89 protein-coding genes, 6 tRNA genes and 4 pseudogenes (1 of these 99 running past the window's edge) are annotated in these 115,343 nt (G+C 58.7%); 50 read left to right on the top strand and 49 right to left on the bottom strand.

The features are described 5' to 3' along the window. Positions 1-998, top strand: the 3' portion of a protein-coding gene (locus tag EQV93_RS16155; protein WP_240891916.1) for an aldehyde dehydrogenase (NADP(+)). Its footprint begins 574 nt before the window's first position; only the last 998 of its 1,572 coding nucleotides appear in the window; its start codon lies beyond the left edge, outside the window; the stop codon is at positions 996-998. Here the strand turns inward: EQV93_RS16155 and EQV93_RS16150 are convergent. The 3 genes from EQV93_RS16150 to EQV93_RS16140 all read right to left on the bottom strand — a co-directional run bounded on the left by EQV93_RS16150 (position 992) and on the right by EQV93_RS16140 (position 3,536). After that, entirely contained in the window at positions 992-1,429 is a 438-nt protein-coding gene (locus EQV93_RS16150) for a hypothetical protein (protein WP_122786111.1), read from the bottom strand. The two genes, EQV93_RS16155 and EQV93_RS16150, sit on opposite strands and share 7 nt — an antisense overlap. 158 nt (positions 1,430-1,587) lie before the next feature. Further along, positions 1,588-2,856: a HAMP domain-containing sensor histidine kinase gene (locus EQV93_RS16145; RefSeq protein WP_240891915.1), complete on the bottom strand. Its 1,269-nt coding sequence runs from the start codon at positions 2,854-2,856 to the stop codon at positions 1,588-1,590. Next, positions 2,853-3,536: a response regulator transcription factor gene (locus tag EQV93_RS16140; RefSeq protein ID WP_122786113.1), complete on the bottom strand. Its 684-nt coding sequence runs from the start codon at positions 3,534-3,536 to the stop codon at positions 2,853-2,855. Before EQV93_RS16140 ends, EQV93_RS16145 begins: the two co-directional genes overlap by 4 nt. A 226-nt stretch (positions 3,537-3,762) precedes the next feature. Between EQV93_RS16140 and bamA the strand changes: the two genes are divergently transcribed. The 12 genes and pseudogenes from bamA (at position 3,763) to EQV93_RS16080 (ending at position 22,426) form a co-directional block, all read left to right on the top strand. Continuing rightward, entirely contained in the window at positions 3,763-6,129 is a 2,367-nt protein-coding gene (bamA, locus tag EQV93_RS16135) for an outer membrane protein assembly factor BamA (protein ID WP_240891914.1), read from the top strand. A 464-nt stretch (positions 6,130-6,593) separates the two neighbouring features. After that, positions 6,594-7,733 (top strand): non-hydrolyzing UDP-N-acetylglucosamine 2-epimerase, encoded by a 1,140-nt coding sequence (gene wecB, locus EQV93_RS16130; RefSeq protein ID WP_122786115.1) that lies wholly within the window; start codon positions 6,594-6,596, stop codon positions 7,731-7,733. A 520-nt stretch (positions 7,734-8,253) separates the two neighbouring features. Continuing rightward, entirely contained in the window at positions 8,254-10,452 is a 2,199-nt protein-coding gene (locus EQV93_RS16125; RefSeq protein ID WP_122786116.1) for a hypothetical protein, read from the top strand. A gap of 31 nt (positions 10,453-10,483) precedes the next feature. Next, a pseudogene (locus EQV93_RS16120) lies at positions 10,484-12,130 on the top strand (glycosyl transferase family protein); the annotation flags it as partial. A 56-nt stretch (positions 12,131-12,186) separates the two neighbouring features. Next, positions 12,187-14,970: an NfrA family protein gene (locus EQV93_RS16115; protein WP_240891913.1), complete on the top strand. Its 2,784-nt coding sequence runs from the start codon at positions 12,187-12,189 to the stop codon at positions 14,968-14,970. A gap of 25 nt (positions 14,971-14,995) precedes the next feature. Next, the gene (locus EQV93_RS16110; RefSeq protein WP_122786119.1) at positions 14,996-15,991 is read left to right on the top strand and encodes an alginate O-acetyltransferase AlgX-related protein; all 996 of its coding nucleotides are present in this window, start codon (positions 14,996-14,998) and stop codon (positions 15,989-15,991) included. Positions 15,992-15,994: 3 nt separating this feature from the next. Continuing rightward, entirely contained in the window at positions 15,995-17,110 is a 1,116-nt protein-coding gene (locus tag EQV93_RS16105) for an alginate O-acetyltransferase AlgX-related protein (protein ID WP_240891912.1), read from the top strand. Continuing rightward, entirely contained in the window at positions 17,100-18,680 is a 1,581-nt protein-coding gene (locus EQV93_RS16100; protein ID WP_240891911.1) for an MBOAT family O-acyltransferase, read from the top strand. Before EQV93_RS16105 ends, EQV93_RS16100 begins: the two co-directional genes overlap by 11 nt. 25 nt (positions 18,681-18,705) lie before the next feature. Beyond that, the gene (locus tag EQV93_RS16095; protein WP_240891910.1) at positions 18,706-19,122 is read left to right on the top strand and encodes a phosphopantetheine-binding protein; all 417 of its coding nucleotides are present in this window, start codon (positions 18,706-18,708) and stop codon (positions 19,120-19,122) included. A 36-nt stretch (positions 19,123-19,158) separates the two neighbouring features. Next, the gene (locus EQV93_RS16090; protein ID WP_240891909.1) at positions 19,159-20,631 is read left to right on the top strand and encodes an AMP-binding protein; all 1,473 of its coding nucleotides are present in this window, start codon (positions 19,159-19,161) and stop codon (positions 20,629-20,631) included. Continuing rightward, positions 20,628-21,290 (top strand): alginate O-acetyltransferase AlgF, encoded by a 663-nt coding sequence (locus EQV93_RS16085; RefSeq protein ID WP_146387075.1) that lies wholly within the window; start codon positions 20,628-20,630, stop codon positions 21,288-21,290. The genes EQV93_RS16090 and EQV93_RS16085 overlap by 4 nt, the downstream gene beginning before the upstream one ends. An 8-nt stretch (positions 21,291-21,298) precedes the next feature. Further along, on the top strand, positions 21,299-22,426 hold the full coding sequence (locus EQV93_RS16080) for an acyl-CoA dehydrogenase family protein (RefSeq protein WP_146387073.1): 1,128 nt from the start codon (positions 21,299-21,301) through the stop codon (positions 22,424-22,426). A gap of 42 nt (positions 22,427-22,468) precedes the next feature. On the opposite strand, the gene EQV93_RS16075 is transcribed toward EQV93_RS16080, so the two are convergent. The 3 genes from EQV93_RS16075 to EQV93_RS16065 form a co-directional block, all read right to left on the bottom strand. Further along, positions 22,469-23,479 carry a DUF4434 domain-containing protein gene (locus EQV93_RS16075; RefSeq protein WP_122786124.1) on the bottom strand — a complete coding sequence of 337 codons (1,011 nt, stop codon included), beginning with the start codon at positions 23,477-23,479 and terminating at the stop codon, positions 22,469-22,471. A gap of 119 nt (positions 23,480-23,598) precedes the next feature. Next, positions 23,599-24,945 (bottom strand): glutamine synthetase family protein, encoded by a 1,347-nt coding sequence (locus tag EQV93_RS16070; RefSeq protein WP_240891963.1) that lies wholly within the window; start codon positions 24,943-24,945, stop codon positions 23,599-23,601. 18 nt (positions 24,946-24,963) lie between these two features. Then, positions 24,964-25,518: a helix-turn-helix domain-containing protein gene (locus tag EQV93_RS16065; RefSeq protein ID WP_146387071.1), complete on the bottom strand. Its 555-nt coding sequence runs from the start codon at positions 25,516-25,518 to the stop codon at positions 24,964-24,966. A gap of 305 nt (positions 25,519-25,823) precedes the next feature. On the opposite strand from EQV93_RS16065, the gene EQV93_RS16060 reads away from it, so the two are divergent. Continuing rightward, positions 25,824-25,898: transfer RNA gene (locus EQV93_RS16060), tRNA-Gln, on the top strand. A gap of 229 nt (positions 25,899-26,127) precedes the next feature. Continuing rightward, positions 26,128-27,768, top strand: a complete 1,641-nt coding sequence (locus EQV93_RS16055) for a GMC family oxidoreductase (protein ID WP_240891908.1) — start codon at positions 26,128-26,130, stop codon at positions 27,766-27,768. 101 nt (positions 27,769-27,869) lie between these two features. Here EQV93_RS16055 and EQV93_RS16050 read toward each other — a convergent pair whose 3' ends face one another. Both EQV93_RS16050 and EQV93_RS16045 read right to left on the bottom strand, forming a co-directional pair. Then, positions 27,870-27,980 (bottom strand): bacteriocin immunity protein, encoded by a 111-nt coding sequence (locus EQV93_RS16050; RefSeq protein WP_240891907.1) that lies wholly within the window; start codon positions 27,978-27,980, stop codon positions 27,870-27,872. A gap of 411 nt (positions 27,981-28,391) precedes the next feature. Next, a complete protein-coding gene (locus tag EQV93_RS16045; RefSeq protein WP_240891906.1) occupies positions 28,392-29,045 on the bottom strand; it encodes a DsbA family oxidoreductase in 654 nt (217 codons plus the stop codon). A 113-nt stretch (positions 29,046-29,158) separates the two neighbouring features. On the opposite strand from EQV93_RS16045, the gene EQV93_RS16040 reads away from it, so the two are divergent. Continuing rightward, complete coding sequence (locus EQV93_RS16040) at positions 29,159-29,848, top strand: SOS response-associated peptidase family protein (RefSeq protein WP_240891905.1); 690 nt, start codon at positions 29,159-29,161, stop codon at positions 29,846-29,848. 67 nt (positions 29,849-29,915) lie between these two features. Here the strand turns inward: EQV93_RS16040 and EQV93_RS16035 are convergent, their stop codons facing one another. The 10 genes and pseudogenes from EQV93_RS16035 to EQV93_RS16000 form a co-directional block, all read right to left on the bottom strand. Next, entirely contained in the window at positions 29,916-30,176 is a 261-nt protein-coding gene (locus EQV93_RS16035; RefSeq protein ID WP_167654291.1) for a hypothetical protein, read from the bottom strand. A 58-nt stretch (positions 30,177-30,234) separates the two neighbouring features. Next, positions 30,235-30,584 (bottom strand): annotated as a pseudogene (locus tag EQV93_RS16030) (lysis protein); the annotation flags it as partial. Continuing rightward, the gene (locus tag EQV93_RS16025) at positions 30,578-31,009 is read right to left on the bottom strand and encodes a tail assembly protein (protein WP_272492674.1); all 432 of its coding nucleotides are present in this window, start codon (positions 31,007-31,009) and stop codon (positions 30,578-30,580) included. The gene EQV93_RS16025 and the pseudogene EQV93_RS16030, both read right to left, overlap by 7 nt. Positions 31,010-31,213: 204 nt before the next feature. Then, on the bottom strand, positions 31,214-31,474 hold the full coding sequence (locus tag EQV93_RS16020) for a bacteriocin immunity protein (RefSeq protein WP_146387048.1): 261 nt from the start codon (positions 31,472-31,474) through the stop codon (positions 31,214-31,216). 2 nt (positions 31,475-31,476) lie between these two features. After that, a pseudogene (locus tag EQV93_RS22545) lies at positions 31,477-31,865 on the bottom strand (hypothetical protein). Further along, positions 31,810-32,343 (bottom strand): S-type pyocin domain-containing protein, encoded by a 534-nt coding sequence (locus EQV93_RS16015; RefSeq protein WP_240891903.1) that lies wholly within the window; start codon positions 32,341-32,343, stop codon positions 31,810-31,812. Before EQV93_RS16015 ends, EQV93_RS22545 begins: the two are co-directional and overlap by 56 nt. A gap of 151 nt (positions 32,344-32,494) precedes the next feature. Further along, positions 32,495-32,755, bottom strand: a complete 261-nt coding sequence (locus EQV93_RS16010; protein WP_240891902.1) for a bacteriocin immunity protein — start codon at positions 32,753-32,755, stop codon at positions 32,495-32,497. Between the two features lie 178 nt (positions 32,756-32,933). Continuing rightward, positions 32,934-33,194 carry a bacteriocin immunity protein gene (locus EQV93_RS16005; RefSeq protein ID WP_146387052.1) on the bottom strand — a complete coding sequence of 87 codons (261 nt, stop codon included), beginning with the start codon at positions 33,192-33,194 and terminating at the stop codon, positions 32,934-32,936. A 2-nt stretch (positions 33,195-33,196) separates the two neighbouring features. Beyond that, entirely contained in the window at positions 33,197-33,514 is a 318-nt protein-coding gene (locus EQV93_RS22540) for an HNH endonuclease signature motif containing protein (protein WP_442968901.1), read from the bottom strand. Positions 33,515-33,530: 16 nt separating this feature from the next. Then, positions 33,531-34,031 (bottom strand): S-type pyocin domain-containing protein, encoded by a 501-nt coding sequence (locus EQV93_RS16000; RefSeq protein WP_240891901.1) that lies wholly within the window; start codon positions 34,029-34,031, stop codon positions 33,531-33,533. Positions 34,032-34,644: 613 nt separating this feature from the next. On the opposite strand from EQV93_RS16000, the gene EQV93_RS22470 reads away from it, so the two are divergent. Next, a complete protein-coding gene (locus tag EQV93_RS22470; protein WP_336247128.1) occupies positions 34,645-35,184 on the top strand; it encodes a tyrosine-type recombinase/integrase in 540 nt (179 codons plus the stop codon). 183 nt (positions 35,185-35,367) lie between these two features. Here EQV93_RS22470 and EQV93_RS15990 read toward each other — a convergent pair. Continuing rightward, positions 35,368-35,444 (bottom strand) — tRNA-Val (locus EQV93_RS15990). 184 nt (positions 35,445-35,628) lie between these two features. On the opposite strand from EQV93_RS15990, the gene EQV93_RS15985 reads away from it, so the two are divergent. Beyond that, positions 35,629-36,912 carry an NAD(P)/FAD-dependent oxidoreductase gene (locus EQV93_RS15985; RefSeq protein ID WP_240891899.1) on the top strand — a complete coding sequence of 428 codons (1,284 nt, stop codon included), beginning with the start codon at positions 35,629-35,631 and terminating at the stop codon, positions 36,910-36,912. Between the two features lie 40 nt (positions 36,913-36,952). On the opposite strand, the gene EQV93_RS15980 is transcribed toward EQV93_RS15985, so the two are convergent. Continuing rightward, complete coding sequence (locus EQV93_RS15980) at positions 36,953-37,633, bottom strand: peptidase C39 family protein (RefSeq protein WP_240891898.1); 681 nt, start codon at positions 37,631-37,633, stop codon at positions 36,953-36,955. Between the two features lie 219 nt (positions 37,634-37,852). Between EQV93_RS15980 and EQV93_RS15975 the strand changes: the two genes are divergently transcribed. After that, positions 37,853-38,020: a hypothetical protein gene (locus EQV93_RS15975; protein WP_167654283.1), complete on the top strand. Its 168-nt coding sequence runs from the start codon at positions 37,853-37,855 to the stop codon at positions 38,018-38,020. A gap of 213 nt (positions 38,021-38,233) precedes the next feature. On the opposite strand, the gene EQV93_RS15970 is transcribed toward EQV93_RS15975, so the two are convergent. Next, positions 38,234-38,995: a TerC family protein gene (locus EQV93_RS15970; RefSeq protein ID WP_240891897.1), complete on the bottom strand. Its 762-nt coding sequence runs from the start codon at positions 38,993-38,995 to the stop codon at positions 38,234-38,236. Positions 38,996-39,025: 30 nt separating this feature from the next. Continuing rightward, entirely contained in the window at positions 39,026-39,265 is a 240-nt protein-coding gene (locus EQV93_RS15965) for a hypothetical protein (RefSeq protein ID WP_146424416.1), read from the bottom strand. 134 nt (positions 39,266-39,399) lie between these two features. Between EQV93_RS15965 and nhaR the strand changes: the two genes are divergently transcribed. After that, positions 39,400-40,296: a transcriptional activator NhaR gene (gene nhaR / locus EQV93_RS15960; protein WP_122785608.1), complete on the top strand. Its 897-nt coding sequence runs from the start codon at positions 39,400-39,402 to the stop codon at positions 40,294-40,296. Here nhaR and EQV93_RS15955 read toward each other — a convergent pair. Further along, positions 40,293-41,450 (bottom strand): MFS transporter, encoded by a 1,158-nt coding sequence (locus tag EQV93_RS15955; RefSeq protein WP_146386560.1) that lies wholly within the window; start codon positions 41,448-41,450, stop codon positions 40,293-40,295. The two genes, nhaR and EQV93_RS15955, sit on opposite strands and share 4 nt — an antisense overlap. 357 nt (positions 41,451-41,807) lie before the next feature. Here EQV93_RS15955 and sstT point away from each other — a divergent pair, with 357 nt between their 5' ends. Beyond that, positions 41,808-43,028: a serine/threonine transporter SstT gene (gene sstT, locus EQV93_RS15950; protein ID WP_122785610.1), complete on the top strand. Its 1,221-nt coding sequence runs from the start codon at positions 41,808-41,810 to the stop codon at positions 43,026-43,028. 53 nt (positions 43,029-43,081) lie between these two features. On the opposite strand, the gene EQV93_RS15945 is transcribed toward sstT, so the two are convergent. After that, positions 43,082-43,591: a DUF1993 domain-containing protein gene (locus EQV93_RS15945; protein WP_122785611.1), complete on the bottom strand. Its 510-nt coding sequence runs from the start codon at positions 43,589-43,591 to the stop codon at positions 43,082-43,084. A gap of 43 nt (positions 43,592-43,634) precedes the next feature. Further along, positions 43,635-43,928, bottom strand: coding sequence for an XdhC family protein (locus EQV93_RS15940; RefSeq protein WP_240891896.1), 294 nt, complete (start codon positions 43,926-43,928; stop codon positions 43,635-43,637). A 35-nt stretch (positions 43,929-43,963) separates the two neighbouring features. Between EQV93_RS15940 and EQV93_RS15935 the strand changes: the two genes are divergently transcribed. Further along, a complete protein-coding gene (locus EQV93_RS15935) occupies positions 43,964-44,623 on the top strand; it encodes a TetR/AcrR family transcriptional regulator (protein ID WP_146386557.1) in 660 nt (219 codons plus the stop codon). On the opposite strand, the gene EQV93_RS15930 is transcribed toward EQV93_RS15935, so the two are convergent. The 4 genes from EQV93_RS15930 to EQV93_RS15915 form a co-directional block, all read right to left on the bottom strand. Next, positions 44,617-48,180: a molybdopterin cofactor-binding domain-containing protein gene (locus EQV93_RS15930; protein ID WP_240891962.1), complete on the bottom strand. Its 3,564-nt coding sequence runs from the start codon at positions 48,178-48,180 to the stop codon at positions 44,617-44,619. The two genes, EQV93_RS15935 and EQV93_RS15930, sit on opposite strands and share 7 nt — an antisense overlap. Positions 48,181-48,193: 13 nt before the next feature. After that, positions 48,194-48,682, bottom strand: coding sequence for a (2Fe-2S)-binding protein (locus EQV93_RS15925; protein WP_122785615.1), 489 nt, complete (start codon positions 48,680-48,682; stop codon positions 48,194-48,196). A 178-nt stretch (positions 48,683-48,860) separates the two neighbouring features. Then, entirely contained in the window at positions 48,861-49,289 is a 429-nt protein-coding gene (locus tag EQV93_RS15920) for a MarR family winged helix-turn-helix transcriptional regulator (protein ID WP_233609056.1), read from the bottom strand. A gap of 247 nt (positions 49,290-49,536) precedes the next feature. Beyond that, positions 49,537-50,595: a 2,5-dihydroxypyridine 5,6-dioxygenase gene (locus EQV93_RS15915; protein WP_240891895.1), complete on the bottom strand. Its 1,059-nt coding sequence runs from the start codon at positions 50,593-50,595 to the stop codon at positions 49,537-49,539. A 333-nt stretch (positions 50,596-50,928) separates the two neighbouring features. On the opposite strand from EQV93_RS15915, the gene EQV93_RS15910 reads away from it, so the two are divergent. From EQV93_RS15910 to EQV93_RS15885, 6 genes are all read left to right on the top strand, one after another. After that, positions 50,929-52,077, top strand: coding sequence for an FAD-dependent monooxygenase (locus EQV93_RS15910; RefSeq protein WP_146424429.1), 1,149 nt, complete (start codon positions 50,929-50,931; stop codon positions 52,075-52,077). Beyond that, a complete protein-coding gene (locus EQV93_RS15905) occupies positions 52,074-52,901 on the top strand; it encodes an alpha/beta fold hydrolase (RefSeq protein WP_240891894.1) in 828 nt (275 codons plus the stop codon). The genes EQV93_RS15910 and EQV93_RS15905 overlap by 4 nt, the downstream gene beginning before the upstream one ends. Further along, the gene (locus tag EQV93_RS15900) at positions 52,898-53,653 is read left to right on the top strand and encodes a maleate cis-trans isomerase family protein (RefSeq protein WP_146386552.1); all 756 of its coding nucleotides are present in this window, start codon (positions 52,898-52,900) and stop codon (positions 53,651-53,653) included. Before EQV93_RS15905 ends, EQV93_RS15900 begins: the two co-directional genes overlap by 4 nt. A 9-nt stretch (positions 53,654-53,662) precedes the next feature. Beyond that, positions 53,663-54,301, top strand: a complete 639-nt coding sequence (locus tag EQV93_RS15895) for an N-carbamoylsarcosine amidohydrolase (RefSeq protein ID WP_240891893.1) — start codon at positions 53,663-53,665, stop codon at positions 54,299-54,301. A gap of 189 nt (positions 54,302-54,490) precedes the next feature. After that, positions 54,491-55,807 carry an MFS transporter gene (locus EQV93_RS15890; RefSeq protein ID WP_122785622.1) on the top strand — a complete coding sequence of 439 codons (1,317 nt, stop codon included), beginning with the start codon at positions 54,491-54,493 and terminating at the stop codon, positions 55,805-55,807. 289 nt (positions 55,808-56,096) lie between these two features. Beyond that, a complete protein-coding gene (locus EQV93_RS15885) occupies positions 56,097-56,768 on the top strand; it encodes a YceH family protein (protein WP_240891892.1) in 672 nt (223 codons plus the stop codon). 37 nt (positions 56,769-56,805) lie between these two features. Here EQV93_RS15885 and EQV93_RS15880 read toward each other — a convergent pair whose 3' ends face one another. Next, positions 56,806-57,624 (bottom strand): shikimate 5-dehydrogenase, encoded by an 819-nt coding sequence (locus EQV93_RS15880; protein WP_240891891.1) that lies wholly within the window; start codon positions 57,622-57,624, stop codon positions 56,806-56,808. A gap of 188 nt (positions 57,625-57,812) precedes the next feature. Between EQV93_RS15880 and EQV93_RS15875 the strand changes: the two genes are divergently transcribed. The 3 genes from EQV93_RS15875 to EQV93_RS15865 all read left to right on the top strand — a co-directional run bounded on the left by EQV93_RS15875 (position 57,813) and on the right by EQV93_RS15865 (position 58,802). Continuing rightward, positions 57,813-58,169, top strand: coding sequence for a hypothetical protein (locus EQV93_RS15875; RefSeq protein WP_122785625.1), 357 nt, complete (start codon positions 57,813-57,815; stop codon positions 58,167-58,169). A 149-nt stretch (positions 58,170-58,318) separates the two neighbouring features. Continuing rightward, positions 58,319-58,513: a hypothetical protein gene (locus EQV93_RS15870; protein WP_122785626.1), complete on the top strand. Its 195-nt coding sequence runs from the start codon at positions 58,319-58,321 to the stop codon at positions 58,511-58,513. Positions 58,514-58,607: 94 nt separating this feature from the next. Continuing rightward, positions 58,608-58,802, top strand: coding sequence for a hypothetical protein (locus EQV93_RS15865; protein ID WP_122785627.1), 195 nt, complete (start codon positions 58,608-58,610; stop codon positions 58,800-58,802). On the opposite strand, the gene EQV93_RS15860 is transcribed toward EQV93_RS15865, so the two are convergent. Beyond that, positions 58,750-59,061, bottom strand: coding sequence for an AzlD domain-containing protein (locus tag EQV93_RS15860; protein WP_122785628.1), 312 nt, complete (start codon positions 59,059-59,061; stop codon positions 58,750-58,752). The two genes, EQV93_RS15865 and EQV93_RS15860, sit on opposite strands and share 53 nt — an antisense overlap. Then, positions 59,058-59,753, bottom strand: a complete 696-nt coding sequence (locus tag EQV93_RS15855; protein WP_146424436.1) for an AzlC family ABC transporter permease — start codon at positions 59,751-59,753, stop codon at positions 59,058-59,060. The genes EQV93_RS15860 and EQV93_RS15855 overlap by 4 nt, the downstream gene beginning before the upstream one ends. Before the next feature lie 203 nt (positions 59,754-59,956). Between EQV93_RS15855 and EQV93_RS15850 the strand changes: the two genes are divergently transcribed. Next, complete coding sequence (locus EQV93_RS15850; RefSeq protein WP_122785630.1) at positions 59,957-60,475, top strand: Dps family protein; 519 nt, start codon at positions 59,957-59,959, stop codon at positions 60,473-60,475. 162 nt (positions 60,476-60,637) lie between these two features. On the opposite strand, the gene EQV93_RS15845 is transcribed toward EQV93_RS15850, so the two are convergent. After that, positions 60,638-61,579 (bottom strand): class I SAM-dependent methyltransferase, encoded by a 942-nt coding sequence (locus EQV93_RS15845; RefSeq protein ID WP_240891890.1) that lies wholly within the window; start codon positions 61,577-61,579, stop codon positions 60,638-60,640. Positions 61,580-61,891: 312 nt separating this feature from the next. Here EQV93_RS15845 and pbpG point away from each other — a divergent pair, with 312 nt between their 5' ends. After that, positions 61,892-62,818 (top strand): D-alanyl-D-alanine endopeptidase, encoded by a 927-nt coding sequence (gene pbpG / locus EQV93_RS15840; RefSeq protein WP_122785632.1) that lies wholly within the window; start codon positions 61,892-61,894, stop codon positions 62,816-62,818. Positions 62,819-62,957: 139 nt separating this feature from the next. Here pbpG and EQV93_RS15835 read toward each other — a convergent pair whose 3' ends face one another. The 8 genes from EQV93_RS15835 to gltX all read right to left on the bottom strand — a co-directional run bounded on the left by EQV93_RS15835 (position 62,958) and on the right by gltX (position 67,481). Continuing rightward, complete coding sequence (locus EQV93_RS15835; protein ID WP_122785633.1) at positions 62,958-63,410, bottom strand: Hsp20 family protein; 453 nt, start codon at positions 63,408-63,410, stop codon at positions 62,958-62,960. Between the two features lie 133 nt (positions 63,411-63,543). Continuing rightward, positions 63,544-64,503 (bottom strand): tRNA dihydrouridine synthase, encoded by a 960-nt coding sequence (locus EQV93_RS15830; protein ID WP_122785634.1) that lies wholly within the window; start codon positions 64,501-64,503, stop codon positions 63,544-63,546. Positions 64,504-64,575: 72 nt separating this feature from the next. Then, complete coding sequence (locus EQV93_RS15825) at positions 64,576-65,010, bottom strand: acyl-CoA thioesterase (RefSeq protein WP_122785635.1); 435 nt, start codon at positions 65,008-65,010, stop codon at positions 64,576-64,578. Between the two features lie 172 nt (positions 65,011-65,182). After that, a tRNA-Glu gene (locus tag EQV93_RS15820) sits at positions 65,183-65,258 on the bottom strand. Between the two features lie 77 nt (positions 65,259-65,335). Then, positions 65,336-65,411: transfer RNA gene (locus tag EQV93_RS15815), tRNA-Ala, on the bottom strand. A gap of 50 nt (positions 65,412-65,461) precedes the next feature. Then, a tRNA-Glu gene (locus EQV93_RS15810) sits at positions 65,462-65,537 on the bottom strand. A 75-nt stretch (positions 65,538-65,612) separates the two neighbouring features. Beyond that, positions 65,613-65,688, bottom strand: a tRNA-Ala gene (locus EQV93_RS15805). Positions 65,689-65,999: 311 nt separating this feature from the next. After that, complete coding sequence (gene gltX / locus EQV93_RS15800) at positions 66,000-67,481, bottom strand: glutamate--tRNA ligase (RefSeq protein WP_122785636.1); 1,482 nt, start codon at positions 67,479-67,481, stop codon at positions 66,000-66,002. Positions 67,482-67,683: 202 nt separating this feature from the next. On the opposite strand from gltX, the gene EQV93_RS15795 reads away from it, so the two are divergent. The 5 genes and pseudogenes from EQV93_RS15795 (at position 67,684) to EQV93_RS15775 (ending at position 73,565) form a co-directional block, all read left to right on the top strand. Beyond that, positions 67,684-68,634, top strand: a complete 951-nt coding sequence (locus EQV93_RS15795; protein ID WP_240891889.1) for a 2-hydroxyacid dehydrogenase — start codon at positions 67,684-67,686, stop codon at positions 68,632-68,634. Positions 68,635-68,646: 12 nt separating this feature from the next. Next, positions 68,647-69,969 carry an Nramp family divalent metal transporter gene (locus EQV93_RS15790; RefSeq protein ID WP_240891888.1) on the top strand — a complete coding sequence of 441 codons (1,323 nt, stop codon included), beginning with the start codon at positions 68,647-68,649 and terminating at the stop codon, positions 69,967-69,969. A 472-nt stretch (positions 69,970-70,441) separates the two neighbouring features. Continuing rightward, positions 70,442-71,329: pseudogene (locus EQV93_RS15785) on the top strand (nitrilase family protein). A gap of 88 nt (positions 71,330-71,417) precedes the next feature. Then, positions 71,418-72,533 (top strand): hypothetical protein, encoded by a 1,116-nt coding sequence (locus EQV93_RS15780; protein ID WP_240891961.1) that lies wholly within the window; start codon positions 71,418-71,420, stop codon positions 72,531-72,533. Positions 72,534-72,593: 60 nt separating this feature from the next. Further along, the gene (locus EQV93_RS15775) at positions 72,594-73,565 is read left to right on the top strand and encodes an asparaginase (protein WP_240891887.1); all 972 of its coding nucleotides are present in this window, start codon (positions 72,594-72,596) and stop codon (positions 73,563-73,565) included. Here the strand turns inward: EQV93_RS15775 and EQV93_RS15770 are convergent, their stop codons facing one another. The 3 genes from EQV93_RS15770 to EQV93_RS15760 form a co-directional block, all read right to left on the bottom strand. Next, complete coding sequence (locus EQV93_RS15770) at positions 73,566-74,531, bottom strand: alpha/beta hydrolase (RefSeq protein ID WP_240891886.1); 966 nt, start codon at positions 74,529-74,531, stop codon at positions 73,566-73,568. An 823-nt stretch (positions 74,532-75,354) separates the two neighbouring features. Continuing rightward, positions 75,355-87,069 carry a non-ribosomal peptide synthetase gene (locus EQV93_RS15765; protein ID WP_240891885.1) on the bottom strand — a complete coding sequence of 3,905 codons (11,715 nt, stop codon included), beginning with the start codon at positions 87,067-87,069 and terminating at the stop codon, positions 75,355-75,357. Next, positions 87,069-98,114, bottom strand: a complete 11,046-nt coding sequence (locus EQV93_RS15760) for a non-ribosomal peptide synthase/polyketide synthase (protein WP_240891884.1) — start codon at positions 98,112-98,114, stop codon at positions 87,069-87,071. Before EQV93_RS15760 ends, EQV93_RS15765 begins: the two co-directional genes overlap by 1 nt. Before the next feature lie 424 nt (positions 98,115-98,538). On the opposite strand from EQV93_RS15760, the gene EQV93_RS15755 reads away from it, so the two are divergent. The 9 genes from EQV93_RS15755 to EQV93_RS15715 all read left to right on the top strand — a co-directional run bounded on the left by EQV93_RS15755 (position 98,539) and on the right by EQV93_RS15715 (position 105,756). Then, positions 98,539-99,489: a siderophore-interacting protein gene (locus tag EQV93_RS15755; protein WP_240891883.1), complete on the top strand. Its 951-nt coding sequence runs from the start codon at positions 98,539-98,541 to the stop codon at positions 99,487-99,489. 128 nt (positions 99,490-99,617) lie between these two features. Beyond that, a complete protein-coding gene (locus EQV93_RS15750; RefSeq protein WP_146386530.1) occupies positions 99,618-100,823 on the top strand; it encodes a PepSY-associated TM helix domain-containing protein in 1,206 nt (401 codons plus the stop codon). Beyond that, positions 100,820-101,359 carry a thiamine pyrophosphate-binding protein gene (locus EQV93_RS15745; RefSeq protein WP_146386528.1) on the top strand — a complete coding sequence of 180 codons (540 nt, stop codon included), beginning with the start codon at positions 100,820-100,822 and terminating at the stop codon, positions 101,357-101,359. Before EQV93_RS15750 ends, EQV93_RS15745 begins: the two co-directional genes overlap by 4 nt. Before the next feature lie 41 nt (positions 101,360-101,400). Continuing rightward, positions 101,401-101,694, top strand: a complete 294-nt coding sequence (locus EQV93_RS15740; RefSeq protein ID WP_240891960.1) for a hypothetical protein — start codon at positions 101,401-101,403, stop codon at positions 101,692-101,694. Beyond that, positions 101,691-102,245: a DUF6162 family protein gene (locus EQV93_RS15735; RefSeq protein WP_122785649.1), complete on the top strand. Its 555-nt coding sequence runs from the start codon at positions 101,691-101,693 to the stop codon at positions 102,243-102,245. The genes EQV93_RS15740 and EQV93_RS15735 overlap by 4 nt, the downstream gene beginning before the upstream one ends. 33 nt (positions 102,246-102,278) lie before the next feature. Further along, positions 102,279-103,217, top strand: a complete 939-nt coding sequence (locus EQV93_RS15730) for a metal ABC transporter substrate-binding protein (protein ID WP_240891882.1) — start codon at positions 102,279-102,281, stop codon at positions 103,215-103,217. Next, on the top strand, positions 103,214-103,969 hold the full coding sequence (locus tag EQV93_RS15725) for a metal ABC transporter ATP-binding protein (RefSeq protein ID WP_240891881.1): 756 nt from the start codon (positions 103,214-103,216) through the stop codon (positions 103,967-103,969). The genes EQV93_RS15730 and EQV93_RS15725 overlap by 4 nt, the downstream gene beginning before the upstream one ends. Further along, positions 103,966-104,865 carry a metal ABC transporter permease gene (locus EQV93_RS15720; protein ID WP_122785652.1) on the top strand — a complete coding sequence of 300 codons (900 nt, stop codon included), beginning with the start codon at positions 103,966-103,968 and terminating at the stop codon, positions 104,863-104,865. The genes EQV93_RS15725 and EQV93_RS15720 overlap by 4 nt, the downstream gene beginning before the upstream one ends. Then, entirely contained in the window at positions 104,866-105,756 is an 891-nt protein-coding gene (locus tag EQV93_RS15715) for a metal ABC transporter solute-binding protein, Zn/Mn family (protein WP_240891880.1), read from the top strand. It abuts the gene before it with no gap. A 132-nt stretch (positions 105,757-105,888) separates the two neighbouring features. Here EQV93_RS15715 and EQV93_RS15710 read toward each other — a convergent pair whose 3' ends face one another. From EQV93_RS15710 to EQV93_RS15690, 5 genes are all read right to left on the bottom strand, one after another. Beyond that, positions 105,889-106,110: an MbtH family protein gene (locus tag EQV93_RS15710; protein WP_122785654.1), complete on the bottom strand. Its 222-nt coding sequence runs from the start codon at positions 106,108-106,110 to the stop codon at positions 105,889-105,891. Between the two features lie 57 nt (positions 106,111-106,167). Then, on the bottom strand, positions 106,168-107,574 hold the full coding sequence (locus tag EQV93_RS15705; RefSeq protein ID WP_240891879.1) for an aspartate aminotransferase family protein: 1,407 nt from the start codon (positions 107,572-107,574) through the stop codon (positions 106,168-106,170). A 91-nt stretch (positions 107,575-107,665) separates the two neighbouring features. Continuing rightward, positions 107,666-109,075 carry a D-serine/D-alanine/glycine transporter gene (cycA, locus tag EQV93_RS15700; protein ID WP_240891878.1) on the bottom strand — a complete coding sequence of 470 codons (1,410 nt, stop codon included), beginning with the start codon at positions 109,073-109,075 and terminating at the stop codon, positions 107,666-107,668. Positions 109,076-109,262: 187 nt separating this feature from the next. Continuing rightward, a complete protein-coding gene (locus EQV93_RS15695; protein WP_240891877.1) occupies positions 109,263-110,588 on the bottom strand; it encodes an ATP-binding protein in 1,326 nt (441 codons plus the stop codon). Next, positions 110,585-111,268: a response regulator gene (locus EQV93_RS15690; RefSeq protein WP_146386515.1), complete on the bottom strand. Its 684-nt coding sequence runs from the start codon at positions 111,266-111,268 to the stop codon at positions 110,585-110,587. The genes EQV93_RS15695 and EQV93_RS15690 overlap by 4 nt, the downstream gene beginning before the upstream one ends. A gap of 163 nt (positions 111,269-111,431) precedes the next feature. On the opposite strand from EQV93_RS15690, the gene dsbD reads away from it, so the two are divergent. From dsbD to dsbG, 3 genes are read left to right on the top strand one after another with little or no spacing between them, the layout of a single operon-like run. Beyond that, positions 111,432-113,171, top strand: coding sequence for a protein-disulfide reductase DsbD (dsbD, locus tag EQV93_RS15685; protein ID WP_240891876.1), 1,740 nt, complete (start codon positions 111,432-111,434; stop codon positions 113,169-113,171). After that, entirely contained in the window at positions 113,172-114,017 is an 846-nt protein-coding gene (locus EQV93_RS15680) for a TlpA disulfide reductase family protein (protein WP_122785660.1), read from the top strand. Then, positions 113,996-114,772: a thiol:disulfide interchange protein DsbG gene (gene dsbG, locus EQV93_RS15675; RefSeq protein ID WP_146386510.1), complete on the top strand. Its 777-nt coding sequence runs from the start codon at positions 113,996-113,998 to the stop codon at positions 114,770-114,772. Before EQV93_RS15680 ends, dsbG begins: the two co-directional genes overlap by 22 nt. Positions 114,773-115,343: the final 571 nt, after the last annotated feature.

Genomic DNA, 115,343 nt, shown 5'->3' with positions numbered 1-115,343 from the left:
CAACTGCCGAATGGGTCGCTCTGGCCATTGTGCGAGCGGCTGAGCGCACCGAAATGCCCGCCGGGGTGTTCAATATGATCCATGGCGCCACTGTCGGCGCCGCACTGGTCAAGCACCCCGCCATTCAGGCGGTAGGCTTCACAGGTTCGCTCAGGGGTGGCCGTGCGTTGTGCGATATGGCCGCCGCAAGGGCCCAACCCATCCCGGTGTTTGCCGAGATGTCGAGCATCAATCCGGTGCTCGTTTTGCCCCAGGCGCTGGGCCTGCGCGGTGACCTGATCGCTCAAGAGTTGGGCGGCTCGGTGATGCAGGGTGCGGGCCAGTTTTGTACCAGTCCGGGGCTGGTAATGGGGATACGCTCACCCGAGTTCAGTGGGTTTGTGAAAAGCCTTGGCGAGTTTTTCAACGCGCAACCTGCGCAAACGCTGCTCAATGCCGCCGGTTTGGTCAATTACTGCCAAGGCCTTCAGCGACTGGCCGATTTAGAAGGCATTGAACACCTCGCCGGTGCTCCGCAGCAGGGCAATCAGGCGTATCCACAGTTGTTTCGAGCCGATGTCGAGTTGTTGATCAATGGGGCCGAGGTGGTGCAGGAAGAAGTATTCGGGCCCACCACGCTGGTGATTGAAGTGGCCGACAAAGCGCAATTGCTACGTGCGCTGCACAGTCTGCAGGGCCAACTGACCGCGACCTTGATTGCCGAGCCGGGTGACTTGCACACCTTTGCCGAGGTGGTACCCGTGCTGGAACACAAGGCCGGGCGCCTGCTGCTCAACGGTTACCCGACCGGCGTTGAAGTGTGTGACGCGATGGTGCATGGCGGGCCATATCCGGCGACCTCCGATGCCCGTGGAACGTCGGTGGGCACGCTGGCCATCGACCGTTTCCTGCGCCCGGTGTGCTTCCAGAACTACCCCGACAGCCTGCTGCCGGATGCCTTGAAAGACGCCAACCCGCTGGGCATTCAGCGCTTGGTCAATGGCATCCATCGTTACTGATCAGCCGCGTAAATCACGGTCTGGGCACTCAGATCTGCCGCAGGCTTGAGGGTGAAGTAAGTGTCACCCTCATCGGTCAGAATCTCGTAAGCGGCCTTGTTTGGAGGGCTGACGTGCTTGATGATTTTCAAGACGCGCTGAAACTTCACCGACCGGGTGCCATTGTGCGCAGGCCCGGTCATCACACTCACGCTCTGAAACCAACCGTCATTCTTCCGGTTGGCGACCAGCGTGTGGCTCAGTGCCTCAAAGCGCTCAAGGCGGGTGAAGCCCCACAAAGTCTGCTCTTCAACGTGTTTGCCCGCGGCCCCTGCGCCGGTAAAAACAAACAGATTGATGGCGGGGTTGTCTTCACAAAAAAAGTCGTAAGGCACCAGTCCATCGACCATTTTCTTGCCGGCCACAAAGCCTTTTTTATGAACCAGAAACATGCCCACTTCCACTTAAAGATGAGCGCAAAGTCTACGGGGGCGTGGCGTACAGGGCCGTCAAGGCCGTGTAATTTTGTGTAAAGTTCACCACCTGTAGTCGCTTGATGCGGCCGCCCCCGCATGTGCAGACGGTTGTGTCATGAGAATCAAGACGGTATCTACACGGTGTGCCGGGGAAGGTTGATTTCTACGGTCAGACCGCCGCAAGGCTGATTACTCGCACTGATGCTGCCTCCATGCAGGGCTACCGCCCTGGAGGCAATGGCCAAACCCAGACCAAAACCATTCCCGGGCTCGTTTACCCCGCGCTCAAACGGCTCAAAAATGCTCAACAAACGCTCCGCCTCAACCCCTGGCCCCTGATCAGTAATGCGCACCCGCAGGTTGCGGTCATCCAGACTGATCTGAGCCACCACCCGCACATCGGTGTCCGTCCCGGTATAGCGCAGGGCATTGCGAATGACGTTCTCGAAGCAGCGATACAGCAACTCACCGCTGACCCGGCAGACAAAGGGCGCACCCGCTTGCAAACTGACCCTGCAGTTTTTGATCCCCGCTTCAAACTGCGCGTCTTCGACGATATGCGCCAGCAACTCGGTTATATCCACCGCTTCACGCTCAATGCTTTCAGGCCGTCCCTGAACGCGGGCCAACGTCAGCAGCGCTTCAATCAGGGTGTCCATGCGCACCGATTCACGCTCGATACGCCCGACCATGTCTGCCCGTGACGAGTCCTGATGCAACAAGCCGATGGCGGCCTGCATGCGCGTCAACGGTGAGCGCAGTTCGTGGGAAATGTCGTGCAACAGATGCTGCTGAGCTTCTACCAGCAATCTCAATTGATTGGCCATGCGGTCGCAGTCTTCGGCCAGGTCAACAATTTCATCGCGCCGTCGCCCCATGATCGGCTTGACCCGGGTTTCGAAACGCCCCTGTGCCACATCGCTCATCGCCCGGCGCAGGTAAGCCAATGGCCAGGCCAGATAAAACGCCATATAGCCGCTAAACAAGGCACTCATCACCGTGCCGATCAGCAGCGGCATCAAGCCGGGCCCGCCCTCTCCACCCCCGCCGTTACCGGGCGCACGGGTTGACCTCAGAGACAGGCTCAAGCCCTCGTTGCTGATGACTTTTTGCTCATAAGCCGGGTGCTCAATGGGCAATCCGGCCAGCAACTGGCCGCTGCTGTCATACACGGCAATGGCTTCGTCGTCAGGGTGATGCCACACGTCCAGCAGTTGTTTGCCCGCCTCGACACCGTAGTGGCGCAACAGCTGGGCTTCGCTTTCCAGAATGGTGTCCAGATGAGGGTTGCCAGGCCCCAATCGACTCAACGTCATAACGCCTATACCGACAAAAAATGTCAGGCTGGTGGCCAGCCAAAAAGCCAGGAACAGCTTCCAGAACAACCGACTGGGTTTCATCATTCTGCGATCAACAAATAACCGAGCCCGCGAACGCTCTGAATCCAGGCTTTGGCATCAGGGCGTGGGCCGAGTTTTTGCCGAATGCTGCTGATATGCACATCAATGCGCCGGTCGTAGCGCGTCAGTGGGCAGCCCAGGGCATTAAGCGACAAGTCCTGTTTGCTGACCACTTGCCCGGCGCTGCGGGCCAGCTCTTCGAGCAGGCTGAATTCAGTGCTGGTCACACCCAGTTCGTTGCCTTGCCACGTGGCTTCACGCTTGCCCGGCCATAACACCAGAGCGCCCGTGCGGATGACCTCTGTGATCGGCTGCGTGGCCGGTTGTACCCGGCGCATGATGGCCCGCAAGCGCGCCACCAACTCGCCAGGTGAGCTGGGTTTGGGCACATAGTCATCAGCGCCCAGTTCCAGCCCGGTGATGCGGTCGATGTTATCGCCTCGGGCCGTCAGCAGTACCACCGGCACCTGGCTGCGTGCGCGAATGCGCCTGAGCACTTCAATGCCTGACAGGCGGGGCAACATAACGTCCAGCACGACAATGCTGAAGCGTCCGGAAAGTGCCTGCACCTCTCCTTCTTCTCCGGTGTGAACCGCTGTTGCTTCAAAACCTTCACGCACCAGGTATTCACTGAGCAATCCAGTCAATTCCTGGTCATCGTCGACGAGCAATACACGAATCATGGCGAACTCTTGAAGGGGTGGGTGAGGCATTATCGGCCTTGCGTCGCCCAGCGTCATCGGCCCGCAGCAACCTTTACTTAACTTGACACAGGGTTAACCGCACCATACGCCCCGAACTTTTATGCTTGACCTTCACCAGCCTGCTTGCAGGGCCGCCTGCCGCCTTTTAAGGGTTGCCGACGCCCGCTTGCGCTGCTTGTCGATGTGTCCTGGATAAACGATCTAAATGAATTTTCCGCGCCTGCTCTGCTCGGTGGCACTGTTGCTCAATGCCACCCTTGCCCACGCTCAAGTCTTCAAGATTGCCGATATTCGCATCAACGGCCTGCAGCGGGTGTCCGCGGGCAGTGTGTTCGGTGCCTTGCCGTTGAACGTTGGCGAACAAGCCGATGATCAGCGTCTGGTGGAGTCCACGCGTGCCTTGTTCAAGACGGGCTTCTTTCAGGACATTCAATTGGGGCGCGACGGCGACGTACTGGTGATTACGGTGGTCGAACGCCCCTCTGTGGCCAGTATCGACATTGAGGGCAACAAAGCCATATCCACCGAAGACTTGATGAAGGGCCTCAAGCAGTCGGGCCTGGCCGAAGGCGAAGTGTTCCAGCAGGCCACGCTCGAAGGTGTACGCAATGAACTGCTGCGCCAATATGTGGCTCAGGGGCGTTACTGCGCTTCGGTGGACACGCAAGTGGTGGCTCAGCCGCGTAACCGTGTCGGGCTGAAGATAAAGATCGACGAAGGAGAAGTGGCGGCCATCAAGCACATCAACGTGGTTGGCAATACGGTCTTTGATCAGTCCGAACTGGATGATCAATTCACCCTTAAAACCACTAACTGGCTGTCTTTCTTCAAAAACGACGACAAGTACGCCCGCGAAAAACTCTCCGGCGATCTTGAACGGCTGCGCTCCTACTACCTGGATCGTGGCTATATCAATATGGAAATCGTCTCGACGCAGGTCTCGATCACGCCGGACAAGAAACAGGTGTATATCACCGTCAATATTAATGAAGGCGATAAATACACGGTGGGTAAGGTGTCACTGCGTGGCGATCTGAAAGTACCGGAAGAACAGATCAACGCTTTGTTGCTGGTGAAAGAAGGCCAGGTGTTTTCGCGCAAGTTGATGACCACTACGTCCGAATTGATCACCCGTCGGCTGGGTAACGAGGGCTATACCTTTGCCAACGTCAACGCGGTGCCGACAGCCAATGACAAGGATCATACCGTCGATATGGTGTTTGTCGTCGACCCGGCCAAACGGGCCTATACCAACCGCATCAACTTTCGCGGCAACACCAAGACCGAAGACCAGGTGCTGCGCCGTGAGATGCGTCAAATGGAAGGCGGCTGGGCGTCGACGTATTTAATCGACCAATCCAAGACACGTCTCGAACGCCTGGGCTACTTCAAGGAGGTCAATGTTGAAACGCCGGCCGTAGCCGGTGTGGACGACCAGGTGGATGTGAACTACAGCGTCGAAGAACAGGCCTCAGGATCGATCACCGCCAGTGTCGGCTTTGCCCAAAGCGCCGGTTTGATACTCGGCGGCTCTATTACCCAGAACAACTTTCTGGGGACGGGCGACACCGCCAGCCTTGGCCTGACGCGCTCGGAATATCAAAGTAAATACAACATCGGTTTTACCGACCCCTACTTCACCAAAGATGGCGTGAGCCTGGGGTACAACGCGTTCTATAACAAAACTGATTACAACGACTATTACGATGATGGCGTGTCGTACTACTCGATCAACAGCTATGGCGCCGGTGCCACAGTGGGTTACCCGATCAATGAAACTTCACGGCTGAGTTTCGGCCTGACTGTGCAGCACGATACGATCGAACCCGGCACTTACAGCGCCGATGAGATCTATGACTTTATCGAACGTCAGGGTGAGCAATTCACCAACTTCAAAGCCAACCTCGGCTGGTCTGAGTCGACCCTGAACAAAGGCATTTTGGCGACTCGCGGGCACTCACAAAACCTCAATCTGATGGTGACACTGCCGGGCAGCGATCTGAGTTTTTACAAGATCGACTACAGCGCACAGACCTTTTTGCCGGTCAGTGCCTCGACCTCGCTGCGCCTGCACACCAAGCTGGGTTACGGCAACAGCTACGGTTCGACGGACGGTTTGCCTTTTTATGAAAACTACACGGCCGGCGGTGAAGGCTCTGTGCGCGGCTTTGAAAGCGGCACCCTTGGCCCACGCAATACGCCGGCCACCGGCACTTACTCAAGCGCGGGTCAGGAATACTACTCCGACCGCGACACAGAAGCGCTGGGCGGTAACATCATGATTACCGGCGGCGTGGAATACCTGTTTCCGATGCCCTTTATCAAGGACAACAAAGCCCTGCGTACCTCGCTGTTCTGGGACGTGGGCAGTGTGTATTCGAGCAAGTGCTACCTGAGTACCACGACCGGATGTGATGGCATTGACCTCAGCCAGATGGCCAGTTCGGTGGGTGTGGGCGTGACCTGGTACAGCCCGATGGGACCACTGAGCGTGAACCTGGCGCTGCCGGTGAAAAAACCAGAGGATGCTGAAACCCAAGTGTTCCAGTTTTCGTTGGGACAAACGTTCTAAGTCGACCCTTCAGACGCTGCGTGCCCGCTTTGCCCTGCGGGACTGCGCCTGTGTGGCAGGCTTGCCGTGAATGATCGGGCGTTTAATACAGCACCGTTTATCAAAACTTTCCTGACCTTTTATAACAATTTCCATCGTATTGAATGGTGTCGAAACCTTAAAAACCGTAGCCGCCGAGTCCGGCCACGGGGGTAATGCGTGGCGAAAAAAAACTCACTCCCGCGACAACATCCGTAAAAACCCTTATGAATCTTATGCCTACGCACTAGTCTGAATAGAATGCAGTTAAGTCACAAGAGACAGGAACACTCTTTGCACACTATAAAAATTAACTTTGATCGCTCAATCAATTAACTCAACTGAATGGTTTTACCAAGATTCATATTCAGTCAAAGGGCTAGCGCCTCATCAGGAACGTATCATAATGTGTGTAAAAGCCATGAATCAGTCAGGAATACTGAGATATGAGAGTTTTGTCGTTGTTTGGTACTCGCCCTGAAGGCATTAAAATGGCTCCCCTCGTGCATGCACTTGCGCGGGTCGAGGGTATTGAAAGCATTGTCTGCACGACCGGCCAACATCGGCACATGCTCGACCAAGTGTTACAACTCTTTGATATCAATGCTGATCACGACCTGGACGTGATGCTGCCGGGGCAAACATTGAATGGCTTGTTTGCACGGCTTATGACCCGCGTCGATGCTTTGCTCGAAGAGGTAAAACCAGACTGCGTACTGGTTCACGGTGACACCTCGACAGCCACCGCCTGCAGCCTGGCTGCATTCCATCGCCGTATCGCAATCGGCCACGTAGAAGCGGGCTTGCGTACCGGTGACCTGACTCAGCCGTTTCCCGAAGAAATGAACCGACGCGTTGTCGATGTCATGGGTAAATGGCTCTTCGCCCCAACGCTCACTTCTCGGGCAAATTTGCTGCAAGAGAATCTTCACGGGCAAATCTACGTCACCGGCAACACCGTCATCGACTCGCTTGAAATGACCTTGAGCAAAATCGATCACACGCCCGAACTCAAAGCCACACTTGCCGCTCGTTATTCATGGATAGACCCGACGCGTCGCCTGATTTTGGTCACAGGCCATCGCCGCGAGAATTTTGGCGACGGCTTTTTGCAAATTTGCGAAGCGCTGGCCATGATCGGCCGGCGTGAAGATGTACAGATCGTCTACCCCGTGCACTTGAATCCTCAGGTGCGCGACGTGGTATTACCCCGCCTCTCGGATATGGCCAATATCCACCTCATTGAACCCGTGGATTATCTGGACTTTGTGTGGCTCATGCGCAGCAGTTACCTGATTCTCACCGACTCGGGCGGTGTTCAGGAAGAAGCCCCGCACTTGGGTAAACCTGTGCTGGTGATGCGCGAAACCACTGAACGGCCGGAAGCATTGATGGCTGGCACGGTCACATTGGTGGGCACACAACCATTGCGCATCGTCAGCGCCGTGAAGGCTTTTCTGGATGATCCCGATCATTATCAACGGGTGGCACGCAGTGTTAACCCGTATGGCGACGGGCATGCCAGCGAACGAATCATTGCCGCGCTGACCGGGCGTGAATTCCACGCATTCAACCCGCCCTGCTAAATGCCACTCCTGCACCTTAGATACGTATGAAGATTTGCGCGGTAGCGCAGTCAAACTGCGGTATTGAAGCACCTGTATGGATCAACGCGACGCCAATGCCTTACGGGATTGGCATTGCACAGTGCCTGCTGGCGCTAAAAAACTGAGTCAGCCATTGACTCGGCGTTTTAGCGTCAAAAAAATGACTAAATGTTCATGCCTGATACATAAATATAAATTCTATTCAGAATATTGACAGGTAGCATTGAGACACCACACTCTGTTCATGCCTTTACGGGATGGATCCAAAGCGTAAACAAGGAGATTCACCAGGTGATTACCAGACCGTAACGTCCTTTTTTGTTTGAGCTCATGTCGGGTCATGTCAATGACTTGTCGGTCAGCCTTTACCTGAAACTGGGTACCGTCAATGAGTTCTTGTACGACGACTGTGCTCCGTTATCGCCCTGACACACGCTGTTGTCGGGACTTCTCCGTGCAGTTGTAACCTTTAACTTTTAGATGTGGCCGAAAATTACGCATGAATAATTTCAAGAAATCCAGGCAGTACTTGACTGTAATCACACAGGTTGTGCTTGCCACACCTTTGGCCATTCCTCTTTACGCCATGGCCTCGCCTGGCAGCGAAGCCCTGCATGCCCTGACGCAAAATGACTGGGTCGAGCGCAGCATTTCTCTCGCGGATGTCGGCATCACCAACCCGGTCGTGCTGCAAAATGCCGATAACGTGCAGTCTTTCTATTTGCCTGTGCCCAAGGGTGTGATGCTGGATAAAGCATCGATCAACATACAGGGCGACTTTATCAAGGGTGAAGAGCCGCCTGCGGCCCTGACTATATCGGTGGATAGCCGCCCGGTGTATGCCCAGAAAAAGACTGAGCACGAAGGGACACTCAATGAGGTGTTGCCCGTTGAGGCGCGCCGTCGAGACGAGGGTTTCGTCGATTTCACCCTTAACTGGAGTTCACCTACCGGCCAGAAAATCTGCGATCCGACTCAACAGAGCGCAAACATTCTGACGGTGTTGCCCGAAACCGCTCTGACGTATCGCTATTCGCTCAAATCGCTGACCTCTCTGGCTGATGCCTGGCGCACCCTGCCGGCAAAACCGGTGATCATGATTGCATCGGGCAAGCTCGATCAGCAGAGCTTCGACAGTGCGTGGCGCTTGGGCGTCAACCTTGAGCGTGCAGCCAAACGTGCGCAGATTCACACCTTTCCGGCCGTGGGTGATGTGGTTTCACTGGACGCCGTGAACGTGCCTGGCGCACTGGCCAATGTGGCACCGTTCTCAGCCCTCACGGGCAAAGGTCAACATACCCTGGGCAATGCCGCTGAAATAGGCGCATTGCTGGTGCTGGGTGCACCGGCAACCCAGGCTGATCTGGCAATCGCTGACACGGCGTTGGTCGGACAAATAAACGCCGCACTGGATGCACTGCAAGCACAACTGCAAACCGACAGCGATGCCGCTAAAGAGCTGCAGCAATGGCGCGCCAGCCACGCCACGCTCAGCCAGAAAGTGCCGGGCAGCCAGCAAATCCAGCTCGCCAATCTGGGCTACAAGAATGTCATCAGCGTGGCACCGGATGCCGGTGCCAAGGCGGGCGGTCTGTTCGAGTCGCAATGGCGTGAAGTGCTGGTCTCCCCTCAAGCCACCATCACGCAACTGTCCGACCACAGCATGGGGCCTAACCAAACCGTGCGTATCGCCAGACTGGGTGGCTCGACCAGCGCGTTTGATGTGGTCAGTCGTGGCGACTGGACAGCCGTGTTCCCGCTGAGCGCCGTCGCCGTTGATGGCCGGATGCCTGGCGAAGTGGTCATTGACGTGTCGGCGGCTCCAGGTGCCTCAAGCACTCGTCCTGTCGCCACCGTGCTGTGGAACGATACGCTGTTGGGCGCCAAGCAATTGAACGCCGATGGTGAGCCTGAACAAATAGTCGCACGTGTACCTGGCTATGCTCTGGGTGTCACAAACGTCCTGAAAGTTCGCTTCCAGCGTCAGCCGGTATCACCGAACTGCTTCGAGATCCCTCAGGGTTACCCGGTCAACGTGCTGCCGACGAGCTTTTTACGCACCTCCAATGCCGAGCCTGATGGCACTTTCGTAGGGCTGTTGCCGCTGCTGGCCGGGCCGGCTCAGGTCATCGCACCTAAAGACGCGCTGGATCACCCTGCCGAGTCTTTGCGCCAGATCATTCGTTTGTCCAGCGCTGCCTCGATCTCGCCCCTGAACGCCGAGCTGGTATTGGCCGACAGCGGCCAGTCGTTCAAACCCACCAAACCGTTCCTGTCCGTGGGTGTTCCTTTAGACGGCGCCAAACCGCTGATCGAAGTCAAAGACGGCAAAAGCCTGCAAGCCAACAATGGCGACACGACTACGCTCGATCTGACAGGCCCGCAACCTCTGAGCGCAGCTTCGGTGGCGCAATCCAACAATCAGCAAGGTGTGATCTGGTACCCGCTGGGCGACGCTGCATTGACCACACCCGGCCCGTTTGTGCTCAATCGTGGCAACGCTGTGGTGCTGGGCAAAGAAGGTCCCCTCACCTGGGTTGACACTTCCGATCCTGAGTTGAGCCAGGCTCTGCGCCTCAATGAGTCGCCGATGCACCAGTGGCGTAAATATCTGTCATGGGGGCTGCCGCTCCTGGGTGGGTTTCTGGTCTTGATGGTCGTCCTGGCAATGCTGGCACGTCGTCACAAAAAGAACTAAATCCATTACCTTATAAAAGCGGGAGCAGTCCATGTCGTCGCTCTACTGGCCCTATCTGTTGGCTGACTACTATCACTACCTAGAGATTGCGACAGTGGTGGTCGGCATCCTGATCATGCTGTCCAGCATTGATGACCTGTTCATCGATGCCTGGTATTGGGTACGACGTGTCTACCGTGCGCTTACGATCAATAAGCGCTTCAAAGGCAAAAAACTCACGGCAGAGCAACTGCGGGCCAAACCTGAGCAACCCCTGGCGATCATGATTCCGGCGTGGCTGGAATACGACGTGATCGCCCCCATGCTCGAAAACATGGTCGGCACACTGGAGTACCAAAATTACTCCATCTTCGTCGGCACTTACTGCAACGACGCACGCACCATTGACGAAGTGGAGCGTATGCGTCGGCGCTATAAACAACTGATTCGCGTTGAAGTGCCCCACGATGGCCCCACCTGCAAGGCAGACTGCCTGAACTGGATTATCCAAGCCATTTTCAAACACGATGAACACCAGCCTGTTCCCTATGCCGGTGTCATCCTGCACGACAGTGAAGATGTGCTCCATCAACTGGAACTGCACTACTTCAACTACCTGCTGCCGCGCATCGACTTTATTCAACTGCCCGTCTCCTCCCTTGAGCGCGAGTGGTATGAGCTGGTCGCCGGGACCTACATGGATGAGTTTGCCGAATGGCATACCAAGGATCTGGTCGTGCGCGAAAGCTTGTCCAGCCAAGTACCGTCCGCAGGGGTAGGCACCTGTTTCTCCCGTCGCTCCTTGCTGGAGCTGTCAGCAGAAACCAATAACCAACCGTTCAACACCGACACCCTGACCGAGGACTACGACATCGGCGCGCGATTGGCCCGCCGGGGCATGAAGCAGATTTTCGGCACTTTCCCGGTGGACTTCATCGCAAAACGCAACTCCTGGTTCGGGTTGGGCCCGGTGAAAATGGTGCCGGTGCGCATGCCGTTGGGCGTACGCGAGTATTTCCCTGACACGTTTCGCACCGCCTACCGCCAGAAAGCCCGGTGGACGCTGGGCATCGGCCTGCAAGGCTGGAGCCAGGTGGGCTGGGCCGGTTCGCTGGCCGACAAATACTTGCTCTACCGAGACCGTAAAGGACTGGTGACGTCGTTTATCGCCATCATTGCTTATGTGCTGCTGGCTCAGTTTTTGCTGATCATTCTGATCACCTCCATGGGCTGGTGGACCACCTACTTCCCGTCGGCACTGAGCCCCAGCAGCGGTCTGCTTCAACTGATGTGGATCAACAGCATCCTGCTGGGTTTGCGGGTTGTGCAACGAATGTACTTTGTCGGCAACCTCTATGGCTGGGAACACGCAGTACTGTCAGTTCCCCGAATGATCATCGGTAATTTCATCAATGCCATGGCCGCTGCACGGGCCTGGCGCCAGTATCTGGGCTACCTGATCACCGGCAAGCGGCTGGTGTGGGACAAGACCATGCATGATTTCCCGTCTGGCGATCAGCTCATCCAGCAACGTCAGCGCCTGGGTGATCTGTTGGTGTCATGGCGTGCTATCGACTCCACCAAACTGGAGCATGCGCTGACGCTGCAAGAGAAAGAACATCGCCCCTTGGGTGAAATCCTGCTGGAGCTTGGCTATCTCGATCAGGACACCCTGGATGAAGCGATCTCGTTCCAGAACACTAACAATGATGACTCCCAGGCCTCGGGCCCCACTGCGCAAAAAGTTGAGCTGACATGATCCCTCATTCCCGTTTGCTATTACTCACCGCAGCTTTGTTCTGTGGTACTGGCCTACTGGCACCGACAGTAATGGCGGCGGCTAATGAAGCGCCGCTCGAAGGCGCCGCCTGGCAGCAGGCGGACATGGCCTACAAGAGCTATCAGTCAGGTCGCTACCGTGATGCGCTAAAGCAGGTCAACGTCGCCTTGCAACTACGGCCTGATGTGGTGCGTCTTAACTTGCTGAAAATCTATACCCTGCAAAAGTTGGGGCGTCTTGGCGAGGCGCGCCAATTCGGAGAAGCGGCGATCAAACGCGGAGTTAACGACCCGGCGTTGCGCAACACCGTGAAGAACTTGCAACAACCGGCCAATGCAGGCGGCGCGGGCAAAGGGACTTCAGCGGCCTACAACAAAGGTTTCCCGTTGGCCACCAAAGGCTATACCGCCTACAACGCCGGGGACATGCCTGCCGCCGAACAATACGGTGAGCAAGCCTTCCGGGCCGACACCAGCCAAGGGCCTTGGGCGTTGCTCTGGCTTGATGCGCTCCAGGCTCAGGAAAAATGGCCCGAAGCCGTTCAGGCGGCCGATCAGATCATTGCCTTGAACCCACCGAACAAGTCCGATGTTGAAGCGCGTCGCGCCACGCTCAAGCGCAGCTTGGCGGTACGTCCGACTCAGCAGGCCTATCAAGCCCTGATTACCAATAAACCCGCTGAAGCGGCCAAATTGGCTCGTGAAGCCGTGGATCTGGCTCCGGACGTCACCAGCCAGCGTCTGTTGCTGGTAACCGCCCTGCTCCAAAGCAATCAGTACGCCGAAGCCGAGCAGGCGGCCGACGAGGGCCTGCAACAGAACGACGAAAACACCGTGATGCTGGTGATGCGCGCCTACGTGCGGCAACTTCAAGGTAAAACCGATGCCGCCCGTGGTGACTTTGACACCGCCATCGCTCAGGACTGGCTCGACGATGATCAACGCCGCAACGTGCGCCTGATCGCGATTGATGGCGCGCTGGCAGCGGGCGACACCGCCCGTGCAGAACAACTGCTGGCGGCGCTGGATGCCACTGATGAAGCGACCATCAAGCGCCGCAACCAGCTTGAGGAAGGCAAAAAGCCGCCTGCTCGATTGACCACCGCGCTGTACCCGGCACCCGCGCAGTCCTGCACCGACACCCCCTATGGCACCCAGTGCGAACTCCTGCCTTCCGACTCAGTGACCGGCCCGCAAGGCCCTGCGACCGAAGCCTACGCGGCGTATGGTCGCCAGGATTACCAGGAAGCCATCAAGCAATCTCGACTGGCCATCGAGCAAGACCCCAACAATGCCGATTACCAGCGCTTGCTGACCACGTCGCTGGCCTCGGGCAATGCCGCGCAGACTGCCGAGGCTGAACAGCGGCTGTCGCGTCAGCTGGCGGTGACGCCAAACGATGCTGACCTGTTGATCCAGCGCGGTTATGTACGCCAAATGAGCCGTCAGCCCGCCCTAGCCCTGCAAGACTTTCGTGCAGCGCAAGCCACTGGCAATGCCCCGCCCACGGTCATCCTCAATCAGGCCTACGCTCAAGCGGCGCTGGGTGACAGTCCGGGGGCGGTCAAGCAGCTCAAAAAAGCCATCGACATGGCGGATGCCCACCAGCTCGAAATGGATGATGAACAACGCTACAACACCCGCGGTGCAATTGCCGGGCTCGACCGTGAGTGGGGCGCAACATCCTCGCTGGGCTTTCGCGGCGCGCAACCGACTACCAACACTACCGGCGCGGGGTTGAGCACCGCGGGCGACTCGGTGTTCAGCACTAATGAACTGTACTGGCGGCCGACGCAATTCAATGATCAGAACGGCATGCTTGAAGTCTACGGCCGCCTGACCAACACCTTGTATGACGAAGGCAGCAAGTTCCGCTCCGATGGTTTTATCGATCCGTGCAGCGGTGCCAGCAACCCCGTCAATGGTAACGATACCAACAGCTCAAGCTCGGTCACCGGTTTCCCAAGCACCATTGGATCCTTAGGTGTTCGCTACATGCTGGCCAACACCGGGCTGACCTTTGGTCTGGAGCGCAGGTTCTTCCTGGGCTCGGCGACCCGTGAAGGAAACGCCTACCCCACCAGCAGCACCGATCAATGTGAGATCCAGAAAGCAGTCGCCGCTAAAGGCCTGAACGGCATGATGACCCGCTATCAACTGGACAGCGATGCGGGTGGTTGGCTGTCCTACATCACGTACGGTTTTTACAAAGGCACCGAGCTGCGCCGAAACGAAAACAGCTGGTTCACCATGGATGGCTACGCCCAGCTGGGTTATGCCTGGGAAGACAACGACGCCACCTTTAAAGCTTATGAGACGGATGCAGCAGGCAACCGGGCGCGGGAACTGGCCAAGACTGATGGGCAACTCAAGCGTAAGCAGTTGTTCGCCAGCTCAGAAGTGCGTGTCGGCCGCAGTTACGTATTCGATACGCTAGGCCCCAATGTGGTGGTCTTTCCGCATATTGTCGGCGCCGTTGACTGGATCTGGCAGAAAGATCAGGCCACTGGCCTGAATTTCGGCAGTAACGAAAACATCGACTTGAGTCGTGTCAGCAGCAACTGGGACCTGACCAACGACTCAACCTCGTGGTCAATGGGCGTCGGCCCCGGTATTGCCGTGCGCTACTGGTTCCGCGAAGACCACTACAACGCTCCGCGCTCGTCCTTGAACTGGTCGATGCAGTACCGCTACCCCATTGGCGGCGGCGCAACCGAACGGGCCAAAGGTCTATTCATGAACCTCACTTTTTCTTATTAACCCAGCCAGCAAAGGATGCTAACCCATGTCACTCTCATCTCGGCTAACCCATACATTCAAGCGCTTGGGCACACCGCTGCTGGGCGCCACCCTGGTGCTGTCAATGAGCGCCGCTCAGGCTGATGATTCAACATTGGTCATTCGCGGCAGCGATGGCTGGCTATTCCCCGGCTGGGGCAGTCTGACGGAGGTGGATGCCAAAGGTATCGACAACTCAACAGCGTTGATCAAAGAAGCCCGTGACGCGTTGAACGCAAAAAATATCAAGCTGCAAGTGATCGTGCTGCCTGACAAGACCTTGTTCTATCAGGACAAGCTGCCGGCCGATAAAAAACTCAGCGCAGACGTCAAACAGCGTTACCAATTGATCATGAGCAAACTCAAAGGCGCAGGCATCTCAACGTTTGATGACTTCGCACTGCTCAATCAATTGAGAAACTCGGGCACAGACGTGTTTTACCGTACCGATCAGCACTGGACCCAGCCTGCGGCAGATGCCACCGCCGTGGCCAGCGCCGAATTGATCAAACGTGAAGTGCCTAACCTCGCAGGCAGCCCGGGCACCGGTATGGTGTTGGGCAAAGAGCTAAAGGAACGTCGCTTTGGCGACCTCGCCGAACGCTTTTTGACACCTGATCAGCAAAAGCAAACGGGTCGCGACACCTTTGTGGTCCGTCGCCAGGAAGCCGCTGCGGGCCTTCTTGACTCAACACCGGCACCGGTTCACGTGACCGGCCATAGCATGGTCCAGCCCTATTTTGGCTTTCCGCAAAAGCTGTCCAACAGCCTCGACCGCCCAGTGTCAGTGAACTGGAAACCCGGCAACGTGGGCCCGTGGATCATGTTGCTGGAGTATCTGGAATCTGCCGACTTCAAGAAAAACCCGCCTCAAGTGCTGGTCTGGCAGATGTTTGAACCCAGCTACTCCTATGGCCCGCAAGCTACCGGTTTCTGGGACAACGCCTCAAACATGAGCGACAGCGCCTGGCGTCAACGCTTGCATGGCGCACTGGGACGTTAATCGATGGCCAATGAGCAGTTACCGGTCTCGCATCGCCGAAGTGGCGTCGCACTCATCGCCCTGCTGACAGTCGGGTTTGGAGTCGGCGTCTGGATGCTGTACCACGCCAAATTGGAGCCGGGGCAACTCAAACCTTCGGCCTGGGTCGATGGTTCGGCAGGCCAGGTATTGGGCCGCGTCATGAAATTTCCGCTGCAGGACGAGGCCGATACCATTACCTCCTCCGTGCGCTATCGACTGCTGGGCGACTTGGGCAGCCAAGTGGTTCAAGGGTGCCCGCAATGGCTGTATTACCGCGACGGCTTGCGCCCGCAAGCGGGTGTCACCGACGCGTATGAAGCACGTGTTCGGCTCATGCGGCACTGGATCAGCGACTTGAACCGTCAAGGCCTCAAAGTGCTGGTGGTGACCGTGCCCGACAAGTCGCGCATCCAGACCGAAGGCCTGTGCGGGCTGGAGCAAAGCCCGGTGATGCAAGCGCGCCTGCAACAGTGGCAGGACCTTCTGCAACAAGACGGCGTGCCCTATGCCGACCTGTATCCCGCGCTGGCGCAAGGCGAAGAACCGCGTTTTTTCCACACTGACGTGCATATGACAGCCGTCGGGGCGCAAGCCGCAGCCGAAGTGGTGGCCAAACAGGCGCTGCCCTTGCTGGGCAGCAAGGGCACCCAGACGTTTAAGGTATCCCCGCCAAGCCCTGCCGTTCCACGCATGGGTGACCTGATCACCCTGGCGGGCCTTGAGCATGCGGCGCCTGATTGGCGCCCACCCCTGGACAATGCCAGCCCGGTCAGCATCGAACCGGTGCGCAGCGGTGGCCTTCTGGACGAAACACCCGAAGTGCAAGTGCTGCTGGTGGGTAGCTCAAACGGGCGACGCAGTGAGTTTGGCGAACGTCTGAGCCAGCAGCTGGGCCAGCAAATCTGGAACCAAAGCATGGACGGCGGCCAATTCAGCGGCGCGTTACTGGCCTCCCTCAAAAAACGAGAGGCCTGGCCTGCCAGCCTTAAGCTGGTCATTTGGGAGTTTTCCGAAATGGCCCTTTCCCTGCCGCTAAGCGCCGAAGAACGCGCCGTGCTGGCCACTCTGCCAGCGCAACGGGACGACCATGCTCTTTAACTCATATCTGTTTTTATTCCTCTTTCTACCCGTCACGCTGACCGCCCACTACCTGTTCAGCGCCATCAGCCCGCGCCTGGCTGCTGTGTGGTTGTGCATCACCTCGCTGGTGTTCTATGGCTGGTGGAACCCGCAATTCGTGATGTTGCTGATGGGTTCGATCGCCTTCAACTACATCGTCAGCCTGTGCATTCTCAGCAGCGCAAACCGGCCACGACTGCAACTGGGGGTTACCACCTTTGGCGTGGCCACCAACATCGCATTGCTCTTCCACTACAAATACTTCGTAACCCTGGTGAACTTCGCCGGTGAGTTGGGTTTTGGCAGCGGGCGCATGGACGACATCATCCTGCCGCTGGGTATTTCATTTTTCACCTTTACTCAGATCGGCTTCTTGCTGGACTGCCGGGGCGGCATCGTCAAGGAGCGCAGCCTGCTCAGCTATGTGCTGTTCGTGACGTTTTTCCCGCACTTGATTGCCGGCCCCATCCTTCATCACAAAGAGATGATGCCGCAGTTCGCCAAACGTGAAACGTACCGCTTCCGCTTCGAGAACCTCAGCATTGGCGGCATGCTGTTTGTGATCGGCCTGGCCAAGAAGGTGCTGCTGGCCGACCCCATTGCGGGCTACGCTGACGCAGGCTTCGCGCAACCAGGCGAGTTGCAGTTCTGGTCAGCCTGGGGCACTGGGTTGGCCTATGCGCTGCAACTGTACTTCGACTTCTCCGGCTACTCGGACATGGCGCTGGGGCTGGCCAAGATGTTCGGCATCCGCTTCCCGCTCAACTTCAACTCGCCTTACAAGGCCAGCAGCATCATTGATTTCTGGGCACGCTGGCACATGACACTCACCCGCTACCTGACGGCCTATCTGTACTATCCAATGGCCATGATGGTGTCGCGTTTTCGCAGCAAGCACAATTTGCCGGTGGGCATAGAAGGCGTCTCAACATTAGGCGGCTTTTTCTCGACCATTGTGTGGCCTACCGCTTTCACCATGGGACTGGCTGGCATCTGGCATGGCGCAGGACTGCAATATGTGATTTTCGGGATGCTCCATGCCTTCTATCTGTCAGTCAATCATGCCTGGCGAATCTATGTCATCGGTCGTACTCCAGTAGCCGAACGCACGAGCAACTGGTTCAAAAAAGCGGGTTATGTGCTACTGACGTTTGCCATGGTCATCATCGCCCAAGCCTTCTTCCGCGCTGAAAATACGCAAGAGGCTGTGCACTTGGTTCAAGGTATGCTCGGGGTCCGCGGCTTCGACAGTTTGCCCCTTGTGCAGTACCCGGCAAATGTTGAGTGGGCGGACGCATGGCGTCTGTTTATAGGCCGTCATCTGGAAGTGTTTCATGTGCTGGCCTTGCTCTTCATCGTCTGGTGCTTACCCAACTCTCATCAAATCATGGGCACCTATTCACCGGCACTCTATAAACCGCATCCAGCCAGTCTGGCATTCCTGCGCTGGCAACCTACATTCAAATGGCTCGTGATTATGGCGCTGCTGCTAGTGCTTTGCCTGATGAATCTGCATAAAGAAGCGCGCTTCCTGTACTTCCAGTTTTAACCACTTACCAACGGAGCAACACGTCATGGCTAATAAAGGATTCTTTGAAAAATTACGCGAGATTTTTTTCGGCCAACCGAGCAAACCCGTCGCGCCACCGAAGCCTGTTGAGGCGGTAAAACCCACGCCAAAACCGCAAGAAGAGATAAAGCCAGTACCTGGTAAGCCAGTGGAAACTGCGCCCGTCACTCAAACCGAGACACCCCTCATTAAGGAACTGGAACAGATTATCTTCAACGTTATCCAGAAACAGGTAGAACCAGGCGATTTACTGGTTGAGTCCGGGCTCGTCGACTCCCTGAACGCAGTGGACATCGTGCTGGCCGTGCAACATAAATATGGCTGCAAAATTCCACCGACTGAAATCGAAGAGCATCTCGAATCGCTTGAAAGCTTGGCCGACTTTGTCAATAAGAACCGGACAAAAACCGCTACCGCTTAACAGCAACGGCGTTTTGTACACATTGGGGGGCTCTGTATGTACTTTGACTTTGATCGTTGTGAATTTGCCGACCTGGATCACTTCGTTGACAGGCCTGCCTTGAGCGATGCCGAGCGCCAAATCAGCTGGGCTCAACTTTCCGAGGCAACGCAGACCTGGCAGACGCGCGCCACAGCGGCCGGGGTAAAACCCGGATATGCGCTGGTGATCTCGGGGCATAAACAGATCGAATTCGTAGTCGCCATGCTCGGCTGCTTGCGCATGGGCGTGACGTATGTGCCCGTCGACAGTATCAACCCGCCGGAGCGCCTCAAGCGCATCATCGACCGTGTGGCGGCTGTGAAATGCTACAACGCAGCCCTGAACCGCTTCGAAGACGGGGCCGCTGAACCCTTGCCATTGGCAGAGCCGGGGCTGGCGTACATCATGTTCACCTCGGGCAGCACCGGCGAACCCAAGGGCGTGCAAATCGGCCGTGACAGCGTCGCGCTATTTGCCGGCTGGATCCGCGAGTGCCTGGCACTGGGCCCGCATCCGGTGTTTATGAACCAGATGCTGTTCAGCTTCGACTTTTCACTGTTCGACCTGTGTGGCGCGCTGGCCTTGGGCGGGTCATGCGTCCTTTGCCCGCGGGAAACCATTGCCGATCCTGTGGCCTTCGTGCGTTACCTAGCCGATAACGGTGTGCAAGTGTGGGCCTCAACACCGGCCTTTGTACGTCAGCAGTTCCTCAACGACGACTTCAATGAGGCCCATTTGCCTCAATTGAAGGCGTTTGTATTTGGTGCCGAGTCACTGTCACCGGCTATGGCCGAGCAACTGTGGGCACGCTTCCCAAGCGCGCGAATCATCAACTCATACGGCCCGACTGAAGCCACCTGCTCCACCACGTGGGTGGAAATTGAAAGGCCTCTCTCGGGCGCGCGCAACCCTTTGCCCATCGGCCGCGCCAAACCCTATGCCGAGGTGTTTCTCAACGACGGTGAGATCTGTGTCGCGGGCGACCACGTCATGCGTGGCTACTTTGGCCGCCCTGACCTGACCGAGCAAAGCCTGTTCCTGCACAACGGCAAACGTGCCTACCGCACGGGTGATATGGGTGAAATCGATGACCACGGGCTGGTCTACTTTCATGGCCGTCGGGATGATCAGATCAAACTCAATGGCTACCGGATTGAACTGGGTGAAGTGGACGCTGCGCTGACAGGGCTCAATGGCGTTCATGCAGCCGCCACTGTCGCTCTGCGTCGTCCAGATGGCACGCTGATACGCATGATTGGGTTCGTTTCCACACCCAAGACGCTCGAACCCGGGGTCATTGGACCATTGCCGCAATCATTGAGCGACTGGAAAGAGCAATTGGGCGCACGACTGCCGCCTTATATGATTCCGTCCGAACTGGTGGCGTGCGGGCAATTCCCCACCAGCGTGTCCGACAAAGTTGATCGCAAACGGCTTGAAGCCCTGTATCGAGAAGCCAATATGCGTCCCATCAAGGAGAAATCATGAAACCCCTCGCGCTGCGCGTCACCCTTGTGCTGGGCGCCTGCCTGGCTGGCCCGGCAATGGCTGCCGAAGGCGTATTGGCGCAGCTCTATGCGCCCAGCCCGCCCGCAGGCTCGGCCTTTGTGCGGGTGGTCAATCCGTCAGCCGACACTGTCAAGGTGCAAGTCAGCAATGGCACGGAACAAGCCATCGGGCCAGCACAACTGGCCAGCAACTACACCGTGGTCAAGGGCGATCAGAGCTTTGCCGTCAGCCTCAACGGCAAGCCGGCGGGCCAATTGAAAGTCGCACCCGACAGCTTCAACACGCTGGTACAACACAACGGCGAGTTCCAGATTCTGGATGACAGCAACGGTAACGAGGACGCCCTGAAAGCCGAACTGCGCTTTTATAATCTGGCCAGTGACTGCCCCAAAGGCAGCCTGAATGTGGCCGATGGCGGCCCCGTCTTGTTTGCCGATGTTGCCCCCTTGGCCACTGTTGCTCGCGGTATCAACCCAGTCAGTGCATCATTGAGTGCGGGCTGCGGTAACGTCACCTCCGAAAAACTACCGTTGCCTGCCCTCAAGCCCGGCGACCACTACAGCTTATTTTTGACCGGCAGCGCAGCAGCTCCTGTACTGCGCGGCCAACTCGCCATCACCGAAGGTTACGGAAAGTAGGACAACCGATGCGCACGATTTTTCGCGACGACCATTTAATGTTTCGCGAGCAGGTTCAACGCTTTATCAGTGAGCGCATCTTGCCGCGTTACCAACAATGGGAAAAAGACGGAATCACTCCGCGCTCGCTCTGGCAAGAAGCAGGCGAACACGGCTTGCTCAACTGTTCACTGCCCGAGCCTTACGGTGCAGGCGGTGACTTTGGCCACGCTGTGGTTGTGATAGAAGAGCTGGCGCGAGCCAATTGTCTGGGTATCGGCTTCTCGATCCATTCAGACATGGTCGCGCCTTATCTGGAGCGACTCGGCACCCAGGCCCAGAAAGACCGCTGGCTCCCTTCCATGGCCCGAGGCGAGGTGATCGGCGCTATCGCCATGACCGAGCCCGACGCCGGCAGCGACGTCAAGGCCATTCGCACCCGCGCCATTCGCGACGGCGATGAATTCATCATCAGTGGGCAAAAAACCTGGATCACCAATGGCGTCAATGCAGGGCTGGTGATTGTGCTCGCCAGCACCGATCCCGACTTGGGTGCCCGCGGGTTGTCGTTCTTTTGCGTGGAAGAAGGCCTGGCCGGTTTCAGCAAAGGCCCGGCCATGCTCAAGATTGGCCAGCATGCGCAAGACACCTGTGAACTGTTCTTCGATCAGGTGCGCGTACCGGCAGACTGCCTGCTGGGCGAACTTAATGCCGGTTTCGAATACATGGGCCATGAAATGGCCCGCGAACGCCTGGCCATCGCCTTGCGCGCAGCGGCATCGGCCGAAGGCATGCTCGAAGAGACGAAGCGCTACACCCGTGAGCGCAAAGTGTTCGGTAAGCGGGTGATTGACTACCAGAACAATCGCTTTGTGCTGTCCGACGCCAAATCGCGCCTGACCATGCTGCGCGTGTTTCTCGATGACTGCGCACTGCAATTGATACAAGGCACCCTCGATCCGGTGACGGCCGCAATGGCCAAGCTCAACGCGACCGAGATTCAGGGCCAGATTCTCGATGACCTGTTGCAGCTGCATGGCGGCTACGGCTACAGCGCCGAGTACGGCATTGGCCGTGCCTGGGCAGATGCACGGGCGCTGCGAATTCTGGGAGGAAGCAGCGAAATCATGCGCGAAATTATTGGCCGCTCGTTGTAAACATCAGGCGTGTGGCCCGTCAGTCCGGGCCGCACGCAAGGCTCAGAACCAGCCGTTGAGCAGCTTGTCCTTCAGGGCCTTGGCGTACTCATCATCTGCCGTCACCCAAGGCTCGATAGCAAAAGCCACGATGCTCTGTGCCCCGGTGCCCTTGGCCCACGCAAACTGACGCTTGACCCGAGAATAATCGGCCGAACGCGCTGTAAATTCGGAGAATTTGCTGCGCTCGGAAGGTAATTGCTCGAACAACTCGACAATCACATCAAACGGCACGTGCTGCTCACGCAAATAAGCGATCAGCGGATTCACCCCGTCGAGGTTGTCCCAGCCTGCCACGCCTACCCCGTCCTGCACCATGACGCGCAATTTGGTGCGCTTGAGCAGGGAATGCCATAGTTGCAACAAGGAGCCCTCGGTTTCCAACACGCTGAAGTACGTAGAAATGGACGGCACACCCTGACAGGCCTTTTGCGAGACCTGCGACAGTGCCATCAACCAGTTGCCCAGCAACTCCTGGCGCGCCGGGCTGACCCAGCTGTATTGCTCGATCTCATAGGGAATGTACCAACCGCTGAATTGCGGATGCATGGGCCACGGCGAGTCGCGCATGTAAGCACTGGCGGCCTGGAGCGAGTTATTGAACCAGGTCGGCAGCGCCTGCTCATCGCCTGAGGCCATGGCCGCCCACCAGCCATTGTCATAAGGCAGGCCTATGCGCACGTGCAAGCCATATTCTGCACACGCATCCAGCAGGGCCCGCATGCTGGCGTCAGACAGCATCCAGTCGCCACCTTCAACCCCGGAGCCGGTCTGGCCAACCCATTGCAAGACCAATTCGGAACATCCGACTTCCTTGAGGAACGCCATGCGCTGGCGCCACTCTTCGGGGGGCAGATCCAGATGGCTTTTCCAGAGCTGGAGGAATGTCGATCGAAATTCCGGCTTGGGCGAGCAGCCGGCCAAAGGCCCCAAAAGCGCCAGAACCGGCGCTGAGATGGCCAGCTTCAGCAGCAGACGCCTTTGACTACAGGGGGCTTGCGGTAAATTTCGCATTGCACGCTCATCACTAAGGCCAGTTCGACCTCTCACAACGTATAAGAGGGCCAATTTTCGAAGCGTAGCGCAGAAATTCAAGGCTGCCTGAAAAATGCATATAAATATTCAGACCAATCTCACAAAAACCAACGATATTCCCTGACACTGATGTCCTGCATGAACGCCAGATGATCCTGTCGCTTGTTCTCGCAGTACACCTCGACAAACTCTGCACCCAAGCCTTCTCGCAACGCCGGCTGGCCTTGCATGGCGCGCACCCCTTCGAGCATTTCAAGGGGAAAGACAATGCCGCTGCTGCGATCCTCATTGAGTGAGGCAATTGGCTCCTGGCCTGCCGCCAGGCCCTGTTCAAGCCCCACCAAAATCGCTGCCAGCACCAGATAAGGATTGGCATCGGCGCCTGCCAGACGGTGCTCGATGCGCAGGTTTTTGTCATCCGACTCTGGAATCCGCAGGCAGGCATCGCGATCTTCATAGCCCCAACTGGCCTGATTGGCGACATTGGTGTTACCACCAAAACGGCGCAAGGCATTCAGATTAGGCGCGAATATCGGCATGCACGCGGGCAGCAGTTGCAGGCACCCCGCGACTGCATGGCGCAGGGGACGATGCTGATCTGACGCCAACAGGTTGTTGCCCGCCTTGTCGTACAGACTGACATGAACATGCATGCCACTACCCGGATACTGCATATAAGGCTTGGCCATGAAACTGGCGCGTAAACCGTGCTTGAGAGCAACGCCCCGCGTGCTGCGGCAAAACAGCGCCGCCCAATCTGCGGCACGTAAACCATCGTCGAGATGTCCGAAATTGATTTCAAACTGACCCGGCCCCAACTCGGCCGTGATCACAGTGGCATCAACACCTTGAGCCCGCGCCGCGCTCACCATGTCATCGAGCACCGGTGAAAAGCGCGACAACCGTTCGATGTGCATGTTGGGCTGATCGTCGGCGTCTCCGGTCAGAGCGTCTCGCGGGAACTGTGGCAAGCCATCACGCAACTGTTTATCGAACAGATAGAACTCAAGCTCGAACGCCACCACCGGGTGAATGCCTTTACTCGCCAACCGATCAAGCACTCGGGCCAACACCTCGCGCGGCTCAAACTCAATAGGTTTTTCGGTGCCGTCGGAGGTAATCAGCATCTGGCCCAAGGGCTGCGCCTCCCACGTCACCGGTTTGAGCGTGCCGGGCACCAGACGCCGAACCGCGTCGGGGTCACCATCGTTAAAACAGTAATCGCCAATATTGAACAACCCGCCCTGCGTGCCCAGCAGCACGCAATTCTGCGGCAGCTTGAGAACGCTGCCCGCAGCCACTTTTTCGAGCATGTCCACCGGGTAACGCTTGCCGTAAAAATGCCCCGGAATATCCAGGCAAATAAGGTCGACATAACGAACATCGGGGTAATGCTGGCGAAAAGCACGCACCTCGGCCAGCAGATCAGAGCACGCAGCATCCATCATGGTTGTTTCTTCCTGTCAGGTGTAAACCCAAAGCACGCGTGTCACATGCTCGGTCAGATTGGCGTAACGGCAGCGGGTATGACTGTCAAATTGAAAACTGTCCCCGATGTTCAACGTGACCGGGTCCCCCTCGTCCAGCCACAGCGTTAGTTGACCCTCGATGACGTAACCGCCCTGCTCCGAACTGTCCGTCATCGGTCGCTCACCACTGTTGGCTCCAGCTTGCAGAATGCTTTCGAGCATGGAGAACGCGGCGCCCATTTTCGGCGACACCAAAATGTCAGTAATGCCGTTGGCGAAAAACAGCGTGCGGCGCTCATCGGGGCGCGTCACCCAAGGCAACTGTTTAGGCTTTGGCTGGCGATAAAAATAGGTGGTTGGCACACCCAGGGTTTCACTGATAGCCGTCAGGTCAGCCACCGTCGGCTGCGACAAACCACGCTCAACTTGCGACAAGAACCCCACCGACCGGCCCATTTTGTCTGCCAACTGCTTGAGCGTGAATTTCTTGTGTTTACGCAAGTCGTGGATAAGGATCGCCAGCGCAGCTATTTCCTCATGCTCGCTCATGACGGCTCCCGGGGGATTTCTGGGCAAATGAAAGACACTTGAGCAAACGCATGAAATTACTACCGATAAATTTCATGAAAATTTACATCCTAATTTTCACGACAGCAAGCGTCCTTTTCGGGGAAATGGACTTCAATACCCGGGCATTTAGACTAAGCAGCTGTTTTTATGAGATTTTTTTCAAAAAAAGCTTTGCAGAATCGTAAAACGTTGGTAAATTGCCGCCCACTCTTAGAGAGAGCCAAACAAGCCTTCTCAAGAGCGCAACATGTCACTCGAGTGCCAGCACTCACTGCAACAGATACAGGGGCGTCGCCAAGCGGTAAGGCAGCAGGTTTTGATCCTGCCATGCGTTGGTTCAAATCCAGCCGCCCCTGCCATTTTCCAGAAACATCCTCGCATCCCCCAAGACCCGCACTTGAATCTTCAACGATTCTGCATGCGGGCTTTCGTGTGTCCGCCTATTACCTTCCTCCTTCGCCCTTCACCCTTGCTCAAGCCCAAATAGTCCGTACGAGGTAAGTCGCGAGCCGGCACCTGTGAAAGGATCAAAAGATTCGCGCCTCGCTCACACAGGCCCGCCTCTCAACACACGCAAGGGAATTACCGTTGACCGACACCTTTGACTACATCGTGGTGGGCTCCGGCTCGGCGGGAGGCACTTTGGCCGCACGCCTGAGCGAAGACGGACGCTACCGCATACTGGTGCTGGAAGCAGGCGGCAGTCATAAGCGCTTTCTAGTCAATATGCCCGCGGGATGGGGAGCGATGACCTACAGCCCAACGTTTTCCTGGATGCACACCACCGAACCGGAAAAATACGCGGGCGGGCGCCGCATGATGATGCCCAGAGGCAAAGTGGTCGGCGGCTCTTCGTCCATCAACGGCATGATCTATATCCGCGGGCACGCGCAGGATTACGAAGACTGGGTGACCGCAGGCGCCACTGGCTGGAGCTGGCCAGAACTGCTGCCCCATTTTGTGCGCACCGAAGATCAACAGCACATCCGCAACGCCTGGCATGGACAAGGCGGCCCGCTGGCGGCCAGCGATCCGCCGCACGTGCACCCGGTATCACACGCCATGCTTGCAGCGGCAGTACAAGCAGGCCTGCAACCGGTAAACGACTTCAACGACGGCAAAGCCCAAGGCGCGGGCTTCTTTCAAGTCAATTTACGCGAGGGTCGACGCTCCTCCATTGCCAGCAACGCCATCGAACCCGCCTTGCGCCGCGCCAATTTAAAGCTGGTGACCCGGGCGATGGTGCAACGCATTGTGTTTGAGGGCCGCCGCGCCACTGGCGTGGAATACACCCTGCCCGACGGCAGCCTGCAGCAGGTCAAGGCGAGCCGCGAAGTGCTGCTGTGCGCCGGAGCGTTACAGTCCCCCCAATTGTTGATGGTGTCGGGCATCGGCCCCGCTTCACAGCTGGAAGCACTGGGCATTGAAGTCATCGCGGATTTGCCCGGCGTGGGTGAAAACCTCCAAGACCACGTCAGCGCCCCTCTGTGCTGGAAGCTCAAAGCAGGCGTGCGAGGCATGAACCATACCTTTCGCGGCCTTCACCTGGCCGCATCGGTATTTCAGTACCTGACCCGCAGAACGGGCCCCATGATGAGTGCGCCCGCGCAATTTGGCTGCTACCTCAAAAGCACCCCCGACCTGGCCTATAACGATATTCAAGTGTTCGGACTGCCCATGACCGGAGAACCCGACACTGACAGCAAAAAGCCACCACAGCCTGACACCTTCGACGGCATGACCCTGGGCCCCTTGCAAGGCCGCCCCTTCTCACGCGGCCACGTCCGGCTCAAAAGCCGTGACATGAACCAGCACCCGGCAATCACCATGAACTACCTGCACGACGCTCGGGATCGCAGCGCACTGCTCTGGTCGTTTCGCTGGCTACGAGACATGGCGCAACAGCCGGCGATGGCAAGCATCATTGATGCCGAAGTAAGACCCGGCCCTCAGGTACAAAGCGACGAGCAGTGGCTGACCTGGATGCAACCGTTGCTTACAACCGCTTACCACCCGGTGGGCACCTGCCGCATGGGCCGCGCCGACGACCCTATGGCCGTCTGCACGCCAGACCTGCGTGTTCGCGGGATTGAAGGCTTGCGCGTGATCGACGCGTCCGTCATGCCCAACCTGATCTGTGGCAACACCAATGCCACCACCGTGGTCATCGGCGACAAGGGCGCCGACCTTGTACTGGGCCGTAGCCCGTTGGCACCGTTGCACCTCTGAAAATCGTTTACTTCCGCCCACGGGGTTGCTTGCCCAAGTTTGAAAAAATTTGAGCACGCAACGAAGTGGGATTAATGGGAAAGCGTTGGCTTTGGAAATATTTAAATCTGTGATTTGAAACCGGGCAAGCCTGTGGATTCGCCCCACTTCTTGACTGTTGCAGTCACTCCTTGCGTCGAGGTATCGACGCCAGGTTCAGGGTGGTAAACCAAATGTGTTCCACCCAGCAACAAAAAAGGGCCCGCCTATCGGTGAGCCCTTCAATACCGCCCAGCAGAGCGGATTTTGTTTGGTAGGCGCGATTGGACTCGAACCAACGACCTCCACGATGTCAAGGCGATCATTTGCGGTCGCTAAGCATATGATTTATATAGGTTTTTTTTCGATTCGATCACTATCTGAAATCGCTGAATCAGTCTATATAAATCAATAATTTAGGGTTGTATTTTCATACAGTAGCCAGGCTCAAACTCTGGGGTATCACAACTGCCGGCCAGAGGCAGATTTGCAGTCAGACCGGTAAATCTAAGGAGGCCGTGGTTTGCCCTTCTTCCGATCTGAGGATCTAACAACTCACCTTTTATTTTTAGAAAAACGTTCAGTGGACGGCCACCCCAACAGTATCAGGATGAGGGGGGTCGACAACCGTCAATGTCGCACACGATCCCGTCTACTGAAGACACCTGTTCGCGGGCTTGCTGTTCAGCCCAGATCTCTCTAATAGCCGTGAGTAGATTGCTCTTTGGCTGTGCACCCACAAAATTGTGCTGACCATCAATTACCATGTGTGGCACAGATCTAATTCCCATCTCGTGGGCGCGATGCTCATCCGCTCGAACATCCTCTGCAAAGCTATCCGATGCCAGCATTGCTTGCGTCTCGGCACGATCCAGTCCCATTTCAGCGGCAATCTCAATCAATACACCATGGTCCGCAAGGGGAAGATTCTGGGTAAAGTAGGCGTTAAACAGCCTTTCGTTCATCTCCAAACCCTTACCATGCCGGGACGCGAATTTGGTCAGTCGGTGAGCATCAAAGGTATTGGTGTATCGAACACTGTCATAACGCATATCCAAATCGACACGCGCTCCCATTGCAACGATATGGTCGATCATTTCCTGCGCTTGGCCCCTGCTTTTTCCATACTTATGCTCGATTCGACCGAACGTAGTCGTTGTAGCCTCTTTGGCGGCGCTGGGGTCCAATTCGAAAGCTCTGTAAACGACTTCCAAGCTATCAGCGTGCTCGAACTCCCTTTTGTTTAACTGTATGTGCATACAGTTAACTGCGTAGGAGATTTCCGGTCAATTCTTCTGTCAGAGATTTCGACGAAGGGATGCTGATGCGGGCTAAGCTTCGAGCAGTGCTCTGTCGCCAAGAGGTCATCAAAATGTGCGGGAGATTTGTACAGTACCAGGGCGTTGCGGATTATTTGAAGGTGCTGGGCACCGACAGATTGGTCGTCAGCGGTTATGACAATCAACCCATCGCCCGCTACAACGTCGCGCCCAGTACTCGAGTGGATATCCTCCATAACCAACAGGACGACTTACGGATTGATCCAGTGCGTTGGGGCTGGGCGCCCTTCTGGGCCAAAGGCAAAAGACCAGATCCGATCAATGCACGAGTCGAGACTGTCACGACCGGCAAGTTCTTCAAACAGCTTTGGCCAAACAACCGCGCTTTAGTCATGGCTGACGGTTGGTATGAGTGGATCAAGGATCCTGACGACCCAAAAAAGAAACAACCGTTCTTCATTCGCCTCAAGAGCCAAGCGCCCATGTTCTTTGCGGCATTGGCCGAGGTGCACCCCGGCTTAGAGCCGCATGAGGGTGATGGCTTCGTGATTATCACTGCTGCCAGTGATCAAGGGATGGTTGATATTCATGATCGACGGCCCGTGGTTCTGGCAGCCGAGCATGCCCGCGAATGGCTTGATCAGTCGCTTGAGCGTGAACGAGCTGAAGAGTTGGCGCTGGAATTCAGCCAACCTACAGAAGACTTTGAATGGTACCCGGTGGGTAAAGCCGTGGGAAATGTCAAAAACCAAGGCCCAGAGCTAATTCATCCAGTGAAATAAAACCGCTCAGAAGTTTGATGAGACTAGAGCGCTTATTAGTTTGGCTCACTCCCAAGATCGTTCCGACTTACTTCCCTAGCTGAACACGGCAGTTCACATAAGCATCACTACCCGGGGTCGCACCGTATGAACGGCATTTAGCATCATCCATATAATCTTTCTCAGCCTTGGCCTCAGACAAATTCTTCAAGCTTTGCTGGCGTATTTCATAACCTTTAGTTCCAGGAAGGCAGTCATCCCAAGCAATTAAACCAGTTGCACAATCCAGTGGATGGTTTGCGCATCCAGCAATCAAGATCAGCATCAAAGACCATAAGACTGTTTTCATAATATGCCCTCCCCGGCCTGCGGGCATATTGCCATCTTACGGCAGAAAGCGCGCTGCATCATTGGCTGACTGTCCTTGCATAAGCTTGGCACGCACTCAAAGCGATCAGTCCTTGATCAGCTTTACTGGTGATTCCGATAATTCGTTGAGCATGCGCTGGGTCAAGTTGGGCTCTGGTGGCTCCATGAACCACGCAGCCGGTGCCGGAGGCGGTTTGCATTCCGTCACTACCATGTGTGGCGGGGGTATCGAGTAGGAATGACAACCGCAGGTCAGCAGTAACAAGGCGATCACGCAACGGGCTTGATTGGTTTTTGCATCGCTGAGCACTCGGTAATGGGCTTTGTCGCTGGCTGCCAGCCATTGCTCCAGTGCAAAGCGTTTGTTCTGCTCAGCAAGGATCAGCGCCCGTAACAGGCTTTGTTGCCTGAGTCTTCTTGCCCCAACAGCCCGGCGGGTGACGGCGAAAGCAGGGTCGCCACCCCGCCAATGGCCAAGCCCGCCCCCGCTGCGACGAGGTAGTACTGCTGGTTGATAGCGCCCACCACGATCAGCGCAATGCCGGCGATGGTTTGAAACAGTCCGGCTTTACGGCCCATGACGATGGGCGCGATGCGGATCGGTTCGGCGCGTCCTGAGCGCATGTCCATTTCATCCACGGACAGGTACTGTTTGCCCCGGAACACAGCAAAGGTCAGGCCGCGTTCTTCCGACAGGCGCAGGAAGCGCTTGAAGCCGGGGATCGAGACGCACAGGGCATGAATAGCCTCGGCGCAGGAATGCACCGCCAGCCGGTGTTCGCGGCCAAAGCGGGCGCCCAGCACACCGTACAGAATGATCTGAACGACTAAGGGCTGGCAGCCGATGAATACTGTTCGAGCTGGTATTAACCCTTCTCAGGTACAGGCAGAAAACTAAATGCATTGATCATGTGATTAGCTTTTCTATTGGTCACAGCGTTGCTTGTCCAAGTCTAAAATCAACTTGTACGAGCAGCACTGTAGGATTTGCGGGGGAAATACAGGGTAGGTAAATTCTTAGAATCGTGGTTTAAAACCGGGTAAACCGTTGGCTTCGCACCAGATTTTTATAGTTTTTGTGATGCCTTGTGCTGAGTCATCCGCACCGGGCTTAGAATAAAAAATCAAATCTGTCCCACCTATATCACCTACAAGAAAATCAAAGTGAGACATCAATTCATCTTGATAGTTATCGGTACCAATATCGTCAATTATTTCCTGAACAAACTGTTCGAACTGACGCTCAGTGTAGTCGCTCAACGCTTTTTTAAGTTCCATGATTACTCTTGCTCATGAAGCGCTATGTGATTTTTAGGGGTATTTACACGAATATTATCGACGTCATAAACGCCCCCACCATCGACTATTCGCGTTAAATTATGAAACTCATAACGATGTTTTTTCCCGCTTTGTCGGAAAATTTTACCGTTGGAGCCTTTCCTTTCTGTGCCTTCTCAAGAACGCGAACAGTGAACTGATCTGCAAGTTCAGGAGCCCTCGAAACCTCCTTCCAAAACGCACGCCTAAATGAATCAAACCTGCTGTACGTCCTGCCCCTAAGTACATCGACCAATGCCGTAGGAAGAGGTGCACCCATGCCGCTGCTGGCATGATCAAGCCACACTCCCCAAAGATCCTCGCCCGTTCCTGATACCCCCCCCCGGTGCATAGCGCAGGTTCAGTGAAAGATAGATCGGAGCTATCTGCGGGTGGGTCGGAAACCAGATGATAAAATCCTGATATTCCGGTGGATGCTCTGGATTATCCAGAATCCTGTCAGCTTGCTCGGTCGCCGGAAATACCCATGCACCAGGCTTTAGTGCCGGCGATGGTTTGAAACAGTCCGGCTTTACGGCCCATAACGAGGGCGCGATGCGGATCGGTTCGGCGCGTCCTGAGCGCATGTCCATTTCATCCACGGACAGGTTCTGTTTGCCCCGGAACACAGCAAAGGTCAGGCCGCGTTCATCCGACAGGCGCAGGAAGCGTTTAAAGCCGGGGATCGAGACGCACTGTGCATGAATGGCTTCGGCACAGGAATGCACTGCCAGCCGGTGTTCACGACCAAAACGGGCGCCCAACACACCGTACAGAATGATCTGAACGACTAAGGGCTGGCAGCCGATGAATACTGTTCGAGCTGGCATTAACCCTCCTCAGGTACAGGCAGAAAACTAAATGCATTGATCATGTGATTAGCTTTTCTATTGACCGCAGCGTTGCCTGTCCAAGTCTAAAATCAACTTGAACAAGCAGCACTGAAGGATTTGCGGGGGGGATTATTGGATAGGTAGATTCTTAGAATCGTGGTTTAAAACCGGGCAAACCGTTGGCTTCGCACCACTTCTTGACTGTTTCTGTAACTCCTTGCGCCGATGTATCGGCTCCGGGTTTAGGGTAATAAATCAAGTCTGTCCCACCAAGTTCTCCTACAAGAGAATCAAACTGTGTGATCAGTTCATCCTGATAATGATCAGTGCCAAGGTTGTCTTTTAATTCTTGGACAAGTTTTTTAAAATCAAACTCAGTGTAATCGCCCAGCGACTTTTTAACTTCCACATTCAATCTCCTGAATGAAGTCTTACGTGATACCCTCCTCAGGTACGGCAGAAAACTAAATGCATTGATCATGTGATTAGCTTTTCTATTGACCACAGCGTTGCCTGTCTAAGTCTAAAATCAACTTGAACAAGCAGCACTGTAGGATTGGCGGGGGAAATATAGGGTAGGTTGATTTTCAGAATCGTGGTTTAAAACCGGGCAAACCGTTGGCTTCGCACCATTCACTAACGGTTTTGATAATGCCTTCTGCTGAGCAGTCAGCACCTTTCTTAGGGTAGAAAATCAGATCTGTTCCACCAGCATCTCCAGCCAGCATGTTGAAGTGATATAACAGTTCATTTTGATATTGCTCAGAACCATTAACATCAATTATTTCTTGAGCTAACCTCTTGAACTCAAACTCGGTGTAATCTGAGAGCGATCCTTTAAGTTCCATATTTATTTTCCTTCGTGCAACTTGATGTGATTCTTTGGAGTATTGATGCGCAAGTTGTCTACATCGTAAACCCCTCCACCATCGACTATCCGTATGAGGTGATGTAGTTCAAAGCGAGATCTTTTACCTGACCACTCTGCCATTAGGGGTATTGGTGCGCTCCCTTTCTGTGTGTTTTTAAGGTTACTCTCTACAAGTTGATCTGCAAGTTCAGGCACCCTCGAAACCTCCCTCCAAAACGCACGCCTGAATGAATCAAACCTGCTGTATGTCCTGCCCCTAAGCACATCCACCACTGCCGTAGGAAGAGGTGCACCCATGCCGCTGCTGGCATGATCAAGCCACACCCCCCCAAAGATCCTCGCCCGTTCCTGATACCACACCCGGTGCATAGCGCAGGTTCAGTGAAAGATAGACCGGAGCTATCTGCGGGTGAGTCGGAAACCAGATTATAAAATCCTGATATTCCGGTGGATGCTCTGGATTCTCCAGAATCCTGTCAGCTTGCTCGGTCGCCGGAAATACCCATGCACCAGGCTTTAGTGACGCCGTCTCTAACGCAGGAATACCCAGTACTTCATTCGTGTCGACGGCTGGAGTCCAAATAATTTCCAAACCGTTACCGACATCTACAACCAGTTGCTCACCGCAGGGGGTCGCAGCTACAACCGGAACTTGTCTCCAGTCCGGTTGATTGCCTGTGTAGAACCCGTAAACACTGACCGCTCCATCGTCCAGATATTTAAGGTTGATACGAACCTGCGTATTGCCTTTGGTGAGCTGGGCGTAGTGCTCTGATTTGTAAAAGGCGCTGTCTGCCGAAGTGGTATTGGGCATCAATAGCGCTACACCGCCGACCATAAAAGGCGCAGCTACACCCACTCCTGAACCAGTCGTACTTAGCGCCAAGGCTGCCACCCAAACGCCTGGCCAGTGAAACAGCAGTTCCAGAGCCGCCGATCCAGTCCAGCGCGGTGCCTTCAGTGGTGATCGCCCCCACTGTGTCCAATACCGCATACGCACCGTACTCTGCCAATGTTTCAACGGGTACAAAACCATTCGGATTTTTATGGTCGATCACCCCATTGGGCAGCGTGCATGACTTCGCAAACACACAGCCATTGGTCGGCGGTTCAAGTTTTGGAGGAGGCGCAGGTTTGGGTGGCGGTCGTGGCGGCGCAGGGGTGTAAGGCACTTCTCTGCTTTTAAGCTCTTTCTCCCAGGCTCTGGCTTTCAATACCCGGGCGTAACAGGCAGGACAGCAGTAATCGCTCCAAGGCTCTTTAGCCATACGGTTATCAACCTGATGAATGACCGGGCGATTCTATGGAGAGGGATTGGAGAATTGATGCCAGCGCTTTCCGATTCGACTGTACGAAGTTAAACCAAAAGTATTACGCCTTTTCTGCTATGCGGGCGCTGATGTGTTAATGCACCTTCTGGTGCCGCAATATCAGCACGGTGTAATCGGCCCACATGCCGCCGTACACGTCGCGGCTGGATTTCTTGTTGTAGCGATGGTGCAGGTCGGGCACGCTGGTCAGCAGGCCTGCAGCGGCGTGACGATATCGTTTCGTGGCTTAAGTCTTCGGTCGATATTGAAAACAACACAATCAAGGTTTCACCCGGCAAGACACAAGGCCATGAGAACCCCATTCACCTGCAGATCAAAATGGGCAAAGCCCTGCGAGAGGTAGTGAGCGAATGCTTGCGCTCTCCTGTGGCTTCGCCCTATCTAATCCATTACCGGCCCAAGGCGCGAAAGCGCGAGCAGATAGCCGCAAAGGATCACTGGACCTCAGTCACCCCGAATTATCTGAGCAACGAGTTCAGCAAGACCCGGGACGCGGCGCATGCGTATGACCATAGTCCGGCCACCGAACGACCCACCTTTCACGAAATCCGCGCTTTGGGTGCTTGGCTATATGAGCAGCAGAATTTCCCGCAGGAATACATTCAGGCGCTGATGGCCATGCAGACGCGAAGATGACCAAACACTATCAAGATGGGCACACAGAGAAAGGTATCGAGTACCTGGAGGTGGGTGCTGATTTGGCGTTCTGAGGTGGTGGTTTTGCAAAAGTTTTGCAAAAGTTTTGCAAATCGCAGGCAACAAAAAAGGGCCCACCTTTCGGTGAGCCCTTCTAGACCGCCCAGCAGAGCGGATTTTGTTTGGTAGGCGCGATTGGACTCGAACCAACGACCCCCACCATGTCAAGGTGGTGCTCTAACCAACTGAGCTACGTGCCTGCTGTGGGGTCGCATTCTATAGATTTGCGGAGGGGTGTCAACACCTTTTTTGCAGCTAACTCTATGAATAGTCGAATTATTTGTTTGAAGCGCAAAAAACCTCAATGGACAGTGGCTAGCCGCTGGTTTTCTTCTCAGGTAGCATCGGCCTCACTCGTAAAAAATATAAAACAGAGGCTGCAGAATGTCGAACACCCCCTACCCTCAGTCTTACTACGCGGCCTCGGCTAATTCAGCCCCTGATCGCCCTTTTTTGCAGGACGATATCGAAACGGATGTCTGTGTCATCGGTGCAGGCTACACAGGCCTCTCTAGCGCGCTGTTCTTGCTGGAGAGCGGTTTCAAGGTGACGGTGCTGGAAGCTGCCAAGGTGGGCTTTGGCGCTTCGGGTCGAAATGGCGGTCAGATCGTTAACAGTTACAGCCGCGATATTGATGTGATTGAGCGCACGGTAGGGGCTCAGCAGGCGCACTTGCTTGGGCAGATGGCATTTGAAGGCGCCAGGATTATTCGCGAGCGTGTCGCCACCTACAACATTCAGTGCGATCTGAAAGACGGCGGCGTCTTCGCAGCGATTACCAGCAAGCAGATGGGCCATCTCGAAGCGCAGAAAAAACTCTGGGAGCGTTACGGCAATACACAGCTGGAACTGCTGGACCAGCGCCGTATTCGTGAAGTGGTGGCCTGCGATCAGTACCAAGGGGGTCTGCTGGACATGAGCGGCGGCCATATTCATCCGCTGAATCTGGCGCTGGGTGAAGCCGCTGCGGTCGAGTCATTGGGCGGGACGATTTATGAACAGTCGCCCGCGGTGCGTATCGAACGCGGTGCCAGCCCGGTGGTGCATACGCCACACGGCAAGGTGCGCGCCAAGTTTATTATCGTTGCGGGCAATGCCTATCTGGGCAATCTGGTGCCTGAGCTGGCGTCCAAGTCCATGCCCTGCGGCACTCAAGTGATCACGACCGAGCCCTTGAGCGAGTCAGTGGCCAATAGCCTGTTACCGCAAGATTACTGTGTCGAGGACTGTAATTATTTGCTCGATTACTACCGTCTCTCGGGTGACAAGCGCCTGATTTTCGGTGGCGGCGTGGTCTATGGCGCACGAGACCCGGCCAATATCGAGGCAATCATCCGGCCGAAAATGCTTAAAGCCTTCCCGCAGCTCAAGGATGTGAAAATTGACTATGCGTGGACAGGTAATTTCCTGCTGACGTTGTCACGGCTACCTCAGGTCGGCCGCATCGGTGACAACATCTATTACTCGCAAGGGTGCAGCGGTCACGGGGTGACTTACACCCACCTGGCCGGCAAGGTGTTGGCTGAAGCCCTGCGCGGACAAGCTGAGCGGTTTGATGCCTTTGCAGACCTGCCGCACTACCCCTTCCCCGGCGGGCAACTGTTACGCACACCGCTTACAGCGCTGGGGGCGTGGTACTACAGCTTGAGAGACAAGTTCGGCTTCTAGGCAATAAGGGCTGGCGCACGTTGCGCCAGCCTCCGGTTCGTTATTGTGCAGCGCTGGTCAGCGTTTTGATGGCTTTGGCACCGGCCTGTTCCTGACCCGCACGGGATAAATCGTTGGCTGCCTTCAGCCAGCGTGCTTTGTCTACCTGGGCCGGCAACTGATCAGGCGACAGAATCAGCACCGCCCACCCACCTGCGTCCTTCCAGGCGGACTCGAATGTACTGAAGTCCATCAACCGCCGACGCTCCATGCCTGCACGCAGCAGCACGGTTTGCTTGGCGCGGTTGTAGCCCACCAGCATCGCGTAACGCGGCTCGGACCACACGGTGCCGTCGCTAAAACGCAGCATGACCGGATGACCGGCTGCCACTTGGGTCAACAGCGCTTCGAGTGAGGTGTCCAGTGGATACACCACCAGCCCATAACCAGTGGCCAGTTGCTCCATATTGCCTTGCAAAGACGCCTCTGCGTCCGGCAGCTTCAAGGGCTTGACCAACAGGCCAGGGGTGACGCTGATCCGCTGTTCGCCGAGCATGCTGGCTAACACGTGCGGGCCGCTCTGATGAGCATTGCCCCGGTAAAAGGGCACGCCGTTGAGCTCGACCCTTTCAGGCAAATGGCGAATGCCTGGCGGCTCGACACTGGCGCATCCCACCATAACCAACGCAATTAATGACGCCAGCCAAAGTCGCACCGATCTCAATCCCGTCACTGCCTGCATGTTCCCTCGCTTTGAATAAGCGCCAGACCTGCGATCCGGCATGGCTGCAGATCATAGGACGGCCAACGGGTGAGGTATAGCCTTATAGGGCAGAGATTATGACGCCATAGAGCAAATCAGTTGGTGCAGCACGACCTTTGGTCAATAGACTGCAACACCACCCAAGCTAGACTGTCTCTTGCTTAATGTGTGTGCCCATTGGGGGCGAAGGAGGCACTGATGAGCCCGACATTAACCATTTTTTTGCTGATCTGCGGCTGGTTAAGCGTTGCCGGCGCGATGCTGTGGGGTTTAATGCGCATCAGCCGCCATCATCACCCGCAGGTGCAGCCAAAACCGAAAGTCAGCCTTGAAAAAGCGCCCGCCAGCCCGATCAACGCGCATTAAAAATGCCGTCTTCTGAGAGCAGTGCACAGGTCCCTACATTACGCTAGATCCGACAGCTGGATTAACGACTGCTCTGATGCCGGACGTAGCTTCGCGGAGCTCGTCAACTGCTACGGATCTTTATCGCGACCGCGTGATTTTGGGGCCCCCTTAAACCACGCGGGCCTGTGTGAGGGCACCAAACCGATCGCAGCCTTCGTTCCTCGTCAGCGGCTACAAGGGGGTCGTCACAGCAGCCTGACGTTTTTCACGTACCCGACGGGCCAGTATGTTCAGCGTTTCGACCGTCGCAGAGAACGCCATCGCCGCATACACATACCCTTTAGGGACGTGGGCACCAAAACCTTCAGCGATCAGCGTCATGCCAATCATGATCAAGAAAGCCAGGGCCAGCATCACCACGGTCGGGTTGTCATTGATGAACTTGGCCAAGGGCTCGGAGGCCAGCAACATCACCAGCACCGCCACGACCACTGCAATCACCATGATGGGCAAGTGCTCGGTCATACCCACCGCGGTAATAATACTGTCGATGGAGAACACCAAATCCAGCATCAGTATCTGACCAATCGCCGCCGCAAATCCAAGCGTCACTTTTGACGACACACTCTCGGTTTTTTCTTCCGATTGCGGCGTCATGCTGTGATGAATTTCACTGGTGGCTTTCCAGACCAGGAACAAACCACCGGCTATCAAAATCATGTCCTTCCACGAGAAGGCCTTGCCCATCACTTCAAAGACGGGCGCGGTGAGCTGCACGATGTAGGCAATGGTGCCCAGCAGGCCCAACCGTAGAATCAGCGCCATACCGATACCGATTCGGCGGGCTTTGGTACGGTATTGCTCGGGCAACTTGTTGGTCAGGATCGAGATAAAGATCAGGTTATCGATGCCCAGCACGATTTCCATCACGATCAACGTGGCCAGCGCGACCCAGGCGGCGGGGTTCGCCGCCAGCTGTAAAAGATAGTCCATAGGTGTGTTCTGACTCTGGAGTGCAACAGGTTAAATGGCGTTCGAGGTTTCTTGGCTTTCTGGCTCAGGCTGCTTTTTTTCGATCAACCCGCCCGTTGCGTCGCTCAACGCCTGTTCCGCAGCCTTGTGGGTATCATCAATGGCCTGTTTGGCCGTTTCTGCGGTTTTGCTCAGCATCTGTTGCGCCGCTTTTTCAGCCTGATCACAACCACTGATCAGCAATAAGCCAGCAACCAGCAGGGCCGCGACACCTGTATTTTTAATGTTCATGGGGGTTTCCTCTTCAAAACGGCGGCCACTAGAGTGGCTCGCTAATAACGCGCGATTCTAGAGAGGCAAACAGTTCAGGAAAATTCGTATTTTCAGGCGCTATACTTCGTTTTTTACGAAGTGTTGTCCGCCCGATGCTCAATTACCGTCAACTTCATTATTTTTGGGTTGTTGCCAAGACCGGCAGCATTGTCCGCGCCTGCGAACAATTGAACCTCACGCCGCAAACCATCAGCGGGCAAATCAGCTTGCTGGAAGAGACCTACGGTCTGCCGCTGTTTCGTCGGGTCGGACGTCAACTTGAACTGACTGAAACCGGGCGTCAGGTGCTGCCATACGCCGAGCAGATCTTCCAGCTCGGTAGCGAACTGGAAACCATGCTGCGCATGGCACCCAAGGAGCAGCAGATTCTGTTTCGGGTCGGCGTGGCTGACGTGGTGCCCAAATCGATTGTCTATCGCTTGATTGCACCGACCATGGCGCTGGATGAGCCCATTCGTATTACCTGCCGCGAAGACAAGCTCGACAGGCTACTGGGAGACTTGGCGATCCAACGTTTGGACCTGGTTATTTCCGACAGCCCGATGCCTTCTCACCTCGATATAAAAGGCCTGAGCCAAAAGCTCGGCGAGTGCGGCATCAGCTTTTTTGCCACTGCGGCGCTGGCAGCTTTATATACGCCGAACTTCCCCCTCAGCCTGCAAGGCGCTCCCCTGCTGATCCCCGGCCCGGAAACCGTGCTGCGCAGCCGCCTTTTGCGCTGGCTGGCTGAACAAAAGATCCAGCCGCGTATTGTCGGCGAGTTCGATGACAGCGCCTTGATGCAGGCATTTGGGCATTCAGGGATCGGAGTCTTTATTGCCCCCAGCGTGATCGCTGAAGAGGTCATGCGCCAGTTCAACGTTGAACTGATCGGTCAGACCGACGCGGTGACCGAGTCGTTTTATGCCATCACCGTAGAGCGTAAAATCAGGCACCCCGGCATCATTGCGATTACCGAAGGTGCCCGGCGCGAGCTTTTTACGGATTAAGCGCAGGCGGCGGCGTGGGGTTTTGCCGTCATCAGCCACAACGCGAGCACAATCGACACCAGGATGAACCCCGCAGCGGCGAAGCCCAGATTGCCCAAGCCGTAGCTGTCGATCACGCGCCCGCCCACCATCGCGCCCAGGCCAATACCAAAGTTGGCCCCGGCAATGTTAAGCGACGCCGCAAAAGCAGGCGCATGCGGTGCGACTTTCATCAGGCGCACATGGCTGACCAGAAATAGGGCTGACTGGGTGATCCCCCACACGGCCATCGCGGCCGCCAGCCCCAGCGTTGAATGAATACTCGGTACCAGCGCGACCATTCCGCCGATCAGGAAAGCGCAAAACACCATCGAAGCGATCAGCGGGTGACGGTCGACCATGCGCCCGCCCAGCGAGTTGCCGATCAGGCCGACCGCACCAAAGCCCATCAAGCACCAGCCCACCACATTGCCGTCGAAACCCGCCAGCCGCTCAAGAATGTCCGCCAGATAGGTGTAAGCGGTAAACATGCCGCTGAATACCAACACTGACAGCACGATATGGCCAATCATCAGCGGACTGCGCAACATGCCGAACTGTGAGCGCAGGGTAACGTGCGCTTTGACCACCTGAGTGGCGGGCAAATACATCCACAAAAGCAGTGCTTTGGCCAGCGCGACCACGGCCAGAATGCCGAACGCACTGCGCCAACCCCACGCATCAGAAATCAAGGTGCCCACCGGGATACCAAAGACCGTCGCACAGACAATGCCAAAACCGATTTTGGCAATCGCACGCCCCGCATACTCGGGGCCTACGATATCCACCGCCGTTTCGCTGGCCAAGGCCCAGAACACCGGCAAACCCAGTGCCGGCAGTAACCGCGCGAAGGCCATGACCCAAATATTCGGGGCCAGTGCGGCCACGGTATTGGCGAAAGCAAACATCAGCAAAATCGCGATGAACAGACGCTTGCGCGGGAAGCGGGCGAAGTACGCTGTGAGAAACGGCCCCAATGCCGCCACCGTAAAAGCAAACAATGTAACCAGCAAACCCGCCTGGGGCACGCTGACCTCCAGGTCGCGGGCAATCGCCGGCAACAGGCCGACGATGATGAACTCGGTGGTGAGCACGGTGAAACCGGCCGCAGACAGCAGCAGGATGGGCAACAGCATGAATAACTCCAGAAACGGCGCTGCCAGCGAATGCCGAAAGGGGCTCGCTGACGAAGGTAAGAATGGATACGCGCAATAGTAACAGAATGATTCAACGCAAGAACATGCACTACAAGAAGATCGATGGCAGGTGTGACAGATTGACTGCTGTAGGAATGCCCCTACATCACTATGTTAAAGTCCGCCCCCAAACATGAACGTTGTCACACTGACGCGCTCAGCGCACACGACTATCCTCGTCCGCTGACTCTGCTTTACTCAAAACGTTTTCCCAAGATCTGCGTGCATCAGCCTGCTCGTTTTGCTGATTCCCTGAGGTATTGCCATGCGCTATCCAAAACAACTAGAGATGCCCTTATGAGTGATGTTGCACCTACCCTCCTGCAAAAGCTGTCACGCACCAGTCTGGTCACCCAGATCGTGATCGGCCTGATCGCCGGCATTGTTCTGGCCTGGCTGGCACCGGCAGCGGCTCTGTCTGTGGCTTTTATCGGCAAACTGTTCGTCAGCGCTTTGAAGGCCGTGGCACCCATTCTGGTGTTTGTGCTGGTCATGGCCTCGATTGCCAACCACAAGCACGGCCAGGAAACCCATATCCGCCCCATTTTGGTGCTCTACCTGTTCGGCACCTTTGCCGCTGCCGTTGTGGCGGTGATCGCCAGCATGATGTTCCCGTCGCATCTGGTGCTGGCCACTGAGAACGTGACTATTTCCGCCCCGGGCGGGATTGGTGAAGTGCTGCAGAGCCTGCTGTTGAGTGTGGTCGACAACCCGGTCAGCGCACTGATGAACGCCAACTTTATTGGCATTCTGGCGTGGGCAATCGGCATCGGCATTGCCATTCGCCATGCCGGTGACACCACACGCACCGTGCTCAGTGACCTGTCCAACGGCATCACCCTGATCGTACGCGTCATCATCCGCTTTGCACCCGTGGGCATTTTTGGTCTGGTGGCATCGACCCTCGCCAGCTCAGGCTTCGGCGCCCTGCTCGGCTACCTGCACCTGCTGGTGGTTTTGATTGGCTGCATGCTGTTTGTGGCGCTGGTGGTCAACCCGCTAATCGTGTTCTGGAAGTTGCGCCGCAACCCATTCCCGCTGGTGTTTCTGTGCCTGCGTGAAAGCGGTATCACCGCATTCTTTACCCGCAGCTCAGCCGCCAACATTCCCGTCAACATGGCATTAAGCGAACGTCTGGGCCTGCATGAGGACACCTACTCGGTGTCGATCCCGCTGGGTGCCACCATCAACATGGCGGGCGCAGCCATCACCATTACGGTGTTGAGTCTGGCGGCCGTGCATACACTGGGGATTTCAGTCGATATTCCTACCGCCATATTGCTCAGTCTGGTGGCGGCTATCTGCGCCTGTGGCGCATCGGGTGTGGCAGGAGGGTCGTTGCTGTTGATCCCGCTGGCGTGCAGCCTGTTCGGTATCCCGAGCGAGATTGCCATGCAAGTAGTGGCAGTGGGTTTCATCATCGGTATTTTGCAGGACTCGGCCGAGACCGCGCTCAATTCGTCCACCGACGTTCTGTTTACCGCTGCAGCCTGCCTGGCCAAAGAAGAACGCAACTGAGGGTGTAGCGGCTGGCGAGGTACGCCGTACCTCGCCAGCCATTGCGAGCTAAATCAGAACGCGCCCATGTAGTCACGTTTGCCGATTTCGACGCCGTTGTGGCGCAGAATCGCGTAAGCAGTGGTCACGTGGAAGAAAAACTGCGGCAGGCCGTAAGTCAGCAGGTACGACTGGCCAGTGAAGCGTTTTTCTTTGGGTGTGCCCTGACGCGTGATGATTTCGATACCTTCCTTGCCGTCGATTTGCTCGGGCTTGATTGCATCGACAAAGGCCAATACCTTGCTGATCAGCGCTTGCAGGTCGGCAAAGGTCACTTCAGCGTCGTCGTACTTCGGCAGTTCGATTTCAGCCAGACGCCCCGAAACACCCTTGGCAAAATCAACCGCGATTTGCACCTGACGCACCAGCGGGAACATATCCGGCGCCAGACGCGCTTGCAGAAACACGCTTGGCTCGATGTTTTTGGCCGTCGCATGCGCTTCGGCCTTGGTCAGAACACCGCTCAGGGCGTTGAGCATTTGCTTGAACACAGGAACAGAAGCAGCGTACAGAGAGATAGTCATAAAGGTCTCGACAGTCTGTGGGCAGGAATGGAATGTGCGGCGATTATAGACATGCATTCCAACTTCTGGCGCACCGCTCTCCTCTCATCCTCCCATCTTTCATTAATCCCCGGATCGCCTGACGCCTGACCTGACCCAGCCGCGGCATCACCACCCGCGCACCGGGCCGGCGATAGCCCGAGCCTTCAGCCTTGACCACGGTGGCCAGTACCACCTCGTCCTTGTTACTGTCGGCCTCGTCCAATGCCTCGAGTACGCCACATAGTTCACTCATCGCCGCCGTCCCCAATGTTTTTTCAGTGAATTGCCGTACCATCGACGGCAGTTTTTCCGCCATCCACCGCGCTACGCGTAATCGTGAAGGACAACAGCGTGAACAAAAAAACCGGTGTCCGGGCTCATCAGGCCGATCAGACCAAGGCGCGCATTCTCAAGGCTGCCATCACCGTGTTCGCCCGGGATGGCTACGCCGGTGGGCGCATCGAGCAAATCTCCAAAGAAGCCGAGTCCAACGACCGGATGATTTATTACTACTTCGCCAGCAAGGAAAACCTGTTTCTTCACGTGCTGGAACACACCTACGAAGCGTTCAATCAGGCCGAAAGCGGGCGCCGTCCAGACCTGAGCAAACCGGTGGAAGCCTTGCGCCAACAGGTGGGATTCTTTTGGGATTACTACGTGGCTCACCCCGAGTTCGTGGCCATTCTGACGATCGAGAACCTGCACAAAGGCAAGCACGCCAAGCAATCGCGTGAGCTGAGCCGGCTTTCGGCGACCACCGTCGGGGTGATCAAGCCGATTATCGAGGCAGGTCAGCAGCAAGGCCTTTTTCGCCTGGACGTCGACATCAATCACGTCTACTTGATGATCGCCTCGCTGTGCTACTTCTATAACTCCAACCAGCACACGCTCTCCTCATTTCTGGGCCAGAACCTCGCCGATCCTGGCCAGCAGCAAGACTGGCTGGCGTTCATCAGCGATCTGGTGATACGCGGTGTCAGGGTGCTGCCAATAGACACCGCCGATCAGTGAGAGCCAGGGTTGGCACGCAGGTGCGCAACCCTTTGTTCCAACCCTTGCCACGCGGGCTCGGCCGGGGCGAATCGCTGACGCAGATACGCCACCAGCTCACTGAGCTGGCGATTCGACAGACTGTCTTTGAAGGCGGGCATATAACCCAGGTCCGCCGTTGCCGGAACCGGAATGCCCTGCATGATGATTTTGAGCAGGTTGTCAGGCAGCGCGCTGTGCACATTACTGTTATTGGCCAGAGACGGGCTGACCCCAAACAGCGTTGGCCCGGCCCCGTCGGCGTGACAGGCCTGACACGCACCCTCGAACACTCGCTGGCCGTTGCTTAGCGACACGGCTTGCGCACTCGCCTGCGCTGCTTGCGGGGTCTCGACCGGCTCGGCCTGAGCCTGATCAGTAAGTGACGCCAGGTAGACCGCCATCGCCCGCCGATCGGTATCGGGCAGCTTGGCCAGCTCAGTGACCACCGGCCCCATCGGCCCAGCGGCCACACCGTGAGCATCGGAATAACCCGTGCTCAGGTAGGTAAACAGTTGATCCTCGGTCCAGGGCGTTGGCGCTTTGGACAAACCGTTCAGCGCTGGCGCCTCCCAACCATCCACTGTACCTCCGGCCAAAAATGCCTGACCGCCCTTTGCTGCGCCCATGAAATTGCGCGGCGAATGGCAGGCCGCGCAGTGGCCCAAGCCGTTGACCAGATACGATCCGCGATTCCATTGCGCGCTGCGCTGCGGTTGCGCCTTGACCTCCCCCGAGCGCAGAAAAATCGCATTCCAACCCGCCATCAGCGGCCGCATGTTGAACGGGAATTGCATGTCGTTAGCCTTGGCTGGCTGACTCACCGGGTCTTGTGACATCAAGTAGGCATACAGGGCCTGCATGTCGGCATCGTCGATATTTCTGAAAGACGTGTATGGAAAAGCCGGATAGAGATGTTTTCCGTCCCGACTGATGCCCTCGCGCATGGCCCGCTCGAACGCCGTGTATGACCACTTGCCAATGCCTGTTTCCGGATCGGGGGTGATGTTGGTGCTGTACAGCGTGCCGAAAGGCGTTTGCATCGCCAGCCCGCCCGCATTGGTGACGCCGCCCGGTGTGGTGTGGCACACCGCGCAGTCCCCCACCGCCGCCAGCAAACGCCCGCGCTCCAGAGTTGCGGCCGACCAGGTGCCGAGCGCCGGCGGCGCAATGGGGGCGATTTCCGCCCGCCACGGCAACGCCGTTGCCGCCATCCCGATCAGCGCACCGAACCCCGCCACCACAGGTGCAAACCACCATTTTGAACGCTTGGGTTTGGCCGCTTCAGGCGCTGGAGCCGCTTCACCTTCTGATTGCTTGAGTGCCGCCAATACCCGCTCGGGGGTGATCGGCAGTTCGCGAAAGCGAATACCGGTTGCATCGAAAATGGCATTGGCAATGGCCGCCGCACTGGGTACACCGGCCGATTCCCCGGCACCCATCGGTGGCTCCTGTTGACGCGGCATCATCATCACATCGATCTTCGGCACTTGCTTGAAGGTCAAAATGGGATAAGCGCCCCACTCTTTGCTGCTGACCGTCGACTCTTCAAACGTCACGCGCTCTTTCAGCACGCGACTGGTGGCCTGAATGACATTGCCGTGGATCTGATGCTGCACCCCCGCCGGATTCACCATCATGCCCGCGTCATGACCGATCACCACCCGGGTCACCGAGACTTCGCCGCTGACCCGGTCGACCGCCACATCCGCCACCCACGCTGCCCACGCCGCGCCAAAGCCGGGGAATTTACTGTGGATATAGCGCGCGTACGCAAAGCCCCGACCGCGCAAAATAGTGTCTTGGCCGGGTGTCTGCATCGGCTCGGTGCGTGCTTGCCAACCAGCACGCGCAGCCGTGGCCTTGACCAGCTCCGAGGCGCGCTCATCGTTCAAATAGCGCAAACGGTATTCGACCGGATCGACCTTGGCGGCAAAGGCCAGCTCATCGATATACGACTCGTGGGCAAAGGTGTTGGGCAACGCCGACACACCGCGCATCCACGACGCCCGCACCATCGGCGCCATGTCGTTGATGGTGACGCGCATGTGTTCAAAGTCATAGGGCGGAATCGACGTCCGATCGCCCATTTCAAACATCGCCGCCACCGGCTCGACCCGACCGGTCAGCAGCAACGCCAGGGTCGGCGCACCATTGGAGGGATAACTGGTCTGGAAGTCATAGCCTGCAACCCCACCATCGGCATTGAGACCACCATCCACTTCCATCAATTGCGCCGAGCCTTTGGGCTCCCACACATGTTCCTGTTCACGGGTCAGTTGCACCCGCACGGGCAAGCCCACGGCGCGTGACAACAACACCGCATCGGCACACACGTCATCGGCACAGTTGCGCCCGTAACAGCCGGCCGCTTCCATGCGAATAATTTCGATCTGTTCTTCCGGGTACTCCAGCAGCCAAGCCAGATCTGCGCGCAACAAGTGCGGGTTTTGCGTGCCTGACCATACGCGTATGTGCTCCGGGTGATAGTGCGCCAGCCCGCAGGACGGGCCGATGGAACCGTGAATCTGATAGGGCCACAGGTAGCTGCGAGGCATTCGTTCAGTGGCCTGCTCCAATGCCTGCTGCACATTGCCCTTGTCCAGAACAACACGCTGGATACGCGGGTTATCACGAATGGCCTGCTCGACATCCGACATGTCGGGGAGTTTTTGATTCCAGGGTTTCCACGTCACCGTGAGTGCCTGTGCGGCTTTTATAGCCTGCTCTTCACGCAGCGCCACCACGCCCACAAAGTCGCCGATCACCACCACTTTGACCACGCCGGGAATATGCGCAATGGATGACTCGTCCACGTGCAACAGGCTTTTACCGACAAAGTCGCCACTGTCCAGCCCGGCATAGGGCGGGCGAATCACCCGCCCGTGAAGCATGTCGGGCAGGCGCATGTCATGCACGTAGGTCAACTCGCCAGTGGCCTTGGCGGGAATATCTACCCGCGCCGAAGATTGGCCGACCAGCCGATAATCGTGCACTGACTTGAGCGGCGCATCGCCGGTGATACTCACCACGTGTTGCTCGCCGGCTACCAACTCGGCAAAGCTCAGGTGACGGCCATCGCTGCTGTTGACCACACCGTTTTCAATCTGCAATGACTGCGCATCGACACCCCACAGCCTGGCCGCCCGGGCCAGCAGAAAACGGCGTGCTTCAGCCGCCGCATTGCGCAAAGGCACGGCGGTGATTTGCAGCGTTGCACTGGCGATGGTTGCCCCCTGATTGGGTGCATTGTCCGTGTCACCCAACACCATGCACACCTGTTCCAGCGCCAGATCCAGCTCCTCCGCAACGATTTGCGCCAGCGCTGTGCGGATCCCCGTGCCCAGATCGACGTGGCCATTAAAGCCATACACCTGACCGTCATCGTTAACCGCAATAAATAGCCCCTGCTCCTTGGGCTTGAGCACCGGTACGCCGCCTTTAGCGACCGGCCCGGAAGGCGGCTGAATCTGATCCACCACCAGCAAAACGCCAGACTTGGCCAACAACTGATCACGGGTGAGCGTGGTAAGGGTCATAGTCATTATCCGTTCAAGGCTTTTGACGGGCGGCACGCATGACCGCTCGAACAATTTCGATATGGGTGCCGCAACGGCACAGGTTGGCTGACAGCTCGTTCAGCACCTGCTCTTCGCTGGGATGGGGATTGCGATCAAGCAGCGCCTTGGCAGTCATGATCATGCCGTTCATGCAATAGCCGCATTGCGCGGCCTGCTCATCGATAAAGGCTTGCTGAACCGGGTGCAGCCGCTCGCGACTGCCCAGACCTTCAAGGGTGGTAATCATTCGGCCTTCGGCACCCGACAGCGGGAACACACAGGAACGTGCGGCTACCCCGTCGATGATCACTGTGCATGCCCCGCACTCGCCCAGGCCACAGCCGTATTTAGGGCCATTGAGCTGCAAATCGTTGCGCAATATCAGCAATAACGGTGTATCGGCCATGGCACTGACGACGACGCGCTGGCCGTTGACGTCGAGTGTTACCGTTTTCAGCGGCGCAAGGGTTTGATCGCTCATTCAAGGCTTCCCCAGGTAGCAATGTCCGCGCTGTGTTGTGCGGATCTTATTAAGTGTTTACTTCATGAAACGGGCGGAACAAAGCGCTGCACACGCAGAGACAAGAGGTTTATCGGTTTGATGAAGTAACTACTTAACCAAACCGGGAGCAAGAACGATGCCAAGCACGTCAATCAGCTTATTCGCTGCCGTCATCGACCATTTTTCGCAGTAGATACAGCATGGCGACCCGCTCAGCCGGGTTGAGGTTGGCCATGGTCAGTTCGCTCACTTGCAGTGCGTGGGGTTGGGTTTCGCGCACCAATTGCTCGCCGTCCTGCGTGAGGCTGACGATCACTTTGCGTTTGTCGTGTTCGGCAGGCGCCAGACTGATCAGATTGCGCGCCTGCAAACGCTCGACAATGCCGCGAATCGTGGCCTGGTCGACCGCAGTGGCTTTGATCAACTCACTTAATGAGCTGGGGCCGTGATTGTGGACTGCACACAGGGTAATGAACTGCACGGCGGTCAATTGTGAGTTGCCAATGTTCTGCTGAAAAATGGCCATATGGCGCTGGTAGGCTTTGCGCAATAAATGGCCCACCTGCTCGGAAAAATCGTAATTCATGAGGCTCTCAGGTTGCATGTCTGTTGGGAAATGGGGTGTGACCTTAACCTGCGCAGGCTCTTACACATAGTGCGTAGCAGCTGACGAGCTCTGCGAGGCTGCGTTCGGCGGCGCAGCCGTCGTGAAACCGCTCAAGCCCAAACCCCAGGCAGATACAAAGCCCGGGCTTGGGGATTCAGATACATCGCGCGCATAGATCTTGCGACGATTGCATCGTCGAACGCAGCCTCGCAAAGCTCGTCAGCTGCTACGAAATTTGCGGTCGCGGCATTTGCATCTCGTTAACCACCCCGCCCGTGACCACAGCCACGTCATCCAGATACACGTCGCAATGACGCAGCGGAATGTCGAGGTGACACGGGGTTTTGCGGGTGCCACCCACTTCGGTATTGGGCCCGGTTGAAAACAGAAAATTACCTTCAAATGCCCGTGCGTCCATGCACATGCCATCATTTTTGTCGTGCAACCCCATGGCGGTCCATTGCGCACGCGGCTGCAAGCCCCAACCAATGTGGGAGATGCCATACACTTCAGGGTCATTGAAATACTTCAAGTAATCACGCAGGTATTCGGCTTCGAAGCCTCCGTGGATAGACGTAATGAACCCCTTGTCGATCTCCAGCGTTATTTGCTCGCGCGAGTAGTTTTTGAACGGCAGCACAATGTCGCCCACGTCGATCACCAGCACGCCCTGGGCGGTCTCTTCGTTGGGCCAGGAAAACAGAAATCCGCTGGGCCAGTGATCCCAACGGCCCGGCTCATCGGCAAAGCCATACTCAGTCACCGCCGGGTACTGACCCAGCAACGCCTTGAAGTCACTGCCCGCCCTGGAGCGCACGTGGATCGAGCGCGCTTGCTTGAGCAGCTTTTCAGCCGCCAGCACACGGGCCTTGTCCGCCAGGGTGGGCAACATGCGCGCCAGCACTTCCGGCGGCTCAACCGCCAGCAAGATGCGTGTGCCGGTCTTGAGAATCTGCTCCTGCTCCGGCGAATGCAGCAGCATCATGGTGTCCACGATCAGGTCTGCCGCTTCCAGCGCCCGCTGGGCGGCAATGTTGCCTGTCAGGGCCGTATCGCCACAGTAGGCCGTCATGTCATTGCCCATGGCCATTGGATGGTTGAACGAAGGCAGCTCCACGGCATACACCTTGGCCCCCAGCCGTTGAGCGGCCTCCATCGCCGCCCGCACGGTGCGCGGGTTGGAATAATGACTCTTGAGCACCGCAACGCTTTGGGTCGCATCCACTTTTGACAGTGACAACACGTGCTCAAACATTTGAGTCAACTCGCAGTCGCTTACCGGCATTCACTCATCCTCTCAATTGACTGGCTGCATACGGGCAACACCCTCACTCGCTCGCTCCGCAGAATTCAAGCGAGACGTTAGCCCCTCGAAACTAGAGCGTACACGCTATTTATGACTTCACGTAAATTATTTTTTTCGCGGGATTCAAACCCACATACTCCAGTAATTTCCTGCATTTAAGGGCTTTCACCCATTAAAAAGCTGGCGACTCAGTCAACATTTTTTTATCGAAGGGTCTATGCAGAATAAAAATATATAGCGTATACACTGTAAATATCTGGACGAAGCCGCACGCCTAGCGCCAGTCATTTTCAGAATAAAAGGAAGCCTTGCATGCCCACACAACAGAAAATCGCCATCGTCGGCGCCGGCCTGGGCGGTGCTGCCGCCGCCACGCTGCTGCAGAAAGCCGGATTCCAGGTCGATGTTTATGAGCAGGCCCCGGCGTTTTCCCGCATCGGTGCGGGGATTCACATGGGCCCCAACATCATGAAGATTTTTCGCCGTATGGGCATTGAGCAACAGCTCAGCGAGATGGGCTCGCACCCTGACTTCTGGTTCAGCCGGGACGGCGCCAGCGGCGACTACCTGTCGCGCATCCCGCTGGGTGAGTTTGCCCGCAAGGAATACGGCGCGGCCTACATCACCGTGCATCGGGGTGACCTGCACGCACTGCAAATGTCGACCATCGCCCCCGGCACCACTCACTTCAACAAATGCCTGACCCGCCTCGAAGAAACCGACACCCACGTCAACCTGTTCTTCAGCGACGGCACCCGCACCCAAGCCGATATTGTCATCGGTGCGGACGGCATCAATTCGAAAATTCGTGAAGAGTTGCTCGGCGCAGAAAAACCGCTGTACAGCGGCTGGGTCGCCCACCGCGCCCTGATTCGCAGCGAAGACCTGACCCGCTACAACCTGAACTTCGAGAACTGCGTTAAATGGTGGAGCGAAGACCGCCACATGATGGTCTACCACACCACCGCCAAGCGCGATGAGTACTACTACGTTACCGGCGTTCCTCACGCCGCCTGGGATTTTCAGGGCAATTTCGTCGACAGCAGTCGCGAAGAAATGTTTGACGCATTCCAGGGTTACAACCCGACCGTTCAGGCTCTGATCCACTCCAGCGAAAGTGTCACTAAATGGCCGTTGCTCAATCGCAACCCGCTGCCGCTGTGGAGCCGTGGCCGACTGGTACTGCTGGGGGATGCTTGCCACCCGATGAAGCCGCACATGGCCCAAGGCGCCGGCATGGCCATTGAAGATGCCGCCATGCTCACCCGCTGCCTGGAGGAAACCGGGCTGAGCGACTACCGCACCGCCTTCAACCTGTACGAAGCCAATCGCAAAGACCGCGCCTCGCGCGTACAAGCCGTCTCCAACGCCAACACCTGGCTGCGCACCCAGGAAGATCCGGCCTGGGTCTATGGCTACGACATCTACAGCCACGCGCTTGAATCGGAAGTGGTCGCATGAGCACGTTTATAGAGGGCGGCAACGTTCAGGCCAACGGCATTCGCCAACACTACTTGCGCTACGGCGGCCAGCAGAATGGCGCCAAACCGGTTCTGCTGCTGATACCCGGCATCACCAGCCCGGCGATTACCTGGGGGTTTGTCGCTGAACGCCTGGGCGCTCAATTCGACACCTACGTGCTGGATGTGCGCGGGCGCGGGCTGTCTTCAAGCGGACCTGAACTCGATTACAGCAGTGACGTGTGCGCCGACGACATCAACGCGTTTGCTCAAGCCATGGGCTTTGACCACTACCACCTGGCCGGCCACTCGATGGGCGCGCGCTTTGCGGTGCGCAGTGCAGCGCAGCACCCCGCAGGCGTGAAAAGCCTGGTGCTGATCGACCCGCCGGTGTCCGGGCCGGGTCGTCGCGAGTACCCCAGCAAACTGCCGTGGTACGTGGACTCGATTCGTCTGGCTCAACAAGGCATGGACGCACAGGCCATGCGCGCCTTCTGCCCAACCTGGACGCTGGAGCAATTGCAACTGCGCGCCGAATGGCTGCACACCTGCTATGAGCCTGCCATTGTTCGCGCCTTCAATGACTTCCATGACGTGGACTTTCATCAAGACTTGCCCGCCCTCACCGTCCCGACGCTGTTGATGGTGGCCGGGCGTGGCGGCGTGATTCAACCCGAAGACGAAGCCGAAATACTTGACCTGCAACCGCGAATCCAGATCGCACGCGTCGAAAACGCCGGGCACATGATCCCGTGGGATGACCTTGAAGGGTTCCTGACTGCCTGCATCGCCTTCCTCGCCCACCCTCAAAGGAGTCACCCGTGATCAAGCCTTACCGTATCGGCCAGATTGTGCCGAGCTCCAACACCACCATGGAAACCGAGATTCCGGCGATGCTGACCGCGCGCCAGTTGATCCGCCCCGAGCGCTTTACCTTTCACTCCAGCCGCATGCGCATGAAGCAGGTCCGCAAAGAAGAGCTGGCCGCCATGGACGGTGAGTCCGACCGTTGCGCCATCGAACTGTCCGACGCCCGAGTGGACGTACTGGGCTACGCCTGCCTGGTGGCAATCATGGCGATGGGCCTGGGTTATCACCGTCAATCCGAGAAGCGCCTGACCCGGGCCACGGCTGAAAATGACGGCAACGCCCCCGTGATCACCAGCGCTGGCGCCCTCATCGACGCACTGAAGGTGATGGGCGCGAAAAAAATCGCTATTGTCGCGCCCTATATGAAACCGCTGACCGAGCTGGTGGTGGACTACATCCGCGAGGAAGGCTTCGAAGTGGTGGACTGGCGTGCGCTGGAAATCCCCGACAACCTGCAAGTGGCCCGGCATGACCCGGCCAACCTGCCTGGCATTGTCAGCGGCATGAACCTTGAAGGCGTGGACGTCATTGTGCTGTCGGCCTGCGTGCAAATGCAGTCGCTGCCCGTGGTGCCGCAAGTCGAAGCGCAAACCGGCAAACCCGTACTGACCGCTGCCATCGCCACCACTTACGCCATGCTTAAGGCCCTCAATCTGGAGCCGATTGTTCCGGGTGCCGGGGCATTACTTTCAGGCGCGTATCAATAGGAGCTGAACATGTCTGAAGAGCTTAGTGCCGACGCCAACTATCAGGGCGTATGGGGCCAACGCATCGGTTTCGGTAAAAAATCGGCGCTGCTGATGATCGACTTTATGCAGGGCTACACCCTTGAGGGCGCACCCCTGTTCGCTCCCGGTGTGGTCAGTGCCGTAGCCGAAAGCGTCGAACTGCTGGCTTGCGCCCGCGATCAGCAGAAACTGGTGGTGCACACCAACATTCGTTATCACCCGGGGCATTTTATCGACGGTGGCATCTGGGTTAAAAAAGCCCCGGTCATGAAAGACATGGTTGAGGGCAATCCACTGGCCGCCTTTTGCGAGGCCGTGCAGCCCACCCCGGACGAAATAGTGATCAGCAAGCAGTACGCCAGTTCGTTTTTCGGCACCAGTCTGGCATCCCTGTTGCACGCTCAAGGCGTCGACACCGTGGTGCTGGCCGGTTGCTCGACCAGCGGCTGCATCAGGGCCACGGCGGTGGATGCGGTGCAGCACGGATTTCGAACCATCGTTGTGCGCGAATGCGTCGGTGACCGCCACAGCGCACCTCATGAAGCCAATCTGTTCGATATCGATAGCAAATACGGCGACGTTGTCAGTAAGCAGGAGGCCATCAAGCAATTCAAAGTCAGCCAATAGATTGACCGGCGGACAGGGTAGTCCGCCACAGAACCGGGCCACAGAGCACTGGTCGCCACTACTGAGCAAGGGCCTGATTCTAGGCCTGCCCAGTCTTCTGACTCTGCCTTTGGAAGCCGCAGTACGAGCCTGCCAAAGCACTGATCGCGGCTACATACCATAACAATACGTCACCGCCAGGAGACACACATGCCCTCTGCAAATGCTGGTACTACCCTTGCGACCCCTGTCGCAGACCCGCTACAGGTGCTCTATCGCAAGATCACCTGGAAGCTCATTCCCTTTCTTTGCTTTTGTTATCTGGCCTCTTATCTGGACCGGATCAACATTGGCTTTGCCAAGCTGCAAATGCTCGGCGACTTGCAGTTCAGTGAAACGGCGTTCGGCCTGGGTGCTGGCCTGTTCTTTGTGGGCTATATCCTGTTCGAAGTACCGAGCAACCTGGCCCTGGAAAAAGTCGGGGCCAAAGTCTGGATCGCCCGGATCATGATCAGTTGGGGCCTGCTGTCAGCCTGCACCATGCTCGTCACCACACCGACCCAGTTCTATATCGTGCGCTTCCTGTTGGGCGCGGCAGAAGCGGGCTTTCTGCCGGGCGTGCTGTATTACCTGACCACCTGGTTTCCGACCCATCGGCGCGGGCGCATCATTGCCCTGTTCATGATCGGCATGCCCTTGTCCAGCGTCATCGGCGGGCCGCTGTCGGGCTGGATCATGGGGGCGTTCGACAACACGGCGGGCCTTCGCGGCTGGCAATGGTTGTTTATCCTCGAAGCGGTGCCCACCGTACTGCTAGGTATCTTGACGTTCTGGGCATTGCCCAACAGTCATCACTCGGTCAAATGGTTGAGCCCCGAAGAAAAGACCCTGCTCGAAACAGAGCTGCGCCTGGATGACGCTGAAGGCAAACACAGCAAACACAGCTTTCGCGACGGCTTCTTCAACCTGAAAGTCTGGATGCTCGGCGGTATCGATTTTTCCATTCTGCTCAGCGCCTACGCGATGGCCTTCTGGATGCCCACCTTCATCCGCAATGCGGGTGTGGCGGACAACTTCCATATTGGCGTACTGACTGCCCTGCCCAGCGCCGCCGCCGTGATTGGCATGCTGATGATCGGCGCCAGTTCTGACCGGCGCCGCGAACGCCGTTGGCATATCATCGTGCCGTTCCTGATTGGCGCGGCCGCGATGGCTGGCACCACCTTTTTCAGCCATAACGTGTTTGCCACGGTGTTGCTGTTCGGCATTGCCTCGGCGGCCATTATCGGCGCCGTACCGGTGTTTTTCAGCTTGCCGGCGACCTTCCTCAAAGGCCGCGCCGCAGCCACCGGCTTTGCCCTGGCCTGCTCGCTGGCCAATATTGCCGGGCTGGTGAGCAACTCATTGATGGGTATTGCCATCGACGTCACCGGCAGCGGCAACGGCGCGCTGTGGTTCTTCGCGCTCTGCCTGCTGTTGAGCAGCCTGCTGGTAATCGCACTCCCGGCGAAGCTGGTTAACCGTTAACCCAACACGCAAAAACCTCGTAGCAGCTGACGAGCTCTGCGAGGCTGCGTTCGGCGGCAAAGCCGTCGTAAAACCAGTAAGCCCGGTACGTCAGATGCAAAACGGCCAGCTTTTTTGCTATTCGTTACTCCGCACCCGCAGATCTTGCGACGATTGCATCGTCGAACGCAGCCTCGCAGAGCTCGTCAGCTGCTACGAGGCGACGAGTGATGTTATTCAAGTGCATGGCAGTCGCTCTGGCGCACAAAAAACTCCACAATGGCCGCTGGCTATAAATGGAGAAGAAAAAATGGAAGCCCCTTCAAGTCAGTCCCCAGACAGCACCCTCCTCGACGACCTCAGCGAACCCCGGCTCGACGCCATCGAAATTCGCATTCTCGGCGCTCTGATCGAGAAACAAGCCACCAATCCTGAAACCTACCCACTGACGCTCAACGCGCTGGTACTGGCGTGCAACCAGAAAACCAGCCGCGAGCCGGTGATGAGCCTGACCCAGGGGCAAGTCGGGCACAGCTTGCGCGCACTGGAAGGTCGGGGTTTTACCCGACTGGTGATGGGTAGCCGGGCAGACCGCTGGGAACATCGAGTCGACAAGGCGCTGGAGCTGGTGCCCGCGCAAGTGATCCTGCTGGGCCTGCTCTTTCTGCGCGGCCCACAAACCCTCAACGAGCTGTTGACGCGCAGTTCGCGCATGCACGACTTTGAAGACACCGAACAAGTGCAGCACCAGCTCGAACGCTTGATAGCACGCGATCTGGCACTACTGGTGCCACGCCAGAGCGGCCAGCGCGAAGATCGCTACATGCATGCACTGGGCGATCCGGCGGATATCGACACCCTGATAGCTGCCCGTCAGCAACCTGCAGAACGCAGCAGCGGCTCAAGTGTTTCGCTGGAACGTTTTGAAGCGCTGGAGGCGCGCATTGCCGCACTGGAAGCGCGCCTGGCAGAGCTGGAGTAAACCTGCGAACGGGCGAGGTGACTCGCCCGCCACCTTGTCAGCTGCGAGCAAAGGCCACAGCCGCCTGAAACTGCTCAGGGGTAGGACGAACGCCGGTATACAGCACAAACTGCTCTAGCGCCTGAATCGCGATCACTTCCAGACCGGTGATTACCTGCTTAGCCTGTGCACGCCCGCGCTTGATCAACGGTGTTTCGACAGGAATTGCCACCACGTCGAAAACAATCTCGGCGCGGTCTACCGCATCCTCCCCAAAAGCCAAATCATTCGCTTCAGCCCCGCCCGTCATACCCACCGGCGATACGTTGATCAGCATTTGCGGCCTGTGTGCGCCCAATTGCGCCTGCCACGGGTAGCCACAACTCGTCGCCAGCGCGGTACCGGTCTGCTCATTGCGTGCAACCACCAAACCGTTGCGATAACCGCCATCGCGCAAGGCGCTCGCCACGGCCTTGGCCATGCCGCCGCTGCCCAGCAGGGCAAAGGTCGTGTCTTTTGGGACCTGATGGGTCTGCAACAATTGCGCGATGGCAATGTAATCAGTGTTGTAGGCCTTGAGATGCCCGTCGGTATTGACGATGGTGTTGATCGACGCAATCGCCTGCGCTGAGGCGTCCAGTTCATCCACCAGCGCGATGCAGGCTTCCTTGAATGGCATGGACACGCCGCATCCGCGAATCCCCAACGCCCTGATACCGGTCACGGCCCCCGTAAGGTCCTTGGTGGTAAAGGCCTTGTAGTAAAAATTGAGGCCCAGTTGCTCATACAGATGATTATGAAAACGCAGTCCGAAGTTACCCGGTCGACCCGACAGCGATATACACAACCGGGTGTCTTTATCCGGATTCATTTGCATGCCCATCTCCTTTCTGAATGTTTTTCAATGATAGGTTTGGCTGGTACGTGAGGTGCAGCGCTTAAACGTGTCAGCCCCGCAAGACCTTACACAAAATTTACTCACGGGCTTCGCAGTTTTTTCCAAAACCGCTGTCTGATGGTTATCCCCGCACGCTTTATGCGGGCCGTGAAGTTCGAGGAATCGTCATGATGCGTACTCTCCCCGCAGTCGCTTTACTTATTGGCGCATTGGCTGTCACAGGCCCGGCTTCAGCCCATGGCGGCTGGGGTGCCGGCCCGGCCATCGTCGGCGCAGTAGTCGGTGCTGCCGTCATCGGCTCGGTGCTTGCCGGCCAGCAAGAACGTCCGGTGTATGTACAACAACAACCCGTCTATGTTCAGCCGCAACCGGTGTATGTGCAGCCCCCGCCCGTGTATTACCAGCCACAGCCGGTGTATGTACAAGCGCCGCAGCCGGTCTACTATCAAGGTCATTACGGTCGGCCGCAGCCGATGTACTACGGCCCGCCACGGGGCTACTACGGCCCGCCACCTCGCTGGTAATCGGCTCGCGGGCTGAGGGCACAAAGTCAACAAACTGGCATGAAAGTCGCTTGTGAATCTGCTAACCCGCTGCAAATGCGGCATTAAGTAACGCCCTGCAGCGGTATGCACCAAGACCACGACACGCAATAAAAACAAGGACGCCTGGTATGCCAACTCAAAACCCGCACCGCATTGTAGGCTTGTGCACCTCCAACAAGGTCTACAACACCCTGACGGAACTCAAGCAGCTGGAAGGCCATCGCAACGCAAAAATGTTGTCCCTGCTGGCCCAGCATCTTGTCCATCAGGGCCTGTTGAGCGAAGAGGACGTCATGCACATGCTTGACCAAGTGGTCGACTGATCCACACTGACATCAATGGCCACTATCACCCGCAATGATTTTTTGCACGGTGGCCACCGCCGTAAGCTAACCCCATTGTTAGCCGGAGGTGTCTATGCCCAACGTTCATGTCATGTCAGTCATTGGCAGCGCTGTTCCCGCCCCACTCAGGGCTGACGGCCTGCTCGCCTGTTGGTACGTCGTCAGCGATGGCGTTACCGTCAGCGGCCCCTTCTCTACCCGCGCTGCTGCCGAGGTCATAGCCACCAGCGAAACAGGTAAAACAACGCCACACTTAACACGACACTGAGCAACACGTTGCGGGTCCAGAGCATCAGCCCTATCGCGCATAGCCCCGCCAGCAGATAAGGATTGCCTGGACTCAGGTTCAAGGTGTGATCCTTGATAAAAATGATCGGCCCGCAAATCGCCGTCAGCATTCCTGGTACAGCAAACCCCAGGAACTCCTTGACCCCGCGATTCAGGCGAATCGGCAAGCGCGGCTCCAGAAACAGGTAGCGGTTGAAAAACAAAATCAGTGTCATCCCGCCAATAATCACCCAGATCATGCCAAGTACCCTCCCACGCGCTTGCACACATAGCCCGCGCTCATGCCGGCAAGGCCCGCCAGAACAATGGCCGACTCCCATTGCCAATGGCTGAACAGCACTACGCACAGCAGTGAAACCGCCACGCACACCACCGTGGGAAGGTTGCGCACTATCGGGGTGATCAGCGCAATAAAGGTCGCCGCAATCGAGAATTCAAGCCCCAACTGATCCAGCCCCGGAATGCTTTTGCCCAGCACCACACCCAGCAAAGTGAAAATATTCCAGCCTACGTACATGCACAGGCCCACGCCCAGCGCGTACCAGCGATTAAAGGTCTGACGGTCAAACGGGCTGACCAGCGCAAAAAACTCGTCCGTCAGCAAGAAACCCAGCCCTAGACGCCACTTGCCAGACAGGGGCGCCACCAACGGGCGCAGGTGCATGGCGTACAACAGGTGTTGCGAGGTCAACAGCAGCGTGGTCACCAAAATCGAAATCACACTGGCGCCGCCTTTGATCATGCCAATGGCCACCAACTGGGCAGCGCCGGCAAACACGAACAAAGACAAGCCCTGACTTTGCATCGGGGTCAGTTGGGCATCAATCGCCGTTGAGCCTGCAAGCAAGCCCCAGGGCGCGCACGCCAACGTTAAAGGAAGACAGGCAATCGCACCGCGGGTAAATGCAATGCGAGGAACAGTAGTAGGCATCTAAAAGCATCCGGGCAGTCAGCAGCGTCAAAGGGTCGCAGTTCGAGTGAAAAAAGTCTTGAACGATCGTGTTATTTCGGGAGTCGATGAGTGTAACCGCTGAGGTGCAGCGGTCTGACAGGTTTGACGGAAAACTGATCGTGGTCTTTAGTCAGCGGGCATACCCCACCTGTTTTCATTCACAGCCATCACGAGGAACCACCATGAAAGACCTGAAATCCGCCAAGGAAAGCAGAAAGGCCGATCTGCGGACACCTACGGCGCTGAGCGAAGAAGCCTGCATCAATATTGCGGCTGAAGTGAATGCTCTACTGGCAGACACCTTTGCCATCTACATCAAAACCAAAAACTTCCACTGGCACATGTCCGGCCCACACTTCCGTGACTTCCACTTGCTGCTGGACGAACAAGCCGACCAGATTTATGCCACAACCGATGCCATTGCCGAGCGCGTGCGCAAGCTGGGTCGCACCACCATTCGCTCGATCGGCCATATCAAACGACTTCAGCGCCTGCTGGACAACGACGCCGACTTTGTAACCCCGGAAGACATGCTGGCAGAGCTGCGCGAAGACAATATCCAGCTGGCCGGCTACATGCGTGAAACCCACGACATGTGCTCCGAGCTGGGCGACGTCGCCACCACCAGCCTGCTGGAAAACTGGATCGACGAAGCTGAAGAGCGCGTCTGGTTCCTGTTCGAGTCGTCACGCACCAAGTAACACTCGATTCGTGTAGCCCTGCGCATGCGCCAAAGGTCTTTAGCAGCGGCTACACACATGAAATTTGTTTCACAGTCTTTGCAGGTAACGCGCGCTATATTCGCGTTGCTCATTTAATGAACCCTTCGCCCGCACCCTCCCCCGCGGGCTTTTTTTTGCCTGTCAAATGCCCTGTTTGAATACCAGTGCCTTCAAACCGCACTCAGCATCGGCGTCAGGAAATTCCGGCGGGTTGTCCAGACGCTTTACAAACCTCAAGGCGGGGGCATCGACGGTGATGCCTTCAATCAGGAAGTCCGAACCTAACGCCGGATCATTCATGCAAGCCAGCACCGTGCCGTTCTCCGACAGCAGTTCGGGCAAACGGCGCACCACGCGCTGGTAGTCCTTGGTCAACAGAAAGCTGCCTTTCTGAAAAGACGGCGGATCAATGATCACCAGATCATACGGCCCCATGCTTTTGACCTTGCCCCAGGACTTGAACAGGTCATGCCCGAGAAAGCTCACCTTGCTCATGTCGTGCCCATTGAGCCGGTGGTTGTCACGACCCCGACTCAGTGCGGCGCGAGACATATCGAGGTTGACCACATGCTGAGCGCCCCCTTCGATGGCCGCGACCGAAAAACCGCAGGTGTAGGCAAACAAATTCAAGACTCGCTTACCCTCGGCATGGGCCCGCACCCAATCGCGGCCATAGCGCATATCCAGAAACAAGCCGTTGTTCTGCTTGCGGCCCAGGTCGACGCGATAACGCAACCCACCCTCGGTCAGCGTCCACTCATCAATCGCCTCCCCCACCAACCATTCGGTATCACTTTGCAGGGTATAGCGATGCTGCATGACCAGCGTGTGCGCGCCACTGGCTTGCCACACGGGCTGCTGTGCAAGGTCAAGCAACAATTGCTTCAGCGCTTCAAGCTGCTCAGGCTCGGGCTCCTTGAACAGCGAAACCAACACCACGCCTTGCAACCAGTCCACCGTCAATTGCTCAAGCCCCGGCCAGCATCGCCCACGCCCATGGAACAAACGCCGGGTTTCTGCCGGCGCAGCCTCCAGAGCGGTCGATAAATGCTGGGTGAGAGTGCTTAACGCTTCAGGAGTCATCGGTCGGGCCGGTCAATTCAAGGGGCCGGCATTTTACACAATTGCCAGGCACTGAGTGCTGCACGACCTTTCAGCCCCCGTTCAGTTAGCGCTCAGGTTCAGGCTGCTACCCTTCTACCGCGCCGCCGTCTGTGCGAGAAACAGCCATCGGCTTAACGCCCAAAAAAAGATTATTTACATCAAATACATCGTGTAAACCCCCGCAAATACAGGAATTTCAAGCAATCTTGGTCCATACTCGGCAAATGTAACCCGATGTGTAAATCAACCTTCGGGTCGCAGCACTCACCCACCCTTTTTGAGTCAAACTGCGTGAAAATTCATCTTTCTATGTTAAGCCTGATTCTTGTTCTGACAGGCACCGCCGCTTCTTCAGTTGCCGCAGCGACTGAAAGCACATTAGCGCCCCGCGACACTTCACAACTGCACATTGCTTCAGGCAGCGCCATGCTGGTTGACCTGCAAACCAATAAAGTCATATTTGCCAGCAACCCCGACGTCGTCGTCCCCATTGCCTCGGTCAGCAAGCTAATGACCGCCATGGTGGTGCTGGATGCCAAGCAGTCGATGGACGAGTACATCTCAGTCAATATCAGCGACACGCCGGAAATGAAGGGCGTGTTTTCCCGCGTCAAGCTGGGCAGCGAGTTGTCGCGTCATGAAATGATGCTGATCACCTTGATGTCTTCGGAAAACCGCGCCGCCGCGAGCCTCGCCCACCACTACCCCGGTGGTTATGTGGCGTTTATCGCTGCGATGAATGCCAAAGCCAAGAGCCTGGGCATGATGAACACTCACTACGTAGAACCGACCGGCCTGTCGATGCACAACGTGTCCACGGCTCGGGACTTGAGCAAGCTGCTGTCGGCAGCCCGCAAATACCCGATGCTGAGCCAGTTGAGTACCACCAAAGAAAAAACCGTGGCGTTCCGCAAACCCAATTACACCTTGGGCTTTCATAACACCGACCATCTGGTCAACAAAGACAAGTGGAACATCAAGATCACCAAAACCGGCTTTACCAATCAGGCAGGCCACTGCCTGGTACTGGTCACCGAAATGGGTAACCGCCCGGTGTCGCTGGTGATTCTGGATGCCTTTGGCAAATACACCCACTTTGCTGATGCAGGGCGTATTCGTAACTGGGTAGAAACCGGGAAAAGCGGCAGCGTGCCCGATGTGGCCCTGCGCTATAAAGCGGATAAAAACCTGAAAGCCCGACACGAAGCCGGTAAATAAAAAAGCAGGCACTCGCTTTGGGGAGAGGGTTCAAAGCAAATGCCTGCGTACTGCTCTTTAGTGCGTCTCGGGCCAGCGCCCGGACGGGTTGAGAAGAACCCCGCCCAAGGACGGGGTTCCTGTCAGACGCTCACTCAGATCAGTTTTCCAGAGTGGCTTGTTGACCCCCATTGATAGGGATGCGTTTTGCTTTCGCTTCTTCTGGCACGACCCTCTGCAAGTCAATGCTCAGCAAGCCGTTGCTCAGATTTGCGCCTTTGATCTCGATATGGTCATCGAGGCGGAAGGACAGTTTGAATGCCCGTTGCGCAATGCCCTGATGCAAGAAGGTCACGCCTTCTTCACTGCTGGTGTCGCGTTTGCTGCCGCTCACGGTCAGCACACCTTTCTCTACTTGCAGGTCCAGGTCTTCTTGCTGGAAGCCTGCGGTTGCTACGACGATGCGATAGCTGTCTTCACCGCGTTTTTCAACGTTGTAAGGTGGGTACCCACCGCTCGAATCATTGCGAAGCGCGGTTTCAAACAAGTCACTAAAACGGTCAAAGCCGACAGAATTACGGAACAGTGGCGCCATGGAAAATGCGTTGCTCATAATTTAGCCTCCTGATTTCAGCGAGATTTTGTTTCTGCGACCCGGTTTCGGCATCGCTTAACCCCTAAATAGGGACCACCAAATCCATTTCAAGGGCTTTTTTTCAATTTTTTTTAATTTTTTTTTGCCCGCCTCAGGCAGCGTTCTGGGGCGGATTGTTGACCATATGACGGACTTTTTCGCAGTCGGTTTCACGGCGCATGGCATTGAACAACACCACCGCTTCGGGGTAGTTGCGGGTCAACATCGCCAGCCACTGCTTGAGCCGGCCCGGCGCTGACCGCGGGGTCAATTGCGCCTCGGCCTGCGCCCAGAAATCACGAATCATGGGCTGCAAATCGGCCCACGTCATCGGCACCACCTCTTCACCGGCACGTGCCGCCGCAATCTGGCGAGCCAGATCGGGGCGCGACACCAGACCACGACCCAGCATGATGTCTTCGGCCCCACTGATTTCGCGGCAACGGCGCCAATCTTCAACCGACCAGATATCACCGTTGGCAAATACCGGCACTTTGACCGCGTCTTGCACTTGGGCGATGTACTCCCAATGCGCAGGCGGCTTGTAGCCATCCATCTTGGTTCGCGCATGCACCACGATCTGGCTGGCACCGCCTTCGGCAAGGGCAATTGCACATTCATTAGCGCTGTCAGGCGTGTCAAAGCCCAGACGCATTTTCGCCGTGACCGGAATATGCGCAGGCACGGTGCGGCGCACTTGCAGCAAGATGGCGTGAAGCAATTCCGGCTCTTTGAGCAACACCGCACCGCCGCGGGATTTATTCACCGTTTTGGCCGGACAGCCGAAATTGAGGTCGATCACCTCGCTGCCCAACTGGCAGGCCAGCGCTGCGTTATCGGCCAGACACGCCGGATCGGAACCCAGCAACTGCACGCGCAGCGGCACACCGGCACGGGTTTTGGCTCCGTGCTGCAACTCAGGGGCAAACTTGTGGATATAGGCTTCAGGCAGCAGCCGCTCGGTGACGCGAATAAATTCGGTCACGCACCAGTCAATACCACCGGTGCGGGTCAACACATCACGCAGGATGTTATCGACCAACCCTTCCATCGGCGCCAAGGCAATTTGCATGGGGACTCTCATAAAAAACGTGCGGCAGTTTACGGGGTTCTGCCGCGATTCGGAATCAGCGACTTGCTCGGGTCAGCGTCCTACGACAGCCGGCCCGTAGCCTTCCAGAAACTCGGCCGGTAAACGCTTGGCCTTGCCGCTGGACAATTCGATGCAAACAAACGTGGTTTGTGCCCGCAGCAAGGTTTTAGCGTCGCGGGGGCGAATCAACTGAAAGTGACGGGTCATGCGCAAGCGCCCATCGCATTCAACAATCCAGGTGGCCAGCTGCAACTCATCGCCCTCATAGGCGCTGGCGAGGTAGTCGATCTCATGGCGGGCCACGGCCATGGCGCGATCCAGACGCCGGTACTCGCTCAGGTCCAGCCCCAGGCGCTGCGAGTGGCGCCAGGCGCAACGCTCAAGCCAGACCACATAAGCGGCGTTGTTGGCATGACCAAATCCGTCAATGTCCTCGGCCTGCACTTTCAGGTCAATGATGAACGGTGTTGCCAAGTCCCAGCTCATACCCTGTCTCCACATACCCATAAAGCGCGCAGTGTAACGCACACGGTCTGCGCAAAGGCACAGGGCATCTATTGATCAAGGGAAAGGGTCATGCAGGACGTAAACGACAGACAAACAAAAGGGCCATTCAATAATTGAATGACCCTTTAAAATCCCGCAAAGCGGGTAATCGTGGCGTCCCCTAGGGGACTCGAACCCCTGTTACCGCCGTGAAAGGGCGGTGTCCTAGGCCACTAGACGAAGGGGACACAAACCCTTCTAACAGTGATCAGCGCTTAGTGCTGATCGATTCAATGCCAGTGTGGCCCGGCATTGAACTGTAAATTGGTGGAGCTAAACGGGATCGAACCGTTGACCTCTTGCATGCCATGCAAGCGCTCTCCCAGCTGAGCTATAGCCCCGATTTATCGCCTGGCGGCGGAGCAACATCGAAATGCTGCTTCTGTGAAACTGGCGTCCCCTAGGGGACTCGAACCCCTGTTACCGCCGTGAAAGGGCGGTGTCCTAGGCCACTAGACGAAGGGGACATAAACCTTCTAACTGATCAGCGCTGAGCGCTGATCGATTCAATGCCGGTGTGGCCAAGCATTGAACTGTAAATTTGGTGGAGCTAAACGGGATCGAACCGTTGACCTCTTGCATGCCATGCAAGCGCTCTCCCAGCTGAGCTATAGCCCCAAACAGTCAGTGTTGCGTGTTGCTGTGTGGACGGGGCGCATATTAAGACCGGATCGGTAGGCTGTCAAACTTATTTTCAAAGTTTTTTGAAAAAAATCACCGTGAGAACAACCACTTACCCTCACACCCCCGAAAACACGGACTTTCGCAGACCTACTCACCCGTAGCAGCTGCCGCAGGCTGCGTCCGATTGCGCAGCGATCGTAAACCCTGAACTCGCGGACTTTCAGTAAAACCCCGGAATTAGAACGTACGACGGCTAAGCCGCCGGACGCAGCCTGCGGCAGCTGCTACGGGTGTTTCAACGCGTATCAGCCGATTGCGTTGAACAGCTTTTCCCACTCTTTGTTTTCTTTCTTCGACACGCCACCCAGCAGGTCAAGCGCCTGACGCAGACGGAAGCGGGTCAGGTCCGGCCCCAGAATCTCCATCGCGTCCAGTACCGACACCGAGCTGGCCTGGCCCGTGATCGAAGCGAACATCAGCGGCATCGCATCGCGCAGCTTCAACTCAAGAGACTCAACCACCGTCTGAATACAGCCGGTGATGGCGTCTTTTTCCCACTGACGCAAGCTCTCCAGCTTCCACAAGATCAATTGCATCAACTGACGCACTTGTTCGTTGGACAGCTTCTTGTGCTCAAACAGCTTGGCATCCAGCTGCAAGCCACCCGAGAAGAAGAACCCAGCCAGCGGGGCAATCTGGCTGAACGTTTCGACACGGCCCTGCACCAGCGGCGCGATTTTCATCATGTACTCAGGGTTGAGGGCCCATTGCTGAACGCGGCTGGCGAACTCGTCCAGCGGCAAATCACGCAACCACTGACCGTTCAACCACGACAGCTTCTCGACGTCAAAGATAGGCCCGCCCAGCGACACACGGCTGAGGTCAAAGTTATCGACCATTTCCTGCAACGAAAACTTCTCGCGCTCGTCCGGCATCGACCAGCCCATGCGGCCCAGGTAGTTGAGCATTGCTTCGGGCATAAAACCCATGCGCTCGTAGAACGTGACCGATGTCGGGTTCTTGCGCTTGGACAGCTTGCTCTTGTCCGGGTTACGCAGCAGCGGCATGTAGCACAGCTGCGGCTGTTCCCAGCCAAAGTATTCGTACAGCAGGATCAGCTTGGGTGCCGACGGCAGCCATTCTTCGCCACGCAATACGTGAGTGATGCCCATCAAATGGTCATCGACCACGTTGGCCAGGAAGTACGTCGGCAAGCCGTCGGTCTTCATCAGCACTTGCATGTCCATGCGATCCCACGGGATCTCAACGTCACCACGCAGCAGGTCAGGCACCACGCAAACGCCCTCGGTCGGCACTTTCATGCGGATCACGTGGGGTTCGCCTGCCGCCAGGCGCTGGGCAACTTCTTCTTTGGACAGCAACAAGGCACGACCGTCGTAACGCGGGGTTTCGCCCTTGGCCATTTGCTCGGCGCGCATCTGGTCAAGCTCTTCGGCCGTGCAGAAGCACGGGAAGGCGTGGCCCATGTCAACCAGTTGCTGGGTGTACTTTTTGTAGATGTCGCTGCGCTCGCTTTGACGGTACGGGCCGTGCGGGCCGCCAACATCCGGGCCTTCGCTCCAGGTAATACCCAGCCAGCGCAAGGCGTCGTAGATCTGCTGCTCGGACTCACGGGTCGAACGCAACTGATCGGTGTCTTCAATACGCAGAATAAATTCGCCGCCATGCTGCTTGGCAAAGCAGTAGTTGAACAAAGCGATGTAAGCGGTGCCGACGTGAGGGTCGCCGGTAGGCGATGGCGCGATGCGCGTGCGAACGGTGGTCATGGGCGGTCTCGAACTGGAGATAAAACAAAGGGCGAATGGTAACAGGCCGACCCGGCTTGGCTCCAGCGTGAGACTTGACCCAACTGCCACACGGTTGAAAAAAGCAGAAATAGCGTACTTGTATCGAGTTGATACAGGGAAAAGCTGCCGACAGCAGTGTTAATCTCAGGCCATTCTCGACTTTTCTTGGCTGGAGACAGGTATGTCCCGCGTTGTGCTGGTGCTGGTTGAAGCGGTAAACGATTACTTGCCCCTGCTGGAGCAGGCCGGTTTTGAACTGATTCGCGCGCCGACCCCGGCCAGTCGCGCCGAAGCCATTGCTACCCAAGGCGAGCGTATTGACGCCGTACTGACCCGCGGCCCGCTGGGCTTGTACGCCGCCGAAATCGCCGCCCTGCCCCACTTGAAAATCATCTGCGTGATTGGCGCCGGTTATGAACACGTCGACTTGCAGGCCGCCAGCAATCGTTCAGTCACCGTGACCAATGGCGCGGGTGCCAATGCCCCGACGGTTGCTGACCATGCAATGGCGCTGCTGCTGGCACTGGTGCGCGGCATCCCCCAGGCGGACGCCAGCGTTCGACGTGGCGAATGGCTCAAGCCCATGTGCCCTACCCTTGAAGGCAAGCGGCTGGGCATTGTCGGCCTTGGCGCCGTGGGGCTGGCCATTGCCCGTCGTGCCGCCAACGGCTTTGACATGAGCGTCAGCTACCACAACCGCCAACCCCGGCCCGATGAGCCCTACACCTACCAGCCCAGTGTGCGCGAACTGGCAGCAGCGGTAGATTTTCTGATCGTGGCTGCCCCCGGTGGCCCGGCGACTCACCACCTGGTAGACCAGCAGGTACTTGAAGCGTTAGGCCCACAGGGCTACCTGATCAATATTGGCCGTGCCAGCGTGGTCGACACGCACGCACTGGTTGCCGCCTTGACCGAAGGCCGCATCGCCGGTGCCGGACTGGATGTATTCGATGACGAACCGCGCGTGCCCGACGCGCTCAAACTGCTGAGCAATGTGGTCTTGACCCCACATATCGCCGGACAGTCGCCGCAAGCGGCCCAAGACACCGTGCAACTCGTGGTCTTGAACCTGCAAGCGTTCTTCAGCGGCCAACCGCTGCTCACGCCCGTGCGCTTACCCGCCCCTCAGTAACGGAGCACGCGCTTGAAATTCAGCCTGCCGAAAATCGCCACCGCGCCCTTCTGCCCTCCCGAAGTCAGCGGCAGCATCCCTGTCGACCCCAGCGCGCCATTCTGGAAACGCGTTCTGCGCTTTGCCGGGCCCGGCCTGCTGATCAGCATCGGTTACATGGACCCCGGCAACTGGGCGACGGCGATCGAAGCGGGATCGCGCTATGGCTACAACCTGCTGTTCGTCGTACTGCTCGCCAGCCTGGCCGGCATGACCGTGCAATGCCTGTGCTCGCGACTGGGCATTGCCACCGGCCGCGACCTCGCGCAACTGTGCCGCGAGCGCTACAGCAAGCGCTCGGCGCGGGTGCAATGGCTGCTGGCAGAGATTTCGATCATCGCCACCGACCTGGCCGAAGTGCTCGGCTGTGCACTGGCCTTTCACTTGTTACTCGGGTGCTCGATGACCTTCGGCATCGCCCTGACAGCCTTCGACACCTTGCTTATATTGGCCTTGCAAGGCAAAGGCTTCCGCCGCCTGGAAGCCATTATGCTGGCGCTGGTACTGACCATCGTCGCGTGTTTCTTTGTCGAACTGGTGCTGATCAAACCGTACTGGCCGGACGTGTTCCAAGGGTTCAAACCCTCACTGTCAGCCATCAACGACGCGGCGCCGCTGTACATCGCCATCGGCATCATTGGTGCCACCGTCATGCCGCACAACCTGTACCTGCACAGCTCCATCGTGCAAACCCGCCTGACGGGCAAGGACTACGCCAGCAAACTGGACGCCGTGCGCCTGTCGCGCATCGACACCATGGGTTCACTGGCACTGGCACTGCTGGTCAACGCCTCGATCTTGATACTGGCGGCCGCCGCCTTTCACCACACGGGCCACACCGACGTTGTCGAAATCCAGGACGCGTACCGCATGCTCGACCCGCTGGTAGGCGGGGCCATGGCCAGCATCTTGTTCGGCGTGGCGCTGCTGGCCTCCGGACAAAGCTCGACCTTCACCGGCACCATCGCCGGGCAAGTGATCATGGAAGGCTATCTGGACTTGCGCATACCCTGCTGGCAGCGGCGCCTGATTACTCGCGGGCTGGCGTTGATACCCGCCTTTGTGGGGGTATGGCTGATGGGTGACGATGCCGTGGGCAAACTGTTGATCCTCAGTCAGGTAGTTCTCAGCCTGCAACTGCGCTTCGCGCTGTACCCGTTGATCCGCATGACCAGCGATAAAAAACTGATGGGGCCGTTTGCCAACCGCCTGCCAACACGGTTATTGGCGTGGTTTCTGTTTGCCGTGATCAGCACGGCCAATGTGTGGTTGATTGCGCAGATAGGTTCGATCTAAGGCCCTGAAAAGGCCGTTCTAACCCTCTCCCTCCGGGCATAGGTATCGACACATTTTTAGATACCTGACGATTAATGTGCCTGGAAGCTGATGAATGCTGCGGTATTGGTGTTTGCCGGATAGATCCGGTATTCAGAAGACGTAGCCTCGCGGAGCTCGTCAACTGCTACGGATCTCGGGATCTTGCGCGATCTGTTGACCTGGCTTTTGATCTATCAGCCCCCTTAAATCACGCTGGCATCACACAGGTTTTGCGCAGTGACGCACCAAACCGATCGCAGCCTTCGTTCCTCGTCAGCGGCTACAGGAACTGCATGCGCAGCCAGGCTGTAGTCCATCAGATACAACTCGCACAATATCGAGCAACGTACTACATCAGGATTAGAACTTACGGATAGACCTCTGAGCTGACAATTCTTCTTACTGATGTGCCCTGCAACCTGGGGCCATACAACAACAAGAGGTGTCAGCGATGAACCCAGCTATCAGTCCCGTACGTATTGCCGTTGTGCAGTTCGACCCACAAGTGGGTACACAACACTGCCAAACCAATCTGCAAAACAGCCTGCAACTGGCCCAGCAAGCCGCCAAAAACGGGGCGAATCTGATTGTGCTGCCGGAACTGGCAAACACCGGCTACCTGTTCTCCAGCCGTTAGGATGCCTTCAAGCATGCCGAGGTGGTGCCTGATGGCCCAAGCGTGCGTGCCTGGATCGATTTTGCCAGGCAACATCAGGTGTATCTGGTCGCAGGGCTGGCCGAGCAGGAGGGTATGCAGTTGTTCGATACCGCTGTTCTGCTCGACCCGGACGGATTTATCGGCAAGTACCGCAAAGCCCATTTATGGAACAAGGAAAAACTCTGGTTCACACCCGGCGATCTCGGCTTTCCTGTGTTCGAAACACCCATCGGGCGTATCGGCCTGCTGATCTGTTGGGACATCTGGTTTCCCGAAGTGCCGCGCCTGCTGAGCCTGCAAGGCGCCGATATTATTTGCAGTCTCAACAACTGGGTCTGGACACCCCCGCCGTTGTTCGATGACGCCGGAAAATGCATGGCGTCCTATCTGACGATGACCGCAGCCCACGTTAATAATGTGTTTATCGCCGCCGCCAACCGTATCGGCGAAGAACAAGGCGAGCGTTATCTGGGGTGCTCGCTGATTGCCGGCACCAATGGCTGGCCTATCGGCGAAGTCGCACCCGCCGATGAGCAAACGATTCTCTACGCCGACATAGACCTGTCGACCGCCCGCAGCGCGCCGATCTGGAACAATTTGAACGATTTGTGCCGCGACCGACGGGTGGATGTGTATGAGTCGATGCTCGGTTATCACCAGCATCCTTGCTTGCCGCGTTGATGGGGGTGCAACCATGCAATCCTTATCTGAGAAAGCCCCCTCTGTATCGCCCTCTCGTTTACTGACCCTGTGGATTGTCACTGTGTTGATGGTGGCGCTGGCGACCACATGGGTCGCATTGAACTACTCAAACAACGGTGCAGGCTATTGGCCCGGTTACAACGACATGATGGCGAGCCTGCCTTCACCCTTGGCCTGGTTGCGCTGGGTGCTCGGTGACATCAGTGAAGTAGCCTTTTACAAGCATGAACTCGCGTCGCTGGGCCTGTTGCTCGGCGGTGCGTTGGGTTACTGGGCCAGCCGTTACGCAGGGGCGTGGCAAGGTTTTAGCATCTGCTACGGCACAGGCCTATGGCCTTGGCTGGTCAGTAGTTCGCTGCTGGGGCTATTACTGAGCAATGCGCTGTGGGGCTGGACCCTGACCGCAGACACGTGGCAACCCACCTTTGCCGCTTTTGTGTCATTGCCTGCCGCCATGCTGCTGTTCTTTGGTGGCGGCTGGAAAGTCACGATCAACGGGGCAATCCTCGGTGCCTTGCTGGTCACACCGGCGTGCCTGCTCATCGTCAACTTTGTATGCTTGCCGCTTGGCCTGCCCGTAGTGGTCGGTAATGTACTGGGCATGGCGGTGGGCAGCGTATTGGCCTTTGTGCTGTGCCGTGCTGTTCCGGCTCTGGTCAGCCCCCGGCCGCACGTGACAGCAGACCCGCCTGCTATTTCCGAAAAAGCGCCTGACTACGGGGTGATCTGGACGATACGCCGCGTTCTGGCAGACTTTTCCGAAGCCCCGTTCTTTGGCAATGAGTGGGCCAGCCTGGGCATGCTGGCAGGTGTATTGATCGCGTGCGCATTGAACCCGCTCAGCCCTGCCTATGGTTCGGGCCTGCTGCTGCACATGGTCGCCGCTCAAGCCTTGACTTCATTGGTCGGGGTCATTGTGTGGCGTCATCAATGGCGAAAGCGCGGCTGGTATCCCACTTACGTGCCACTGGTCTCAGTGGTGCCCGCTGCCGTGTTGACCTATGGTGGCAGCGCCAATGTCATGCTGAGCAGTGCGGTACTGGGCGCTTTGATAGCCCCGCCACTGGCGTGCGCCATCGCCCAGCGGCTGCCTTCATACCTGCACCCTTATATTGGTAATGTCCTGTCGATGGCGATCAGCACCTTGCTGATTATCCCCCTGATCGGCGTACTGATTGGATAAGCGTTAATCACCCTGCGTGGCAGGTTATACCTGCCACGCCGCTGACCTGTGAGAACGAACATGTTGCGAGCAAAAATGTCCATTGCCACCTTGGGTGGCACCCTTAGCATGCAACGCACCACGCCAGGCGCAGGCATCACACCCGTTCTTGGCGGCGAAGCCTTGTTGGCTTCAACCCCAGCACTCAAAGAGCTGGCAGATGTGCATGTCGAAAGCCTGAGTCTGCTCCCCAGCGCATCGATGGACTTTGACTTCCTGCTGACCGTTTTGAGCTGGGCCAAACGTCAGGTCGCACAAGGCGCGCAAGGCGTGGTGATCACCCAGGGCACCGATACGCTGGAAGAGACGGCCACTTTTTTTGAGTACCTGTGGGACCTCGACCAGCCCTTAGTGCTGACCGGTGCCATGCGCGGAGCCGACCAACCCGGTGCAGACGGCCCGGCTAACGTGCTGGATGCCTGCCGCGTCGCCCTGAGTAAAGACAGCGCTAAACGGGGTGTACTGGTGGTGATGAATGCAGAAATACATCAAGCCTTGGCCGTTCGTAAAACCCACAGCCTGGCCTTGCAGGCTTTTGCCTCACCCAACGTCGGCCCTGCGGGAATGATCCTCGAACATCGCGTCCACTTCTCAAGGCCCGCCGCTGCCCGCAAAACGCTGCCCTGGCCCGTGCGCACGACGCAAAAAGTCGCCCTGCTGGAAGCCGTACTCTCGGCCGACACCTCTCTGGTTGAGCAGCTTGTACCGCTGGGTTATGAGGGTTTGGTCATCGCAGGGTTTGGTGCGGGGCACGTCAGCGAGCAATGGAGCACCGTGCTTGAACCGATTGCCGCTCAAATGCCCATTATCGTCAGCACACGCTGTGGTGCCGGGTCGACCGCATCCGATACTTATGGATTCAAGGGCGGCGAAATCGATCTGATCAACAAGGGCCTGCACATGGGTGGATGCTTGTGCCCGCGCAAGGCCCGAATACTGTTGTGGCTTCTGATTGGCAGCGACAGCGCTCACGAACTGTCGCGCTTTGTGTAATTACGGCTTCAACAATTGCTCATCCAGCCACCCCGCCACCCGCCCATGAATGCCTGCCACTTCCTCCAGCAGCCCGCTCATGCGCATAAAGTCGTGGGTCATGCCGGGTTCTTGCAGCAACAACACCGTATTGCCCGCCGCCATGAGTCTGTCGGCATACGCCAACCCTTCGTCATACAAGGGGTCATACCCTGCCAGGTAGACCAGCGCCGGGGCCAACCCGCTCAGGTCTGGCGCCAGCAACGGCGAGATGCGCCAGTCATGCAGGTCAGCTTCATGACGGGTGTAGTGTCGATAGAACCAGTCCATGCTCGCGGTTTCCAGCAAGTAGCCTTCTGCAAACGCGGCATGGGAGGCGCGCTTGCAACTGCCGTCCGTTACCGGATACAGCAGCACTTGCGCACGCGGTACGATGGCCACCTCCTGCGGGGCACGCACTGCCAGAATCGACAAGACGGTGCTCAAGGTGCCGCCCGCGCTGTCGCCAGCAAAGGCCACCCGCGATGCATCCAGTCCGTGTTTGGCGCCGTCACGCAGGAGCCAGTTAACCGCATCGCAGGCGTCATGCACGGCGGTGGGAAATACCCATTCCGGAGCTAGCCGGTACTCCACGGCCAGCACGGCAAACTGCCCCGCTGCGGTTAACCGGCGGCACAAGGCATCATGGCTGTCGAGACTGCCGATCACATAGCCACCGCCGTGGAAGTACACCACCACCGGCAAGGGGTTGATCTCCAGATCGGGGCGCCGATACAGCCGCGCCGCCAGGCTGAAGTTGTCCCGCGCCGGGATACGCACGTCGTAGCTGTCGATCTCGGGCACCGGCACGTCAAACACGGGCGAGCTGAGTTCAAACTCGCTGCGGGCCTGTGCCGGGGTCATTTCATGCATCGGCTGGCTCTTGCCGGTCATGCGGCTGAATTCAGCCAGTTCCAAAAACGCTTCCAGTTCGGGTAATACCGACATTTCGATTTCCTTGTATTCAATGCAGCGCGCAGCCGTCGTAAAACCATTCAATCCGGTGCTGCCTGGCACACCGTGCCCTTAGCGTTTGCGACGATTGCATCGTCGAACGTAGCCTCGTTCTACTCGTCAACGGCTACAACAGCAGAGCTGTGCGTCAAATAACACACATCCTGTAGCCGCTGCCGAGGCACGAAGGCTGCGATCGGCGGCGCAGCCGTCGTAAACGGTGCTTGCCTGACACACCGTGCTCGTAGCGTTTGCGACGATTGCATCGTCGAACGTAGCCTCGTGCTACTCGTCAACGGCTACAACAGCAGAGCGTGCGTCCAATAACACACATCCTGTAGCCGCTGCCGAGGCACGAAGGCTGCGATCGGCGGCGCAGCCGTCGTAAACGGTGCTTGCCTGACACACCGTGCTCTTAACGTTTGCGACGATTGCATCGTCGAACGTAGCCTCGTGCTACTCGTCAACGGCTACAACAGCAGAGCTGGGCGCCCAATAACACACATCCTGTAGCCGCTGCCGAGGCACGAAGGCTGCGACCGGCGGCGCAGCCGTCGTAAACGGTGCTTGCCTGACACACCGTGCTCATAACGTTTGCGACGATTGCATCGTCGAACGTAGCCTCGTTCTACTCGTCAACGGCTACAACAGCAGAGCGTGCGTCCAATAACACACACTCCGTAGCAGCTGACGAGCTCTGCGAGGCTGCGTCCGGCGGCGCAGCCGTCGTATATCCAGCGCCTATGTGTATCAGACGAACAGAAGGCTACGGATTTACGGGCATTGCCCGTTCGCAGCCTTCGTGCCTCGTCAGCGGCTACGAGGATTGGCGTTCAACCGCGTGTACAGCCAATAAGTCATCCAACTCCCCCAGTAAGGTCGTGTTACGCAGCAGGTCGTAATGCCCGCCGCTCAACACACCATGACTGGCACCCGCGCCGATTTGCGCCGCATGCACCCGACGTTCGTCTTCACGCCCGGCTACCCACCAGTGGTGCGCCGCTACTCGAGTTTGCGGCAAGACGCATTGCCCCAACGCTAATTGCTTGAGGCGGGTGCCCACGGCGAATATCTGGCTCAATTCGGCCGCGTCCAGCAGCCCGTGTTCGCCCAGTTGGCTGCGCGGCTTGGCCATTGCTGCGGCAATGGCCTCTTCGGCCCCCGTTTCGTCCACCACCGTCTGCGCTTCGTCTTGCGACAGCCCCAGCACAAAGCGCAAGAAATCCTGCAAGTCTTCGCGCTCATCACTGGCTTGCGCGGTGCCCGCCACGTAGCTGTCGACCAGACCGGCAAACGCAACGGTCTGGCCCTGGGCCTCCAACGCTTGCGCCACCAACAGGGTCAACGCCCCGCCCAACGACCAACCCAGCAGGTGATACGGCCCACTGGCCTGTTGCTGGCGAATGCGTTCAGCGTATGCCTGCGCCATTGCCTGCAATGAGTCGTCCTGCCACTGCGGGTCGAGCAACATGCGGCATTGCACGCCATAGACGCTGCGGCGCCCGTCAAGTCGACGCGCCAGCGGCTCGTAGTCGAACACCGTGCCAAAGCCTGCGTGCAGACAGAACAACGGCGGCACGTGGTTGACCCGGCTGTTGAGGGCCAACAAGGGATCAGGTGCCTGCGCACTGATCAGCGGCTCAAAACCGCTGAGTTCGGCAATACAGGGTTTTTGCATCAGATCGCGCAGTTTCAAGCTGATACCCAGCTGCGGCTGATTGCGCACCCGTGAAATCACCTTGAGCACCTGCAAAGAGTCACCGCCCAGTTCGAAGAAGTTATCGTCGATGCCCACCTGCTCCAGCCCCAACACCTCTTGCCAGATAACGGCCAAGGCGTTTTCCAGCGCGTTACGCGGTGCCCGGTACTGACCCTGCGCAAGTTGCGGCTCGGGCAAGGCCCGACGGTCGAGCTTGCCGTTGGCCGACAGCGGGAAACGGGCCAGCACAACGATCTGCGTCGGCACCATGTAATCCGGCAATTGACCTTGCAGGTGTTCTTTCAGCACCCGCTCCAGTCCGGCATTCGGGGCCGCCACCACATAGCCCACCAACTGTTTGCCGGTGACACCTTCCAGCACCTTGACCGCGGCATCCTGCACGCCCTCGCATTGACGCAAGCGCGCTTCGATTTCACCCAGTTCGATCCGGAAACCACGAATTTTCACTTGCTGATCCAGTCGTCCCAGGTAATCGACCAAGCCGCACTCGCGCAGGCGCACCCGATCTCCGGTGCGGTACATGCGCCCGCCTTGGGCGTTGAACGGATCGGGCACAAAGCGCTCGGCACTCAACCCTGGTTGGCGGTGATAACCACGGGCCAGGCACTCACCGCCCAGATACAACTCGCCGCTGACGCCCGCCGGCAACGGATTCATGTCGGCGTCCAGCACATACACGCCACGCCCGGCGACGCTGCGGCCAATCGGCGCGTACGCCGCCTCGCAGCATTCAGTCACCTCGGCACGCCAGAGCAACGGCGTGACCACGGTTTCAGTCGGGCCATAGCCATTGACCAGACGCTGAGGTTGCAGCGCTCGCTTGACCAGCTCAAAGCTGGCGTCCGGCACCGCATCGCCGCCAAAGCAGTAGGTATGAACCGCAGGTGGCGTGCCCTGTGTCAGCGCCACTTCGGCCAGTTGTTGCAAGTAGGCCGGCGGGAAGCACGCCACCGTCACCCGGTGCTCATGCAAGACCTGCAAGGTCTGCTCCGGCGTCCACAGCGTGTCGTCGCGAATCACCAAACTGCCCCCCGCCAACAGCACACTGAGCCAGCGCTCTTGAGCGCCGTCGAACGCGAACGACATAAAGTGCAGCTCGCGGCTGGCTGAGGTCAGTTCATACAGATCAATGATGCCCTGACAATGCCGCGCAATCGGCTCGCGGGCCACCGCAACACCTTTGGGCTGGCCGGTGGAACCGGAGGTGTAAATCAGATACGCCAGCTGCCCGGCCAGTGCCTGGACTCGCTGCGGCTTGCCCTGAAGGTCGGTGAGTTGATCCAGCAACAGACGCGGCGTGTCCGCGCTAAAACGGACACGCTGATCCACATCGCTGTTGCACAGCAGCAGGCTCGCGCCCGAGTCGGCGAGCATAAAGGTCAAACGCTCGGCCGGGTAATCGAGATCCAGCGGCAGGTACGCCGCACCGGCCTTGAGCACCGCCAAAAAGGCCACGATGGTCTGTTCGGAGCGCGGCAAGGCCACCGCCACTATTTGCTCTGGGCCAATACCCTGCGCCTGCAACTGCATCGCCAGCGCATCGGCTTGAGCGTCAAGCGCGGCATAGCTCAGTTCGCGGCCGTCACAGAGCAACGCCGGGGCCTGGGGTTGGCGCACCACCTGCGCCGCAAAGCTGTGCAGCAGATCACGCACAGGCGCGGTGTCATGCGGCAATTGAACCTGTGGCGCCGGCAGGCCGATATCACCGATCAGGCACGCGGCGTCCAGCGGCAATTGCGCCAGCAGGCCTTCCAGCTGGGCACGAATACGCTCCACTTGCTCGGCTGTAAAGCGTTCACGCAGGTACAGGTATTCCACCTCCAGCCCTTGCTCGGTAGCGCTAACCATCAAGTCCATCGGGAAGTTGGTCACGCCGCCACTGCCGACTTCGGCAAACGTCAATTCGCCGTCCTGCTCACCGCGCAAGGCGCGGTCAACCGGATGGTTTTCGAACACGATAATGCTGTCGAACAGCCCTTGGCCGCCCTGCCCGGCCCAGCGCTGAATGTCCGCCAGCGGCGTGTGTTCGAAGTCGCGAATCGCCAGGTTGTAGGCCTGCAACTGACGCAGCCAGTCTCCCAGCGCTTGCTGCGGGTCGAGGGTCTGGATGACCGGCAAGGTATTGATAAACAGCCCGAGCATGTCCTGCGCTCCGGCCAGCTGGGTCGGTCGCCCGGCCACGGTTGCGCCGAAAGCCACGCTGCGCTGCCCGGTGTGACGCTGCAACAGCAGCAGCCATGCGCCCTGAATCAGCGTGTTAAGCGTGACCCGCTGACTGCTTGCAAAGCGCTGCAAACCGCGGGTCGCGTCGCTGTCCAGGTAGCTGTACAACACCCCGTGGCCGCTGCCCTCGGTATTGGCCGCATTGGCCAGAATCGTCGGTGTTTCAAGTCCGCCCAAGCGTTCACGCCAGAAGCCTTCGGCGCTGCTCGCGTCTTGACGCTGCAACCAGTCGATATAGTCGCCATAGCGCCCGGTCAGTTCCGGCAGGCGTTGCTTGCCATACAGGCGCAGCATTTCACCCAGCAGGCGCGAGGCACTCCAGCCGTCCAGCAACAGGTGATGGTAGGTCCAGATCATCTGGAACTGGTTGTCGCCCAGACGCACCAGAGTAAAGCGCATCAGCGGCGGGCAGCTCAGATCAAAGCCACGGGCCTGATCGTCTGCGGCCAACGCCAGCAGGGCCGCTTCGGTGGCCGTGTGATCACGCCAGTCCAGTTCAACAATCGGTAACTGTGCATGTCGATACACCGCTTGCAGCGGATCAGCCAAACCGTCACGCCACATAAAGGCGGCGCGCAGCACTTCGTGGCGTGCCAGCAGCGTGTCCCAGGCCGCGCGGAAACGCTCGACCTGCAAGCCCTCCACCGCCACGCTGAGCTGGTTGACATAGAGGTTCAGTTCCGGTGACTCGATGCAGTGGAACAACATGCCCTGTTGCATCGGCGACAGCGGGTACAGGTCATCCAGCTCGCTGCGATCCACTTGTACCGTCACCGGCACCTGCGCAAACGGCGCGGTGGCCACGCGGGCCTGTGCTTGCGGCTCGGCATTGACTGCCACGGCGGCCAACCCACGGATGGTCTGCGCCTCAAACAATTGCTTGGGGGTAAAGGCCAGCCCGCATGCCCCCGCACGGCTCACCGCTTGCAACGAGATGATCGAGTCGCCGCCCAGCTCAAAGAAGTTTTCGGTCACACCGATCGTGTCCAGCCCCAGCAGTTCCTGCCAGATGCCCACCAGCAATACCTCAGCCGGTGTCGCCGCTGGCACCCGATCTGCCACCTGACGATTGGCTTCGGGTTCAGGCAGTGCCTGCCGGTCGAGCTTGCCATTGGGGGTCAGCGGCAATGCCGCCAGGCACATCAGATGCGCCGGCAACATGTGCGCGGGCAAACGGCTGCGCAGGTGGGCGATCAAGGCTTCGCGCAGTTGGGCCTCGTCGGCCAACGGATCGCGGGCCACGATATAGCCCGCCAATTGCCGGCTGACCGGGCCATCACGATCCACCACAAAGGCTTCGCGCACCCCCTCATGCTCCAGCAGGCAGGCTTCGATTTCGCCCAACTCAATGCGGAAACCGCGAATCTTCACTTGCTGGTCGATGCGCCCCAGATACTCCACCACTCCGTCTTCACGCAGCCGCGCCAGATCGCCACTGCGATACAACCGCGCACCCGGTACAAATGGGTCGGGTACAAAGCGTTCGGCGGTCAGCTCCGGGCGCTGGTGATAGCCCCGGGCGATGCCTTCGCCACCCAGGTACAGCTCACCGGCAACCCCCACCGGCAGCAGTTGCAGGTTGGCGTCGAGTACATAGGCGCTGCGCTCGCCGACCGGACGGCCGATGGGCAGATACGCCGAATCAAATTGCGTGTCGGGGTACGCGCACCAGATCAGCGGCGTGATCACGGTTTCGGTCGGGCCGTAGCCGTTGATGATGCGCGGCGGCTGCAACACCCGCTGCACTTCATCAAAGGCATGTTTGGGCATGCCTTCACCGCCTACGGTGTACGAGCGAATCGGCAGAGTGCGCCCCGCTTCGCCGATGTAATCGGCCATCTGCAGCAGGTAGCTGGGGGTAAAGCAGGCAATGGTGATGCCGTGGCGCTGGATCTCTTCGCAGGTGCGTTGCGCGCTCCAGACTTCATCGTCACGGGGCATCAGCGCCGAGCCGAACACCAGCGGGGTCAGCCAGCGCTCGTGGGCACCGTCAAAGCTGATGGAGGCAAATTGCAGTTCGCGGTCGTCCGGGGTCATGCCGTACAGCGCGCCAATCGACAAGCAATGCATGGCCAGCGGGCCGTGGGCGACGCTGACGCCTTTGGGCCGGCCGGTGGAGCCAGAGGTGTAAATCAGGTAGGCCAGATTGCGGGCATCGGTCATGTTGACCGGGTTGCTTGAGGGCAGATGCCCCACCGCTTCGCGGTCCAGTTCCAGCACCGGCAAGCCGTCGATCTGTGGCACGGTATTGCGCAGCCATGACTGGCTGAGCAACAGCGCAATGCCGCTGTCCTGCATCAAATAGCTCAGGCGCTCGGCCGGGTAAGCCGGGTCGAGCGGCACATAGGCGCCCCCCGCCTTGAGAATCGCCAGCAGGCCAATAATCATCTGCGGTGAACGTTCCACTGCCAGGCCGACCCGCACCTCAGGGCCAACACCCAGCTCTCGCAGGCGATGAGCCAGACGGTTGGCGCGCTGGTTGAGGTCAGCGTAGGTGAACTGCGCGTGATCAAACATCAGCGCCAGCGCCTCGGGCCGGGTCGCGGCTTGCGCCTCGATCAGCTGATGCACGCACTGCTCGGTGACGGCCCCCGGCGCGGGGTTCCAGTCGTGCAGTTGGCGGGTTTGCTCCACAGCGCTCAACAGCGGCAATTGCCCGAGACTGACCTGCGGCGCGGCCACCATAGCGTGCAGCAGGCAGGCCAGATGCTCGCTCATGCGAGCAATGGCGGTCGGCTCGAAATGGCTGAGCAAAAAGCTCCAGGTCAGGCTCAGTTGACCTTCGCTGACCGCCGCCAATGTCAGCGGGTAGTTGGTGCGCTCATGATTGTCCGGCAGCGAGAAGCTCAAACCGTCCGGTGCGCCTTGCTGCAAGGCCTCGCTGATCGGGAAGTTTTCAAACACCAGCAGGCTGTCGAACAGCGGCTCGCCCGCACGACCGGCCCAGCGCTGTACATCGCTCAGGGCACTGAATTCATGCTCGCGCAGTTCAAGGTTGTGCGCCTGCAAGCGGCCCAGCCACTGGGCCACGCTTTCGGCCGCCTGCGGGCGAGTGATCACCGCCAGGGTATTGATAAACAGGCCCAGCTGGGTTTCAGCCCCCGGCAGGTCCACCGGGCGGCCTGACACCGTGGCACCGAACGCCACGGTGTGCTGACCGCTGTAACGTTGCAACAACAGCGCCCATGCGCCTTGTACCAAGGTGTTGAGGGTGATGCTGTGCTGGCGGGCAAAGCGGTTAAACGCCTCGCTGCTCGCGGCATCGAACACCTGCCGATGATCGGCGTAAGCGCTGTTGTCCGAAAGCGTATGGGGAAGACTTTGGGCCAGCAGGGTCGGGTTCTCCAGCGTCGCTAACTGCGCGCGCCAGAAGGCTTCATCCGCCTGTGCGTCCTGCTCTTGCAACCAACCGATGTAATCGGCGAAGCGGCCTTGATGAGGGGCCACCTCGACGCCGGCATAGCGCTGCAGCACCTCGCCCAGCAGCAAGGCGTTGCTCCAGCCATCCAGCAATAAATGGTGGTGGGTGTAGATCAATTGCTGGCGCTGTTCGTCGAGGCGCACCAGCGCCAGACGCAGCAACGGCGGGTGGGCTGGGTCAAATTGCAAGCGCTCGCTGCGGGCCAGCAGTTCCAGCTCGCTAGTCTGATCGGCTCGGCCGCGCCAGTCGAGTACGGTCAGCGGCAATTGCAATGAACGCTGCACCAGTTGCAGCGGTTCGCTGGCCCCTTGCGGCCAGTGGAAACCGCTGCGCAAGATCGGGTGGGCATCCAGCGTGGCTTGCCAGGCGCGGGCCAGACGGGCAGCGTCCAGGCCGGTGGCTTCAACGCTGAGTTGATTGACGTAAGCCGCCGCCTGCGGCTCATACAGGCTGTGAAACAGCAGGCCGTTTTGCATGGGTGACAGCGGATACACATCCTCAATCTGGCGAGGCGTGACCGGCAGTTGATCGAGCTGGGCCTGAGTCAGGCGGGCCAGCGGGAAGTCGGCCGGGGTCACGCCGCTGTGTTGCGGGTCAATGCAGTGCGCCACCAGCGCCTGCAAGTGCGCTTGAAAAGCCGCCGCCAGCGCTTCAATCACGGGCTTGTCGAAACAGTCCTGACTGAAGCTCAGGTCCAGTTTGAGTTCACCGCCAAACACCTGACCGTCCACCGACAGCCAGTTGGCCAACGGTGAGTCCAGACTTTGCGCCACGCCGCTGGCCTGCTGTGCCGGAACAAACAGCGCGTCGTCGCTGAAGCTCTGATCGAACTGCCCCAGGTAGTTGAACGTCACACGGGGCGCGGGCAACGCCGCCAGGCTGGCTTGCACCTCGGCATCGCCCTGAAAGCGCAACACGCCAAAGCCCAGGCCTTTTCCGGGAATGTCGCGCAGTTGCTGTTTGATCGACTTGATCGAGGCGGCCATGTCCGCCGCCGGGGTCAATTTGACCGGGAACAAGCTGGTAAACCACCCCACGGTGCGGGTCAGGTCGAGGGTTTCAAACACGTCTTCACGGCCGTGGCCTTCGAGTTGAATCAGCGCTGACGCCTCGCCGCTCCAGTCGCACAGGGCGCGGGCCAGCGCCGTCAGCAACAGGTCGTTGACCTGCGTGCGGTACGCTGCCGGTGCGTGTTGCAGCAAGTGGCGGGTCTGCTCACGGTCCAGACCGAGGCTGACCACCTGCCGATGACGCAGCGCCTGACTGCCGTTTGCACGGGCATCGGGCAACGCGCCGCTGACGTCGTTCAACTGCTGCTGCCACCACTCAAGCTCTGCCGCCAGTTGTTCGCTGCTGGCGTAGGCGCTCAGTTGCGTCGCCCAGTCTTGCAGGGCGCTGGTTTTTTCCGGTAACGCCTGATCGGCGTAGGCTGCTTGCAGGTCTTCGAGCAGCACCCGCCACGACACGCCATCGACCACCAAATGGTGGATCACCAACAACAACCGCTGACCGCCGTTTTCATGGTCGATCAGCACGGCGCGCAGCAACGGGCCGTCGTGCAGCGAGAGGCTGCGCTGGGCTTCATCGCACAGCCCTTGCAAGGTGTCGTCGCTTTGCACCTGCGCCGTCCACAGCACATCCGTGGCGGCGGCGCTGTCCAGTGGCACATAGCGCGCCGTCCACTGCCCGTCCTGCTGGCGGAATTGCAACCGCAGGGCATCATGCTGTGCCAGCACTCGTTGCAGCGCGGTTTGCAGGCGCAGCAAGTCCAACGGTTGGCGCACGTCCAGCAACACCGACTGATTCCAGTGTTGGGGCTGCACGGTCTGGTTGGCAAAAAACCACTGCTGCACCGGGGTCAGGGTTTGCGTACCCACGACGGGGCCTTGGGCAATCTGCGGCGCGGCCTGCTGGCTGACCACAGCGGCCAGTGCGTGCAGTGTCGGTTGTTGAAACAGGTCGCGGGGCTGCAAGCGCAAACCGGCGCGACGGGCGCGGCTGACCACTTGAATGGAGATGATCGAATCCCCGCCCAGCTCGAAGAAGTTGTCCTGCCGACCGACCTGTTCGACACCCAGCACGTCTTGCCAAATGGCTGCCAGTTGCCGCTCGTTGTCGCTGCGTGGCGCTTCAAAAACACGCTGGCTGACGCTGACCTCAGGGCTCGGTAATTGCTTGCGGTCCAGTTTGCCGTTGGGGCTGAGCGGCATGTGGTCGATCAACATCAGGTGCGTCGGCACCATGTAGTCGGGCAAGGTGTGCAGCAGGTGCGCCTTGAGTGCTTCGCGCCATGCCGGCAGATCAAGCACGGCCTCGACCGGCACCAGATAAGCGACCAACTGGTTGCCCAGCGCCAACACCACGGCTTCCTGCACCTGCGGGTGTTCTTGCAGGCGCGCTTCGATTTCGCCCAGTTCGATGCGCAGGCCACGGATTTTTACTTGATGATCAATTCGCCCGCAGTACTCGATGGCGCCATCGGCACGATAGCGGGCCAGATCGCCGGTGCGGTACAACCGCTCGCCACGGCCAAATGGATCAACCACAAAGCGCTCGGCGGTCAGCCCCGGACGGGCATGGTAACCCCGCGCCAGCCCGGCGCCAGCCAGGTAAAGCTCGCCGATCGCACCGCTGGGCAAGGGCCGTAATTCGGGGCTGAGGATATAGGTGCGCAGGTTGGCGATGGGGCGGCCAATCGGCACGTTGTCGCGGCCCTCTTCTACGCAGGTCCAATGGGTCACGTCGATGGCCGCTTCGGTCGGACCATACAGGTTGTACAGCCGGGCCTGCGGCAGGCAGTTGAAGGTCTGGCGCTGCAAGGTCATCGGCAAGGCTTCGCCACTGCACACGATGCGTTGCAAGGACGTACAGCGGGCGGCTTCGTCGGCGCTGATAAAGGCTTGCAGCATCGACGGCACAAAATGCAGTGTGGTGATCGCTTGTTCGACGATCAGGGCCGCCAGTTGCTGCGGGTCGCGGTGGGCGCCAGGGGCTGCGACCACCAAAGTGGCGCCGTGCATCAACGGCCAGAAAAACTCCCACACCGACACATCAAAACTGAACGGGGTTTTCTGCAACACCCGGTCTGCGGGAGTCAGGTCGTAGGCCTGTTGCATCCACGCCAGACGGTTGTACAGCGCGCCGTGACTGTTGCCAGCACCTTTGGGCTTGCCCGTGGAACCGGAGGTGTAAATCACATAGGCCAGGTTTTGTGCGCACGCGGTGTTGGTCAGGTTGTCCGCACTGACATCGCTGAGCCAGTGGGCTGACGACTCAAGGCACCGGTGTGCCAGCCCGGCCGGCACAGGCAAAGCGGCCAGCAGGTGCGCTTGAGTCAACAGCAGGCTGATACCGCTGTCGTCGAACATATAGGCAAGACGTTCAGCCGGGTATTCCGGGTCCAGCGGCACATAGGCACCGCCCGCCTTGAGAATCGCCAGCAGACCTATCACCAGCTCCAGCGAACGCTCACAAGCAATTCCCACCCGAACTTCGGGGCCGACACCCTGCTCGCGCAATGTATGCGCGAGACGGTTGGCCCGCTGATTCAATTCGGCGTAAGTCAGGCGTTGCCCGGCAAATTCCAGCGCGCAGGCATCCGGGGTGGCCGCCGCTTGTGCTTCGATATGCAGATGCACGCACTCGGGGCCTTGATAGTCCTGTTGTGTGGCATTGAGGCCATAGAGCGTGGCCTCGCTTTCGCCCGCCGAGAGCATCGGCAACTCGCCAATGGCGCACTCGGGGTTGGCCACAATCGCGCCCAGCAGGTTGCGCCAGTGGCGGGCCAGGTTGTCGATGCGCGCGGCGTCAAACAGGTCGGTGGCGTAGGTCAGGCTGGCCAGCAACCGCTCGCCTTCTTCGTGGGTGTCCAGTTGCAGGTCGAATTGAGCGGTGCGGCCTTGCCACTCCAGGCTTTCGACTTCAAGACCGGCGAGCATCCCGCCCAGCGCGCCGGGACGGCTTTGCTGGTGGTTGAACATCACTTGAAACAGAGGGCTGTGGCTCAGGCTGCGCTCGCCTTGCAGGGCATTGACCAGACGCTCGAACGGCACATCCTGATAACCTTGGGCATCCAGCGAGCGGTCGCGGGTTTGCTCCAGCAAACGGGCAAACGGCAGGCGCCCGTCCAGCTCGGCGCGCAGTACCTGGGTGTTGACGAAAAAACCGATAAGGCCATGGGTTTCGGCACGGTTGCGGTTGGCCACCGGCACGCCGATACGCAGGTCGGTCTGCCCGCTGTAGCGATGCAGCAACGCCTGAAAACTGGCCAGCAGCAGCATAAAAGGGGTCACGCCGCGTTGGCGCGCCAGCGTCATCAAGCCCTTGGCCAGTGCGGGCTCCAGCGCAAAGTCCAGCCGCGCGCCATGCTGGGTCGGTTGCGCGGGGCGCGAACGGTCGCCGGGCAGTTCAAGCACGGGCTGTTCCGTGCCCAATTGCGCGCGCCACCAGTCCAATTGGCGCTCCAGCTCGCCTGCCTCCATCCAGCGCCGTTGCCACAGCGCGTAGTCGGCGTATTGAATCGGCAAGGCCGGCAACTCGGCGCTGCGGCCTTGGGCATGGGCGGCGTAGAGCGCAGAGAACTCTTCGATCAGTACGCCCATCGACCAACCATCGGCGACGATATGGTGCAGGGTCAACACCAGCACATGGTCGTCGTTGTCCAGTTGCATCAGGCTGACGCGCAGCAACGGGCCGTGTTGCAGATCGAAAGGTTGGGCGATGTCCTGCTCGACCTGACGCAACGCACAGGCCATGCGCTCTGGCGAGGGTTGATCGCGTAAATCATGCTGCGTTAAGCGCAAGGTCGAGCCGTGCAACTGTTGGCGCACTTGCCCGTCTTCTTCGGTGAAGCCGGTGCGCAAGCTGTGATGACGCTCCAGCAGCGCGTCAAAACTATGTTGCAAGGCCTCGACGTTGAGCGTGCCGCGCAACCGCAGGGCGGCGGGGATATGGTAGGCCGCACCCTCGGGATCAAGCTGCCACAAAAACCACTGGCGCTGCTGCGCATAAGACAGTTCGCACGGCTCATTGGCGGGTGCGGTGGGCGGAATCGGCAGTTGGCCAAAACTGACGCCCTGCTCCTGCATTTTTTGCAGAAATTCGCGGCGCTGCTGCGGCGCAAGGCTGGCGAAACGGTTGGCAATGCGCCAGGCGGTTGCGTTTTCCATCAGTTGATCTCCATCTCGTCGAGCAGCGATTCAAGCGCGCTCAAACGAACAGCGTTATCCGCAGGCGTTTGGGCCTGTGCCAAAGCGGCATAGGTGTGCAAGTCAGCGGCCTCGAACAGCGCACGCAGCGCCAGTTCGATGCCCAATTCAAGTTCGACCCGGGCACTGGCCTGAGCCGCGAGCAACGAGTGCCCGCCCAATTCAAAGAAGTTGTCGTCACGACCGACACGCTCGACCCCCAGCACGCTGGCCCAAATCGCCGCCAGTTGGGTTTCCAGCTCGCCCTCCGGGGCCCGGTAAGGTCGCTGCCATACCTCGGCGTCGGGCAGGGGCAAGGCTTTGCGATCGAGTTTGCCGTTGCCGGTCAGGGGCAGTTCGTCGAGCAGCAGCCAATGGCTCGGCACCATGTAGTCCGGCAGGTCGACTTTGAGCGCCGCCCGCAGTTGCTCGCGCCACAGCAGCGGATCGACCGGCGTGTGATCCGCCACCACGTAGGCGCACAGCTGGTCTTGGTGCACGCTGAGTACCGCTTCGGCCACGCCGATTTGCTGCTTGAGGCAGGCTTCGATTTCACCGAGCTCGATACGGAACCCGCGAATTTTCACTTGCTGGTCGATGCGGCCCAGATATTCGATGTTGCCGTCCGCCCGCTGACGGGCCAGATCGCCGCTGCGGTACAGGCGCTCACCGGCCATAAAGGGGCTGGCGACAAAGCGCTCGGCGGTCAGCCCGGCACGCCCGTGATAGCCCCGCGCCAGACCGGCACCGGCGATATACAGCTCACCCGCGCAGCCTTGCGCAACGGGCTGGAGCTGACTGTCGAGCAAGTACCAGCTGAGGTCGTTGAGGGGCCGGCCAATCGGGCTTTGCACCTTGGCATCAAGGTCGCTCGGGCTCAGCGCACGGAAGGTCACATGCACCGTGGTTTCAGTAATGCCGTACATGTTGACCAGGGTGGTCTGATGGCTGCCAAAACGCTCATACCACGGGCGCAGGCTGGACACTTCCAACGCTTCACCGCCGAAGATCACCCAACGCAACGCCAGCGGTTGCGGGCTGTTGCAGGCAACCGGCAGCAGTTGGCGGAAAGCGGTGGGTGTCTGGTTGAGCACCGTCACCTGTTCGTCGCACAGCAACTGGTGAAACGCCTGCGGCTCACGGCTGATGTAGTACGGCACGATCACCAGACGCCCGCCGGTGCACAGCGCGCCAAACAACTCCCACACCGAGAAGTCGAAAGCGTAGGAATGGAACAGCGTCCACACATCGCTCGGGCCGAAATTGAACGACCCCTGTGTCGCGCTGAGCAAGCGGGTGACGTTGGCGTGGCTCAACAGTGCGCCTTTGGGCCGCCCGGTGGAGCCGGAGGTGTAGATCACATAGGCCAGGTTGTCGGCGTGGGTCAGGTTGCCAAGGTTTTGTTCGCTGAAACCGTCCAGCACCAGATGCTCCAGGCACAGGGTCTGCACGCCCACCCGTGGCGGCAGGTTTTCCAGCAAGTGCTCTTGGGTCAGCAACAGGTGAATGCCGCTGTCTTCGATCATGTAGCTCAAGCGTTCCGCCGGGTATTGCGGATCGAGCGGCACATAGGCGCCGCCCGCCTTGAGAATGGCCAGCAGGCCGACCACCAGCGGCATCGCCCGTTCGGTGGCAATGCCCACCCGCACGTCCGGGCCTACTCCCAGTTCGCGCAGTTTGCGCGCCAGCCGGTTGGCTTGCGCATTCAGCTCGCCGTAGCTCAGGGACGCGTGCGCACAACGCAAGGCCACGGCCTGCGGCTGTAGCGCCGCCTGTGCTTCAAACAGCTGATGCAGGTTGAGGCTTTGCACCTGAGGTTCGAGCACCGGGTTCCAGTGTTCGATCAAGCGAAGTTGTTCAGCGCTGTCGAGCAGCCCCAGTTCGGCAATTCGCTGCTGCGGCTCACTGACCACGGCGCGCAGCAGATTGAGCCAATGCCCGGCCAGACGCTCGATGGTGGCCGCGTCATACACGTCACGGGCGTAGGTCAGGCTGGCGCGCAGATGCTCGCCCTGCTCTTCGGTGTCCAGCGCCAGGTCGAACTGGGCCGTGTGCTGCTGCCAGTCCATGCGCTCCACGGTCAGCCCTTCGAGCACCCGCTCAACGCTGTCACCGATGGCCCGCTGATGGTTGAACAGCACCTGAAACAGCGGGCTGTGGCTCAGGCTACGCTCGGGTTGCAAGGCGTCTACCAGTTGCTCGAACGGCAGGTCTTGATGGGCCTGTGCCCACAGCGACGAGCGCTTGACCTGCTGCAACAGGCTGGCAAAGGTTTGTTGGCCGTCGATCTCGGCGCGCAGTACCTGAGTGTTGATAAAGAAGCCGATCAGGCCTTCCGTTTCAAGCCGCCCGCGTCCGGCATTGGGCACGCCGACATTGATGGTCGACTGGCCGCTGTAGCGGTGCAGCAGCGTCTGATAGCTGGCGAGCAGCAACATAAACAGGGTCACATTGTGCTGCTGAGCCACTTGCCGCAGCCCGGCGGCCAACGCCGGTTCCAGCGCCAGTTCAAGACGCGCGCCGCGCTCGCTGCGAATCGCCGGGCGAGTCAGTTCGCTGGGCAGTTGCAACGGTGTGTGGTGAGTGCCCAGTTGCTCGCGCCAGGCGCTGAGCTGGCGCTCGCCCTCGCCCGCTTGCAACCACTCACGCTGCCACGCCGCGTAGTCGGCATAGCTCACGGCCAAGGCTGGCAACCGGGCTGCCTGCCCTTGTACATGGGCCTGATACAGCGCACTGAATTCATCGACCATCACCTGCATCGACCAGCCATCGGCGGCGATATGGTGCACGGTCAGTACCAACACATGCTCGTCGGCCGCGACCTTGAGCAACAGCACCCGCAGCAGCGGGCCATTGCGCAGGTCAAAGGGCTGACGCATTTCTTCGGCCACCTGCGCCTCGATCTGCGCCGCGTCGGCGCTATCCAGCGTCAACTCACGCAGGGCCAGCGGCAGATGGGCGTGCAGCACGCCACGAGCCTGTTCGCCGTCCTGAACAAAGGTGGTGCGCAATGTGGCATGACGCGCTTGCAGGTCGTTGAAACTGTGCAGCAAAGCGTCGCGATGCAGCGTGCCCTTGAGGCGCAACGCTGCCGGGATGTTGTACGCGGCGCTGTCCGGGTCCAGTTGCCAGAGGATCCACTGACGTTGCTGGGCGTAAGACAGCACACCGGGATGATCCGCCGCCAAGCGCTGCAACGGCGGTTGGCTGACGGCGCGGGGCTGCGCCGCACAGCGCGCAGCAAACTCGCTGAACACGCTGGTTTCAAACAGGCTGCTCAGGGGCAATTCAATGGCCAGTTGCTGACGCACGCGGGACACCACTTGCGCCACCAGCAAGGAATGGCCACCCAGCTCGAAGAAGTTGTCGTCGCGGCTCACCGCCTCCAGTTTGAGCACTTCCTGCCAAATCGCCGCCATCACGGTTTCGACCCCCGGCTGCGGGGCAATCACCTCGCGCTGCCAGTCTGCCGCCTGGGCCTTTGGCAGCGCCTTGCGATCCACTTTGCCGTTGGCATTGCGCGGCAGGCCGGGCAAGGCCAGCCATTGCAGCGGCACCATGTACTCGGGCAACTGGGCTTTTAGCCCGGCCTTGAGGTGTTCACGCAATGCGCTCCAGTCGCGGGCGTCATCGTCGGGCACGACAAAGGCCACCAGCGCTTTGCCGGTCGGCCCGTCCTGCACCACAACGGCGGCTTCGCGCACGCCATCCAGGTCACGCAGGCGCGATTCGATTTCCCCCAGTTCGATGCGGAAACCGCGCACTTTGACTTGCTGATCGATACGGCCCACGTATTCCAGTTGGCCGTCGACCCGGCGCCGCGCCAGATCGCCAGTGCGGTACAACCGTTCGCCCGCCTGTTGCGCAAACGGGTTGGGCAGGAACACCGCCGCACTGCGCGACGGGTCACTGAAATAACCGCGACCAACCCCCGTGCCGGCAACATACAGCTCACCCACCACGCCCGCAGGCACCGGCGACAAGCCGCCGTCCAGCACGTACAAACGGTTGTTGTCGGTGGCCAGACCAATCGGCAAGTAAGCCCCGGCCGCCGACTCTGCATCCACGCGAAACAGCGCCACGTCGTCCGAACACTCTGCGGGGCCATAAGCGTTGACCAGACCGATCTGCGGGTGGCGCTGCAACCAGCGCCGCGCCAGTTCCGGCGGCATGGCTTCGCCGGTCGGGAGCATCCAGCGCAAGCTGTGCAATGAGCCATGCGCCTCGTCGAGCAGGCTGTGAATCAGCGACGGCACGCTCTCCAGCACGCTGATGCCGCGTGCGTCGACATGGGCCAGCAAGGCCGCCGGATCATGGGCGATGGCGTTGGGCACGATGTCGACCTGGGCGCCAAACAACGGCGCGGCGAGGAACTGCCACACCGATATATCGAAGCTTTGCGAGGCGGTCTGGGCGATCACGTCAGCGCTGGCGAGGTCAAAGTACGGCTTTTTGCTCAGTTGGTTATTGAGCATGCCCGCCTGTTCGACCATCACCCCTTTGGGCGTGCCGGTGGAACCGGAGGTGAAGATCACATAGGCCAGCGCGTTTGGCGCGGTATAGATCCCCGGCTGTTCGACTGAACAGGCACCGCTCTGCACCTCGTCCCAGATCAACAACTGCGGACGCTGCGCCGGTGCCAGCAGCGCCAACATCTCCACAGCCTGATCGCGGCAGGCGCTGCTGGCCACCAGCGCAGGCACCTTGCCCAGTTGCAGCAGGTCGAGCAAACGCTGGGTAGGCAATTGCGGATCCAGCGGCAAGTACGCCGCACCCGCCTTGAAACTGCCGAGCATCATGCCGAGCAGCGTCAGGCTGCGCTCTGCCAGCAAGGCCACGGGCTGATCAACGCCAATTCCGACGTTTATCAAGGCCCAACCAAGCCGGTTGGCGCGGGTATCGAGATCGCTGTACGTCCACTGTTGCTCAAGGCAGGTGGCAACCACTTGGTCAGGATGGGCCGCCACCTGCTTTTCAAACAAGCGCACATAGCCCTGTTCCAGCGGGTAGTCACGAGCGGTGTGGTTACCCGCTTGCAACAAGGCGTCGCACTCGGCACGGGCAACTACCGGCAGGTCTGCGAACTGGCCCTCGGCATGTTCACCAATGGCCAACAGCAGGCGCTTGAAGTCAGCCAGCAAGCGCTCGGCGGTGGCGCAGTCGAAGAAGCGTTTGTCGTACGACAGGTGCAAGCCGAGCGCATCGCCGGGGTACACCACCACGGTCATCGGGTAGTTGGTGTGGGTGCGCGCGCTGTCTGACTTGGCGTTGATTTGCGCGGCGCCACTGGCCACGGCGCTTTCCACCGGGGCATTTTCATACACGAACAGGCTGTCGAAAATGTTTTGGCCTTTCTCCAGCGCGCTGCACGCCTGAATGTTCAGCAACGGCAAATGCTCGTGCTCACGCAGCGCCAGATTGTGCTCGAACAGTCCTTGCAGCCATTCACGCACGCTGACGTTCTGACCGGCACGGGGCAAACGCATCCGCAACGGGATGCTGTTGATAAACAGCCCCACGGTGTCCTGCATTTCCGGGCGATTGATCGGGCGACCCGCCACGGTAACGCCGAACAGCACTTCATCCAGACCGCTGTAACGCTGCAACACCAGCGCCCACGCAGCTTGAGTCAGGGTGTTGACGGTCAACTGGTAACGCTGGGCCAGTTCACGCAGGGCTCGGCCTTGCGTCACTTCCAGATCGGCATACACATCGCCGATCTCGGAAAAACCGCCCTGACGGCGCAGTGCACGGTCAAACGGCAGCGGCGTCGGCTGCTCAAAACCGGCCAGCTCGATGGTCCAGGCGTCCAGCGCCTCACGCTCGCCTTGCTCTTGCAGCCACTGGATAAAGTCGCGGTAGCGCGCCGCCGGGGCCAGAGTGCGTTCGCCGCTGTACAACGCGAAGAAATCTTGCAGCAGCAGCGAGCGGCACCAGGCATCAATCAGGATGTGGTGATTGCTGAGGATGAACCAGTAATGCCCGGCGCTGCGTCGGATCAGACGCAGGCTGAAAGGCGGCGTGTCAAGCAGGTCGAAACCCTGCGCCCGGTCTTGCGCCAGCAAGGCTTGCAGCGCGGCCTCGTGTTCCGCTTCGGGGCGTTCGCTCCAGTCATGCACCTGCACCGTGGGGGCGGCGTCACGGTGGATGATTTGCAGCATGCGGCCGTCATCGTCGAGGCTGAAAGAGGCACGCAGGGCATCGTGCCGCTGGGCCACGGCGTGCCAGGCCGCCGTAAAGCGCGGCAGGTCGATTTCACTGTCGATGATGTAGCGGTCTTGCATGAAGTAGATGCCGGAACCGGGTTCCAGCAAGGTGTGCACCAGCAGACCTTGCTGCATCGGCGACAGCGGGTAGATGTCTTCGATGTCGCGGGCCGGCACCTTGAGCATGTCCAGTTGGGCCTGGGTCAGTTGCGCCAGCGGGAAGTCGGACGGGGTCATGCCGCCCTGTTCATGGTTTACGCAGTGTTCGATCAAGGCGCTCAGTTCACGCTGGTAGTCATCGACCAGCGCCTGAATAGTCGCCGCGTCGTACATCTGCTCGCTGTACGTCCATTGCAGGCTCAACTCGCCGCCATACACCTGCCCTTCGATGCTCAGCCAGTTGGCCAGCGGCGCCTGTTCATCCTGTGCCCGCCCGGCGCTTTCGGTGGCCGGGGTGAACAGCGCCTGCTCGTCAAACTGACGGTCAAACTGGCCCAGGTAGTTGAAGGTAATGCGCGGTGTGGCCAAGGCAGCCAGTTGCGAACCCACGTCGGCGCCCGCCAGATAACGCAGCAGGCCATAGCCCACACCTTTTTCCGGGACGCTGCGCAGTTGTTCCTTGATCGATTTGAGCGAGTCACCAAGGTCTGCGGTCGGGGTCAGTTGCACCGGGAACAGACTGGTAAACCAGCCCACGGTGCGTGACAGGTCGAGGTCGGCAAACAGCTCTTCGCGGCCGTGCCCTTCCAGCTGAATCAGGCTGCTGGCCTGCCCGCTCCAGCGGCAGATAACCCGTGCCAATGCGGTCAACAGCAGGTCGTTGACCTGGGTGCGATAGGTCGCCGGGGCCACTTGCAGCAGTTGGCGGGTCAGCTCGTGATTGAGCTTGAGTTCGAGGGTGCGACCGTCACGGCTGTGCAATCCGGCCTCGGCCCGGTCTTGGGGCAATGCGCTGGAGGCACCGGCCAATTGCTGTTGCCACAGCGCAAGCTCATCCACACGGGCCTGTGCGGCGTCTGACAGGCGCGCCGTCCAGGCTTGATAGGCGCTGGTTTTGGCCTGCGGCGGTTGAGCGGGTGAGCTGTAAAACTGTTGCAGGTCTTCAAGCAACACGCGCCATGACACGCCATCGACCGCCAGGTGATGCACCACCAGCAGCAAACGCTGACTGTGATCCGGCAGATCGACCAACAGTGCGCGCAGCAACGGGCCGTTTTGCAGGTCGAGGCTGCGCTGGGCTTGCTCGCACAGACTGTGCAGTTCATCACTGGAGGCTGCCTGCTTATGCCACAACAGGGAATCGCCCGGCAGTTCGGCATAGGCTTGCTGCCAGCGGCCGTCGTGCTGTTCGAAGCGCAGGCGCAAGGCGTCGTGATGGCTTAACAGGGTGTGCAGGGCCTGCTCTAGCTGAGCCGCCTCAATGGGCTGACGCGGGTGCAGTAACAGGGACTGGTTCCAGTGCTGGCGAGCGGGCATCGGCTGGTCGAAAAACCACTGTTGCACCGGGGCCAATGCCACAGCACCGGTGGCGACTCCCTGATCAATCTGACTGTGGCTGCTCAATTGAGCGACACGGGCCAGGCTGCGGATGGTCTGGTGCTGGAACAGATCACGCGGGCTAAAGGCGATACCGGCCTGACGCGCACGGCTGACCACTTGAATGGAAATGATCGAGTCGCCCCCCAGGGCGAAGAAGTTGTCATCAACGCCGACCTGTGCCACGCCCAGCACATGCTGCCAGATGTCGGCCAGGCGCTGTTCCAGAGTGCTTGTCGGTGCCGCATAGCCTTGCTGCACCGCACTCAGGTCGGGCCGTGGCAATGCCTTGCGTTCCAGCTTGCCGTTGGGTGACAGCGGCAAGCGTTCAAGGCTGACCCAGTGACTGGGCACCATGTATTCCGGCAGCCCGGCTTGCAGGTGACTGGTCAGCGTCGTTTGCCAATCCTCGGCGCTGGCCGGGTCTTCAAGCACTACGTAGGCCACCAGTTGTTTACCATCGAGCACCAGCACCACGGCCTCGCGCACGGACGGCTGTTCGACCAGGCGCGCTTCAATTTCCCCCAGCTCAATGCGCAAACCGCGCAATTTGACCTGATGGTCGAGACGGCCCAGATACTCAATCACCCCGTCGACCCGCTGGCGCACGAGGTCGCCGGTGCGGTAAAGACGCTGCCCCGGATTGAACGGGCATGGCACAAAGCGCTCGGCAGTGAGTGCCGCGCGACGGTGGTAATTGCGCGCCAGCCCGGCACCGCCCAGGTACAACTCACCCGCCACGCCCACGGCCACCGGCGACAGGTCGGCGTCAAGCACCAGCGTGCGCAGGTTGGCGATCGGCAAGCCAATCGGCACGCTCGCGCTGCCTTCGTCCACACAGGTCCAATGGGTCACGTCGATGGCGGCTTCGGTAGGGCCATACAGGTTGTACAGCTCAGCCTTGGGCAACTTGCCGAACACCTGTTGCTGCGCATCCACCGGCAGCGCTTCACCGCTGCACACGATGCGCCGCAGACTGTGACACTGCTCGACGCCCGTCTCGTGAATAAAGGCCTGCAACATCGAGGGTACAAAGTGCAGCGTGGTGATGCGTTGCTCGCGAATGGTGTCGATCAGGCGCAGCGGTTCACGGTGCTCCCCCGGTTGCGCCAGCACCAGCCGTGCGCCGGTCAGCAACGGCCAGAAAAACTCCCACACCGAGACGTCAAAACTGAACGGGGTCTTTTGCAGCACCGCGTCTTCGGCGGTCAGCGTGTATGCCTGCTGCATCCAGCTCAGGCGGTTGACCAGCGCCGCGTGGGTGTTGCCCGCGCCCTTGGGACGGCCCGTGGAGCCGGAGGTGTAGATGACATAGGCAAGGTGCTGCGAATCCTGAGCAACCACCAGGTTGTCGTCGCTGTAAGCGTCGAGCCATTCAGTGTTCTGATCGAGGCAGATGACCGTGATCCCGGTCACCGGCAATTTTGTCAGCAGCGCAGTCTGGCTTAACAGCAGGCCAATGCCGCTGTCTTCAATCATGTAAGCCAGCCGCTCCTGCGGGTAATCCGGGTCGAGCGGCACATAGGCTCCGCCCGCCTTGAGGATGGCCAGCAGGCCAATGACCATCTCCAGCGAGCGCTCGACCGCGACACCCACCAGCACATCCGGGCCAACGCCCTGCTCGCGCAACGCGTACGCCAGTTGGTTGGCGCGGGCATTGAGCTGCGCGTAGGTCATGGCCTGTGCGCCAAATACCAGAGCGCTCGCCTCAGGCGTACGGGTGACCTGTGCTTCGATCAGCTGTTGCAGGCAGGTGTGGGTCGGGTAATCGACCTGAGTGTTGTTCCAGTCGTGCACCTGAGCCTGTACTTCACCGGCATCAAGCATCGGCAATTCGCCGACACGGCGCTCGCTGTTGTCTACCAGTGCGCGCAGCAGGTTGCTCCAGTGACGCGCCATGCGGGTGATGGTGCTGGCGTCGAACAGATCATTGGCATAGGTCAGCGCCGCGTGCAGACGGCCGCCTTTTTCGTAGGTGTCCAGGCTCAGGTCGAACTGCGTGGTGCGCCCTTGCCACTCAATCAGCCCCAGCTCCAGGCCCGACGCCGTGCTCACCGCTTCTATATCCGCCACGTTTGGCTGGTGGTTGTACATCACCTGAAACAGCGGGTTGTGGCTCAGGTTGCGTTCAAGCTTGAGGGCTTCGACCAATTGCTCGAACGGCAACTCCTGATGCGCCTGAGCACCGAGTGCGGTTTCTTTGACGGCGCTTAACAGCTCGGCCACTGAGGTCTGCGCAGTGAGTTGGGTGCGTAGCACTTGGGTGTTGACGAAAAACCCGATCAGCCCTTCGACCTCACGGCGATTGCGGTTGGCAATCGGCACCCCGACACGCAGATCACTCTGGCCGCTGTAGCGGTGCAGCAGAATATTGAAGGCCCCCAGCAGCAGCATGAACAGGGTCACTTGATGCTGCTGTGCCAGTGCTCGCAGTTGTTCGACCAACTCCGGGGCCACGGCGAACTCATGACGGGTGCCTTGATAACTTGGCATCGCGGGGCGCGGGTAATCGGCGGGCAACGCCATGACCGGGTGTTCATCACCCAACTGGGCTTGCCAGTACGTCAACTGCCGCGCCTGCTCACCCGCCTCCAGCCAGCGGCGCTGCCACAGGGCGTAATCGCTGTATTGAATGGGTAAATCAGCCAGTTGCGGGGTATGCCCGCGCTCAAAAGCGTCATAACTGCGGATGAACTCGTCGATCAGCACATTCATCGACCAGCCGTCCGAGACGATATGGTGCAAAGTCAGCAGCAGTACGTGCTCGCACGGGTCCAGTTTGAGCAGCTTGATGCGCAGCAACGGGCCGCTGGCCAGATCGAAGGGTTGCAGCGATTGCTGCTGAGCCTGAGCGGCAACTGCCTGTTCGCGCTTGATCACGGGCAACAGGCTCAGATCCACCTGTTCGACCACAAGCGGGGCACTTAACGGCGCCTGTTCGAGGCTGTCATCCGGGTTCTGGCGAAACACCGTGCGCAGGGTTTCGTGGCGCTGCACCACGTGGGTGAAGGCTTGCTCCAGCGCGGCAATGTTCAGCGCACCCTTGAGGCGTACCGCACCCGGCAGGTTATAGGCGCCGCTGAGCGGGTCGAGCTGCCATAAAAACCACATGCGCCGCTGCGCGTAGGACAAGGCATGGCGGTCGGCCTGTGGCACATCGGCCGGGATGGGGAACTGCGAAAAGTCGATCCCTTCCGCACGCAGACCGTCGAGGAATAACTGACGTTTTTCCAACGGCAACTCGATGAACCGGCGGGCAAGTTTGAGGGACTTCTCAGCATTCATCTGGGGGCTTCCGTAGGTATTGGCTATCGAGCTTTGGCTCGGCTATCCCTACGGAACGGATGGGGTGGGGGGAAAATTAAAGCAATGCCCCCGTAGCAGTTGCCGAAGGCGACGTTCGATTGCGCAGCGATCGTAAAACCTGCGTGCGCGGTTTACCTGACGCACCGAGCGCTCTGGTTTTACGACGGCTGCGCCGCCGGACGTCGCCTTCGGCAACTGCTACGCCTTAAATTCAGTGCAACCTCACGACCCGGTGTATCAGATACATCGAGCGTCCAGCGCTTGCGACGACTGCATCGTCGATCGCAGCCTTCGTGCCTCGGCAGCGGCTACAGGGATCGCCCGTGAGTGTTCTTGTTCGCCTTAAATTCAGCCCTCGGCTTCTCGTTATACCAAGTGAATCCTGCCTATTTAGGTATTGTTTATGTCTGCCGCCGCCACGCTGGTCAACCACCTGCGCAAACGCCTGAGTAAACCCTCCAGTTATCAATTGTTCGACATTCAGCTCAAGCAACGTATTGCCTTGAGCCCTACCCTGACGCGCTTTGTGTTTAACGGCAAGGATGTGCCGCTCATGCGCACGTTGGCGCCTGACCAGCGCGTGAAGCTGTTTTTCCCGTCTGCCAGCGGCGCCCCACCCCAGTTGCCCAAACACGGCGACTGGCAGGCCGCACGCCGTGGCTTGAGCCCCGAGCAGACACCGGCGATGCGCACGTACACGATTCGCGATCTGCGCCCCGACACCGGGGAGCTGGACATCGACTTTGTCCTGCACGGCGAAACCGGCCCGGCCTCGCGCTGGGCAGTTCACGCTACACCGGGCGACTGCCTGCAAATCGTCGCGCCCAACGCGGCTTATCACGATGATCCAGGCGGTTATGAATGGCTGCCCCCACAGGGCGTACGCAACGTGCTGTTGATCGGCGATGAAACGGCGTTGCCGGCCATCGCCGGAATTCTCCAGCAGTTGGCCGGCCAGCCCGATGCGCCTCAGGTGCAGGCCTTTATCGAAGTGCCTGAAGAGTCCGACTGCCTGCCCTTGATCTGCGGCCTGAACACCAAGGTGCACTGGATGCCACGTGCCAGCCTGAGCCAGCCACACGGCGCGGGCATGATCATGGCCGCGCGCGAACTGGCCAGCTTGCCTCCCACACCTGAGCAAATTCGCAGCGCCATCGCTCTCGACGTGCTGGATCTGGACACCCAGCGCCCCTGGGAACTGGCCAGCGCCAAGCAAAGCGAGTTTTATGCCTGGGTGGCCGGCGAATCCTCAGCCGTCATGGCCATTCGCTCGTTTTTTATCAATGATCTCGGGCTGGACCGCAAAGGATTGACCTTGATGGGCTACTGGAAACTGGGCCGTTCGCTGGAATGAATGTATTTGGAAACACTTCTTTACAACTCCGTCTTCGGGTTTTGTCTGTCTGATTCGTCCTACATGGATAAGCAATCGCTTCCCATTGGCGATTAGACACCCGCTCAGACGTGAGTTTGCAGTTCCCCATGTCCAAAAAGTCCCGTTCAAAGCTTTGGTTTCTGGTGCACAGCTGGCTGACACTGCCCATCTGGTTCTTTGTCTTGATTGTCTGTGTGACCGGCACACTGGCGGTGGTCAGTCAGGAAATCGTCTGGCTGGCCACCCCGCAAGCCCGTGCCACGCAGCCCTCTGATGATGCCCCCTTGCTGACCTATGATCAGGTGCTCAGCGCGATTCACGCGGCCGAGCCCAAGCTTGCGGTGCAGTCGATCAGCCGCCCCGACGAATCGCATTTTGCGCTGGTGGCCGACGTGGTGTACCCGGACGGCCGCTCGCCGTCGCTGTATATCAACCCGTACACCGGGGCGATTCAGGGCGAAAGCCCCAGCTTTGATTTCAAGGCTTTTACCCGCGCCCTGCACGGCTGGTGGCTGGTGCCGTTTACCAATGGCTATAGCTGGGGCTGGTACCTGGTGTCATTCCTGGGCCTGCCTTTACTCGGCTCGCTGATTACCGGGCTGGTGGTCTACAAAAAATTCTGGAAAGGCTTTTTTAAACCCAACTTGCGCTTTAAACACGGCGCGCGGATTTTTTGGGGCGACTTTCACCGCCTGTGCGGTATCTGGTCGATCTGGTTCATCGCCGTCATTTCCATCACCGGCCTGTGGTTTTTGATTCAGGCCATCCTGTTCGACAACCAGATTTCAATCTCCACAGCAGGCAATCCGCCGGTGGTGGCCCGTCAGGATGTACCGATCATGCCGGACGGCAAACCCGCACCGCAGATCAGCCTCGATCAAGCCGTGAACATCGCGGCTCAGAACATCCCCGGCCTTGAGGCCAGTTTTGTCAGCCTGCCGAGCAATGCCTACGGCCATATCGAAATCGGCGGCCCCGGCTGGTATCCGCTGCTGTACCAAACTGCCGATATCAACCCGTACAACGGCGCCATTGAAGGTTCGCGGATGATCGCCGACCGCTCCGGGCTGGAGCTGGTAACCGAATCGATGCGGCCGCTGCACACCGGCGATTTTGGCGGGTTGTGGGTCAAGCTGATCTGGTTCTTCTTCGGCCTGATCCTGAGCATGATGGTGCTCAGCGGCCTGCTGATCTGGACCAAACGTACGGCGTTGGCCACCGCTCACGCGCTTAAGCGCAGCCACAAACAGCCGCTCGTCCATAAACAAACGGTCACCGCCCGACACGAACACACCGAAGAGGCCAATGTATGAGCAAGGCAGTGACGGCAGCTCCCGCTTCCCGACTGGGCCGGCTGTGGCACAAATGGCGCTTTCACATCAACATCCTGCTGCTGCTGGTGCCGCTGGGTTTTATGCCCAAGTACTTTGCCGATGCCTCGTTATTTCGGGGCGACAGCGGCCTGGGCGAGCGCGACATCGGCACCGTGCAGGTCGGCCCCTGGAGCCTGCAACTGGCCGAAATGCGCAACGAAGCGCCCACCCCCGATGGCCCGGCCGGCTATATGAAAAGCTTTAACGCCGCGCTCTGTGAGACCTGTATCGAACAGGTCAAGGCCGCGTATCTGCGCATCGGCAAGCCGCGCAGTTTACGAGCCGCCGGGGTGATTTTCTTCGGCACGCCCTATCGCCTTGGCGCCACCTTGCCGATCCCGGAGCGCACCCAGGCTGACGCCGAACTGTGGATCACCCTTGAAGGGTGGGACGGCTCCATGCACCAGGCATCCATTCCCCTGAGTCAGGCGTCACCGGCCACGGTCGCCTGGCTGGCTCAACGAGGAGGCAAGTAATGCGTTCACACCTGTTTAAAACCCCTGTCATAGCGGCCGGAATGATTGCATTGATCGGTTTCAGCACCGGCGCACTGGCCCATAACCCCATGTGTGAGTGCAAGGACATCGGCGGCGGTTTGATCCGTTGCTCCGGCGGCTTTTCAGATGGCAGCGGCGCGCCGGGGGTGACGCTGGATGTGATCGGCTACGACGAAACCATTCTGGTGGCGGGCAAGTTGGGCACAGATTCCAGCCTGACCTTCAAGCGCCCGGATGCCGAGTTTTATGTGCTGTTCGATGCGGGCCCCGGCCATATCGTTGAAATCGACCAAGCCGATATCGAGGGCTCATGAGTACTCATGTCGTGCGCCCGGCCGGTGCCGGGCATGAAACCCTGTATGTGCTGCTGTTATGCCTGTTGATTCTGTGCGTCGCCGGGTCAGTTGTGGCCTGGCGCCATGAATCCGCGCAGGTGACGTCAGTGGCCGACCATCAACTGGATGCGCGCCGCGATCTGAACGCCGCCGAGCAAGGCATTTACGCCGATCTGCGGGTCACGCTGGATGAAATCCAGTTATTGCGTGAAGAGTCGAACATCCTGCCGAGCCCGGTGCAACTGGCCGAGGAGGGTTTTGCGCCGTTTGCCAGCGATGCCAGTTCGGTCAGCCGGGGCAATCACGCCTGGCAGTTGCTGGGCGAGCAGGCCTATCTGGGCATCAGCCCCAATCCTGAGGTTGCGGGTTCTTTTTTGATGCGCCTCGGCGCTCAGCCCGACGTCTGGCTCAACCGCCAACCGGGCGTCAGCCCGCCCGCTGATTTAAGCGATGCCGCCTTGAGCCAGCACGGCTGGCAACAAGTGATCGCGCAATTCGATGCCGGAGTGACTCGTCAACACCGGCACTGAACCCCTTTTTGACCTGAGAGAAGACTGCTCGCCATGCCGATTTCATCTGTTGTGCGCCGCCGCACCCTGTTGCTGGCCGCCCTGCTCTGCGCCTGCCTCTGCCCCCTCGCATTTGCCGACACCCCGGCAGCACTGGCCAAGCCGCTGCGCATTGGTATCACCTTGCACCCCTATTACAGCTATGTGAAAAACATCGTCGGCGACAAGGCCGAAGTGGTGCCGCTGATTCCCGCAGGCTTTAACCCGCATGCCTACGAACCGCGCGCAGAAGACATCAAACGCATCGGTACGCTGGACGTCATCGTGCTCAATGGCGTCGGCCATGACGATTTTGCCGACCGCATGATCGAAGCCAGTGAAAAACCTGAAATTGCCGTGATTGAAGCCAATCAGAATGTGCCGCTGCTGGCCGCCACCGGCACCGCCGCCCGGGGCGCAGGCAAAGTGGTTAACCCGCACACCTTTCTGTCGATCAGCGCATCCATTGCCCAGGTCAACAACATTGCCCGCGAACTGGGCAAGCTCGACCCGGCCAATGCCAAAACCTACACCGCCAATGCCCGCGCCTACGGCAAACGTCTACGCCAGATGCGTGCCGACGCCCTGGCCAAGCTGACTCAAGCTCCCAACGCTGACTTGCGTGTCGCCACCGTGCACGCCGCGTATGACTACCTGTTGCGCGAGTTCGGTCTGGAAGTCACCGCAGTGGTGGAACCGGCGCACGGGATCGAACCCAGCCCCAGCCAGTTGAAAAAAACCATCGACCAGCTGCGCGCACTGGATGTAAAGGTGATTTTTTCGGAGATGGACTTCCCTTCGACCTATGTGGAGACCATTCAGCGCGAATCAGGGGTCAAGTTGTACCCGCTGTCGCATATCTCCTATGGCGACTACAGCGCCGACAAATACGAAAAAGAGATGACCAACAACCTCAATACCGTGGTCAAGGCGATTCAGGAGTCCGGCGCATGACCGCTGCCGAATCGCTGTGTGTGAAAGCCTGCGGCCCCGCTGTCGAGTTCGATCAGGTGACGCTGACGCTGGGGCGCACGCTCATTCTGGATCAGGTCAGTTTCAGCATTGCCCCAGGCACAGTGCATGCGTTGGTCGGCCCGAACGGCGGTGGTAAAAGCTCACTGATCAAGACCCTGCTGGGGCAAATGCCCCATCAGGGCCGCTTGAGCCTGAACTGGCCGGGCGAACCCGGGCTGATCGGGTATGTGCCCCAAGCGCTGGAGTTTGATCGCGGGTTGCCGATGACGGTCGACGACTTTATGGCCGCCATGTGCCAGCGTCGCCCGGCCTTTATGGGTTTGTCACGCAAGGTGGCCCCGGCCATCGGCGAGGCATTGGAACGCGTGGGCATGCAAGACAAGCGCAAGCGGCGCATGGGCGCTTTGTCCGGCGGTGAACGCCAGCGTGTGCTGCTGGCCCAGGGTCTGATCCCGGCCCCGCAATTGCTGGTGCTGGATGAGCCCATGTCGGCGCTGGATGAAGCCGGGGCACAGGTGTTCGAGCGCTTGTTGACTGACTGGCGTAACGCAGGCGTGACCGTGGTGTGGATCGAGCATGATCTGGCGGCGGTCAAACGTCTGGCCGGGCGCGTCACCGGGCTTAACCGCAAAGTCTTGTTCGATGGTTCACCTGAGCAGACCCTTAGCCCCGAGCGTTTGCTCAGCCTGTTCTCAACCCATCCCAAGGCCCTCGCAGGTGTTTACCCATGAGTTATGAAGCCTTTCGTTTGATGATTCAGGGCTGGGCCAGCGCCGGGTATCTGCCCGAGATTCTGGCCTATGGCTTTGTGGTCAACGCGCTGATCGCGGGTGTGATGATCGGCCCGGTGCTGGGCGGGCTGGGCACGCTGGTGGTGGTCAAACGCTTCGCGTTTTTCTCCGAAGCCGTGGGCCATGCCGCACTGACGGGCGTGGCCATCGGCATCCTGCTGGGCGAACCCTACACCGGGCCTTATGGCAGCCTGTTTGGTTACTGTCTGCTGTTCGGCATCTTGCTCAACTACCTGCGCAATCGCACCGGCCTGGCGCCGGACACCCTAATCGGCGTGTTTCTGTCGGTGTCGCTGGCGCTGGGTGCCAGCCTGCTGCTGATTCTGGCAGGCAAGATCAACGTGCACATCCTTGAAAACGTGCTGTTTGGCTCGGTGTTGACGGTCAACGGCAACGACTTGCTGGTGTTGGCAATTGTCGGCGCACTGGTACTGGGCCTGAGCCTGCCGCTGTACAACCGCATCATGCTGGCCAGTTTCAATCCGCAATTGGCGGCGGTGCGCGGGGTGGCGGTGAAGACTCTGGACTATCTGTTTGTGATTCTGGTCACGCTGATTACCGTGGCCGCCGTAAAGGTCATCGGGGCGATTCTGGTGGGTGCGTTGCTGGTCATTCCCGCGGCGGCGGCCCGTTTGCTCAGTCAGTCATTGAAAGGGTTTTTCTGGTTGTCGGTGCTCATCGCCACGGTCAGCACCCTGTGCGGGATCTTGCTGCCCATCGTCTTCGACCTGCCGATTCCGTCCGGTGCGGCAATCATTTTGATGGCGGGTATCGCCTTCGCCTTTGCTGCCATCGCCCGTGGCGTGGTGCCCAGCCTGAAAGGGAATATTGGATAAATGATCACTCTGCGCAAGTTGACCCTCGCTCTGGCCATCACCGGCCTGCTAAGCACACCGTTGCAGGCGGGCGAAACCACCCTCCTCGCCAGCCTGCCGATTACCTATGGCTTGAGTGACCTGCTGCTCAAAGACAGTGGTGTGAAGCTGCAACGTGCCGTACCGGCCAACCTGCCGGGCAGCCGCCAGAGCGCCTATTTCAGCGGTCGCGGCGCGCCCGCCCTGCACACGCTGGCGCAAAACGCCGATGCGGTGGTAGGCGTGCGTTCGCTATGGAGTGACGACCCGCTGTATCCGATGGCGCGGCGCAGCAATATCCGTATTGTTGAAATCGACGCCGCCCGCCCGGTAGACGGCAGCTTGCCGGGTATCGCTGTGCAGCCGGGCGCCAACCGCGATGGCCTGAACAGCCAGCCGTGGCTGGCGAGTAACAATATGGGGCGCATGGCGGATGTGATTGCGGCTGATCTGGTGCGCTTGGCGCCGGATGCAAAACCCAAAATCGAGGCCAATCTGGCGGCCCTCAAGCAACGCTTGCTCAAGCTCACGGCCGACAGTGAGGCGCGTCTGGCTCAGGCCGATAACCTGAGCGTGGTCAGTTTGTCAGATCGACTGGATTATTTGATTGGCGGGTTGAATCTGGAGCGGGTTGAAGTGGCACACAAAGGCGATGAGCCGTGGACCCCGCAGGCGCTTGAAGCGTTGACCCGGACACTGATAGACAATGAGGTGGGGTTGGTGCTCGATCATCGTGAGCCGAGTGCTGAGGTGAAGGCTGCGATTACCGAGGGGGGTGCTCAGTTGGTGGTGGTAGGCGCGGAGGGGGAAGATCCGGTGGCTGAATTGCAGGGCACGATTGATTCAATCGTCAAGGTGTTGAATAAGGGTTGAGCTTGAAAAGCCCCTCACCCTAACCCTCTCCAAGAGGGAGAGGGGACTGATTTTGGTGAAGTCTCAGATTTATGTACTAACGCAAATCGGCTCCCTCTCCCTCCGGGAGAGGGTTGGGGTGAGGGCCAACACTTAATGCGCAACCACCGCATCCATCTTCTGACGCAGGCTCAACGGCCTCATGTCCGTCCAGACTTCTTCGATATAGGCCAGGCACTCAGCCTTCAGGCCACTTTTGCCCACCGCGCGCCAGCCTTCTGGAATGGCCTTGTAATCCGGCCAGATCGAATATTGATCCTCGTGGTTAACCACCACTTGAAAGAGGATGTCGTCGCGGTCAAATACTGAACTCATGTGCGGGTCTCCGTCGCAGAAAGGGATATACAACTAACGTTTGGCCGGGGCCCGGAATTACAGGCGAGCAAGCGCCGCGGACAGCGCGTTGCCAAAAATGGCCGCAACCTCGTCGATTTCGCCTGCGGTGATGATCAGTGGCGGCAGGAAGCGCACCACGGCACCCTGTCGGCCGCCCAGCTCCAGAATCAGCCCGCGCTTAAGGCATTCGCGTTGCACCAACGGCGCCAGACCCGCAAACACCGGTGGATGGCCCAGACTGTCAGGCGTGCCCGCCGGATCGACCAGCTCAACACCCAACATCAAACCGCGCCCGCGAATATCACCCAACTGCGGGAAGTCACGCTGCAAGATGCGCAGGTGCTCACTCAGGCGCTCGCCCATGGCAGCCGCGTGGTCGGCTACGTTGTGTTCCTTGAGGTAGCGCATCACCGCAGAACCCGCCGCCATCGCCATCTGATTGCCACGGAAGGTGCCGGCATGGGCGCCCGGCAACCAGGTATCAAGCCATTCGCGGTACACCACCACCGCCAACGGCAGGCTGCCGCCGATGGCTTTGGACAACACCACGACGTCAGGAATAATGCCCGCATGCTCAAAGGCAAACATTTTGCCGGTGCGGGCAAAACCGCTCTGGATTTCATCGACTATCAAGGCCACACCGGCCTGTTCGGTGATGCGGCGCAGGCCGCGCAGCCAGTCCAGATCGGCCGGTATAACACCGCCCTCGCCCTGCACCACTTCGACAATCACCGCAGCGGGCAATTGCACGCCCGCTTCCGGGTCGGTGAACAGGGTTTCAAGGTAATGCAGGTTGGCCTGCACGCCCGCCTTGCCCCCCAGCCCGAACGGGCAGCGGTAATCGTAGGGGTATGGCATGAACTGCACGCCGTTGTTGAGCAACGCGGCGAGGGGTTTTTTCGGCCCCAGACTGCCCATCAGGCTCAAGGCCCCTTGGCTCATGCCGTGATAACCGCCTGAAAACGACACCACGGTGGTACGCCCGGTGGCGGTGCGCACCAGTTTTAGCGCCGCTTCCACCGCGTCGGTGCCGGTAGGGCCGCAGAACTGGATTTTCGCTTCGAGAGCCAACGCTTCGGGCAACAGGCCAAACAGGTCCTGCACGAATTGATCTTTGACCGGCGTGGTCAGGTCGAGGGTGTGCAGCGGCAAGCCGTCCGCCAATACCTGCTGGATCGCCTGGATCACCACCGGGTGGTTGTGCCCCAGCGCCAGGGTGCCGGCGCCAGCCAGGCAGTCGATAAAACGACGGCCTTCCACGTCTTCGACATACAAACCCGAAGCGCGCTTGAGCGCCAGCGGAATGCGGCGCGGGTAGCTACGGGCGTTGGACTCCTGACGGCTCTGGCGGGCCAGCAGCGCGGACTCTTCGAATTCATACAGGGTGTCGGCCGGACTGATCCTGACCGGCTGATCTTCAACAAGGCTGGTGGCAACTGACATTCCCGGGACCCTCAATACGCTGATGAGATTGACCAAAACTTTCCTGCTTTGGAAACGCATCAGCGCACTGAGGATTTAGCCTTGCGGACAATTACCGCCCTGAGTCGGCCTGTAACTTGCTCTTGCGCACCGAACGGTAAGCCAGACCCAGCACCGCAAACCACACCGGCACCATGTACAGCGCCTCACGGGTGTCATTTTCCAGCGCCAGCAAGGCCAGGATGAACACAAAAAAGCCCAGGCAAACCCAGACCATCACCTTGCCACCCGGCATTTTGTACTTCGACGCGCGGTGCAGGTGATCGCTCTTTTTGCGATACGCCAGGTAGGACAGCAGGATCATGGTCCACACAAACATAAACAAGGTGGCCGAGACGGTGGTGATCAGGGTGAAAGCTTCCATCAGGTTGGGCACCAGATAGATCACCAGGGCACCGGCCAACAAGCAGATGCAGGAAAAAATCAACCCGTTGGACGGCACGGCCTGCTTGGACAGATGCTTGAATTGACGCGGGGCATCGCCCTCCACCGCCAGCCCGAAAAGCATACGGCTGGTGGAAAACACGCCGCTGTTGGCCGAGGACGCCGCTGAAGTCAGCACGACAAAATTGATGATGCCCGCCGCCGCTGGCAGACCCGCCAGCATAAACAACTCAACGAAAGGACTTTTATTGGCCACGACGTCGCGCCAAGGGGTCACGGCCAAAATCGCAATCAACGCACACACGTAGAAAATGATGATGCGCAGCGGAATCGAATTGATCGCCCGTGGCAAGTTGTGTTCCGGGTTTTTGGTTTCGGCGGCGGTAGTGCCCACCAGTTCGATGCCGACAAACGCAAATACGGCAATCTGGAAACCGGCAAAGAAGCCCATCAGACCATGGGGAAACATACCGCCGTCATTCCACAGGTTACTCAGCGCTGCGGTGTTGCCGGTCGGTGACTGGAACGACGTCACGACCATATACAGCCCGGTGCAGACCAGCCCGCAGATGGCGATGATTTTGATCATGGCGAACCAGAATTCCAGTTCGCCGAACATTTTCACGGTCAGCAAGTTGAGCGACAACAGCACCGCCACACAGCCAATAGCCGGCATCCACAAAGGAATGTCGGGGAACCAGAACTGGGTATAACCGGAGATGGCAATGACATCGGCAATACCCGTGACGATCCAGCAGAACCAGTAGGTCCAGCCCGTAAAGTAACCGGCCATGGGGCCTAGCAGATCAGTGGAGAAATCAATGAAAGACTTGTAGTTGAGGTTGGATAACAGCAACTCGCCCATGGCCCGCATGACGAAAAACAGCATAAACCCGATGATCATGTAGACGAAGATGATCGAAGGGCCAGCCAAACTGATGGTCTTGCCTGAACCCATAAACAGACCGGTGCCGATAGCACCGCCAATGGCAATCAGTTGGATATGACGGTTGGACAGACTGCGCTTAAGCTCCGGTTCATCCCCATCAGAATGGGGAGCAAGTGGTGCGTCATTCATTGTTTTCATACCTTGCAATGACTTTTACAAAATGTCATTAAACAGAAGGCATTGAATTAAAACCAGAAAAACGAGCGGCCTAAACGCCGCAGGGGGCAACGGGAACCCGTAGCAGTTGCCGAAGGCGACGTCTCCTGAGTCCCGAATTCACGACGACTGCGTCGCCGGACGCAGCCTTCGGCAGCGGCTACGAGGGGGATGACAAGGGCATGCGCAGCTCCACCCGCAAGCCATCCGGCTGGCTGTCAAATTTCAATTCGCCGCCGCAGCGCTCGACAATGGCCTGCACGATCGCCAATCCCAACCCACAACCGTTGCTGTTGCCATTGCGCCAGAAGCGCTGAGTCATGTGCTGCAAGGTGTCTGGTGAAATACCCGGCCCGTGGTCGCGCACCACAAAACAGACCTGGCGCCCTTCCATACGCACCGCCAGCTCCACCTGAGTCTCGGCAGGGGCATGGCGCAACGCATTGTCCAGCAGGTTACGCAAGGCCGCGATTGCCAGCACCGACGGCACCTCCAGCGGCGTTGTCGGCAAATCATTCGGCAGGCTCAAGGTGACCCGCTCGGCCGCGTCACTCGCGGCATCGTGTATCGCCAAACGGGCCACTTGCTCGGCCGAACACTGCACGCCGTCGTCGAATGACAGGCTACCTTCGACCCGGGCCAGTAACAGTAACTGCTCCAGGGTGCGGTGCAAGCGGTCGGCTCCGGCTTCGGCGTGGGCCAATGATTGTTCACGCGCTTTGCCGTCGGTCATGCGCGCCACTTGCAGGTGGGTTTTGATCGCGGTCAGCGGGCTGCGCAACTCGTGGGCCGCATCGCCGGTCAGGCGCCGTTCACGTTCAAGGGCTTTGGCGATACGCGCCAGCAGTTGGTTCTGGGAGTCGAGCAAAGGTTTCAACTCGCTGGGCAGCGGGTCTATCTGCAAGGGTTGCAGCGAATCGGCATCACGTCGCATCAAGGCATCGCGCATGCGTTTAAGCGGCGCCAGCCCTTGGCCGATGCCCAGCCACAACAGGAACAAACAGACGATCAAGGCCATGCCCACCGGCACCGACGCGGCGAGCAGTACCGACAGGTTCAATGCCTCGCGTTCCACCTGGCGGTCAGCCGTGGTGATGCGTACATCGCCACGATCCAGCGTAAAGGTGCGCCACACGGCGCCATCAATCACTTGATCATGAAAGCCGGTGGCTTCTGATTGCATCGGCTGGTCGGGATGGTTGTGACTGCGCGCCAGGATTTCACCGCGCAATGAGCTGACCTGACACGCCATGCCGCCTGGAATGGTCAGTTGTTCGGCGCTGAAGTGGGTGCCCTCGCCTTTTACCGGCAAAGGTGGCAGTTGCTCCAGCAAGCCCGCGACCATGCGCGCCGAAGCGACCAGCCGCTGGTCGAGGGAAAACATCATTTGCTGGCGCAAGTCACTGAGCATCCAGGCCGCCGCCAGTGCCCAGACGAGCACAAAGGCCGAGCCGATGGTCAGGCTTAAACGCAGGCGCATGCTCATGGTTGAGGAGGCTCAGTGCCGTCCGCATGACCGAGGCGATAACCCAGGCCGCGCACGGTCTCGACAATGCCGTTACCCAGCTTGCGCCGCAGGTGATGGATATGAACGTTCAGGGCATTGCTCTCCAGTTCGTCGCCAAAGCCATAAATGCTGTCTTTGAGTTGTTCGCTCGACAACACACGCCCGCGGTTATGCAGCAAGGCTTGCAACAACGCTTGTTCGCGGCGAGACAAGTCTACCGGTTTGCCCGCCAGCTTCGTCACCCGACTGCTGGGGTCATAGCTCAACGCGCCATGTTCGATCAAGTTGACGCTGCGCCCCGCTACGCGACGCAGCAAGGTGTGCAATCGGGCAGCAAGCTCACGCAGATCGAAGGGTTTGAGCAGGTAATCGTCAGCACCGGCTTGCAGGCCATCGACCCGGTCAGTCACCGAGTCCCGGGCCGTCAACACCAATACCGGCAGATCAAAGCCTTGTTGACGCAATTGTTGCAGCAGCTTGAGACCGTCTTCATCGGGCAGCCCCAGGTCAAGCACCATGACATCGAACTGTGCGGCCTTGAGCATGGCCCGCGCCGCACTGGCGGTGCCGACATGTTCAACGGTCAGGCCCTGGGCGGTGAGACCGGCCACAATACCGCTGGCGATCAGTTCGTCGTCTTCACAAACCAGTACATGCATGCTGATACCCGCGTAAATGGCCCGATTAAAAGGCGATGGGATTAAGGGCAGATTATGCCGCCAATAGTCCGATAGTAGGACAGCGGACGCGTCAGGGGTTAATGATCGGTTAATCGCTGGCTTGCACTGTGGCCGCACTTGTTTTTGTTTAAGGTTGTTAAACATGCGTGTGTTGTTGACCTTGCTGCTGGTATGCCTGGCCAGCCTGGCCCATGCCGGGAGCGCGGGCGACCCCTTCGGCCAGCCAGATTTCCTGCCCGTCAAGAAAGCCTTTGTGTTCACCTCCCAAGCGCTTCCTTCGGGCGAAACCCGCCTGCACTGGAAAATCGCCGATAGCTACTACCTCTATAAGAAGCGTTTCAAGTTCGACGGCCTGGATCCGGCCCATCAGCCTGAGCTGCCCCAAGGGCTTGAGCACAGCGATGAGTTCTTTGGCGCCACACAGGTGTATCGCGATCAGGTTGAAGTGTTGATTCCGGCCGGCGCCAGCGGTCAGGTCAAGGTCAGCTGGCAAGGCTGTGCTGATGCCGGCCTGTGTTACCCGCCGCAAACTCAAGTGGTGGATCTGGGCGGCACGCAGGCCGGAGCTGCCACCGGGCAGGCGCAAGACCAGTCGCTGGCGTCCAGCTTGCAGCAACGCTCGCTGGGCTGGAGTTTATTGCTGTTCTTCGGCTTGGGCCTGTTGCTTGCCTTCACCCCCTGCACCCTGCCGATGTTGCCTATCCTGGCCGGCCTGGTGGTCGGTAGCGGTGCCAGCGCCGGTCGTGGTTTTGCCGTCGCGGGCAGTTACGTGGTGAGCATGGCATTGGTGTATGCAGGGCTTGGCGTGCTGGCCGCGATGCTGGGTGCCAACCTGCAAGCCATGTTGCAACAACCCTGGCTGCTGGGCAGTTTCGCGGCGCTTTTCGTGGTGCTGGCCCTGCCGATGTTTGGCTTTTTTGAGCTGCAATTACCCTCTGCCCTGCGTGACCGCCTTGAAACGGCCAGCCGCGGACGCAAGGGCGGCAGCTTGCTGGGTGCGGGTATTCTCGGCGCGCTGTCCGGTTTGCTGGTCGGCCCGTGCATGACCGCGCCATTGGCTGGTGCCCTGCTGTTTATTGCCCAGAGCGGCAATGCGCTGCAAGGCGCTCTGGTGTTATTCGTCATGGGCGTCGGGATTGGCGTGCCGCTGTTACTGCTGGTGACGGTGGGCAGTCGCTTCCTGCCCAAGCCCGGCGCATGGATGGACTTGATGAAAGGCCTGTTCGGCTTCCTGTTTCTGGGCACTGCCTTGCTGTTGGTGCGCCCTGTGCTCGATGAGTCGCTGTGGGTCGGTTTGTGGGGCGTATTGCTACTGGTACTGGCCAACAGCCTATGGCAACAATCGACTCAATTTTTGCGCGCCAGCCCCCTGTTTAGACCGCTGAGTTTGCTGGCGGGTCTGTGGGGCGGCCTCTTAGTGGTAGGCGCGGCCGGTGGCAGCGCCGATGTCTGGCAACCGTTGCAGGTGTACACCGCCAAAACAGTCGCGGGCAGCAACCCGGCAACGGCCCACGATGCGTTTATCACCGTCAACGACCCTGCCAGCCTTGAGCGCGAGTTGAACACCGCCAAGGCGCAGGGCCAATGGGTACTGCTCGATTACTACGCCGACTGGTGCGTGTCATGCAAAGTCATGGAGAAACAGGTCTTTGGTCAACCGCAGGTGATGGACGCTTTGCAGGGTGTACGCCTGTTGCGTCTTGACGTGACCACCGATACTGTCGCCAGCCGCGAATTGCTCAGCCGTTATCAGGTGCCAGGGCCACCGAGTTTTATCTGGATCGGCCCCAACGGCGTTGAGCGTCGCGCGCAGCGGATTACGGGCGAAGTCAACGCCCAGACCTTTTTGAATAACTGGAACGCCACCCGGGAACGCCTCTGAATGCTGACACTGACCATCGGTTCGTTTGCGCTGGCAATCAACCATTTGCTGATGATACTGGCCCTCGCTCTGGCGACGCTGGTGGGCTGGCGAGTGGCCAAACGCGGCGGCGATAATCCGGAGTCAGTGCTATTCGGGCTGTTTATGCTCGGGTTAGTGGTTGCCCGCTGCGCTTTTGTTATCGCGTACTGGCACTTGCTCAAGGATGACCTGCTGCAAGTGCTCGACGTGCGAGACGGCGGTTTCCTGCTGTGGCCCGGATTGATCGCGGTGGTCGTGGGTGCGCTGATCATCGGCTGGCGTCGTCCGGGACTGCGCCGCCCACTGAGCTGGGGCCTGATCAGCGGCCTGGCGTTCTGGCTGCTGGCAACCTTCTCTTCCAGCCTCTATGAACAGGGTACGCAAATGCCGGAAATGGTATTGCGTGACGCCAATGGCGAGTCCGTGGAACTGAGCAGTTATCAGGGCGGCCCGTTGGTGATCAATTTGTGGGCAACCTGGTGCCCACCGTGTCGACGTGAAATGCCCGTGTTGCAAAAGGCACAGACACAGAATCAGGACATAACCTTTCTGTTCGTCAATCAGGGCGAAAGCATGCAAAGCGTCAGCACCTTCCTTGAAACACAAGGTCTGAACCTCAATAACGTGTTATTCGACAGCGGCGGCCAACTGGGCCAAAAAGTCGGCTCAATGGCCCTGCCAACCACTCTTTTCTATAGCCCGCAAGGCCGCCTTTTGAGCAGCCATCTGGGCGAATTGTCCGAAGCCAGTCTGGCCCGTGCGCTGGAAAGCTTTGACGCCCTTAATTCGAGGAATCTGCAAAAATGTTCAACCGCAAACTGCTGACCCTGGGCATCACCACCCTGCTTGGCGCGACCCTGTTGCAATCGCCGCTGCTGCACGCTGAAGAATGGCCGGCACCGATCAAAAAGATCGAAGCCAAAGGGGCAAAAATCATCGGCAGTTTCGACGCGCCGAGCGGCATGCGGGGTTACGCTGCGCAGTATCAAAACCGTGGCATGGCCTTGTACCTGACCCCGGACGGTAAAAACGTGCTGGTCGGCAACCTGTATGACGCGCAAGGCAATGACTTGAGCCTCGCTCCGTTGCAAAAGCTGGTGTACGAGCCAATGGCCAAGCAGGTCTGGGGTGAAATGGAGAAGAGCAACTGGATCGCGGACGGCAAGAAAGATGCACCGCGCATCGTCTACTTGTTCAGCGACCCGAACTGCCCTTACTGCAACATGTTCTGGGAGCAAGCGCGCCCTTGGGTCGATTCAGGCAAAGTGCAATTGCGCCACATTATGGTCGGCATCATCCGCGAAGACAGCCCGGCCAAATCCGCCGCGTTGCTGGCCGCCAAAGACCCGCAGCAAGCGCTGCATGACCATGAGAAAGCCGGCAAGGCCAGCACACTCAAGGCCCTGGACAAAATCCCGGCTGACGTTCAGGCCAAGCTGGACGCCAATGCGCAGTTGATGACCGAACTGAATGTGGCCGCGACCCCGGCGATTTTCTATCTGGATGAAAACGGTAATTTGCAGCAACAGCAAGGTGCGCCATCGCCGGATAAATTGGTGAAGATTTTGGGGCCCAAGTAAGGGTAAAGCGAAGATCAAAGCGAAGAGCACCCTCACCCTAACCCTCTCCCAAAGGGAGAGGGGACTGATTGGGGGATGTTGACCATCGGCTTCAACCTCAACGCCAAGCGCTGAATCCAAAACCACCCCAATCAAGCCCCCTCTCCCTCCGGGAGAGGGTTGGGGTGAGGGGCTGCTGACTATCAGCCTCAACCTCAACGCCAACCGCTAAATCCGAAACCACCCCAATCAAGCTCTCTCTCCCTCCGGGAGAGGGTTGGGGTGAGGGGCTGCTGACTATCAGCCTCAACATCAACGCCAAGCGCCGAATCCCAAACCACCCCAATCAAGCTCCCTCTCCCTCCGGGAGAGGGTTGGGGTGAGGGGCTGCTGACTATCAGCCTCAACCTCAAAGCCAAGCGCTAAATCCGAAACCACCCCCAATCAAGCCCCCTCTCCCTCCGGGTGTATGGACCGGGGACATCGCGAACACTTTGTTCGGAGACATAGCGAACAGTTAGCGAAGCGATTTCCCTGATATTACAACCTTGGTCACTCTGTCAATTTGAGCAATACGATGGCTTCCCCAGAA

Source organism: Pseudomonas sp. TMW22091 (assembly GCF_022496705.1).
GTDB classification, from domain to species: Bacteria; Pseudomonadota; Gammaproteobacteria; order Pseudomonadales; family Pseudomonadaceae; genus Aquipseudomonas; species Aquipseudomonas saxonica.
Note: the sequence above shows the minus strand (reverse complement) of the source record. Positions and strands in the feature narration are given on the sequence as shown.

Coding starts and splice junctions, on each gene's coding strand:
- EQV93_RS16085 (WP_146387075.1), top strand. CDS start 20,628: ATGAAACCCCTCGCGCTGCGCGTCACCCTTGTGCTGGGCGCCTGCCTG.
- EQV93_RS15690 (WP_146386515.1), bottom strand. CDS start 111,268: ATGCATGTACTGGTTTGTGAAGACGACGAACTGATCGCCAGCGGTATT.
- EQV93_RS16110 (WP_122786119.1), top strand. CDS start 14,996: ATGTCACTCTCATCTCGGCTAACCCATACATTCAAGCGCTTGGGCACA.
- dsbG (WP_146386510.1), top strand. CDS start 113,996: ATGTTCAACCGCAAACTGCTGACCCTGGGCATCACCACCCTGCTTGGC.
- EQV93_RS16035 (WP_167654291.1), bottom strand. CDS start 30,176: ATGAAAACAGTCTTATGGTCTTTGATGCTGATCTTGATTGCTGGATGC.
- EQV93_RS16090 (WP_240891909.1), top strand. CDS start 19,159: ATGTACTTTGACTTTGATCGTTGTGAATTTGCCGACCTGGATCACTTC.
- EQV93_RS15750 (WP_146386530.1), top strand. CDS start 99,618: ATGTCCAAAAAGTCCCGTTCAAAGCTTTGGTTTCTGGTGCACAGCTGG.
- EQV93_RS15945 (WP_122785611.1), bottom strand. CDS start 43,591: ATGACTATCTCTCTGTACGCTGCTTCTGTTCCTGTGTTCAAGCAAATG.
- gltX (WP_122785636.1), bottom strand. CDS start 67,481: ATGACCACCGTTCGCACGCGCATCGCGCCATCGCCTACCGGCGACCCT.
- EQV93_RS16045 (WP_240891906.1), bottom strand. CDS start 29,045: ATGCACATACAGTTAAACAAAAGGGAGTTCGAGCACGCTGATAGCTTG.
- EQV93_RS15870 (WP_122785626.1), top strand. CDS start 58,319: ATGCCAACTCAAAACCCGCACCGCATTGTAGGCTTGTGCACCTCCAAC.
- EQV93_RS15775 (WP_240891887.1), top strand. CDS start 72,594: ATGTTGCGAGCAAAAATGTCCATTGCCACCTTGGGTGGCACCCTTAGC.
- EQV93_RS15865 (WP_122785627.1), top strand. CDS start 58,608: ATGCCCAACGTTCATGTCATGTCAGTCATTGGCAGCGCTGTTCCCGCC.
- EQV93_RS16040 (WP_240891905.1), top strand. CDS start 29,159: ATGTGCGGGAGATTTGTACAGTACCAGGGCGTTGCGGATTATTTGAAG.
- EQV93_RS16020 (WP_146387048.1), bottom strand. CDS start 31,474: ATGGAACTTAAAAAAGCGTTGAGCGACTACACTGAGCGTCAGTTCGAA.
- EQV93_RS15845 (WP_240891890.1), bottom strand. CDS start 61,579: ATGACTCCTGAAGCGTTAAGCACTCTCACCCAGCATTTATCGACCGCT.
- EQV93_RS16145 (WP_240891915.1), bottom strand. CDS start 2,856: ATGATGAAACCCAGTCGGTTGTTCTGGAAGCTGTTCCTGGCTTTTTGG.
- wecB (WP_122786115.1), top strand. CDS start 6,594: ATGAGAGTTTTGTCGTTGTTTGGTACTCGCCCTGAAGGCATTAAAATG.
- EQV93_RS15905 (WP_240891894.1), top strand. CDS start 52,074: ATGAGCACGTTTATAGAGGGCGGCAACGTTCAGGCCAACGGCATTCGC.
- EQV93_RS15830 (WP_122785634.1), bottom strand. CDS start 64,503: ATGCAAATTGCCTTGGCGCCGATGGAAGGGTTGGTCGATAACATCCTG.
- EQV93_RS16015 (WP_240891903.1), bottom strand. CDS start 32,343: ATGCCAGCTCGAACAGTATTCATCGGCTGCCAGCCCTTAGTCGTTCAG.
- EQV93_RS15735 (WP_122785649.1), top strand. CDS start 101,691: ATGAGTACTCATGTCGTGCGCCCGGCCGGTGCCGGGCATGAAACCCTG.
- EQV93_RS15710 (WP_122785654.1), bottom strand. CDS start 106,110: ATGAGTTCAGTATTTGACCGCGACGACATCCTCTTTCAAGTGGTGGTT.
- EQV93_RS15980 (WP_240891898.1), bottom strand. CDS start 37,633: ATGCAGGCAGTGACGGGATTGAGATCGGTGCGACTTTGGCTGGCGTCA.
- EQV93_RS15955 (WP_146386560.1), bottom strand. CDS start 41,450: ATGCTGTTGCCCATCCTGCTGCTGTCTGCGGCCGGTTTCACCGTGCTC.
- EQV93_RS15725 (WP_240891881.1), top strand. CDS start 103,214: ATGACCGCTGCCGAATCGCTGTGTGTGAAAGCCTGCGGCCCCGCTGTC.
- dsbD (WP_240891876.1), top strand. CDS start 111,432: ATGCGTGTGTTGTTGACCTTGCTGCTGGTATGCCTGGCCAGCCTGGCC.
- EQV93_RS15720 (WP_122785652.1), top strand. CDS start 103,966: ATGAGTTATGAAGCCTTTCGTTTGATGATTCAGGGCTGGGCCAGCGCC.
- EQV93_RS15975 (WP_167654283.1), top strand. CDS start 37,853: ATGAGCCCGACATTAACCATTTTTTTGCTGATCTGCGGCTGGTTAAGC.
- bamA (WP_240891914.1), top strand. CDS start 3,763: ATGAATTTTCCGCGCCTGCTCTGCTCGGTGGCACTGTTGCTCAATGCC.
- EQV93_RS15910 (WP_146424429.1), top strand. CDS start 50,929: ATGCCCACACAACAGAAAATCGCCATCGTCGGCGCCGGCCTGGGCGGT.
- EQV93_RS15965 (WP_146424416.1), bottom strand. CDS start 39,265: ATGAACATTAAAAATACAGGTGTCGCGGCCCTGCTGGTTGCTGGCTTA.
- EQV93_RS15970 (WP_240891897.1), bottom strand. CDS start 38,995: ATGGACTATCTTTTACAGCTGGCGGCGAACCCCGCCGCCTGGGTCGCG.
- EQV93_RS15740 (WP_240891960.1), top strand. CDS start 101,401: ATGATTGCATTGATCGGTTTCAGCACCGGCGCACTGGCCCATAACCCC.
- EQV93_RS16105 (WP_240891912.1), top strand. CDS start 15,995: ATGGCCAATGAGCAGTTACCGGTCTCGCATCGCCGAAGTGGCGTCGCA.
- EQV93_RS15795 (WP_240891889.1), top strand. CDS start 67,684: ATGTCCCGCGTTGTGCTGGTGCTGGTTGAAGCGGTAAACGATTACTTG.
- EQV93_RS15765 (WP_240891885.1), bottom strand. CDS start 87,069: ATGGAAAACGCAACCGCCTGGCGCATTGCCAACCGTTTCGCCAGCCTT.
- EQV93_RS15925 (WP_122785615.1), bottom strand. CDS start 48,682: ATGAGCGATCAAACCCTTGCGCCGCTGAAAACGGTAACACTCGACGTC.
- cycA (WP_240891878.1), bottom strand. CDS start 109,075: ATGAATGACGCACCACTTGCTCCCCATTCTGATGGGGATGAACCGGAG.
- EQV93_RS16150 (WP_122786111.1), bottom strand. CDS start 1,429: ATGTTTCTGGTTCATAAAAAAGGCTTTGTGGCCGGCAAGAAAATGGTC.
- EQV93_RS16100 (WP_240891911.1), top strand. CDS start 17,100: ATGCTCTTTAACTCATATCTGTTTTTATTCCTCTTTCTACCCGTCACG.
- EQV93_RS15730 (WP_240891882.1), top strand. CDS start 102,279: ATGCCGATTTCATCTGTTGTGCGCCGCCGCACCCTGTTGCTGGCCGCC.
- EQV93_RS16125 (WP_122786116.1), top strand. CDS start 8,254: ATGAATAATTTCAAGAAATCCAGGCAGTACTTGACTGTAATCACACAG.
- EQV93_RS15880 (WP_240891891.1), bottom strand. CDS start 57,624: ATGCAAATGAATCCGGATAAAGACACCCGGTTGTGTATATCGCTGTCG.
- EQV93_RS15985 (WP_240891899.1), top strand. CDS start 35,629: ATGTCGAACACCCCCTACCCTCAGTCTTACTACGCGGCCTCGGCTAAT.
- nhaR (WP_122785608.1), top strand. CDS start 39,400: ATGCTCAATTACCGTCAACTTCATTATTTTTGGGTTGTTGCCAAGACC.
- EQV93_RS16095 (WP_240891910.1), top strand. CDS start 18,706: ATGGCTAATAAAGGATTCTTTGAAAAATTACGCGAGATTTTTTTCGGC.
- EQV93_RS15835 (WP_122785633.1), bottom strand. CDS start 63,410: ATGAGCAACGCATTTTCCATGGCGCCACTGTTCCGTAATTCTGTCGGC.
- EQV93_RS15695 (WP_240891877.1), bottom strand. CDS start 110,588: ATGAGCATGCGCCTGCGTTTAAGCCTGACCATCGGCTCGGCCTTTGTG.
- EQV93_RS15745 (WP_146386528.1), top strand. CDS start 100,820: ATGAGCAAGGCAGTGACGGCAGCTCCCGCTTCCCGACTGGGCCGGCTG.
- EQV93_RS16070 (WP_240891963.1), bottom strand. CDS start 24,945: ATGGATGCTGCGTGCTCTGATCTGCTGGCCGAGGTGCGTGCTTTTCGC.
- EQV93_RS16000 (WP_240891901.1), bottom strand. CDS start 34,031: ATGCCCAATACCACTTCGGCAGACAGCGCCTTTTACAAATCAGAGCAC.
- EQV93_RS15920 (WP_233609056.1), bottom strand. CDS start 49,289: ATGAATTACGATTTTTCCGAGCAGGTGGGCCATTTATTGCGCAAAGCC.
- EQV93_RS15915 (WP_240891895.1), bottom strand. CDS start 50,595: ATGCCGGTAAGCGACTGCGAGTTGACTCAAATGTTTGAGCACGTGTTG.
- EQV93_RS15705 (WP_240891879.1), bottom strand. CDS start 107,574: ATGTCAGTTGCCACCAGCCTTGTTGAAGATCAGCCGGTCAGGATCAGT.
- sstT (WP_122785610.1), top strand. CDS start 41,808: ATGAGTGATGTTGCACCTACCCTCCTGCAAAAGCTGTCACGCACCAGT.
- EQV93_RS15875 (WP_122785625.1), top strand. CDS start 57,813: ATGATGCGTACTCTCCCCGCAGTCGCTTTACTTATTGGCGCATTGGCT.
- EQV93_RS15895 (WP_240891893.1), top strand. CDS start 53,663: ATGTCTGAAGAGCTTAGTGCCGACGCCAACTATCAGGGCGTATGGGGC.
- EQV93_RS15850 (WP_122785630.1), top strand. CDS start 59,957: ATGAAAGACCTGAAATCCGCCAAGGAAAGCAGAAAGGCCGATCTGCGG.
- EQV93_RS22540 (WP_442968901.1), bottom strand. CDS start 33,514: ATGGGTGCACCTCTTCCTACGGCAGTGGTGGATGTGCTTAGGGGCAGG.
- EQV93_RS16005 (WP_146387052.1), bottom strand. CDS start 33,194: ATGGAACTTAAAGGATCGCTCTCAGATTACACCGAGTTTGAGTTCAAG.
- EQV93_RS15890 (WP_122785622.1), top strand. CDS start 54,491: ATGCCCTCTGCAAATGCTGGTACTACCCTTGCGACCCCTGTCGCAGAC.
- EQV93_RS16115 (WP_240891913.1), top strand. CDS start 12,187: ATGATCCCTCATTCCCGTTTGCTATTACTCACCGCAGCTTTGTTCTGT.
- EQV93_RS15825 (WP_122785635.1), bottom strand. CDS start 65,010: ATGAGCTGGGACTTGGCAACACCGTTCATCATTGACCTGAAAGTGCAG.
- EQV93_RS15780 (WP_240891961.1), top strand. CDS start 71,418: ATGGTGGCGCTGGCGACCACATGGGTCGCATTGAACTACTCAAACAAC.
- EQV93_RS16140 (WP_122786113.1), bottom strand. CDS start 3,536: ATGATTCGTGTATTGCTCGTCGACGATGACCAGGAATTGACTGGATTG.
- EQV93_RS15770 (WP_240891886.1), bottom strand. CDS start 74,531: ATGTCGGTATTACCCGAACTGGAAGCGTTTTTGGAACTGGCTGAATTC.
- EQV93_RS16080 (WP_146387073.1), top strand. CDS start 21,299: ATGCGCACGATTTTTCGCGACGACCATTTAATGTTTCGCGAGCAGGTT.
- EQV93_RS15940 (WP_240891896.1), bottom strand. CDS start 43,928: ATGGCGGAAAAACTGCCGTCGATGGTACGGCAATTCACTGAAAAAACA.
- EQV93_RS16065 (WP_146387071.1), bottom strand. CDS start 25,518: ATGAGCGAGCATGAGGAAATAGCTGCGCTGGCGATCCTTATCCACGAC.
- EQV93_RS15885 (WP_240891892.1), top strand. CDS start 56,097: ATGGAAGCCCCTTCAAGTCAGTCCCCAGACAGCACCCTCCTCGACGAC.
- EQV93_RS15760 (WP_240891884.1), bottom strand. CDS start 98,114: ATGAATGCTGAGAAGTCCCTCAAACTTGCCCGCCGGTTCATCGAGTTG.
- EQV93_RS15930 (WP_240891962.1), bottom strand. CDS start 48,180: ATGACCCTTACCACGCTCACCCGTGATCAGTTGTTGGCCAAGTCTGGC.
- EQV93_RS15860 (WP_122785628.1), bottom strand. CDS start 59,061: ATGATCTGGGTGATTATTGGCGGGATGACACTGATTTTGTTTTTCAAC.
- EQV93_RS16075 (WP_122786124.1), bottom strand. CDS start 23,479: ATGCGAAATTTACCGCAAGCCCCCTGTAGTCAAAGGCGTCTGCTGCTG.
- EQV93_RS15715 (WP_240891880.1), top strand. CDS start 104,866: ATGATCACTCTGCGCAAGTTGACCCTCGCTCTGGCCATCACCGGCCTG.
- EQV93_RS15855 (WP_146424436.1), bottom strand. CDS start 59,753: ATGCCTACTACTGTTCCTCGCATTGCATTTACCCGCGGTGCGATTGCC.
- EQV93_RS15680 (WP_122785660.1), top strand. CDS start 113,172: ATGCTGACACTGACCATCGGTTCGTTTGCGCTGGCAATCAACCATTTG.
- EQV93_RS15755 (WP_240891883.1), top strand. CDS start 98,539: ATGTCTGCCGCCGCCACGCTGGTCAACCACCTGCGCAAACGCCTGAGT.